Origin of the sequence: Microbacterium bandirmense (assembly GCF_037204185.1) — a bacterium.
GTDB classification, from domain to species: Bacteria; Actinomycetota; Actinomycetes; order Actinomycetales; family Microbacteriaceae; genus Microbacterium; species Microbacterium bandirmense.
Genome location: NZ_JBBDGM010000003.1, coordinates 228,027 through 342,466, shown reverse-complemented (window position 1 = coordinate 342,466; position 114,440 = coordinate 228,027). Strand labels below are relative to the sequence as shown.

Annotated in this window: 104 protein-coding genes, 2 tRNA genes and 1 pseudogene (2 of these 107 cut by a window edge); 61 read left to right on the top strand and 46 right to left on the bottom strand. The window is 68.6% G+C overall.

Annotation, left to right across the window (positions count from 1 at the left end):
- The 4 genes in view from WDU99_RS05415 to WDU99_RS05400 are tightly spaced (each overlapping or abutting the next) and all read left to right on the top strand, a layout consistent with a single transcriptional unit that may run on beyond the window.
- Positions 1-1,487: the 3' portion of a class I adenylate-forming enzyme family protein gene (locus WDU99_RS05415; RefSeq protein ID WP_337331407.1), read on the top strand. 52 nt of this gene lie to the left of the window's left edge; 1,487 of the gene's 1,539 nt are visible here — the last part of the coding sequence; the start codon falls outside the window, past its left edge; its stop codon occupies positions 1,485-1,487.
- The gene (locus tag WDU99_RS05410; RefSeq protein ID WP_337331406.1) at positions 1,471-2,142 is read left to right on the top strand and encodes a TetR/AcrR family transcriptional regulator; all 672 of its coding nucleotides are present in this window, start codon (positions 1,471-1,473) and stop codon (positions 2,140-2,142) included. Before WDU99_RS05415 ends, WDU99_RS05410 begins: the two co-directional genes overlap by 17 nt.
- A complete protein-coding gene (locus WDU99_RS05405; protein ID WP_337331405.1) occupies positions 2,135-2,887 on the top strand; it encodes a 3-hydroxybutyrate dehydrogenase in 753 nt (250 codons plus the stop codon). Before WDU99_RS05410 ends, WDU99_RS05405 begins: the two co-directional genes overlap by 8 nt.
- Positions 2,884-3,792 carry an alpha/beta fold hydrolase gene (locus tag WDU99_RS05400; protein ID WP_337331404.1) on the top strand — a complete coding sequence of 303 codons (909 nt, stop codon included), beginning with the start codon at positions 2,884-2,886 and terminating at the stop codon, positions 3,790-3,792. Before WDU99_RS05405 ends, WDU99_RS05400 begins: the two co-directional genes overlap by 4 nt.
- Here the strand turns inward: WDU99_RS05400 and WDU99_RS05395 are convergent.
- Positions 3,747-4,583, bottom strand: a complete 837-nt coding sequence (locus tag WDU99_RS05395; RefSeq protein WP_337331403.1) for an IclR family transcriptional regulator — start codon at positions 4,581-4,583, stop codon at positions 3,747-3,749. The genes WDU99_RS05400 and WDU99_RS05395 overlap by 46 nt on opposite strands.
- A gap of 103 nt (positions 4,584-4,686) precedes the next feature.
- Here WDU99_RS05395 and WDU99_RS05390 point away from each other — a divergent pair, with 103 nt between their 5' ends.
- Genes WDU99_RS05390 through WDU99_RS05380 form a run of 3 tightly spaced genes read left to right on the top strand, consistent with a single transcriptional unit; the run spans position 4,687 to position 7,311 of the window.
- Complete coding sequence (locus WDU99_RS05390; RefSeq protein WP_337331402.1) at positions 4,687-5,481, top strand: CoA transferase subunit A; 795 nt, start codon at positions 4,687-4,689, stop codon at positions 5,479-5,481.
- Between the two features lies 1 nt (position 5,482).
- The gene (locus WDU99_RS05385) at positions 5,483-6,136 is read left to right on the top strand and encodes a CoA transferase subunit B (RefSeq protein ID WP_337331401.1); all 654 of its coding nucleotides are present in this window, start codon (positions 5,483-5,485) and stop codon (positions 6,134-6,136) included.
- The gene (locus tag WDU99_RS05380; RefSeq protein ID WP_337331400.1) at positions 6,133-7,311 is read left to right on the top strand and encodes an acetyl-CoA C-acetyltransferase; all 1,179 of its coding nucleotides are present in this window, start codon (positions 6,133-6,135) and stop codon (positions 7,309-7,311) included. The genes WDU99_RS05385 and WDU99_RS05380 overlap by 4 nt, the downstream gene beginning before the upstream one ends.
- 14 nt (positions 7,312-7,325) lie before the next feature.
- Here WDU99_RS05380 and WDU99_RS05375 read toward each other — a convergent pair whose 3' ends face one another.
- Positions 7,326-7,604, bottom strand: coding sequence for a hypothetical protein (locus tag WDU99_RS05375; protein ID WP_337331399.1), 279 nt, complete (start codon positions 7,602-7,604; stop codon positions 7,326-7,328).
- A gap of 130 nt (positions 7,605-7,734) precedes the next feature.
- Between WDU99_RS05375 and WDU99_RS05370 the strand changes: the two genes are divergently transcribed.
- The 8 genes from WDU99_RS05370 to ilvC are packed head-to-tail and all read left to right on the top strand — an operon-like array spanning position 7,735 to position 16,408.
- A complete protein-coding gene (locus WDU99_RS05370) occupies positions 7,735-8,286 on the top strand; it encodes an MFS transporter (protein ID WP_337331398.1) in 552 nt (183 codons plus the stop codon).
- On the top strand, positions 8,280-8,942 hold the full coding sequence (locus WDU99_RS05365; protein WP_337331397.1) for an MFS transporter: 663 nt from the start codon (positions 8,280-8,282) through the stop codon (positions 8,940-8,942). The genes WDU99_RS05370 and WDU99_RS05365 overlap by 7 nt, the downstream gene beginning before the upstream one ends.
- A 4-nt stretch (positions 8,943-8,946) precedes the next feature.
- Entirely contained in the window at positions 8,947-10,404 is a 1,458-nt protein-coding gene (locus WDU99_RS05360) for an alpha,alpha-trehalose-phosphate synthase (UDP-forming) (RefSeq protein ID WP_337331396.1), read from the top strand.
- A complete protein-coding gene (gene otsB, locus WDU99_RS05355) occupies positions 10,401-11,198 on the top strand; it encodes a trehalose-phosphatase (protein ID WP_337331395.1) in 798 nt (265 codons plus the stop codon). Before WDU99_RS05360 ends, otsB begins: the two co-directional genes overlap by 4 nt.
- 9 nt (positions 11,199-11,207) lie before the next feature.
- On the top strand, positions 11,208-12,941 hold the full coding sequence (gene ilvD / locus WDU99_RS05350; RefSeq protein ID WP_337331394.1) for a dihydroxy-acid dehydratase: 1,734 nt from the start codon (positions 11,208-11,210) through the stop codon (positions 12,939-12,941).
- Between the two features lie 47 nt (positions 12,942-12,988).
- A complete protein-coding gene (locus WDU99_RS05345) occupies positions 12,989-14,791 on the top strand; it encodes an acetolactate synthase large subunit (RefSeq protein ID WP_337331393.1) in 1,803 nt (600 codons plus the stop codon).
- 1 nt (position 14,792) lies between these two features.
- The gene (ilvN, locus tag WDU99_RS05340) at positions 14,793-15,302 is read left to right on the top strand and encodes an acetolactate synthase small subunit (RefSeq protein ID WP_337331392.1); all 510 of its coding nucleotides are present in this window, start codon (positions 14,793-14,795) and stop codon (positions 15,300-15,302) included.
- The gene (gene ilvC / locus WDU99_RS05335) at positions 15,299-16,408 is read left to right on the top strand and encodes a ketol-acid reductoisomerase (protein WP_337331432.1); all 1,110 of its coding nucleotides are present in this window, start codon (positions 15,299-15,301) and stop codon (positions 16,406-16,408) included. The genes ilvN and ilvC overlap by 4 nt, the downstream gene beginning before the upstream one ends.
- A gap of 151 nt (positions 16,409-16,559) precedes the next feature.
- On the opposite strand, the gene WDU99_RS05330 is transcribed toward ilvC, so the two are convergent.
- A complete protein-coding gene (locus tag WDU99_RS05330; protein ID WP_337331391.1) occupies positions 16,560-17,477 on the bottom strand; it encodes a hypothetical protein in 918 nt (305 codons plus the stop codon).
- Between the two features lie 70 nt (positions 17,478-17,547).
- Between WDU99_RS05330 and WDU99_RS05325 the strand changes: the two genes are divergently transcribed.
- From WDU99_RS05325 to serA, 3 genes are all read left to right on the top strand, one after another.
- Positions 17,548-18,066, top strand: a complete 519-nt coding sequence (locus tag WDU99_RS05325) for a hypothetical protein (RefSeq protein WP_337331390.1) — start codon at positions 17,548-17,550, stop codon at positions 18,064-18,066.
- Positions 18,063-18,410, top strand: coding sequence for a hypothetical protein (locus WDU99_RS05320; protein ID WP_337331389.1), 348 nt, complete (start codon positions 18,063-18,065; stop codon positions 18,408-18,410). Before WDU99_RS05325 ends, WDU99_RS05320 begins: the two co-directional genes overlap by 4 nt.
- A gap of 174 nt (positions 18,411-18,584) precedes the next feature.
- The gene (serA, locus tag WDU99_RS05315) at positions 18,585-20,204 is read left to right on the top strand and encodes a phosphoglycerate dehydrogenase (protein WP_337331388.1); all 1,620 of its coding nucleotides are present in this window, start codon (positions 18,585-18,587) and stop codon (positions 20,202-20,204) included.
- 6 nt (positions 20,205-20,210) lie between these two features.
- Here serA and WDU99_RS05310 read toward each other — a convergent pair whose 3' ends face one another.
- Positions 20,211-20,807 carry a TetR/AcrR family transcriptional regulator gene (locus tag WDU99_RS05310; protein WP_337331387.1) on the bottom strand — a complete coding sequence of 199 codons (597 nt, stop codon included), beginning with the start codon at positions 20,805-20,807 and terminating at the stop codon, positions 20,211-20,213.
- 81 nt (positions 20,808-20,888) lie between these two features.
- On the opposite strand from WDU99_RS05310, the gene WDU99_RS05305 reads away from it, so the two are divergent.
- From WDU99_RS05305 to WDU99_RS05245, 13 genes are all read left to right on the top strand, one after another.
- Entirely contained in the window at positions 20,889-22,433 is a 1,545-nt protein-coding gene (locus WDU99_RS05305; RefSeq protein ID WP_337331386.1) for an MFS transporter, read from the top strand.
- A 101-nt stretch (positions 22,434-22,534) separates the two neighbouring features.
- A complete protein-coding gene (locus WDU99_RS05300; protein ID WP_337331385.1) occupies positions 22,535-23,584 on the top strand; it encodes a 3-isopropylmalate dehydrogenase in 1,050 nt (349 codons plus the stop codon).
- A gap of 61 nt (positions 23,585-23,645) precedes the next feature.
- On the top strand, positions 23,646-24,743 hold the full coding sequence (locus WDU99_RS05295) for a branched-chain amino acid aminotransferase (RefSeq protein ID WP_337331384.1): 1,098 nt from the start codon (positions 23,646-23,648) through the stop codon (positions 24,741-24,743).
- A 336-nt stretch (positions 24,744-25,079) separates the two neighbouring features.
- Complete coding sequence (locus WDU99_RS05290; protein WP_337331383.1) at positions 25,080-25,919, top strand: hypothetical protein; 840 nt, start codon at positions 25,080-25,082, stop codon at positions 25,917-25,919.
- A gap of 154 nt (positions 25,920-26,073) precedes the next feature.
- The gene (locus WDU99_RS05285) at positions 26,074-26,850 is read left to right on the top strand and encodes a fumarylacetoacetate hydrolase family protein (RefSeq protein ID WP_337331382.1); all 777 of its coding nucleotides are present in this window, start codon (positions 26,074-26,076) and stop codon (positions 26,848-26,850) included.
- Positions 26,847-28,106 carry an MFS transporter gene (locus WDU99_RS05280; protein ID WP_337331381.1) on the top strand — a complete coding sequence of 420 codons (1,260 nt, stop codon included), beginning with the start codon at positions 26,847-26,849 and terminating at the stop codon, positions 28,104-28,106. The genes WDU99_RS05285 and WDU99_RS05280 overlap by 4 nt, the downstream gene beginning before the upstream one ends.
- Entirely contained in the window at positions 28,103-28,861 is a 759-nt protein-coding gene (locus WDU99_RS05275) for a class I SAM-dependent methyltransferase (protein WP_337331380.1), read from the top strand. The genes WDU99_RS05280 and WDU99_RS05275 overlap by 4 nt, the downstream gene beginning before the upstream one ends.
- Positions 28,862-28,905: 44 nt before the next feature.
- A complete protein-coding gene (gene gltX, locus WDU99_RS05270; RefSeq protein ID WP_337331379.1) occupies positions 28,906-30,426 on the top strand; it encodes a glutamate--tRNA ligase in 1,521 nt (506 codons plus the stop codon).
- Positions 30,427-30,456: 30 nt separating this feature from the next.
- Positions 30,457-31,761, top strand: coding sequence for a threonine/serine exporter family protein (locus tag WDU99_RS05265; RefSeq protein ID WP_337331378.1), 1,305 nt, complete (start codon positions 30,457-30,459; stop codon positions 31,759-31,761).
- Between the two features lie 116 nt (positions 31,762-31,877).
- Positions 31,878-32,366 (top strand): GAF domain-containing protein, encoded by a 489-nt coding sequence (locus WDU99_RS05260; protein ID WP_337331377.1) that lies wholly within the window; start codon positions 31,878-31,880, stop codon positions 32,364-32,366.
- Between the two features lie 80 nt (positions 32,367-32,446).
- Positions 32,447-32,944, top strand: coding sequence for a lipocalin family protein (locus WDU99_RS05255; RefSeq protein WP_337331376.1), 498 nt, complete (start codon positions 32,447-32,449; stop codon positions 32,942-32,944).
- A gap of 116 nt (positions 32,945-33,060) precedes the next feature.
- Positions 33,061-33,132: transfer RNA gene (locus WDU99_RS05250), tRNA-Gln, on the top strand.
- A 162-nt stretch (positions 33,133-33,294) separates the two neighbouring features.
- Entirely contained in the window at positions 33,295-34,290 is a 996-nt protein-coding gene (locus tag WDU99_RS05245; protein ID WP_337331375.1) for a pirin family protein, read from the top strand.
- 121 nt (positions 34,291-34,411) lie between these two features.
- Here WDU99_RS05245 and WDU99_RS05240 read toward each other — a convergent pair whose 3' ends face one another.
- Together WDU99_RS05240 and WDU99_RS05235 are read right to left on the bottom strand one after the other, a co-directional pair.
- Complete coding sequence (locus tag WDU99_RS05240) at positions 34,412-35,038, bottom strand: isopeptide-forming domain-containing fimbrial protein (RefSeq protein ID WP_337331374.1); 627 nt, start codon at positions 35,036-35,038, stop codon at positions 34,412-34,414.
- Between the two features lie 98 nt (positions 35,039-35,136).
- Entirely contained in the window at positions 35,137-35,613 is a 477-nt protein-coding gene (locus WDU99_RS05235; RefSeq protein ID WP_337331373.1) for a carboxymuconolactone decarboxylase family protein, read from the bottom strand.
- A gap of 151 nt (positions 35,614-35,764) precedes the next feature.
- On the opposite strand from WDU99_RS05235, the gene WDU99_RS05230 reads away from it, so the two are divergent.
- A complete protein-coding gene (locus tag WDU99_RS05230; protein WP_337331372.1) occupies positions 35,765-37,096 on the top strand; it encodes an APC family permease in 1,332 nt (443 codons plus the stop codon).
- Between the two features lie 3 nt (positions 37,097-37,099).
- Here the strand turns inward: WDU99_RS05230 and WDU99_RS05225 are convergent, their stop codons facing one another.
- Positions 37,100-37,555 (bottom strand): Lrp/AsnC family transcriptional regulator, encoded by a 456-nt coding sequence (locus tag WDU99_RS05225; RefSeq protein ID WP_337331371.1) that lies wholly within the window; start codon positions 37,553-37,555, stop codon positions 37,100-37,102.
- 116 nt (positions 37,556-37,671) lie between these two features.
- Between WDU99_RS05225 and WDU99_RS05220 the strand changes: the two genes are divergently transcribed.
- Positions 37,672-38,862 carry a trans-sulfuration enzyme family protein gene (locus tag WDU99_RS05220; protein WP_337331370.1) on the top strand — a complete coding sequence of 397 codons (1,191 nt, stop codon included), beginning with the start codon at positions 37,672-37,674 and terminating at the stop codon, positions 38,860-38,862.
- 46 nt (positions 38,863-38,908) lie between these two features.
- The gene (pepN, locus tag WDU99_RS05215; RefSeq protein WP_337331369.1) at positions 38,909-41,386 is read left to right on the top strand and encodes an aminopeptidase N; all 2,478 of its coding nucleotides are present in this window, start codon (positions 38,909-38,911) and stop codon (positions 41,384-41,386) included.
- 4 nt (positions 41,387-41,390) lie between these two features.
- Here pepN and WDU99_RS05210 read toward each other — a convergent pair whose 3' ends face one another.
- Positions 41,391-42,026 carry an MBL fold metallo-hydrolase gene (locus tag WDU99_RS05210; protein ID WP_337331368.1) on the bottom strand — a complete coding sequence of 212 codons (636 nt, stop codon included), beginning with the start codon at positions 42,024-42,026 and terminating at the stop codon, positions 41,391-41,393.
- A gap of 149 nt (positions 42,027-42,175) precedes the next feature.
- Here WDU99_RS05210 and WDU99_RS05205 point away from each other — a divergent pair.
- A tRNA-Glu gene (locus WDU99_RS05205) sits at positions 42,176-42,251 on the top strand.
- Between the two features lie 60 nt (positions 42,252-42,311).
- Here the strand turns inward: WDU99_RS05205 and WDU99_RS05200 are convergent.
- Positions 42,312-43,439, bottom strand: a complete 1,128-nt coding sequence (locus WDU99_RS05200) for a tyrosine-type recombinase/integrase (protein ID WP_337331367.1) — start codon at positions 43,437-43,439, stop codon at positions 42,312-42,314.
- 9 nt (positions 43,440-43,448) lie between these two features.
- A complete protein-coding gene (locus WDU99_RS05195; RefSeq protein WP_337331366.1) occupies positions 43,449-43,661 on the bottom strand; it encodes a helix-turn-helix transcriptional regulator in 213 nt (70 codons plus the stop codon).
- Between the two features lie 120 nt (positions 43,662-43,781).
- On the opposite strand from WDU99_RS05195, the gene WDU99_RS05190 reads away from it, so the two are divergent.
- Both WDU99_RS05190 and WDU99_RS05185 read left to right on the top strand, forming a co-directional pair.
- On the top strand, positions 43,782-44,483 hold the full coding sequence (locus WDU99_RS05190; RefSeq protein ID WP_206494817.1) for a hypothetical protein: 702 nt from the start codon (positions 43,782-43,784) through the stop codon (positions 44,481-44,483).
- A gap of 33 nt (positions 44,484-44,516) precedes the next feature.
- On the top strand, positions 44,517-44,828 hold the full coding sequence (locus tag WDU99_RS05185) for a hypothetical protein (RefSeq protein ID WP_206494818.1): 312 nt from the start codon (positions 44,517-44,519) through the stop codon (positions 44,826-44,828).
- A 7-nt stretch (positions 44,829-44,835) separates the two neighbouring features.
- Here WDU99_RS05185 and mobF read toward each other — a convergent pair whose 3' ends face one another.
- The 10 genes from mobF to WDU99_RS05135 form a co-directional block, all read right to left on the bottom strand.
- Positions 44,836-48,270 carry a MobF family relaxase gene (gene mobF, locus WDU99_RS05180; protein WP_337331365.1) on the bottom strand — a complete coding sequence of 1,145 codons (3,435 nt, stop codon included), beginning with the start codon at positions 48,268-48,270 and terminating at the stop codon, positions 44,836-44,838.
- 189 nt (positions 48,271-48,459) lie between these two features.
- Positions 48,460-50,871 carry an ABC transporter permease gene (locus WDU99_RS05175; protein WP_337331364.1) on the bottom strand — a complete coding sequence of 804 codons (2,412 nt, stop codon included), beginning with the start codon at positions 50,869-50,871 and terminating at the stop codon, positions 48,460-48,462.
- Positions 50,858-52,336 carry a DHA2 family efflux MFS transporter permease subunit gene (locus tag WDU99_RS05170; RefSeq protein WP_206494821.1) on the bottom strand — a complete coding sequence of 493 codons (1,479 nt, stop codon included), beginning with the start codon at positions 52,334-52,336 and terminating at the stop codon, positions 50,858-50,860. Before WDU99_RS05170 ends, WDU99_RS05175 begins: the two co-directional genes overlap by 14 nt.
- Entirely contained in the window at positions 52,336-53,322 is a 987-nt protein-coding gene (locus tag WDU99_RS05165; RefSeq protein ID WP_337331363.1) for an L-lactate dehydrogenase, read from the bottom strand. The genes WDU99_RS05170 and WDU99_RS05165 overlap by 1 nt, the downstream gene beginning before the upstream one ends.
- Positions 53,315-54,961: an ABC1 kinase family protein gene (locus WDU99_RS05160; protein ID WP_337331362.1), complete on the bottom strand. Its 1,647-nt coding sequence runs from the start codon at positions 54,959-54,961 to the stop codon at positions 53,315-53,317. The genes WDU99_RS05165 and WDU99_RS05160 overlap by 8 nt, the downstream gene beginning before the upstream one ends.
- Entirely contained in the window at positions 54,958-55,260 is a 303-nt protein-coding gene (locus tag WDU99_RS05155; protein WP_206494823.1) for a DUF2933 domain-containing protein, read from the bottom strand. Before WDU99_RS05155 ends, WDU99_RS05160 begins: the two co-directional genes overlap by 4 nt.
- On the bottom strand, positions 55,257-56,306 hold the full coding sequence (locus WDU99_RS05150; RefSeq protein WP_206494824.1) for a type II glyceraldehyde-3-phosphate dehydrogenase: 1,050 nt from the start codon (positions 56,304-56,306) through the stop codon (positions 55,257-55,259). The genes WDU99_RS05155 and WDU99_RS05150 overlap by 4 nt, the downstream gene beginning before the upstream one ends.
- A complete protein-coding gene (locus tag WDU99_RS05145) occupies positions 56,303-59,188 on the bottom strand; it encodes a glycosyl hydrolase family 65 domain-containing protein (protein ID WP_206494825.1) in 2,886 nt (961 codons plus the stop codon). The genes WDU99_RS05150 and WDU99_RS05145 overlap by 4 nt, the downstream gene beginning before the upstream one ends.
- 1 nt (position 59,189) lies before the next feature.
- Positions 59,190-61,640: a phosphoketolase family protein gene (locus WDU99_RS05140; protein WP_206494826.1), complete on the bottom strand. Its 2,451-nt coding sequence runs from the start codon at positions 61,638-61,640 to the stop codon at positions 59,190-59,192.
- Between the two features lie 44 nt (positions 61,641-61,684).
- The gene (locus WDU99_RS05135; protein WP_206494827.1) at positions 61,685-64,216 is read right to left on the bottom strand and encodes a heavy metal translocating P-type ATPase; all 2,532 of its coding nucleotides are present in this window, start codon (positions 64,214-64,216) and stop codon (positions 61,685-61,687) included.
- 555 nt (positions 64,217-64,771) lie between these two features.
- On the opposite strand from WDU99_RS05135, the gene WDU99_RS05130 reads away from it, so the two are divergent.
- The gene (locus WDU99_RS05130) at positions 64,772-65,542 is read left to right on the top strand and encodes a ferric reductase-like transmembrane domain-containing protein (RefSeq protein WP_217532084.1); all 771 of its coding nucleotides are present in this window, start codon (positions 64,772-64,774) and stop codon (positions 65,540-65,542) included.
- Between the two features lie 51 nt (positions 65,543-65,593).
- Here the strand turns inward: WDU99_RS05130 and WDU99_RS05125 are convergent, their stop codons facing one another.
- The 6 genes from WDU99_RS05125 to WDU99_RS05100 form a co-directional block, all read right to left on the bottom strand.
- A complete protein-coding gene (locus WDU99_RS05125) occupies positions 65,594-66,535 on the bottom strand; it encodes a hypothetical protein (protein WP_337331361.1) in 942 nt (313 codons plus the stop codon).
- 425 nt (positions 66,536-66,960) lie between these two features.
- Entirely contained in the window at positions 66,961-67,767 is an 807-nt protein-coding gene (locus tag WDU99_RS05120) for an SDR family oxidoreductase (protein ID WP_337331360.1), read from the bottom strand.
- 24 nt (positions 67,768-67,791) lie between these two features.
- The gene (locus tag WDU99_RS05115) at positions 67,792-69,039 is read right to left on the bottom strand and encodes an MFS transporter (RefSeq protein WP_337331359.1); all 1,248 of its coding nucleotides are present in this window, start codon (positions 69,037-69,039) and stop codon (positions 67,792-67,794) included.
- 1 nt (position 69,040) lies between these two features.
- Complete coding sequence (locus WDU99_RS05110) at positions 69,041-69,580, bottom strand: winged helix-turn-helix domain-containing protein (RefSeq protein WP_337331358.1); 540 nt, start codon at positions 69,578-69,580, stop codon at positions 69,041-69,043.
- A 57-nt stretch (positions 69,581-69,637) separates the two neighbouring features.
- Positions 69,638-70,738, bottom strand: a complete 1,101-nt coding sequence (locus WDU99_RS05105) for a DUF4349 domain-containing protein (protein WP_337331357.1) — start codon at positions 70,736-70,738, stop codon at positions 69,638-69,640.
- Positions 70,735-71,298 (bottom strand): RNA polymerase sigma factor, encoded by a 564-nt coding sequence (locus WDU99_RS05100; RefSeq protein WP_337331356.1) that lies wholly within the window; start codon positions 71,296-71,298, stop codon positions 70,735-70,737. Before WDU99_RS05100 ends, WDU99_RS05105 begins: the two co-directional genes overlap by 4 nt.
- 223 nt (positions 71,299-71,521) lie before the next feature.
- Between WDU99_RS05100 and WDU99_RS05095 the strand changes: the two genes are divergently transcribed.
- The 7 genes from WDU99_RS05095 (at position 71,522) to WDU99_RS05065 (ending at position 79,107) form a co-directional block, all read left to right on the top strand.
- Positions 71,522-72,538 (top strand): TerC family protein, encoded by a 1,017-nt coding sequence (locus tag WDU99_RS05095; RefSeq protein ID WP_337331355.1) that lies wholly within the window; start codon positions 71,522-71,524, stop codon positions 72,536-72,538.
- A gap of 183 nt (positions 72,539-72,721) precedes the next feature.
- Positions 72,722-74,149, top strand: a complete 1,428-nt coding sequence (gene leuC, locus WDU99_RS05090; RefSeq protein WP_337331354.1) for a 3-isopropylmalate dehydratase large subunit — start codon at positions 72,722-72,724, stop codon at positions 74,147-74,149.
- The gene (gene leuD, locus WDU99_RS05085) at positions 74,149-74,769 is read left to right on the top strand and encodes a 3-isopropylmalate dehydratase small subunit (RefSeq protein WP_337331353.1); all 621 of its coding nucleotides are present in this window, start codon (positions 74,149-74,151) and stop codon (positions 74,767-74,769) included. Before leuC ends, leuD begins: the two co-directional genes overlap by 1 nt.
- 102 nt (positions 74,770-74,871) lie before the next feature.
- Positions 74,872-76,236 (top strand): UDP-N-acetylglucosamine 1-carboxyvinyltransferase, encoded by a 1,365-nt coding sequence (murA, locus tag WDU99_RS05080; RefSeq protein WP_337331352.1) that lies wholly within the window; start codon positions 74,872-74,874, stop codon positions 76,234-76,236.
- A 4-nt stretch (positions 76,237-76,240) separates the two neighbouring features.
- Positions 76,241-76,990 carry a lysophospholipid acyltransferase family protein gene (locus WDU99_RS05075; RefSeq protein ID WP_337331351.1) on the top strand — a complete coding sequence of 250 codons (750 nt, stop codon included), beginning with the start codon at positions 76,241-76,243 and terminating at the stop codon, positions 76,988-76,990.
- A complete protein-coding gene (locus WDU99_RS05070) occupies positions 76,980-78,113 on the top strand; it encodes an NAD(P)H-dependent glycerol-3-phosphate dehydrogenase (protein WP_337331350.1) in 1,134 nt (377 codons plus the stop codon). Before WDU99_RS05075 ends, WDU99_RS05070 begins: the two co-directional genes overlap by 11 nt.
- A complete protein-coding gene (locus WDU99_RS05065; RefSeq protein ID WP_337331349.1) occupies positions 78,019-79,107 on the top strand; it encodes a D-alanine--D-alanine ligase family protein in 1,089 nt (362 codons plus the stop codon). The genes WDU99_RS05070 and WDU99_RS05065 overlap by 95 nt, the downstream gene beginning before the upstream one ends.
- Positions 79,108-79,126: 19 nt before the next feature.
- Here WDU99_RS05065 and WDU99_RS05060 read toward each other — a convergent pair whose 3' ends face one another.
- Positions 79,127-79,600 (bottom strand): DUF3515 family protein, encoded by a 474-nt coding sequence (locus WDU99_RS05060; protein WP_337331348.1) that lies wholly within the window; start codon positions 79,598-79,600, stop codon positions 79,127-79,129.
- 23 nt (positions 79,601-79,623) lie between these two features.
- Between WDU99_RS05060 and thiL the strand changes: the two genes are divergently transcribed.
- Complete coding sequence (gene thiL / locus WDU99_RS05055) at positions 79,624-80,628, top strand: thiamine-phosphate kinase (protein ID WP_337331347.1); 1,005 nt, start codon at positions 79,624-79,626, stop codon at positions 80,626-80,628.
- 2 nt (positions 80,629-80,630) lie between these two features.
- Here the strand turns inward: thiL and rsmD are convergent, their stop codons facing one another.
- Positions 80,631-81,209, bottom strand: coding sequence for a 16S rRNA (guanine(966)-N(2))-methyltransferase RsmD (gene rsmD, locus WDU99_RS05050; protein ID WP_337331346.1), 579 nt, complete (start codon positions 81,207-81,209; stop codon positions 80,631-80,633).
- A gap of 73 nt (positions 81,210-81,282) precedes the next feature.
- Between rsmD and WDU99_RS05045 the strand changes: the two genes are divergently transcribed.
- The 6 genes from WDU99_RS05045 to mutM all read left to right on the top strand — a co-directional run bounded on the left by WDU99_RS05045 (position 81,283) and on the right by mutM (position 86,528).
- Positions 81,283-83,457, top strand: a complete 2,175-nt coding sequence (locus tag WDU99_RS05045) for an ATP-dependent DNA helicase RecG (RefSeq protein WP_337331345.1) — start codon at positions 81,283-81,285, stop codon at positions 83,455-83,457.
- Between the two features lie 143 nt (positions 83,458-83,600).
- Positions 83,601-84,098, top strand: coding sequence for a pantetheine-phosphate adenylyltransferase (gene coaD / locus WDU99_RS05040; RefSeq protein ID WP_337331344.1), 498 nt, complete (start codon positions 83,601-83,603; stop codon positions 84,096-84,098).
- Between the two features lie 56 nt (positions 84,099-84,154).
- A complete protein-coding gene (locus WDU99_RS05035; RefSeq protein ID WP_337331431.1) occupies positions 84,155-84,703 on the top strand; it encodes a YceD family protein in 549 nt (182 codons plus the stop codon).
- A gap of 2 nt (positions 84,704-84,705) precedes the next feature.
- Positions 84,706-84,915 (top strand): 50S ribosomal protein L32, encoded by a 210-nt coding sequence (rpmF, locus tag WDU99_RS05030; protein ID WP_179411002.1) that lies wholly within the window; start codon positions 84,706-84,708, stop codon positions 84,913-84,915.
- An 11-nt stretch (positions 84,916-84,926) separates the two neighbouring features.
- A complete protein-coding gene (rnc, locus tag WDU99_RS05025) occupies positions 84,927-85,619 on the top strand; it encodes a ribonuclease III (RefSeq protein WP_337331343.1) in 693 nt (230 codons plus the stop codon).
- A gap of 6 nt (positions 85,620-85,625) precedes the next feature.
- Positions 85,626-86,528 (top strand): bifunctional DNA-formamidopyrimidine glycosylase/DNA-(apurinic or apyrimidinic site) lyase, encoded by a 903-nt coding sequence (gene mutM / locus WDU99_RS05020; protein WP_337331342.1) that lies wholly within the window; start codon positions 85,626-85,628, stop codon positions 86,526-86,528.
- A 1-nt stretch (position 86,529) separates the two neighbouring features.
- On the opposite strand, the gene WDU99_RS05015 is transcribed toward mutM, so the two are convergent.
- The 11 genes and pseudogenes from WDU99_RS05015 to WDU99_RS04970 form a co-directional block, all read right to left on the bottom strand.
- Positions 86,530-87,018 (bottom strand): hypothetical protein, encoded by a 489-nt coding sequence (locus tag WDU99_RS05015; protein WP_337331341.1) that lies wholly within the window; start codon positions 87,016-87,018, stop codon positions 86,530-86,532.
- 36 nt (positions 87,019-87,054) lie between these two features.
- On the bottom strand, positions 87,055-87,234 hold the full coding sequence (locus WDU99_RS05010) for a GNAT family N-acetyltransferase (protein WP_337331340.1): 180 nt from the start codon (positions 87,232-87,234) through the stop codon (positions 87,055-87,057).
- Positions 87,235-87,284: 50 nt separating this feature from the next.
- Entirely contained in the window at positions 87,285-88,064 is a 780-nt protein-coding gene (locus WDU99_RS05005) for an IS1595 family transposase (protein ID WP_337331339.1), read from the bottom strand.
- Positions 88,053-88,127, bottom strand: a pseudogene (locus WDU99_RS17260) (transposase); the annotation flags it as partial. The gene WDU99_RS05005 and the pseudogene WDU99_RS17260, both read right to left, overlap by 12 nt.
- A gap of 671 nt (positions 88,128-88,798) precedes the next feature.
- Positions 88,799-90,040, bottom strand: coding sequence for a chymotrypsin family serine protease (locus tag WDU99_RS05000; RefSeq protein WP_337331338.1), 1,242 nt, complete (start codon positions 90,038-90,040; stop codon positions 88,799-88,801).
- Positions 90,041-90,118: 78 nt separating this feature from the next.
- Positions 90,119-90,790, bottom strand: coding sequence for a GNAT family N-acetyltransferase (locus tag WDU99_RS04995; protein ID WP_337331337.1), 672 nt, complete (start codon positions 90,788-90,790; stop codon positions 90,119-90,121).
- A gap of 32 nt (positions 90,791-90,822) precedes the next feature.
- Positions 90,823-92,145 (bottom strand): permease, encoded by a 1,323-nt coding sequence (locus WDU99_RS04990; protein ID WP_337331336.1) that lies wholly within the window; start codon positions 92,143-92,145, stop codon positions 90,823-90,825.
- Positions 92,142-92,837 carry an ABC transporter ATP-binding protein gene (locus WDU99_RS04985; protein ID WP_337331335.1) on the bottom strand — a complete coding sequence of 232 codons (696 nt, stop codon included), beginning with the start codon at positions 92,835-92,837 and terminating at the stop codon, positions 92,142-92,144. The genes WDU99_RS04990 and WDU99_RS04985 overlap by 4 nt, the downstream gene beginning before the upstream one ends.
- Positions 92,838-92,933: 96 nt before the next feature.
- Positions 92,934-94,022 (bottom strand): GNAT family N-acetyltransferase, encoded by a 1,089-nt coding sequence (locus WDU99_RS04980; protein WP_337331334.1) that lies wholly within the window; start codon positions 94,020-94,022, stop codon positions 92,934-92,936.
- Positions 94,019-95,110, bottom strand: a complete 1,092-nt coding sequence (locus WDU99_RS04975; protein WP_337331333.1) for a GNAT family N-acetyltransferase — start codon at positions 95,108-95,110, stop codon at positions 94,019-94,021. Before WDU99_RS04975 ends, WDU99_RS04980 begins: the two co-directional genes overlap by 4 nt.
- Before the next feature lie 11 nt (positions 95,111-95,121).
- A complete protein-coding gene (locus tag WDU99_RS04970) occupies positions 95,122-95,409 on the bottom strand; it encodes a hypothetical protein (protein WP_337331332.1) in 288 nt (95 codons plus the stop codon).
- A 485-nt stretch (positions 95,410-95,894) separates the two neighbouring features.
- Here WDU99_RS04970 and smc point away from each other — a divergent pair, with 485 nt between their 5' ends.
- The gene (smc, locus tag WDU99_RS04965) at positions 95,895-99,416 is read left to right on the top strand and encodes a chromosome segregation protein SMC (RefSeq protein ID WP_337331331.1); all 3,522 of its coding nucleotides are present in this window, start codon (positions 95,895-95,897) and stop codon (positions 99,414-99,416) included.
- 17 nt (positions 99,417-99,433) lie between these two features.
- Here smc and WDU99_RS04960 read toward each other — a convergent pair whose 3' ends face one another.
- Positions 99,434-100,090 (bottom strand): hypothetical protein, encoded by a 657-nt coding sequence (locus WDU99_RS04960; protein WP_337331330.1) that lies wholly within the window; start codon positions 100,088-100,090, stop codon positions 99,434-99,436.
- Between the two features lie 22 nt (positions 100,091-100,112).
- Here WDU99_RS04960 and ftsY point away from each other — a divergent pair, with 22 nt between their 5' ends.
- Positions 100,113-100,988: a signal recognition particle-docking protein FtsY gene (gene ftsY / locus WDU99_RS04955; RefSeq protein ID WP_337331329.1), complete on the top strand. Its 876-nt coding sequence runs from the start codon at positions 100,113-100,115 to the stop codon at positions 100,986-100,988.
- A 38-nt stretch (positions 100,989-101,026) separates the two neighbouring features.
- On the top strand, positions 101,027-101,527 hold the full coding sequence (locus WDU99_RS04950; protein WP_337331328.1) for a DUF2004 domain-containing protein: 501 nt from the start codon (positions 101,027-101,029) through the stop codon (positions 101,525-101,527).
- Positions 101,528-101,623: 96 nt separating this feature from the next.
- Here the strand turns inward: WDU99_RS04950 and lipA are convergent, their stop codons facing one another.
- Complete coding sequence (gene lipA, locus WDU99_RS04945) at positions 101,624-102,616, bottom strand: lipoyl synthase (protein WP_337331327.1); 993 nt, start codon at positions 102,614-102,616, stop codon at positions 101,624-101,626.
- The gene (gene lipB / locus WDU99_RS04940; protein WP_337331326.1) at positions 102,613-103,260 is read right to left on the bottom strand and encodes a lipoyl(octanoyl) transferase LipB; all 648 of its coding nucleotides are present in this window, start codon (positions 103,258-103,260) and stop codon (positions 102,613-102,615) included. The genes lipA and lipB overlap by 4 nt, the downstream gene beginning before the upstream one ends.
- Positions 103,261-103,368: 108 nt before the next feature.
- Here lipB and WDU99_RS04935 point away from each other — a divergent pair, with 108 nt between their 5' ends.
- Both WDU99_RS04935 and ffh read left to right on the top strand, forming a co-directional pair.
- Positions 103,369-103,953: a TetR/AcrR family transcriptional regulator gene (locus WDU99_RS04935; protein ID WP_337331325.1), complete on the top strand. Its 585-nt coding sequence runs from the start codon at positions 103,369-103,371 to the stop codon at positions 103,951-103,953.
- Between the two features lie 93 nt (positions 103,954-104,046).
- Positions 104,047-105,600 (top strand): signal recognition particle protein, encoded by a 1,554-nt coding sequence (ffh, locus tag WDU99_RS04930; protein WP_337331324.1) that lies wholly within the window; start codon positions 104,047-104,049, stop codon positions 105,598-105,600.
- A gap of 51 nt (positions 105,601-105,651) precedes the next feature.
- Here the strand turns inward: ffh and WDU99_RS04925 are convergent, their stop codons facing one another.
- The 3 genes from WDU99_RS04925 to WDU99_RS04915 form a co-directional block, all read right to left on the bottom strand.
- A complete protein-coding gene (locus WDU99_RS04925) occupies positions 105,652-107,499 on the bottom strand; it encodes an alpha/beta hydrolase family protein (protein WP_337331323.1) in 1,848 nt (615 codons plus the stop codon).
- A 150-nt stretch (positions 107,500-107,649) separates the two neighbouring features.
- A complete protein-coding gene (gene glpK, locus WDU99_RS04920) occupies positions 107,650-109,164 on the bottom strand; it encodes a glycerol kinase GlpK (protein WP_337331322.1) in 1,515 nt (504 codons plus the stop codon).
- A gap of 52 nt (positions 109,165-109,216) precedes the next feature.
- Positions 109,217-110,920, bottom strand: a complete 1,704-nt coding sequence (locus WDU99_RS04915) for a glycerol-3-phosphate dehydrogenase/oxidase (RefSeq protein ID WP_337331321.1) — start codon at positions 110,918-110,920, stop codon at positions 109,217-109,219.
- 111 nt (positions 110,921-111,031) lie between these two features.
- Here WDU99_RS04915 and WDU99_RS04910 point away from each other — a divergent pair, with 111 nt between their 5' ends.
- On the top strand, positions 111,032-111,997 hold the full coding sequence (locus tag WDU99_RS04910; RefSeq protein WP_420063984.1) for a sugar-binding transcriptional regulator: 966 nt from the start codon (positions 111,032-111,034) through the stop codon (positions 111,995-111,997).
- Between the two features lie 9 nt (positions 111,998-112,006).
- Here the strand turns inward: WDU99_RS04910 and WDU99_RS04905 are convergent, their stop codons facing one another.
- The gene (locus WDU99_RS04905; protein WP_420063987.1) at positions 112,007-113,098 is read right to left on the bottom strand and encodes a glutamate--cysteine ligase; all 1,092 of its coding nucleotides are present in this window, start codon (positions 113,096-113,098) and stop codon (positions 112,007-112,009) included.
- A gap of 263 nt (positions 113,099-113,361) precedes the next feature.
- On the opposite strand from WDU99_RS04905, the gene rpsP reads away from it, so the two are divergent.
- The 3 genes in view from rpsP to rimM are tightly spaced (at most 6 nt apart) and all read left to right on the top strand, a layout consistent with a single transcriptional unit that may run on beyond the window.
- On the top strand, positions 113,362-113,778 hold the full coding sequence (rpsP, locus tag WDU99_RS04900; RefSeq protein WP_337331318.1) for a 30S ribosomal protein S16: 417 nt from the start codon (positions 113,362-113,364) through the stop codon (positions 113,776-113,778).
- Between the two features lie 6 nt (positions 113,779-113,784).
- Positions 113,785-114,015 carry an RNA-binding protein gene (locus WDU99_RS04895; protein WP_071644715.1) on the top strand — a complete coding sequence of 77 codons (231 nt, stop codon included), beginning with the start codon at positions 113,785-113,787 and terminating at the stop codon, positions 114,013-114,015.
- A 1-nt stretch (position 114,016) separates the two neighbouring features.
- A protein-coding gene (gene rimM / locus WDU99_RS04890; protein WP_337331317.1) for a ribosome maturation factor RimM crosses the window boundary here: on the top strand, positions 114,017-114,440 show its 5' portion. It continues 131 nt past the right edge of the window; the window shows 424 of its 555 coding nt (coding positions 1-424); the start codon lies at positions 114,017-114,019; its stop codon lies off the right edge, out of view.

The following is a 114,440-nucleotide window of genomic DNA, read 5'->3' as shown; positions in this document are numbered from 1 at the left end:
CGATCGCCGGCCCGGCTCGTATCGCGATCGACGATCGCGGTGTGCGCACCGACTACCGCGCCCTCGCCGCCCGCGTCACGCGGCTGGCCGATCGCCTGACCGAAGCGGGCTACGGCGCCGGTCAGCGGATCGCGACGATCTCGGGCAACTCCACCGACCACGTGGTCGCGTTCTTCGCCTGCGCGCAGCTGGGAATCGCGTTCGTGCCGCTCTCATGGCGATTGACGCCATCCGAGCTGGCCGGCCTCATCTCGCGCACGCGTCCAGCGCTGCTGCTCATCGAGGATGAGCACGCCGCGCTCGCCGCAGCAGCGCAGGAGATCACGGGGGAGCGGCCTCCGTGCGCCGCGCTGGGCGTGTCCGGCATCGAGCACGAGGCGCCCACGGCGTCGCACTCCGCCCCGCACCGTGCCGCGCGCGATGACGATCCGCTGCTGGTCATCTACACCTCTGGCAGCGAGGCGGCGCCGAAGGGCGTCGTGCTCACCCATGAGAACTGCTTCTGGAACAACCTCGCCCTCGACAGGGCCATGCCCCTCGGCTCCGACGACATCGTGCTGGCGATGCTGCCGCAATACCACGTCGCCGCGTGGAACGTGCAGCCGCTGCAGGCCTGGTGGCGCGGAGCGACCGTGGTGCTCGAACGAGGATTCGACCCCGGCCGGGTGCTGCAGCTCATCTCCGACCGCGGGGTGACGGCGATGATGGGCGTTCCGACGCAGTATCGGATGCTGCAGCGGCACCCGCTGTGGCACTCCGCCGCCCTCTCGTCGCTGCGCCGCATCGTCGTCGGCGGTGCGACGATCCCCGAGGACCTCGTGCGCACCTGGGCGACGCGCGGGCTCGCGTTCACCCAGGGGTACGGCCTGACCGAGGCCGGCCCCAACGTGCTCCACCTGGCCTCGGAACTCGTCGCGGCGCATCCCGGCGCGGTGGGGCTGCCGTATCCCGGCGTCGACGTGCGCATCGCGGATCCCGCCACCGGTCTGACGCTCGAGGGCGCCGCGACCGGCGAGCTGTGGGTGCGGGGCGAGAGCGTGTTCGCCGGATACCTCGACGACCCCGACGCGACCGCGCGCGCGATGGCGGGGGACTGGCTGCGCACCGGAGACCTGGTGCACCGCGACGCCGAGGGCATCCACCGGGTCGTCGACCGGCTGAAGGACATCTACGTCTCCGGCGGTGAGAACGTCGCGCCCGCCGAGGTGGAGCGCGCCCTCGCCGAGCATCCGCTGGTCGCCGCGTGCGCCGTCGTCGGCGTGCCCGACCCGGTCTGGGGGGAGCGGGGCGTGGCCTTCGTGGTCGCCGCACGCCCGGTCTCCGCCGAAGAGCTCAGCGCCTTCGCAGCCGAGCGGCTGGCGGCGTTCAAACTGCCCACGCGCATCGAATTCATCGACGAACTGCCCCGTGCCGCCATCGACAAGGTGGCCCGCGCACGCCTGCGCCGGATGGCGCTGAAGGAGGACACCCATGACCGTGCACACTGACGACCCGCCGGTCTCATCGGCCACCGGCAGGCCTCTCACCACACGCGGCCGGCAGACCCGCCGCCGACTGCTCGAGGCGGCCGAGCAGGTGTTCGCCGATCTCGGCTACCACGAGGCATCGATCGTGAAGATCACCGAGCACGCCGGTGTGGCACTGGGCACGTTCTATCTGTACTTCGACGGCAAGCAGGCCGTCTTCGACGAGCTGGTGCTCGATCTGAACAGCCGCGTCCGACACTCGATGTCGGAGGCGATGTCGACGGCAGCCGACCGCATCGAGGCCGAGCGGCTCGGATTCGAGGGGTTCTTCCGGTTCACGGCGGCCCACCCGGCGCTGTACCGGGTCGTGCGCGAGGCGGAGTTCGTGTCGCCGGCGATGCTCAAGCTGCACTACGAGCGCATCGTCGACGGCTATCGGGCGGGATTGGCCGCCGCGCAGCGCGACGGCGAGATCGCCGCCGAGCTCGACACCGACGTGGTCGCCTGGGCGCTGATGGGCGCCGGTGAGCTGATCGGCATGCGGTACCTGCTCTGGGAGAAGGACGCTGACGGCCGCCCGCCCGCGCAGATCGACCCGGCGGTGCTCGACGGCATGACTGCTTTCATCACCCGCGCGCTGCGGCCGGACACCACCGAGGGGAAGACAGATGACTGAGCAGGATCTGACCGGCAGGCGTGCCGTGATCACCGGCGGTGCGAGCGGGATCGGGCGCGCGTGCGCCGTCGAGTTCGCGGGCCGCGGAGCGCACGTGGTCATCGCCGACCTCGATGCGGATGCCGCAGCGACCGTCGCAGCCGAGGTGGATGGCGAGGTGTGGACCGTCGATCTGTCGGACACCGCCGCGCTGGACGACCTCGAGCTGGAGGCCGACATCCTCGTCAACAACGCCGGCATCCAGCGGGTCAGTCCGATCGTGGACTTCGACCCGGCGGCATTCCGCACCATCCAGAGGATCATGCTCGAGGCGCCGTTCCTGCTGATCCGCGCGGTGCTGCCGGGAATGTACTCCCGCGGCTGGGGTCGGGTGATCAACATCTCCAGCGTGCACGGGCTGCGCGCCAGCGCGTTCAAGTCGGCCTACGTCGCCGCCAAGCACGGTCTCGAGGGGCTGTCGAAGGTGACGGCGCTCGAGGGCGGCCCGCACGGTGTGACCAGCAACTGCATCAACCCCGGCTACGTGCGCACGCCGCTGGTCGAGAAGCAGATCGCCGATCAGGCGGCCGTGCACGGCATTCCCGAGAGTGAGGTCGTGGAGACGATCATGCTCACCGAGAGCGCGATCAAGCGTCTCGTCGAGGCCGACGAGGTGGCGTCGCTGGCCGGCTGGCTCGCGTCGGATGCCGCCGGCATGGTCACTGGGGCGTCATACACCATGGACGGCGGATGGAGCGCCCGATGAGGGGACACGACTATCGCACGGTCGATGTTCCCGTCGCCGGGGGAGAGCTGCGTGTGGGCGTCTGGGAGCCGGTCGGTGGGGCCGAGCACACCGTGCTCGCCGTCCACGGCGTCACCTCATCGCATCTGGCGTGGCCGCTGGTGGTCGAGCAGCTGCCGGGGGTGCGGGTGATCGCCCCCGACCTGCGCGGGCGCGGCGCGAGCAACGCCGTGCAGGGCTCGGCGGGCATGACGGCCCACGCCGATGACCTCGCCGCCGTGCTCGACGCTCTCGACGTCGACAGCCTGACCGTCGTCGGGCACTCCATGGGCGCCTTTGTCGCCGTGGTCCTCGCCGGACGACACCCGGAGCGTGTCACCCGGCTGGTGCTCGTCGACGGCGGCCTGCCGCTCGACGTGCCGCCGGGCATTCAGCCCGCGCAGCTCGTGCAGCTGATCCTCGGACCGGTGGCCGAGCGGCTCTCACAGCGCTGGGCGGACGTCGACGCCTACATCGCCGACTTCTGGCGCGATCATCCCGCCTTCGCCGACGACTGGAGCGACGAGCTCGAGGCGTACATCGCCTACGATCTCGTGCCCGAAGGCGATGCCATGCGATCGGCGACCTGCGGCTCGGTGATGGCCGACGACGTGGTCGACATGAACACCGGATCGACTCTGCCCGACGCGCTCGCCGGTCTGGCGACGCCGACGCTGTTCATCACGGTGCCGCGCGGGCTGCAGAACGAGACGCCGGGCCTGTACCCGCCCGCTCACCTCGAGAAGATGCTCGCCGAGTACCCCGCGGTGCGGCATGTGCACCTTGACGATCTGAACCACTACACCGTGGTGATGGGCCGACGAGGCGCGGCTGCGCTCGGTCAACTGGTGCGCGCGGAACTCGCCGCGCTCCCGGCGGCGACCTGACGCCGCGAGCCCGCGATGCGGGAGGACAGCTGGTGGGCGTGCGCGAGCAGCGTGCGCCCCAGCTGCGGCAGCCGCTCGGGACCGAAGCGGAACTCCACCCCCGTCAGGCTCAGCGCCCACTCGGGGCGGCCCTCGCGGTCGAACACGGCCGCCCCTATGCCCCAGGACCCCTCCACGATGAGGCCCGGATTCACGGCATATCCGCGCGAGATGGTCTCCTGCAGCCGCCGGCGCAGCGGGACATCTCCGTGGGCGCGACCCCAGCGCTCCTCCAGCTCGGGATGACGCTCGAGATAGGCATCCACATCGTGGTCAGGCAGGAAGGCCAAGATGGCGAGCCCCGCGCTGGCGACACCCAGCGGGAAGCGCACGCCCTCACTCAGCACGAATGAGCGGATCGGGAACGAACCCTCCTCGCGGACGAGGCACACGGTCTCGTCCGCGCGGCGTGTGGACAGGAACGCGCTCTCCTCGGTCTTGACCGCGAGCGAGCGCACGATGTCGCGGGACAGCTCGGTCACGTCGTAGCGCGAGGCGGCCACGGTGCCCATCAGGTACAGCTCAGGACCGGGCATCCACTTCGAGGTCGCCTCATCCTGGTCGACGAGGCCCTCCACGCGCAGCGCCGTGAGCAGGCGGTGGGCGGTGGATCGACTCAGATCGGCATCGCGCGCCAGGCTCTGCAGCGGGGCGCCGTCCGCCGATGCGGTCACCAAGCGAAGCAGGGAAGCCGCACGGGCCACCGCCTGCGCGCCCGGCACCGTGCGCTTGCGCGCGGTCGTCGATTCCATAATGTGGACGCTACTCGGGAAGGTGACCACATCGCAAGCATCGGCTTGCCGCCGACGGCGGCGCGGACGGATGCTGAAGACACCCCATCACGAAGGAGTGACCTTGATCGACAAGCAGATCGCATCCGCGGCGCAGGCCGTGGCCGACATCCCTGACGGGGCATCACTCGCCGTCGGTGGGTTCGGACTCTCGGGTAACCCGATGACGCTCATCGAGGCGCTGCACGCGCAGGGCACCACAGAGCTCAGCGTCGTCAGCAACAACTGCGGTGTCGACGACTGGGGCCTGGGCATCCTGCTCGGCTCGCAGCGCATCCGCAAGATGACCTCGTCGTACGTCGGCGAGAACAAGGAGTTCGAGCGCCAGTTCCTCGAGGGTGACCTCGAACTGGAGCTCACCCCGCAGGGCACCCTCGCGGAGAAGCTCCGCGCCGGTGGATCGGGCATCGCGGCCTTCTTCACCCAGACCGGCGTCGGCACGCAGGTCGCCGAGGGCGGCCTGCCCCGTCGGCACAACCCCGACGGATCGGTCGCGGTCGCATCGCCGGTGAAGGAGGTGCGCAGCTTCGACTTCCACGGTGAGCAGCGCGACTTCGTCCTCGAGGAGTCCATCACCACAGACTTCGCGCTCGTGCACGCATTCAAGGGCGACCGGCACGGCAACCTGGTCTTCAACAAGGCGGCCCGGAACTTCAATCCGCTCGCCGCGATGGCGGGGCGCGTCTGCATCGCACAGGTCGAGCAGCTGGTCGAGCCGGGTGAGATCGACGCCGACAGCATCCATCTTCCCGGCGTCTTCGTGCACCGCGTCGTCGAGGTCGGTGGCGACATCGAGAAGCGCATCGAGCGCCGTACCGTCCGCCCCTCGACGGACTCCGCCACCCAGGGAGGGAACTGACATGGCACTCACCCGTGACCAGATGGCGGCTCGCGCCGCGCAGGAGCTCACCGACGGCTCGTACGTGAACCTCGGCATCGGGCTGCCGACGCTCGTGCCCAACCACGTGCCGGCTGATGTCACCGTGGTGCTGCAGTCCGAGAACGGCATCCTCGGCGTCGGCCCCTACCCGACCGAGGAGAACGTCGACCCCGACCTCATCAACGCCGGCAAGGAGACCGTCACGCTGCTGCCGGGAGCGTCGTTCTTCGACTCGGCGACCAGCTTCGGCATGATCCGCGGGGGCAAGATCGACGCCGCGATCCTCGGCGCCATGCAGGTGTCGGCGACCGGCGACCTGGCGAACTGGATGATCCCCGGCAAGATGGTCAAGGGCCCGGGCGGCGCGATGGATCTCGTGCACGGCGCCGGACGGGTGATCATCCTGATGGAGCACGTCGCCAAGGACGGCTCCGCGAAGATCGTGAACGAGTGCTCGCTGCCGCTGACGGGCAGGGGAGTGGTCGATCGCATCATCACCGACCTCGCGGTGATCGACGTCACTGATGAGGGACTCGTGCTCGTCGAGACCGCGCCCGGCGTGACCGTGCAAGAGGTCATCGACGCGACCGAGCCCGCACTCACCGTCTCGGAGTCGCTGAAGGAGAAGTCATGAGCGATATCGTCATCGTCGCCGCCGCGCGCACCCCACAGGGGCGACTCAAGGGGCAGCTCGCTCCGTTCACCGCGCCACAGCTCGGCGCCTTCGCGATCAGGGGCGCACTCGAGCAGGCGGCCATCTCTCCCACGGAAATCGATGCCGTGATCATGGGGCAGGTCCTCGCCGCGGGCTCGGGACAGAACGCCGCCCGACAGGCCGCGATCGGCGCCGGCATCGGGTGGGACGTTCCCGCAAGCTCGGTCAACAAGGTGTGCCTGTCGGGTCTGACCGCCGTGATCGACGCCGCCCGCATGATCCGCACCGGCGACGCCACCACCGTCGTCGCGGGCGGCATGGAATCGATGACCCGCGCGCCCCACCTGCTGATGGGATCCCGCGACGGCTGGACCTACGGCAGCGTCGAGGTGCTCGATCACATGGCCCATGACGGGCTCACCGACGCCTACGATCGCGAGAGCATGGGCGCCTCCACCGAGCGTCACAACCCGCGATACGAGATGACCCGCGAACTGCAGGACACCGTGGCCGCGCTCTCGCACCAGCGAGCTGCGGGGGGCCAGGCCGACGGCGCCTTCGCCGCCGAGATCGTCGAGGTCACCGTGCCGCAGCGCAAGGGCGCCCCGCTCGTCCTGACCAAGGACGAGGGCGTGCGTCCCGACACGACCGTCGAGTCTCTCGCCGGTCTGCACCCCGCCTTCGCCGAGGGCGGCACGATCACCGCCGGCAACGCCTCGCAGATCTCCGACGGCGCGTCCGCCGTCATCGTCACGACGCGCGAGAACGCGGATGCCCGTGGCTGGCCGGTCCTCGCCGTCATCGGCGCCAACGGACAGACGGCTGGTCCGGACAACTCTCTGCAGGCCCAGCCGGCGCGCGCGATCGAACGCGCCCTCGAGAAGCAGGGCATCACGGCATCCGATCTCGATCTCGTCGAGATCAATGAGGCGTTCGGAGCCGTCGTGGCGCGCTCACAGCAGGAACTCGGCCTGTCGAGCGACATCGTGAACGTGCACGGCGGTGGCATCGCGATCGGGCATCCGATAGGCGCCAGCGGCGCACGTCTGGTCGTGCACCTCGCGCATCAGCTCGCCAAACGCGGCTCCGGTACGGCAGTCGCCGCGCTGTGCGGCGGCGGCGGTCAGGGAGAGGCACTCATCCTCACGCGCTGAGCCGGGCGGAAGGGTCAGCGCTGCTTCGCGATCCGCGCGACCTCATCGCGGCGCTTCTCGCGGCGGTCCTTCTTGTCGGGCTTCGGCGCGAACGGCGAGTCGGTTGCGACCGGCAGGCCCTTCTCCTGTCGCCGCATGTCCTTCACGGCGCCGATGGCGAGTGAGAGTGTGATCGCCCAGCTGACCCAGGCGAGCACCGCCCGCCAGGTGATCTGCTGCTCGCGCGAACCGCGCAGCAGGGTCACGCCGGTGGTGATGGCGCTGAAGAGTCCGGTGCGAAGGAGATAGCGCATGAGTCAACGGTAGCCGAGTGCGCCGGCTGTTCCGGTAGGGTTGACAACAGTTCAGCTGTGTATCTACCGGCCGCCGGCGACCCGGCGGAAATCGGCGGCACCCGACCCGCGTCCCAGGCGCGCGAGAGCCATGGCACAGACATCGTCCTCATCCGCTGCACCGAGCCTGCTCGCCCTGGCCGGCTGGCCGTACTTCGTCATCGCGTTCGTGGCGCGGCTGCCGTTCGCGATGATGGTGGTCGGCGTGCTCACCATGGTCGTCACCGCGCGCGGCTCGCTCTCACTGGGCGGACTCGCCTCCGCAGCCGTCGGCGTCGGCACCGCCGTGATCGGACCGTTCCTGGGCGCGGCGGCCGACCGATACGGCCAACGGCCCGTGCTGATCGCGGCCGCCGTGCTCAACGCGGCGATGCTCGCCCTGTTCGCCGTTGTCGTCTACAGCCCGCTCGGCGAGCCGACCGTGCTTCTGGCCGGCTTCGCGATCGGCGCCACGGCGCCGCAGGTGTCGCCGATGTCGCGTTCGCGACTGGTCACGATCATCGACGAGCGGATGCCGGCGGCGCGGCGCGCCCGCACGACCTCGTCGACGATGTCCTACGAGTCCGCAGCCGACGAGACCTGGTCGGCATCCTGGCGTCCTTCATCGCGCCCTGGGCTCCCATCGCGGTCGCCTCGGTGCTGACGCTCGTGTTCGTGGGCGCCTTCGCATTGCACCCCACGGGACGTCACGTGTCCGCGTCGCGCACACCGGGCGGGGCCGCGCCCTCCGCGGTGTCGGAGCTGTTCCGCCCTGCGCTGCTGACGGTCGTGGTGGGCATCTTCGGTGTCGGACTCTTCTTCGGCGCGACGCTCACGTCGCTGACCGCCTTCATGGCCGATCGCGGTGCCGCCGAGCAGGCCGGTCTGCTGTACGGGGTGATGGGCATCGGTTCGGCGATCCTCGCCCTCGGCGTCGCGTGGCTGCCGCCCCGGTTCACCCTCGCCGCCCGCTGGCTGGTCTTCGGCGGAATCCTGCTCGCGGGGTCGCTGCTGGTGGTGACGGCGACCTCGGTCGGGATGATGCTCGTCGCGCTGGCGATCCTCGGCATCGGCGTCGGCCCGACACTGGTCACGCAGTACAGTCTCGGGGCGGCACGCAGTCCGCTCGGGCGCTCGGCGACCGTGATGACGATGCTCGGCTCCGGTGTCGTCGTCGGGCAGGCGCTCGCCTCGGCGATCACCGGCGAGCTCGCCGAGAACACCGGCACCTGGGCAGCCCTGCTGATGCCGCTGATCGCCGCGTCGATCGTCGTCGCCGCGGGCATCGTGAATCGCTTCATGACGCCGATCCGGCGCTGAGTCGATGGCACTCGGTAGCCTGGAGTCACCGAGCAGAGGAGTCCCCGTGACCGCCGCAGAGTTCGTCGTCGTCGCCAACCGCCTTCCGGTCGACCGCATCATCACCCCCGACGGCGAGGAGATCTGGCGCACCTCGCCGGGCGGACTCGTCGCCGCCCTCGAGCCGATGATGCGCAGCGTCGACGGAGCATGGGTGGGCTGGGCCGGCCAGCCCGACCTCGACGTCCCGCCCTTCGAGGCGGACGGCATCCGTCTGCTGCCCGTCAGGCTCAGCGCGCAGGAGGTCGAGGAGTACTACGAGGGCTTCTCGAACGATACGATCTGGCCGCTCTACCATGACGTGATCGCACCGCCCCAGTACCACCGCGAGTGGTGGGAGGCATACGTGACGGTGAACCTGCGGTTCGCCGAGGCCGCGGCCGCCGCGGTCGCCAAGGGCGGCACGGTGTGGGTGCACGACTACCAGCTGCAGCTCGTACCCGAGATGGTGCGGAATCTGCGCCCCGACATCACCGTGGGCTACTTCCATCACATCCCATTCCCCGCACATGGGCTGTACGCACAGCTGCCGTGGCGGGACCAGGTGCTGCGCGGACTGCTCGGCGCCGATGTGATCGGTTTCCAGCGCGCGCAGGACGCCACGAACTTCCTCGCCGCGGCGAAGCGCCGCCTCGGCCACGAGACGAAGGCGACCACCATCGCGCTGCCCGACGGACGCACTCCGCTGGTGAAGGCCTTTCCGATCTCCATCGACACGACGCCGTACCGCGAGCTGGCCCAGCGCCCCGACATCAAGGCGCGCGCGCTCGAGATCCGCGAGGGACTCGGCAATCCGAAGCGGATCCTGCTGGGCGTCGACAGGCTCGACTACACCAAGGGCATCCGGCACCGCATCAAGGCCTACGGGGAGCTGCTCGACCAGGGGCGCATCTCGGTCGAGGACGCCGCCTTCATCCAGGTCGCCAGCCCGAGTCGTGAGCGCGTCGACGCCTACATGCACCTGCGCGACGAGGTCGAACTCGCGATCGGCCGCATCAACGGAGATCACGACACGCTCGGGCACACCGCGATCCGCTATCTGCACCAGGGCTTCCCGCGGGAGGAGATGGTGGCCATGTACCTGGCCGCGGACGTGATGCTCGTCACCGCGCTGCGCGATGGCATGAACCTCGTCGCCAAGGAGTACATCGCCACCCGTGCCGACAACCGCGGAGTGCTCGTGCTGAGCGAGTTCACCGGCGCCGCCGACGAGCTGCGGCAGGCCGTGCGCGTGAACCCGCACGACATCGAGGGGGTCAAGGACGCGATCATGACCGCCATCGAGATGCCGCGGCATGAGCAGTCGAAGCGCATGCGCTCGCTGCGCAAGCGCGTGCTCGAGAACGACGTCTCCGCGTGGTCGCGGTCGTTCCTGACCGCCCTGGAAGACGCCGGCGCCCGCAACCGATCGGGGGCGTCATGACCCGCGGCTGGGACCCGGACGTCTCCGACGCGGCCGTCACCGCGATCGCCCGCACGCCCCGGCTGCTCGTCGCGCTGGACTTCGACGGCACGGCATCCGAGCTCGTCACCGACCCGATGGCCGCTCGCGCCGTCCCCGCAGTGTCGGATGCCATCGCGCGCCTGGCTGTACTGCCCGACACCACCGTCGCCTTCGTCTCGGGCCGCAGCCTCGTGCACCTGCGCGAGATCGCCGAGCACGCGGACGACTCGCCCATCGTGCTCGCCGGCTCCCACGGGGCGCAGTACTGGTACCCAGGGGCGGGGGAGCAGGATGCAGGAGGCACCGACGAGGAGCGCGAGCTGCGCGACGCCCTGCTCGACGAGCTGGCATCGCTCATGGGCGAATACCCGGGTGTCGAGCTCGAGACGAAGACCTTCGGCATCGGCATCCACGGCCGCCCGGCCGACGCCGCCGTCGAGAAGGCGGCCTTCGCGCGCGCCGACGAGGTCTTCGCCCGCCGCGCCAGGAACTGGCGGCGGCGGGCGGGCGACCGCATCCTCGAGTTCTCGTCGCGCGACGAGGGCAAGGATGCCGCGATCGGCGCGCTGCGCGCGCGCACCCGCGCCACCGGCGTTCTGTTCGCCGGCGACGACGTGACCGACGAGGACGCGATGCGCGTGCTGACCGCCGAAGATCTCGGTGTGCGGGTCGGACCGGGCGAGACTGCGGCGACGCTGCGTGTGGACGATCCACAACAGATCGGCCGGCTCCTGGGTGTCATCGCGACCGAGCGGAGCGCCGGTCGGGAATAGACTGCCGTCATGTCCACCCGTGAAGCTCACTCCGGCGCGCCCGGTGCCTCCTCCGACATCGACATCAAGCCGCGAAGCCGCGTCGTCACCGACGGCATCGAGGCGACCACCTCCCGAGGCATGCTGCGCGCCGTCGGCATGGGCGACGAGGACTGGGACAAGCCCCAGATCGGCATCGCGTCGAGCTGGAACGAGATCACCCCGTGCAACCTCAGCCTCGACCGCCTCGCCCAGGGTGCGAAGGAAGGCGTGCACTCCGGCGGCGGATACCCGCTGCAGTTCGGCACCATCTCGGTCTCGGACGGCATCTCGATGGGCCACGAGGGCATGCACTTCTCGCTGGTCTCCCGCGAGGTGATCGCCGACTCCGTGGAGACGGTGATGATGGCGGAGCGCCTCGATGGCAGCGTGCTGCTGGCGGGCTGCGACAAGTCAATCCCCGGCATGCTGATGGCCAGCGCGCGTCTGGGGCTCTCGAGCGTGTTCCTGTACGCCGGCTCGATCGCACCCGGTTGGGTCAAGCTCTCAGACGGCACCGAGAAGGACATCACGATCATCGACTCCTTCGAGGGTGTCGGCGCGTGTCGCGCCGGCCGCATGACCGAAGAGGACCTCAAGCGCATCGAGTGCGCGTTCGCACCCGGCGAGGGCGCCTGCGGCGGCATGTACACCGCCAACACGATGGCATCCGTCGCCGAGGCTCTCGGACTGAGCCTGCCAGGGTCGGCCGCGCCGCCCTCGGCCGACCGTCGCCGCGACTACTTCGCACACCGCTCGGGCGAGGCCGTGGTGAACCTGCTGCGCCAGGGGATCACCACCAAGGACATCCTCACCCAGGAGTCGTTCGAGAACGCGATCGCCCTGGCGATGGCACTGGGCGGCTCGACGAACGTCGTGCTGCACCTGCTCGCGATCGCCCGTGAGGCGGGGATCGAGCTCAGCCTGCACGACTTCAACCGCATCGGCGACAAGACGCCGCACATCGCCGACATGAAGCCGTTCGGCAACTACGTCATGAACGATGTCGACCGCCACGGCGGCATCCCGGTGATCATGAAGGCCATGCTCGACGAGGGCCTCATCCACGGCGATGCGCTCACCGTGACCGGCAAGACCGTCGCCGAGAACCTGCGCGAGCTGAACCCCGACCCGGTCGACGGCGACGTCATCCACACCTTCGACAACCCGATCCACGCATCCGGAGGCATCACGATCCTGCACGGCTCGATGGCGCCGGAGGGGGCCGTCGTGAAGTCGGCGGGCTTCGACGCCGACGTCTTCGAGGGGCCCGCCCGCGTGTTCGAGCGCGAACGCGCGGCGATGGATGCCCTCGCCGAGGGACGCATCAACGCCGGTGACGTCGTCGTCATCCGCTACGAGGGCCCGAAGGGAGGGCCGGGCATGCGCGAGATGCTCGCCATCACCGGCGCTATCAAGGGCGCGGGGCTCGGAAAAGATGTACTACTCTTGACAGACGGACGATTCTCAGGCGGCACAACCGGCCTGTGCATCGGCCACATAGCACCCGAAGCGGTGGACGCTGGTCCCATCGCCTTCGTGCGCGATGGTGATCTGATACGGGTCGATATCGCGGCTCGCTCCCTCGAGCTACTCGTCGAGGAGGCAGAGCTGAACTCCCGCCGCTCTGGCTGGGAGCCCCTTCCTCCGCGCTATACCCGTGGCGTCCTTGCCAAGTACTCCCGTCTCGTGCGCTCTGCAGCAGAGGGCGCGACGACCGGCTGAGTGCGGGTTCGCGGATATTCGACTCGACAGACACCAGAGGAACACACATGACTGCTGATTCCGCACCCGCCGTGCCACGGCCTCCCGCACGTGCTGCCGCCGCTCCCGAGATCTCGGGAGCCGAGGCGGTCGTCCGCTCGCTCGAGAAACTCGGGGTCACCGACGTCTTCGGCATTCCCGGTGGGGCGATCATGCCGGTGTACGACCCGCTGATGGACGCCTCGGGCCTGAGGCACGTGCTCGTGCGCCACGAACAGGGCGCCGGTCACGCCGCCGAGGGCTATGCCGCCGCAACCGGAAAGGTGGGCGTGTGCATCGCCACGTCCGGGCCCGGCGCGACCAACCTCGTCACGGCCATCGCGGACGCGTACATGGACTCGGTTCCGCTGGTCGCCATCACGGGTCAGGTGTTCTCCACGCTGATGGGAACGGATGCCTTCCAGGAGGCCGACATCGTCGGCATCACCATGCCGGTGACCAAGCACTCCTTCCTGGTGCGTCGCGCCGAGGACATCCCCGGCGCCCTCGCCGCGGCCTTCGAGATCGCCTCGACAGGCCGTCCCGGGCCGGTGCTCGTGGACATCACGAAGGACGCGCAGCAGGATGTCGTGCCGTTCGTCTGGCCGCCGAAGGTCGACCTGCCCGGCTACCGGCCGGTGACCAAGGCGCACGGCAAGCAGATCCAGGCGGCCGCCAACCTGCTGGCCGCGTCGAAGAAGCCCGTGCTCTACGTCGGCGGGGGAGTGATCCGAGGAGGTGCCGCGGCAGAGCTGCTGACGCTGGCGGAGTCCACCGGCGCGCCGGTGGTCACCACGCTGATGGCGCGCGGCGCCTTCCCCGACTCGCATCCGCAGCACCTGGGCATGCCCGGCATGCACGGCACCGTTCCCGCGGTGCTGGCGCTGCAGGAGTCCGATCTGATCGTCTCGCTCGGTGCGCGGTTCGATGACCGCGTGACCGGCAAGGCTGCGCTGTTCGCACCGAACGCCAAGGTCGTGCACGTCGACATCGACCCCGCCGAGATCTCGAAGATCCGCACCGCGGATGTGCCGATCGTCGGCGATGTGCGCGATGTGCTGGTCGATCTCGACACGGCGTTCCGCGGAGTGATCTCGGGCGAGCAGCCCGACACCGAGGAGTGGTGGTCGTACCTCGACGGTCTCAAGTCGGAGTTCCCGCTCGGCTTCGTGCCGACCGCGGACGGCCTGCTCTCGCCGCAGCACGTGATCCAGCGGATCGGCGAGCTGACCGGACCGGAGGCGATCTATGCCGCCGGTGTCGGCCAGCACCAGATGTGGGCGGCGCAGTTCATCAAGTACGAGCGCCCGAACTCCTGGCTGAACTCGGGCGGCGCGGGCACGATGGGCTACTCGGTGCCGGCAGCGATGGGCGCGAAGGTCGCCGAACCCGAGCGCGTGGTCTGGGCGATCGACGGCGACGGATGCTTCCAGATGACCAACCAGGAGCTCGCCACCTGCGTCATCAACAACATCCCGATCAAGGTCGCCATCATCAACAACTCGTCGCTGGGCATGGTGCGCCAGTGGCAGACGCTCTTCTACGACGGCCGGCACTCCAACACCGATCTGAACACCGGCCATGGCACGGTGCGCATCCCCGACTTCGTCAAGCTCGCCGAGGCGTACGGCTGCCTCGCACTGCGGGTCGAGAAGGAGGAGGACGTGGATGCTGCGATCCAGACGGCTCTGGAGACGAACGACAGGCCGGTGGTCATCGACTTCGTCGTGAGCGCCGACGCCATGGTGTGGCCGATGGTGCCTCAGGGTGTCAGCAACAGCTACGTGCAGTACGCGCTCGACCACGCCCCGGCGTTCGATGAGGAGATCTGACATGTCGACACACGTGCTGAGTCTTCTGGTCGAGGACACGCCCGGTCTGCTGACGCGCGTCGCCGGACTGTTCGCCCGCCGCGGCTTCAACATCGAGTCGCTGGCCGTCGGCGTGACCGAGGTGCCGGGCATCTCGCGCATCACCGTCGTCGTCGACGTCGACGCCCTGCCGCTCGAGCAGGTCACCAAGCAGCTGAACAAGCTGGTGAACGTGATCAAGATCGTCGAACTCGAACAGAGCTCGTCGGTGCAGCGCGAGCACATGCTCATCAAGGTGCGCACCGACAACAACACCCGCTCGAACGTGCTCGAGGTCGTGAACCTGTTCCGCGCCTCGGTCGTCGACTACGCGCCTGATGCGCTGGTGATCGAGGTCACCGGAGATCAGGGCAAGGTGCAGGCGCTTCTGCGCGCTCTCGAGCCGTTCGGCATCAAGGAGCTCGCCCAGTCGGGCCTGCTCGCGATCGGCCGCGGCGGTAAGAGCATCACGGAGCGCGTGCTGCGCGGCTGACCACCGAGACAACTGAACTTCCGGGTCCCCGAGCTCGTCGGAGGGCCCAACCGAACCACAACCAAGGAGAAACACAAGTGAGCACCGAGATCTTCTACGACGACGACGCTGACCTCTCGATCATCCAGGGCAAGAAGGTCGCCATCGTCGGCTACGGCTCGCAGGGCCACGCCCACGCGATGAACCTGCGCGACTCGGGCGTCGAGGTCGCCATCGCCCTCAAGGAGGGCTCGAAGTCGATCGCCAAGGCGGAGGAGGCCGGCTTCCCGGTCAAGACGGTGGCGGATGCCGCCGAGTGGGCCGACCTGATCATGATCCTCGCGCCCGACCAGCATCAGCGCACGATCTACACCGACTCGATCAAGGACAAGCTGACCGCGGGCAAGACCCTCGCCTTCGCGCACGGCTTCAACATCCGCTTCGGCTACATCGACGCGCCCGAGGGCGTCGACGTCATCCTGATCGCTCCGAAGGCGCCCGGTCACACCGTGCGTCGCGAGTTCGTCGCGGGTCGTGGCATCCCCGACATCATCGCCGTCGAGCGCGACGCATCGGGCTCGGCATGGTCGACCGCGCTCTCGTACGCGAAGGCGATCGGCGGCACCCGTGCCGGCGTCATCAAGACGACCTTCACCGAAGAGACCGAGACCGACCTGTTCGGCGAGCAGGCCGTGCTCTGCGGTGGCATGAGCCACCTGGTGCAGGCCGGCTTCGAGACGCTCGTCGAGGCGGGCTACCAGCCGCAGATCGCCTATTTCGAGGTGCTGCACGAGCTCAAGCTCATCGTCGACCTGATGTGGGAGGGCGGCATCGCCAAGCAGCGCTGGTCGATCTCCGACACCGCCGAGTTCGGCGACTACGTCTCAGGCCCGCGCGTGGTCGACGAGCGTGTCAAGGAGAGCATGAAGGGCATCCTCTCCGACATCCAGTCGGGCGCGTTCGCGAAGCGCTTCATCGATGACCAGGACAATGGCGCCGAGGAGTTCCTCGCCCTCCGTGAGAAGGAGCAGGGCCACCCGATCGAGGTCACCGGCAAGGAGCTGCGTTCGCTGTTCGCCTGGAAGGCACAGGACGAGGACTACGTCGAGGGCAGCGCAGCGCGCTGATCCGAGCGAATCCGTCGAGCGGGCGTCCCTTCGGTGGCGCCCGCTCTGTCGTGCAGACCTCTGAAGACGCTGCGGGGTCGAAAACGCTGCTCCCGGGCATCCGACAGCGGCATTTTCGACCCCGCGACGCACGGCAGCAGCGGATCGAGCCCTACTCCGCGGCCGGGGCGTCCTCGATCTCGATCGGCGCGTCGCCGGCGGCCCACACCGGGGCAGGAAGCGTCACGGCGTCGCCGGCCTGGATCGCCCGCAGCGCGTCGGTGATCTCGTCGGAGTTCTCCGGCACCGGCATGCCGCACTTCTCGAGCTCGGAGACGAACTTGAGGGTCAGGCGGCTCTTGCCCGCCTCGATCGCCTCGGCGGTCGTGCCGTACTGGATCTCGCTGCCGGTCTGGATGTCCGAGACCGTGTCGCAGACGTGGTACACCGCGCCGCCGTCGACCCAGGTCACGGCGTCCTCGCCGAGCAGCATGATCACGGTCGACTGATCGGCGGTGTACTGCTCGACGGACGGCGGGTCGAAGTCCACACCGACGAACAGTGCCACGGCTGCCAGCACGATGCCGACGATGCCGGCGGTCGCCTTCTGGCCCTTGTCCATGTCCTTGTTCAGGAAGATCAGGATGATCAGCGGCAGGAAGGCGATGATGGCGATGATCGCACCGAGCTGGTTCTGCACGAAGAAGCGCACCTTGTCGGACTTGCGAGCGGGGTCGAGGCGGTTCGCCTTCTTCCACAGCACCGACCCGGTGATCGCCAGGGCGGCGATCACGACGAGCATGACGAGCAGCGTGATGAAGGCCCATTGCGGGAACACCACCGAGGCGCCCTGCTCCTCGAGCAGCCCCGTGTCGGGGTTGCGCACGATCTCGCCGTCGGCGCCGACGACCTCGCGCTGCGGCAGCAGCCAGAAGATCGCGACAGCTTCGGCGGCGATGGCGACGATCCAGAGGATCATCGCGATCCAGCGGAAGGTGGTCGCCTTCTTCTTCCCTGCGGCGGTGGGGGTCCATTCCCGTCCACCGGCCCCTTCTTCGGGGCTTACCCTGTTCTCTGCGCTGTCGGCCACGCGTGCCTCCCAAGTGGTGTCGACCCTGAGCCTAGTGGGAGAGCAGTTCTCGCGTCGGTACGCTGGGGGGATGAGTTCTGATCCCGAGGACGACGCCCTCAGCTGGGAGGGCGACGATGCGCTCGAGGCGCGACGTCCGTCCGCGCGTCCAGCGAAGAGCGAATCGGTCGAGGCGCCCCCGCCCGCGCCGGCGGATGCCCCTGGCGAGCCTCGCGTGACGCCGACGGCAGGCGTCGCCGAGCAGGCGGGTGTTGCCGAGCAGGCAGGCGTCGCCGAAGAGGACGAACAGGGCATCGGCACCGTGAGTCTGCTGATGTTCGGCATCCTCGGTGGGATCTACCTGCTCTACACCGTCGGCTGGTTCATCGGCGGGGCGGGGATGCAGTCCAAGGCGATGTTCATGCTGCCGGCGCCGCTGTACGTCGCGAGCCTGTGGATCGCGATCCTCGCGCCGGCGCTGTGGTTCGCCGCATCGCTCGTGCTCACCCGAGGGGCGAAGACGTGGGTGCGGTTCGCCGCACTGATCGTCGGCGTCGTGCTGCTCGTTCCGTGGCCCTTCGTCGTCGCCGGGGGAGGGGGAGTCCTGTGACCGACAGCACCGCATCTCGTGCCGAGTCCGGCTCGCGGCTCGTCGCCGCGCTGCATGGTTTCCTGGTCGGCATCTTCGGCCTCGCGTACGCATTCCTCGTCTGGAACGCGGTCTTCTACCTCATCGAGATGGCCCAGGCTGGACTCGGCACCTACGGATGGGTCGTGCTGCTGCTGCCCGTCTTCGTGCCGATGATCGTGTTCGTCATCGCGCTCGCGCTGAGCCGGCGCACGTCGATCGGCGTGTTCGCGCTGGTGATGCTCGCAGGGCTGGGCCTGAGCGCCGTGTTCTGGCTCGACACGCTCAGCTACGCGCTGCGCAACGGCGCATCACTGTTGAGCTGATCGGGTGAGAGCCCGTCATTAGGGCACAGCCGTCATCAGGTCCTCGTGTGACGCTCGATCTGACACACGGTCTCGGCCCCGCCGGCGCTGCGGTAAAGTGTGTCCCGATTGCGCCCCGACGGAGTGCGGCGCATCGTCTGACCTCACCCTGCCGCGCTGCCCCGAAGGATCCCTGTGCCGACTCAGACCGCCAGCAAGCCCGTCGTCCTCCTCGCCGAGGTGCTCTCGCCCGCCACGATCGAGGCGCTCGGCCCCGATTTCGATGTGCGCGAAGTCGACGGCACCGACCGCGATGCGCTGTTCTCCGCTTTGCGCGATGCGAATGCCGTGCTCGTGCGCTCGGCGACGCGCATCGACGAAGAAGCGCTGGCACACGCACCGAAGCTGAAGGTCGTGGCACGTGCTGGAGTGGGCCTCGACAACGTCGACATCAAGGCCGCGACTGCCGCGGGCGTCATGGTGGTCAACGCACCCACCTCGAACATCGTCTCGGCGGCTGAGCTGACCGTCGGTCACATCCTGAGCCTCGCCCGTCGCATCCCAGCCGCGCACGCCTCGCTGTCGTCGGGTGCGTGGAAGCGCAGTTCGTTCACCGGCGCCGAACTGTTCGAGAAGACCGTCGGGATCGTCGGCCTCGGTCGCATCGGCGCACTGGTGGCCGCGCGCCTGAACGCCTTCGACATGCGCGTCATCGCCTACGACCCCTACGTCACCAGCGCCCGCGCCCAGCAGCTGGGTGTGCAGTTGGTCTCGCTCGACGAGCTCGTCGCCGAAGCGGACTTCCTCACGATCCACATGCCGAAGACGCCCGAGACGACCGGCATGATCGGTGCCGAGCAGTTCTCGGCGATGAAGCCGACGGCGTATGTCGTCAACGTCGCGCGCGGTGGACTCATCGACGAGGGCGACCTGCACGAGGCGCTGGTCGCCGGCGAGATCGCCGGGGCCGGCCTGGACGTGTTCACCTCGGAGCCGCCCGCCGAGGGCAGCACGGCGCACGCGCTGCTCGACCTGCCCAACGTCGTGGTGACCCCGCACCTGGGTGCCAGCACCGACGAGGCACAGGAGAAGGCCGGAGTCTCGGTGGCCCGTTCCGTGCGCCTCGCACTGGGCGGCGACCTGGTGCCCGATGCGGTCAACGTCGCCGGCGGCGTCATCGACCCGTACGTGCGCCCCGGCATCGCGCTGGTCGAGAAGCTCGGCCAGATCTTCTCGGCACTGGCGAAGTCGCCGCTGACCAGCCTCGACATCGAGGTGCACGGCGAGCTCAACAACTACGACGTCAGCGTGCTGCGTCTCGCGGCGCTGAAGGGCGTCTTCACGAACATCGTCAGTGAGACGGTGTCGTACGTGAATGCGCCGCTGCTGGCCGAGCAGCGCGGCGTCGCGGTGCGCCTGCTGCAGGACGAGATCAGCGAGGAGTACCGCAACGTCATCACGCTGAGCGGCGCGCTCTCCGACGGCACGCAGCTGTCGGTCTCGGGAACGCTCACCGGTCCGAAGCAGATCGAGAAGCTCGTGGCCATCAACGACCACGCCATCGAGCTGCCGATCGAGAAGCACCATGTCGTGATGATGTACACCGACCGCCCGGGCATCGTCGCGGTCTACGGTCAGAAGTTCGGCGACGCCGGTATCAACATCGCCGGCATGCAGATCGCCCGTCAGGCGGCCGGCGCACAGGCCCTCAGCGTGCTGACGCTGGATTCGCCGGTCTCTGAAGAACTGCTCGAGGATGTCAGCGCGGCGATCGACGCCGACCTGTTCCGCCAGATCGAGATCACCGAGGTCTGATCCGGCTCACTCCGAGTCCGACGCGGGCCCCGCAGCTGCCGGGGTCCGCGTCGTCGCGTTGAGCACGCGCGCGACCAGGCGCGTGAGCGCGGCACCACTGGGCACGAACCCGCCGAACCTGCGTGGATCATCGCCGGAACCCAGCAGGGAGTTGTTGAAGTACAGCCCGTCGCTGACCAGCATCACCAGGTCGAGAGCGCTGTCGTCGTCGACATGGGGACGGATCGTCTCGGCCCAGCGTCGTCGTGATTCGCGCAGAGCCTCGGATGCCGGGGCCGATCCGCCCTGGGCGAGGCGCGTGACGGCGATGAGCGCGCGGTCCAGCGCGTCGTCCTCCATGACGGACGTGCGCACGTAGTAGGCGACGGCCCCCTCCGGGGCCTGACCCATGCGCGAGACGTCGTCGTCGGAGAGCGCCGTGAATCTCCGGATCATCCCCTCGGCCAGGTCATCCTTCGAGGCGAAGTGGTAGAGCAGCCCGCCCTTCGACACTCCGGCGGCGCCTGCGACGGCATCCAGAGTCGCCGCCCGCTCGCCGTCGCTGACGAGGATTCCCTCGTAGGCGTCGAGCACACGTTCTCTGGCGAGTGGGGGACGGGGCATCGCTCTCTCCTGAGTGCGTTCGAACGGGTCTGTATGTGTTACTGTACCATCCGGACGGTTCAGTAATCGAAAGGCGCACACATGTCCACCACGGCGACCATCCGGCTCTCTTCGGAAGACGGCCCGCGCGTGGGCATCCGGGGCTGGGCCGCCCTGGCGGTGCTCATGCTGCCCGTGCTGCTGGTCTCTGTCGACAACACGGTGCTGAGCTTCGCACTGCCCGAGATCTCGCTCGCGCTGGCACCGACCGGGGCAGAGCAGCTGTGGATCATCGACGCGTACTCGCTCGTGCTCGCGGGCCTGCTGGTGACGATGGGCGTTCTCGGCGACCGGTTCGGTCGTCGTCGGATGCTGTTCATCGGCGCCACCGGCTTCGCGACCGTCTCCGTGCTCGCCGCCTTCGCGCCGACCGCCGGGCTGCTGATCGCGGCCCGGGCCGCCCTCGGCTTCTTCGGCGCGATGCTGATGCCGTCAACGCTGTCGCTGCTGCGCTCGGTGTTCCCGAACCGTGACCAGCGTCGTCTGACGATCGCGGTGTGGGCCTCGGCGTTCTCCGCCGGTTCCGCCCTGGGCCCCGTGGTGGGCGGATTCCTGCTCGAGCACTTCGCCTGGGGATCGGTGTTCCTCATCGCCGTCCCTGTGCTGATCCCGCTGCTGATCGGCGGCTACTGGCTGCTGCCTGAGAGCAGGGACCCGAACCCGGGCCGCATCGACCCGATCGGCATCCTGCTGTCGATGGCCGCGATGATCCCCGTGGTCTACGCCATCAAGTCGTTCGCCGTCGACGGGCCCAACGTCACGGCCGTGCTGCTGGTGCTGCTGGGCCTGCTGATGGGGTATCTGTTCGTACGGCGCCAGTTGCGCGCCGATGTGCCCATGCTCGACATGGCGCTGTTCCGCCGCGGCGGCTTCAGCGGGGCGATCCTGGTGAATCTGTTCAGCATCATCGCGCTGGTCGGCTTCCTCTACTTCGTGCCGCAGCAGCTGCAGCTCGTGCTCGGACTGTCGCCGATGACCGCGGGGCTCGCCCTCGTGCCCGGCATGGCGATGATGATCGTCGCCGGGCTCAGCGTGGTGCCCATCTCCCGACGCGTCCCGCCGCACATCGTCATCCCCGTCGGTCTGACGCTGTCGGTGGCGGGCTACGTGATCGTCGCGGTCACCGCGCAGCTGAACAGCGTGGCGTGGCTCATGATCGCGTTCGTCGTGCTCGGCATGGGCATCGGCGCGGCCGAGACGATCTCGAACGAGCTCATCCTCGCCCACGCCCCGCCCGCGAAGGCCGGCGCGGCCAGCGCGGTCTCAGAGACGGCGTACGAGCTCGGTGCCGTGCTGGGCACCGCCGTGCTCGGCGGCATCATCACCGCCTTCTACCGTGGCGCCCTGGTGATACCCGACGGGGTCCCCGAGGCTGTCGCCGCGGGGGCGCGGGAGACGCTCGCCGGGGCCTACGCGGCCGCGCACGAGCTTCCGGACGCCCTGGGTGCGCAGCTGTGGGACGCGGCGATCCTCGCCTTCGACAGCGGCATCGTGACGACCTCGCTGATCGGGGCGCTGCTGGTGGCATCCGCCATCGTCATCGGTGCGACCACGCTGCGGCCGCCACGGCAGCGCGCGGCGCGCTGAGTCGTCATCCGGCGGGCGGCACGCCTCCCCGGCGCTACGCTGGGTGCAGTGTGTCGGCCGCGACTCGCGCGGGCGATGAGCAGTGCATGCCAAGGAGTCTCATGTCGCGTGTCGTGAAGCTGGCCGTCATCCCCGGCGACGGGATCGGCCGTGAGGTCATCGCCCAGGCCGAGCGCGTGCTCGACGCCGTCACCGCCGACAGCGGCGTGACGTTCGAGAAGACGCCCTTCTCGCTGGGTGCCGACCGCTTCCTGCAGACCGGTGACACCCTCAGCGACGACGACCTCGCGGCGATCCGCTCGCACGACGCGATCCTGCTCGGCGCCGTCGGCGGTGTGCCGGGCGACCCGCGTCTGAAGGACGCGAACATCGAGCGGGGGCTGCTGCTCAAGCTGCGCTTCGAACTCGACCACTACGTCAACCTGCGCCCCTCGAAGCTGTTCACCGGGGCGCCGGGCCCCCTGAGCGACCCCGGCGAGATCGACTTCGTCGTCGTCCGCGAGGGCACCGAGGGTCCGTACGTCGGCAACGGCGGCAGCATCCGCACCGGCACCCCGCATGAGGTCGCCAACGAGACGAGCGTCAACACGGCGTTCGGCATCGAGCGCGTGGTGCGGTACGCATTCGAGCTCGCCGAGCGCCGCCGCAAGAAGCTGACGCTGGTGCACAAGACCAACGTGCTGGTGCACGCCGGAGCCATCTGGAAGCGGGTCGTCGACACCGTGGCATCCGAGCACCCCGACGTGGCCGTAGACTACCTGCACGTCGACGCGGCCACGATCTTCCTCGTGACCGACCCCTCCCGCTTCGACGTGATCGTCACCGACAACCTCTTCGGCGACATCCTCACGGATCTGGCAGGCGCCGTCACCGGCGGCATCGGCCTCGCCGCCTCGGGCAACATCAACCCCGACGGCACCTTCCCGTCGATGTTCGAGCCGGTGCACGGCTCCGCACCGGACATCGCCGGTCAGCAGAAGGCGGATCCGACGGCCGCGATCCTCTCCGTCGCGCTGCTGCTCGACCACCTCGGGCTGCGCGACGAGGCCGCCCGCGTGCAGCGTGCGGTCGAGGCCGACATCGCGAGCCGTGACCGCGCCCGCAGCACCGATGAGATCGGCGACGCCGTGCTCGCGCTGCTGCAGGCGTAACCTGACACTATGCGCAACGCCGCGGCATCCGATCGCCCGCGGCTCCTGACAGAGGACTGACATGACCGACACCGCAACGCCCACAGGCACCGCCGAACTCACGTTCGCCGTGACGAAGAACCTCGCGGCGAAGAGCCCCGCTCAGCGTGAGGAGATCCTGCGCGATCCGGGCTTCGGCACGAACTTCACCGATCACATGGTCGACATCTGCTGGTCGGAGAAGGGCGGCTGGCATCGTCCGCGCGTGCAGCCGTACGGCCCGATCGCCCTCGACCCGGCCGCTGCGGTGCTGCACTACGGGCAGGAGATCTTCGAGGGCATCAAGGCGTACCGGCACGCCGACGGCCCGGTGCACACGTTCCGACCCGACCGCAACGCCGCTCGTCTGCAGCGCAGCGCCCGGCGCCTGGCACTGCCCGAGCTGCCCACCGAGCACTTCCTGCAGTCGCTGCGCGAGCTGATCGCCGTCGATGGCGACTGGGTGCCTTCCGGTGAGGATCAGAGTCTCTACCTGCGGCCGTTCATGTTCGCGAAGGAGGCGTTCCTCGGAGTTCGCCCCGCCAAGAAGGTGGCCTACTACTTGATCGCCTCGCCCGCCGGCGCCTACTTCACCGGCGGCGTGAAGCCCGTGCGCATCTGGCTGTCGAAGACCTACGCCCGCGCGGGCAAGGGCGGCACGGGAGCTGCGAAGACCGGCGGCAACTACGCGTCGAGCCTGCTGCCGCAGGCCGAGGCATCGGCGCAGGGCTGCGACCAGGTCGTGTTCCTCGACTCCGACGGCAACGTCGAAGAGCTGGGCGGCATGAACGTGGTGTTCGTCTACAAGGACGGCCGCATCGTCACCCCGCAGTCCGACAGCATCCTCGAGGGCATCACGCGCGATTCGCTACTGCAGCTCGCCGAGGATCGCGGCCTGACGGTCGAGCGCCGAGCGGTCTCGCTTCAGGAGTGGCGCGACGGCGTGGCATCCGGCGACATCGTCGAGGTCTTCGCGTGCGGCACGGCCGCCGTCGTCACCCCGATCGGCGCGCTCGTCTCGGACGAGTTCGAAGACGCTCAGCCTCTTGGCGACCTGGCGCTCTCGCTGCGAGAGGAGCTCACCGACATCCAGTACGGCCGCCGTGAGGACAAGCACGGCTGGCTGGTGCGGCTCGACTGACCCCCACCTCTTCGCCGACACCCCCATCTTTCGTCCACACCCCCACGTATAGACGACCATAGATGGGGGTGTCGGCGGTTAATGGGGGTGTCGGCGGCGGACGACTTGTCCTGCACAATCCGCCGGATCAGGAAATCTCGTCATCAGGCTGTGGACGCCCGCGATGCGCGGCCGTCGAGGTCGCACCATAGGGGGATGCGGCGGCGGATCGATCTGTCAGAGGCAAGAGCGATGTTGAGATCTCGAGCGCGGCTGGAGGCATCGGGCGTCACCGACCGGCAGCTGCGTTCCGAGGTGCAGGCGGGAACCCTCCTCAGGCTGCATCGGGGATCGTATGTGTCGGCCACACAGTGGAACGAGCTCTGGTGGGAGGGGCAGCATCTGCTGAGAGTGCTGGCCGTGCATGCGGCGAGCCCGGGCAGCGGGCCCGTGTTCACGCATGCGTCGGCGGCGGTGCTGTGGGGACTCCCGCTGTACCGCATGGGCGAGGTGCCGGTGCAGGCGCTCGTCGACAGTCGACGTCACAGCCGTGTCATCGCCGGCGTGATCCGGCGAGACATGCAGGTCGCCGACGACGACGTGGTGGAGATCGAGGGGATGCGTGTCACGTCGCTGATGCGCACGGTGATGGATGTCGCGCGTGCGAGTGCGTTCGCCACGGCTGTCGGGTGCGCGGATGCGGCACTGCGTCGCGTTGCGGTCGACGGATACGTGGTGGATGCCGACGCCGAGCGGCAATGGCGATCGGATGCCTTCGCGCTGGCGGCTCCGGGATTGCGCGGCGTGCGCCAGGCGCGACGCGTCATCGAGTTCGCCGACGGCAGGGCGCAGTTGCCGGGTGAGAGCGTCAGCCGAGTGCACCTGCACGCTCTCGGGTTCTCGCACTACGACCTGCAGGTGCCCGTGACGGGCGCGATGGGCGATCAGTACTGGCTGGACTTCGCTTTCCCGCGCTCGCGGACCTTCGGCGAATTCGACGGTGAGGGAAAGTACACCGATCAGGCTCTGCGAGGAACGGCCTCGGCGCATGAGGCTGTGCTCAAGGAGAAGCGGCGTGAAGACGACGTGCGCGGTGTCACGGGCTGGCGATTCGCGCGCTGGGGCCATGAGCACATCCGCACGGCCGATCTGCTCGGCGCGCGTCTCGCCGCCTTCGGCGTCCGCCCGAAAGGCTGACACACCGGCATATCGGCCGACACCCCCACTTCTCGCCGACACCCCCAGATGCCGGCGCCGATACCCGGGGGTCTCGGTGGCACCTGGGGGTGTCGGCGAAGGTGAGGTGCGCCCGGCAGGTGAGGCCAACTGCGGGCGCGGCTAGGCTGTTCGGGTGAAGATCGCTCGGTTCAGCCACAACGACGCCATCCGCTACGGCATCCTCGACGACGGCGAGCTGGTGGTGCTCGACGGCGACCCGATGTTCACCGGATACGAGCCCACGGGCGAGCGCATCCCGCTCGCCGACGCCGCGCTGCTGGCACCGGTGATCCCGCGCTCCAAGGTCGTGTGCGTCGGGCGCAACTACCACGACCACGCCGCGGAGTTCGGCAACGTCGCACCCGAGGAGCCGCTGCTGTTCCTCAAGCCGAAAACCGCGGTGGTCGGACCCGGTGACGCGATCGTGCGCCCAGCGATCTCGGAGCGCACCGAGTTCGAGGGCGAGCTGGTCGCGGTGATCGGGCGGGTGGCGAAGAACGTCAGTGCGGCGGATGCCCTCGATCACGTCTTCGGATACACGGTCGGCAACGATGTGACCGCGCGCGATCTGCAGCGCAAGGACGGCCAGTGGACCCGCGGCAAGGGCTTCGACACATTCTGCCCGCTCGGTCCCGTGATCGAGACCGAGTTCGAGGTGGCCGCCGCGCGCATCGAGACGCGGGTGAACGGGGAGGTGCGTCAGCAGGCGCCCCTGACAGACATGATCCACTCGGTCGCCGACATCATCGCCTACGCCTCGGCGGTCTTCACGCTTCTGCCGGGTGACGTGATCCTCACCGGGACGCCGGCGGGCGTCAGCGAGATCGTCGCGGGTGACACGATCGAGGTCGAAGTCGACGGCATCGGCATCCTGCGCAACACGGTGCGCGACGCCGCACGGCTCACATGAGCGCTCTCACCACCGAGGCGCTGCACGCCCTGCAGCGTCGCTCGGTGCTTGTGCTGTCCCTCGGGCAGGTGCTCGGCGGCATCGCCTTCGGCGCCACGGTGTCACTCGGCGCCCTGCTGGCGGCCGACCTCTCGGGCGACGACGCGCTCTCGGGTCTGGCGACGGCATCCGTCACCCTGGGCGCCGCAGCCTTCGCGATTCCGCTCGCTCGCTTCGCGGCCCGTCGGGGTCGTCGCCTCTCGCTGACGGCCGGCAACCTCTTCGCGCTGCTCGGGGTGGGAATCGTCATCCTGTCGGCGGCGCTGCGCGTGTTCCCGCTGCTGCTGGTGGGCATCGTCATGATCGGCATGGGCAACGCGGGCAATCTGCAGTCCCGCTTCGCGGCCACTGATCTGGCCTCGCCGCAGCACCGAGGACGCGACCTGTCGATCGTGGTGTGGTCGACGACGATCGGCGGCGTCGCCGGGCCGCTGCTGCTGACGCCGGGTGAAGCGCTCGGGCAGGCGATCGGGATGCCCCCGCTGACCGGCTCGTACCTCTTCTCGCTCGTCGCTCAGACGGCGGCGCTCGTGCTGTATCTGGTGGCGCTGCGTCCTGACCCGCTGCTCACAGCGCTCAACATGGCGGCGACGCCGTCGACGGCCACGGTGCTCGGTGCTGACGTCGACCGGCCCGTGAGTGCGCGCTATGCGATCTTCGCCGTGTCGGGATCGCATGCCGTGATGGCGTCGGTGATGGCGATGACTCCGATCCACCTGTCGCACATGGCCCACGGTGCGCATGGCGCCGCCGCGACGAGCACCGACGTCACGCTGCTGGTCGGTGTGACGATCGCGCTGCATGTGGCGGGCATGTACGGGCTGTCGCCGGTGTTCGGCATCCTGGCCGACCGGTGGGGACGCGTGCCTGTCGTGCTGCTCGGCCAGGCGATGCTGGCCGGTTCGCTGCTCACCGCGATCTTCGCGGGAGAGCACGCTGCGGGCGTGATGGTCGCGCTGATCCTGCTCGGGCTGGGCTGGAGCGCGGCGACCGTCGCGGGCGCCGCACTGCTCACCGAGTCGTCGACCGTGCAGATGCGGCCGAGACGCCAGGGGCTCAGCGACTCGCTCATGAGTCTCACCGCCGCCGTCGGCGCGGCCGGTGCCGGGTTCGTGCTGACCCAGTTCGGATACGGCGGTCTGGGCGGCGTCGCCCTCGTCATCGTCGTGGCGATCATCGTGCTGGCTCCGTTCGGGCGCATCCGGGCTGCGGTGTGAGCTGGTCGGGCGCCGGCGCCGCGTACGCCGAGTCGTATGCGGGACTCTGCGCGGGAACAGGCGAGCGGCTTCGCGAGCTCGCCGGACCCGCTGACGGACGCACGCTCCTCGACGTGGGCGCCGGCGACGGCCGGCTCGCCGCGGCATGGTCGGATGCCGGGTGGCGGGTCACCGCGAGCGAACCGGAGCCCAGCATGCGCGCGGCGGCGGCGCGACAGCATCCGACCCTGTCCCTCATCGCGGACGCATTGCCGCACCTGCAGCTTCCCGACGCGGCGTTCGACACGGTCGTGGCGAACTTCGTGCTCAACCACCTCGACGACCCGCGTGCGGGCGCGGTCGAGCTGCGTCGCGTATCGCGCGGCATGACGCTGGCGACCACCTGGACGACGTCACCGTCGTCGCTGTGGTCCGACGTCACCGCTCGGGCCGGGCTCGCGCCCGCCCCCGGGGGCAGGCTGCCCGCGGACAAGGACTTCGAGCGCACGGTATCCGGATTCGATCGGATGCTGCGCGACGCCGGCTGGAACCCTGCGGTCACCGAATTCACCTGGACCTGGCGGCCGACTCCGGCCGCGCTGTGGCGGTCGGTCGTCGGGGGAGTGGCGGGTGCCGGTGCGTTCTACCGGACCCTGTCGGATGCCGACCGCGCGCGCTTCCGGACGGCATTCGACGCCGTCGTCGATGAGCGCCGCGAGGGCGACGCGCTGCCCCACACCCAGACGGCCGCGATCGCGGCGGACCACCAGGGCTGACCGGCCCGGTGCTCGGTATCGGCCCCGGCTAGAATCGAGGGGATATGGCTACCGTGCATCCCCTCACCACCACTGCCACCGGATCCGACGTCCGTGTGCGCTTCTGCCCCTCGCCGACCGGCCTGCCGCATGTCGGCATGGTGCGCACGGCGCTGTACAACTGGGCCTACGCGAGGCACAACGGCGGCAAGCTGATCTTCCGCATCGAAGACACCGATGCCGCCCGCGACAGCGAGGAGAGCTTCCTGCAGCTGGTCGACGCGCTGACCTGGATGAAGATCGACTGGGATGAGGGCGTCGAGGTCGGCGGTCCGCACGCGCCGTACCGGCAGTCCGAGCGTCACGACATCTATCGCGGTGTGATCGACAAGCTCCTCGCGACCGGTGCGCTGTATGAGAGCTACTCGACCGCTGAGGAGATCGACGCACGCAACGAGGCCGCAGGCCGCGCCAAGCAGCTCGGCTACGACAACTTCGACCGCGACCTGACCGACGAGCAGAAGGCGGCGTTCCGCGCTGAGGGTCGTCAGCCCGCCCTGCGCCTGCGCGTGCCAGACGAGGACCTCACCTACGTCGACCTCATCCGCGGTGAGGTGACCTTCCCGGCGGGATCCTTCCCCGACTTCGTGGTCGTGCGCCCCAACGGCGTGCCGCTGTACACCTTCGTCAACCCGGTCGACGACGCGCTGATGGGCATCACCCACGTGCTGCGCGGCGAGGATCTGATGCCGTCGACCGCCCGCCAGCTGGCGCTGTACGACGCGCTGATCCAGGCCGGTGTCACCACCTTCGTGCCGCGCTTCGCGCACATGCCGCTGGTGCTCGGTGAGACCGGCAACAAGAAGCTGTCCAAGCGCGACCCGCAGGCGGATCTGTTCCTGCACCGCGAGCGCGGCTTCATCCACGAGGGTCTGCTGAACTACCTGGCGCTGCTGGGCTGGTCGATCGCTCCGGACCGTGACGTGTTCTCGCTCGACGAGTTCATCAAGGCCTTCGACATCGTCGACGTCAACCCGAACCCGGCCCGCTTCGACCAGAAGAAGGCCGAGTCGATCAACGGCGACCACCTGCGGATGCTGGGCGAGAAGGACTTCGCCGAGCGGATGCTGCCCTACCTCGCCCAGGCCGGTGTGTTCGGTGGTGGTGAGCCGACGCACGAGCAGATCGTGCTCGCGTTCCGGGCGGCGCCGCTGGTGCAGGAGCGCATGCAGCTGCTGGGCGAGGCGCCGGGCATGCTCGGCTTCCTGTTCACGGATGAGATCGAGTACCAGGCCGACGCGATGAAGGGCCTGCCGGCGAATGCCGCCGAGGTGCTGGCGGCGTGCGTCGACGCGCTCGAGCCCGTCGCGGAGTTCACTCCGGATGCTGTGAAGTCGGCGCTCTCGGCGAAGCTGGTCGACGAACTGGGCCTGAAGCCGCGCGTCGCGTACGGCCCGCCCCGGGTCGCGCTGAGCGGTCGCCGGGTGTCGCCGCCGCTGTTCGAGTCGATGGAGCTGCTGGGCAAGGACGAGACGCTGCGCCGTCTGCGTGCGCTGGTCGATCATCTGGCCACCACCGGTTCCTGAGCGCGCGCAGCGAGACGAAGGACGCCTGGGTTGGAGTCGGGGCTGCCCATTCCTGCCGCCGACACGGATGTGATCCTCGGTGAGCTGGGAGTGCTGCTGCTGGAGTGCGGCACCTCGGTGACCGATGTTCGCGGCACCCTCGAGCAGATCAGCCGGCGTGCGGCGCCCGACACGACGCTCGAGTTCGCCATCCTGCCCGAGATGGTGATGGTCAGCCGGCCCGGTGCCGCATCGGCGACGACGACGGTGATGGGCAAGGGTGAGGCTCTGACGTTTCGCCAGTCCGCCCGCGCCAGCAGGCTCGTGCGCGACCTGGAGTCGGGCGCCATCGAACTCGGCGGCGCCCCGCAGCGGATCGCGGCGATCCGGCAGACGCCGAGGCTGCTCCCCGGGGTGCAGAACGTCATCGGCTGCGGGCTGTTGTCGCTCTCGCTGGCCGCGCTGTTCCGGTGCCCGTGGTGGGCGATCGTTCTGGCACTGCTGGTGGGGCTGCTGGTCGGCGGTCTGATGATGCTGATGATGCGCGTGCGCGCGGCGGCAGCGGTGGCCCCGTTCGTCTCGGCGTTCGTGTCGACGATCCTGGTCGGCACCGTCGCGAACACGCTCGATCTGGGGCCGGTGCCGCTGTTCGCGGTCTGTGCGCCGATCGCGATCCTGGTGCCGGGTGCGCTCATCACGAACGCGCTGCTCGAGCTGACCTCGACCGACATCGTGACCGGTGCGTCGCGGCTGATGTACGGGCTGATCATGCTGGCGTTCATGGCCGCCGGCCTGTATTCGGGCGCCGCGCTCACCGGACTGCGGATCGATTCGGCATCCGCCGCTCTGGTCGGCGAGGCGGTGCGGCTGTCGACCGAGGCCGGGGGATGGGAGGCGCTGCCGCCGCTGTGGATGTCGTGGCTGGCGGTCGTCGTGCTGGCGATCGGCATCGGGCTCGCGTTCGGCTCGGGTTTCCGGCTGACGGTGGTGTGCATCGTGGTGATGACAGGCACCTACGCCGTGCTCGCGCTGTTCAGCGCGCACGTGGGCAGCGTGGTGGCTACCGGCATCGCGGCGGCGGTGCTCTTCATCGCCGCGCGCGTGCTCGAGCGCGTGACTCTGGCGGTGCCCGCGACGGTGTCGTTCCAGCCGGCGTTCCTGCTGCTGGTGCCTGGCACGATCGGACTGGTGTCACTGGCGAGCTTCGACGCACAGGCCCTGGTGTCGGCGCCGATGATGTTCCTCAGCCTGTGCATCGGCACGAAGGTGGGCGCGCTGCTGGCGGATCTCGCACGCATCACCCGCTCCACCGTCTCGCGGTACTGGGCTCGGCCCGCGCGCATGGGCGAGATCTGAGCGCGCGCTGGACGCAGGGCGCGCCACGGTAGCGGCCGGCTCTCGCTTCTTCAACCCCCTGAGCGGCCGGCCGCGACGCGGTAAGACTTGCTGCTCGAGGTGAGGAGGAGTGAGCCGTGGAACCACTGGCATTCCGTGCGCCGATGCGATCGCGCGACGACGATGTTCCGCGCGGCGTCGCGGCCGACCGGGCGATCGAGCACGCCGTGTGCGGGATCGGCGCACGTCTCGAACCGCCACCCGCGTCGCTGCGCGAGGCACTCACCGCGGTAGACGCGGCCTACGGTGAGCGCACTGCGCGCCGCCTCGAGCGATTCGCCGCGGCCACGCGAGGCTCGTTCGTCTGGACGCGTGACACGTCGGAGTCGTTCTGGCTGGGACGACTCAGCGGGGCGTGGCGCTACGATTCGAGCGCTGGGGCAGCGGCCGTCGACCTCGTGCACGTCCGGTCGTGCGAGTGGATGCCGAGCCCCATCCCGGATCACGAGGTGCCGCCGTCGGTGCACCGCGCCTTCGCACGCGGTGGTCGCAACTGGCAGCAGATCCGCGCTGCCGACGCTGCGCCGGCGAGTGCCCGCGTCTGGTCACGAGAGACGTCGCGCTAGCCGAGCCTGTCGCCCCTCACAAGGCCCTTCGCGCGCGAGGGTTGAGTTCGTAGCCTGGCTGGGATGTCAGGAGGAGAATGATGGATGCTGCTGAAGTGCGCTCCGTGCCGGCGCTCGAACTGGGACGCTATCTCGGACTCTGGTACGAGCTCGGACGCCTGCCGTTGCGTTTCGAGGATGACGGAGCGCGCGACGTGACCGCCGAATACTCGCTGAACGACGACGGCACCGTGCGCGTCGACAACAGGTGCCTCGATGAGGACGGCGAGCACACGCAGGCGCTCGGTTCGGCGACGCCCGACGAGGAGCATCCTGGTCGGCTGCGGGTGACGTTCCTTCCCGAGGCGCTGCGGTGGATCCCGTTCACGAGCGCCGATTACTGGGTGCTGCGCATCGACGATGCGTACGAGCACGCGCTGGTCGGAACGCCCGACCGCAAGCACCTGTGGCTGCTCGCCCGGCAGGCGCGGATATCGGATGCCGTCGAGCAGCAGTTCCTGCAGACGGCGAGGGAGCAGGGGTTCGATCTGGAGCCGTGGATCAGGCCCGAGCAGTCGGGGCAGAAGGTCCAGGTGTGAGCGTCGTGCCACGGTCGCAGGCTGCGCGCGCCACGCCCGGACGACCCGTGTCGATTCGCCATCCGAGGTGAGCTCGGGTAAGCTTGTACCTCGGTGCGAGACCGCGGTTTCGCCCTTGGGGTATGGTGTAATTGGCAACACGGCTGATTCTGGTTCAGTTGTTCTTGGTTCGAGTCCAGGTACCCCAGCTGACAGAGAAGCCCGGAATGCCGCGTGAACGCGGCGGATCCGGGCTTCTGTCGTCTCGCGGCCGCGTCGACGGCCGGCTCACGATCGCGTTCGAGCAGCAGACCACCATCACGCACGAGCGGATACGCTGACAGCATACGTCCGCCGAGCGAGGAGGCCGCGTGACCAATCCCGAGAAGAACCCGCAGCTGGCGGTACTGGGCCCGGGGGAGCTGTGCACCGACGTCGAGGTGCTCGAGCCCCGCGAAGTGCCGCTGGGCGGTCCGCGGGCGATGACGGTCTACCGCACCCTGCCGCAGAAGCGACGCTCGCTGGTGGGTGCCTGGTGCTTCCTCGACCACTACGGACCAGACGACGTCGCGCTCACCGGCGGCATGGAGGTTCCCCGGCATCCGCACACGGGCCTGGCGACCGTGTCGTGGCTGTTCACCGGCCGCATCGACCACCTCGACTCCAGCGGCGTCGCCGCCGCTGTGCTGCCCGGCGAGCTGAACCTCATGATCGCCGGTCAGGGCATCACGCATCAGGAGATCAGCTCACCCGACACCAGCGTTCTGCACGGTGTGCAGCTCTGGTACGCGCTGCCCGATGCGACACGGTTCACCGAGCACCACTTCGCCCACTACGCACCCGAGCCGGTGCGGCTCCCGGGTGTCACCGCACGCGTCTTCATCGGCAGCCTCGCGGGATCCACCTCGCCGGTGGACACGCGCACACCCGACCTGCTCGGGGCCGAGCTGATCTTCGAACCCGATGCCGAGCTGACGATCAACGTGCGTCACGACTTCGAGCACGCCGTGCTGGCCGAGACCGGTGAACTCACCATCAATCACACCCGCATCGCGCACCGCGGCCTGGGCTACGTGCCGCCTGGAGCCGACACGCTGCTTCTCACCGCAGGCGCGAACGGAGCCAGGATGATCCTCTTCGGCGGTGTGCCGCTGGGCGAGCAGATCGTCATGTGGTGGAACTTCATCGGACGCAGTCACGATGAGATCGTCGAGTACCGCCGTCGCTATCAGGCAGAGCTCGGCTTCGACCCGGCCGATCCGCAGGATGCCGGTAAACCCGAGCTCTTCGGACCGTACCCATCCGGCCAGCGGGCACCGCTGCCCGCACCGCCGATGCCGACGGTGCGGCTGCGGCCGCGCGAATAGCATCCGTCTGCAGGCGGGTGGCTCGTTCGTCGAGCTCACGGATCCCCGCTGTCAAGAGGTGAGTTGTTCAGCCGGTGGGCGGGACTTCGGTGCGGTCAGCACCTTGACGACCCGGAATCCTTCAGCCCGGGGGTGGTAGTAGGCGCTCTGGCTTTGAGAGTGCAACTCGTATTGGAGTTTCTCGAGGTGCATCTCCACTCGCGCTCGACCCCTCTGGGCCTTCGGCCGGTGGGGCGTTGGCTCCATCGACCGCGGCGACGTTCGTGATGGTCTCACCGTCCCACGTGCCGTCGGTGCCGGGCTTGACCATGGCATTGACGGTGATGGTCATGCTGTTGCCTGCGAGCCACTGGTGCGGGGAGGCGTCGAGGTCGAGCGCGGGCTCGACTGTGAAGCTGTTCGCTTCAGTGTCGATTGCGAGGTCGTACGTACCCGGGTCCTGCCCCGCGGCGGCGTTCATCTGCACCGTCACGGCCGGGGTGATGTTCAGGTTGAACATCAAAGGCTCCGGGAGCGCATCGGTGAGCACAGTGTCGTTGCAGCCGCCTTCGTTCGTCGACGAGCAGTTGACCGTGATCTGGTACGTGATCGTGTCGCCGGGGCCAAACGGGCCGGGCTGGACGGCCGTCTTCTGGATGCCGTATTGAGCTGTGTCGGCAGCCGACGCAGGCAGCGCGCCGGCGAAGATCGAAGCGAAGACGAGCAGGAGGGAAGTGATCCCGGCCATGACCTTGCTGCGGTGCTTCATTGTGCGTAGCCCCCTAAGACACAGTGCCGGGGTCAGCCTAGGGCGGACTCATAGCGTCTTTCCAGGCCTTTTGCAGACGCTCACCCGTGACGGGTGAATCAGCGGCGCGTCAGTGAGCCGTCAGCTTCACGCTGTCGCACGGGGTGATCGCTGAGGATCGAGATGCGATTGAACATGTTGATCGTGAGCGCCACCCACTCGGCCGCGACGAATGCGTCCTCGCCCAGCACGTGCTCCGCCCCCGAGAGATCGGCCTTCTGCTCTTCGCTCACGGGCAGACGCGTCGCGGCTTCGGCGATGGCGAGCACCGCGCGCTCGCGATCGCCGTACAGCGCCGATTCGCGCCAAGCCGGCAGCAGATCGAGCTTCTGCGGGGTGATTCCCGCGCTGCGGGCCTCGCGCGAGTGCAGGTCCAGGCAGAACGCGCAGCCGTTGAGCTGCGATACGCGCACCTTGATGAGTTCGGACTCCTGCGCCGAAAGGCCCAGACGCTCGGCCTCCTGCGCGATCACTGCCGAGTGCGCGGATGCCGACTTCCACGCTGCCGGGGCGGCCTTGTCGAGATAGGGACGCATGCTTCTCCTCGGGTCGTGTGAGGCACGCACCTCGTGCCAACACCAACCTAGGCCAGACGGCGGGGCCGGTCGGCGCGATGGGTGTCTAGTGGAGGACGGCGACCTCGTCAAGGCCGCTGGCACGCGCGCGTGCCGGGCCTAGCGTGACGGGATGAAAGCAGAAGCACCGTCCCGGCTGCGTCGGGCGATCAACGGACCGATGCTCTACGCCTTCATTCTCGGCGACGTGCTCGGTGCAGGGATCTACGCTCTCATGGGCGTTCTCTCCGAGAGTGCGGGCGGTGTCCTCTGGGCACCGCTGGTAGTGGCGTTGCTGCTCGCGCTGCTCACTGCCGGTTCGTACGCCGAGTTGGTCACGAAGTATCCACGAGCCGGGGGAGCTGCGGTCTTCGCCGAGCGGGCGTTCCGCAGTCCGCTGCTCTCCTTTCTCGTCGGCTTCAGCATGCTCGCCGCCGGTGTCGTCAGCGCTGCCGGTCTGGCGATCGCTTTCTCGGGCGACTACCTCGCGACCTTCATCGACGTGCCGGTGGTGCCTGCCGCGATGGTGTTCCTGGCGCTGATCGCTCTGCTCAACCTGCGCGGCATCCGGGAGTCGATGACGGCAAACCTCGTGATGACGGCGATCGAGCTCAGCGGTCTCGTGATCGTCATCGTGGTCGTCGCGATGTTCGTGGGCTCGGGCGGGGGAGACCTCAGTCGCACGACGCAGCTGCCGGAAGGCGTGGGTGTCGCGGGCGCGGTGCTCGGCGGAGCGATCGTCGCCTACTACTCCTTCGTCGGATTCGAGACGTCTGCGAATGTCATCGAAGAGGTGCGACGCCCGAGTCGGGTGTACCCGCGGGCGCTCTTCGGCGCACTGATCACCGCCGGAGTCGTCTACGCGCTGGTCGGCATCGCCAGCGCCGCCGCGCTGCCTGCAGAAGAGCTTCAGGAGTCCACCGGTCCGCTGCTAGCCGTCGTCGAGGCGACCGGGCTGAACGTGCCCTCGTGGCTGTTCAGCCTGATCGCGCTGATCGCCGTCGCGAACGGTGCGCTGCTGACCATGATCATGGCGAGCCGTCTGGCATACGGGATGGCGGAGCAGGGGCTGCTGCCTCGGCCGCTTGCCAAGGTGCTGCCGAATCGACGCACACCGTGTGTGGCGATCGTCTCGACGACGGTCGTGGCGATGCTGCTGACTCTGATCGGCGACCTGGCGACGCTCGCCGAGACGGTGGTGCTGCTTCTGCTGCTGGTGTTCATCAGCGCCAACGTGGCGGTGCTGGTGCTGCGCCGCGACCGTGTCGAGCACGAGCACTTCCGGGTCTGGACGTTCGTGCCCGTGCTCGGTGTCATCTCGTGCGTCGTGCTGCTGAGTCAGCAGCGACCGATCGTCTGGCTGTTCGCGGCCGCTCTGCTGGCCGTCGGCGTCGTGCTGTGGCTGGTCAGTCGCAGGTTCGGGTCGGCGCCGACCGAGTCTCCCGCGGCGCGCAGCGACGTGTGACCCTCACCCGCGGGGCAGAACTCCGACGCCCTCGCGCAACTCGAACACCAGCTGTGTCTCGGTCGCGCGCACGACGTCGTGCACCGTGATCCGCTCCAGCACGATGTCGCGCAGCGCACCCGCGTCGGCGACTGCGATGTGCACCAGGAAGTCATCGGCGCCGGCGATGTGGAACACCTGAAGCACGCCGGGTGTCTCGGTCAGCGCGTCGAACAGCGACTCGACCCCTGGCTTGTTGTGCGTACCCAGCCGCACGCGGATGATCGCCTGCACGGGAGCGCCGACCGCCGCCGGATCGATGCGCAGGCGGGGGGCGGATATGACGCCGCGGGCACGCATGCCGCGCAGTCGGAATGCGCAGGTCGACGCCGGGATGCCGAGTGCGGCCGCGACTTCCTTGACGGAAGCGTCAGGCCGTTCCGTGAGCGCACCGACGATGCGCAGGTCGAGTTCGTCCATCAACATCCTCTTCGCAGATCGTGCACATCTTGTTCGTCGAACAATCTATGCCCACAGTTTAGCGATCCGCGACAAAAGCACTGGATTCCCATGGCCGCGTGGCGCAACATGACACCATGTCTGATCAGCCGCTGCATCCCGACACCGTCGCCGTGCACGCAGGCCGCGCCGACTTCGGTGCCCTGGGTGTTCACGCCGCACCGATCGACCTGTCATCGACGAACCCGCTGCCCGACATCCTGCACGGCGGCGACTCGTACGAGTCGATGGCGAACGGCGGGCATCCGCTTCCCGACGGCGGCAACGTGTACGCCCGACTGTGGAACCCGACGGTCGCTCGCTTTGAGGAGGCTCTCTCCGAGTTGGAGCACGCCGAGGCGTCGGTGGCGTTCGCCTCGGGCATGGCGGCGATGACCGCGGCGATCCTGTCGCACACCACCGCGGTCGGCAGGCACCACGTCGTGGCCGTGCGGCCGCTGTACGGCGGCACCGACCACCTGCTCGACTCGGGACTGCTCGGCGTCGAGGTCACCTTCTGCGACGAGGATGCGGTCGCGGCGAGCATCCGACCCGAGACCGGTCTGATCGTGCTCGAGACGCCGGCCAACCCGACTCTCGACCTCGTCGACATCGCCGCCGTCGTCGCTCAGGCCGGCGGCGTCCCGGTGCTCGTCGACAACACGTTCGCCACACCGCTGCTGCAGAACCCGCTCGACCTCGGTGCGAGCATGTCGCTGCACAGCGCGACGAAGTACATCGGCGGGCACGGTGACGTGATCGCCGGGGTCATCGCCTGCTCCGAGCAGACCGCCGAGGCGCTGCGCCGTGTGCGCGCCATCACCGGTGCGCTGCTGCACCCGCTCGGCGCCTACCTGCTGCACCGCGGTCTCGCGACGCTGCCGGTGCGGATGCAGACCCAGCAGGCCGCGGCCCGTGCCGTGGCCGCGCAGCTGCAGCAGCACCCGGCCGTGCTCGAGGTGCGCTACCCCGAATACGACGACACCCGCGGGCTCATCGGCCGCCAGATGCGCGGCGGGGGAGCGATGGTCTCGATCCGCCTCGCCGGCGGCTATGCGGCCGCCGAGGCGCTCACCGACGCGGTGCGCCTGTTCGCGCACGCCGTGTCGCTCGGCGGGGTGGATTCGCTCATCCAGCATCCCGCCGCCCTCACTCACCGCCCGGTGGCGCCCGAGGCGCGTCCCGGCGCTGACATCGTGCGTCTGTCGATCGGACTCGAGAACGTCGACGATCTCATGGCCGATCTTGAGCAGGCGCTGGCGAAGACCCGCAGTGCGGCCGAGGTGTGATCAGCACCAGATCGTGCCTCGCGGGCCGGCATGAAACGATGGATGCATGAGCTCCGCCAACCTGACCAGGGATGAGACCGCACATCGCTCCGCGTCGATCACGCTGCGCGATGTACGCGTCGAACTCGACCTCACCGGTGCACCCGAACATGCCCGCACCGGATTCCCCAGCACCACCACGCTGACCTTCGAAGCGCGCACGGAAACGACCTGGCTCGATTTCATCGGCGAGTCGGTGACGCGGGTCACGGTGAACAGCGAGGAACGCGAGGTGCACTACGACGGTGCCCGCATCGCCATCGATGGGCTCGCCGCTGAGAACACCGTGCGCATCGAGGCGGTCGCCGCGTACAGCCGCTCGGGCGAGGGGATGCACCGGTTCACCGACCCGGTCGACGGCCAGACCTATCTGTACACCCAGTACGAGCCCGCCGACTCCCGCCGCGTGATGGCGTGCTTCGAGCAGCCCGATATGAAGGCCGCCTTCACCTTCGAGATCTCGGCGCCCGCCGGGTGGCACGTGCTCTCGAACCAGTCGCCGGCGAAGGTCGTCGAGGGCATCGGCGTGCAGTGCGTCGAATTCGAGCCGACTCTGCCGATCTCCAGCTACATCACCTCGGTCGCCGCCGGACCGTACAAGCGCATCGACGGCGAGTGGACCCGCGATGACCAGCACATCGCACTCGGCGTGCTGTGCCGCGCCTCGCTGCTCGAGTATCTCGAGGCGGATGAGATCCTGGAGGTCACCCGCCAGGGACTCGACTTCTTCACCGACGTATTCGCCTACCCGTACCCGTGGGGCAAGTACGACCAGATCTTCGTGCCCGAGTACAACCTCGGCGCCATGGAGAATCCGGGCCTGGTGACCTTCACCGAGGCTTACCTGACGCGCGGCACGCCGACGGACGCGCAGCGCGGATCCCGAGCGAACACGATCCTGCACGAGATGGCGCACATGTGGTTCGGCGATCTCGTCACGATGAAGTGGTGGGACGACCTGTGGCTCAAGGAGTCGTTCGCCGATTACATGGGCTCGCACGCGTCGGCGGCGGCGACCCGCTACACCGACGCATGGGTGCGCTTCGCCGCCAACCGCAAGGCCTGGGCCTACCAGCAGGACCAGCTGCCGACAACGCATCCGATCGTCGCGGACATCACCGACCTCGAGGCTGCGAAGCTCAACTTCGACGGCATCACCTACGCGAAGGGTGCCTCGGTACTCAAGCAGCTGGTCGCCTTCGTCGGCGAGGAGCAGTTCTTCGAGGGGGCGCGACGCTACTTCGCCGCGCACGCCTTCGGCAACACGACGCTCGAGGATCTGCTCGTGCAGCTCGAAGACGTCTCGGGACGCGATGTGCGCGCCTGGTCGCGGGCATGGCTGGAGACCAGCGGGATGTCGACGCTCGCTCTCGAGACGGACGGCGACGGCGAGCGGATGCTGGTGCAGAGCGATCCGCGTCCGCATCGTCTGCGCGTGGGCCTGTACGACCTCGTCGACGGACGGCTCGCCCGCCGCGAGATCGTCGAGCTCGACATCGCCGACGAGCGCACGCCGGTGAGCTTCGCAGGCGCTGATCTGGTGCTCATCAACGATGACGACCTCACCTACGCCAAGGCGCGTCTCGACGAGCGGTCATTGGATGCCGTCGAGCAGGCGCTCGCGACCCTCGAGCCGCTGCCGCGCGCGCTCGTGTGGTCGTCGCTGTGGAACGCCGCGCGTGACGGTGAGCTCTCCGTCGAGCGGTATCTGCGGATAGTCGCGGCACACGCACCGGCGGAGCAGAACGGCGGGCTGCTGGCCGGCGTGCACGCCAACGCCGCGTACGCGATAGGCCATTACGTTCCGCAGGAGGAGCATGCGCAGCAGCGCCGCGCGTGGCTGGATGTGACGTGGGATGCACTGGCATCCGCCGCACCGGGCAGCGACGCGCAGCAGTCGTGGGCGAGAGCGTTCGCGGCGGCGTCCGCATATGACGACTCCCGGCGCGAGCAGGCCAGGGCGATCCTCGACGGTGACGCCCCCGACGGTCTGCCCGTGGACCCCGACCTGCGCTGGGCACTGCTGACCGGGCTACGCGCGACGGGGCATGCGACCGGTGAGGACATCGAGGCCGAAATCGAGCGCGATGACACCGCGAGCGGGCGCACGGCGTCGATCCGCGCGCTGTGGTCCGGGCCCGTCGTCGAGTCGCGCACCGTCGCCTGGCACGCGGCGTGGGATGACCACGAGCTGAGCAACGACCACCTCAGCGCCACGATCGACGGGGTGCGCGCCGGCGGCCGTCGCGATCTGATCGCCGACCTCGACGCCGGGTACTTCGAGCGCATCCTGCCGGCCTGGCAGGAGCGCAGCATCGAGATCGCGCGCCGCCTCGTGATCGGCCTGTTCCCGGCATCCGACGCTCTCGACGACGTCGACGGCTGGCTCAGCGCACACGAGGATGCGCCGGCGTCGCTGCGCCGCCTGGTGATCGAGCAGCGCGATCACCTCGCGCGCGACCTGCGGGTGCGCGCCGCGCAGTAGGGGGTCAGACCTCGAGCGACATCCCCGGATCGAGCTCGACGAACTCGCCGCCGTGCTGCTCGGTCGCCCACTGCAGGCGCTGCCGGTGCATTCCGCGTCCCACCGCGGAGAGCGTCATGTCGTGGGTGCCGAAGCAGCGCCGCGGCGCGACGGCGAGCACGAAGTCCATCGCCTCGCCGATCTTCAGCCACGGCGCGCCCAGCGGCGCGGCGAGCGTCTGGACCTCGATCTCGTCGGGCAGTGCATAGGAGTCGCCGGGGTAGTAGAGCTCGTCGTTCACCAGCACGGCCAGGTTCTCGGGCACGGGGAGCGACGAATGGATGATCGCATGCGTGCCGCCGAAGAAGCGCAGCGTGAAGGGGCCGATCGTGTGCGTCTGACCGGGCGCGACGACGGTGATGTCGTGGTCGGACGCCGCGGCCGTGCCCTCGGTGCTGAGGATCGGCGTGCCGGGGGCCGCCTGCAGGATGCGCTCCAGGTGCGTCGAGGTCCAGTGATCGGGATGTTCGTGAGTGATGATCACGCCCACGACGTTCGACAGGCCGTCGAGCGGAGCGGTGAACGTGCCGGGGTCGATCAGCAGGGTCTGGCCGTCGTGCTCGAGCCGCAGCGTCGCGTGCTCGTGTTTCGTGATGCGCATGATCGCAGTCAACCCCGGCACGCGTGGGAGGACAAGTCCCGGTGGGCGCGACACGCCCGCGATTCGTCTCGCATCGGGCCCGATTTGGATTCGTCGGAAACGCCGTGGCATACTTGAACGGTTGCAAGGACGGCCTGAAGAGGCCGGACGGCCCCATCGTATAGCGGCCTAGTACGCCGCCCTCTCACGGCGGTAACGCGGGTTCGAATCCCGCTGGGGTCACCAACAGAAAACCCCCGGTCAGCCGGGGGTTTTCTAGTTCCTGCCGAAAGGCTCGAACGGGCGCTATGCGGCTTTTGGCAACAGATTGGCAACATCTGATTGCATCGCCGCGAGGTTCAGCGCCGTGGCAACACCGTCGAGGTCGTCATCGAACAGGTCGGCGTACACGTCGAGGGTCACCGCGGCCGAGGCGTGTCCGAGCATCCGCTGGACGGCCTTCACGTTCGCGCCGGCGCTGACGGCGAGCGAGGCCGCGGTGTGCCGCAGCTCGTGCGGGGTGAGGCCCTTGATCCCGACCGCCTCGGCAGCGGTGTCGAACCAGCCGACCCGGTAGACGTGGTTGCGCAGCCAGGTGCCGGTGCGGATGCCGTAGAACACCGGGGCGTCGCCGGGGCGTCCGGCGATCTGCGCGCGCAGCAGCCCGACGAGGAACGCCGGGATCGGGATGCTGCGGTGCTCGTAGTCCTTCGGCGGCTCGATGCGCTGGTAGCCCTTGTCGGCCACGGCGGTCTGCTCGACGGTGAGGCGCGGGTGCTTCGCGTCGAGGTCGAGGTCGCGGATGCGGAGCCCGGACAGCTCGCCCCAGCGCAGGCCGCAGTATGCGAGCACGAGGACGACGAGGCCGTAGCCGTACTCTCGCCCGTCCTTCATCTCGTCAATGGCCTGGGCGAGCGCGGCGACCTGATTGTGGGACAGATACCGCTTGCGGGACTTGGTGGGCTTGGGGAGCTTGAGCCGGGCGGCGGGGTTGGAGGGCAGGCGCTCGTCCTCGACCGCGAATCGGAGCGAACCGGAGAGGACGTTCACGATCTTGCGGACGGTCGCCGGGGCGCCGGGGAGGGCCGAGGCCCACTCCTGCACCCGCAGGCGGGTGAGGTCGCCGATCGGGATCTTCCCCAGCTCGGGGACGATGTGCTTGGCGATGATGTTCTCGACCCGGCTGCGGGTGGTCGCCCGGAGGTCGCCGCGGGCGGCGATCCAGGTCTGGAGCCATTCGGCCACGGTCACCCGCGCCCGCGACGGGTCGAGGTAGCGGCCCTGGGCGATGTCGACCTCCGTGGTCGCCAGGAACAGCTCGGCCGACTTCTTGGTGGTGAAGCCGCGCTTCTGCGTCTGCTTCTTGTCCGGGCGTCGGTACAGCGCCCGGTAGCGGCGGCCCTTGGCCGTGTCGTAGGACTCGATGCTTCCCATGACTGGCTCCTACTGCGCCAGCCCCGCGAGGCGCTGCACGTCGATGCGGCGGTAGACGCGCTTGTGCCGGGTGAGCCGAATCGGCTCCACCGGGGCCTGGCCCGCCAGGGCGAGGGTGCGCAGCGTCGTGCGGTGGATGCCGAGCAGGGCCGCCGTCTCTTCCTCGGAGTAGAACAGGCGCTCGGGCTCCCGAGCGTCGAGGGGCGATGCGCTCTGACCCATCACGGCCTCCTTCGCATCTACGATCACAGCCGCGATTGCTGCTGTTGTCTTAGATTAGACCACAACACGCCAATCACAGCAAGAGTTTTAGTTGCTCGTGTCGCTCGGTACACTCGGGATGTGACCGCAGCCCCGCGCAGACCCGGCGATCAGTCCTATGACGGCCTGATCGTCTCGGCCGATCTGCCGGACGGCTGGCATCTGCCGAGCCGGTTCCCCGGCGAGCGAGAGGACGACGCCAGCGCGCAGATCGACGCGCTCCTGGGCTACAACGATCAGGCGACGACCGAGGCCGACCGGCAGGCGCAGCTCGACTCGGAGCAGAACGAGACGATCGACGGCCGCTGGCGCTACATCGAGCACACGGCGACCGCGACCCGCGTGTTCATCCGTCTCCAGCGCCAGCAGTTCGCCGTGCCCGAGGAGGTGCGCATCACCGGGGTCGTCTACCTCCCGTGGCGGCCGGGCGATCCCGTCTCCAGTCAAGACCTCCGTACTCTGCCGACCGCGCGCATCGAGGCGGCGATCAACGAGCGCCTGTTCGCCATGAAGCGCACGGTGACCATCACCGGCGGGAAGATCGTGCTGCCCTCGGGCCGGAAGGTCAGCGAGCGGGATCTGCTCAAGCCGCTCGGCAACCCGAAGCGAACCCCCGACTTCTACGAGCTGGTCGCGCTCCAGTACGGCAAGCTCTCCGCGCAGGGCGACGCGGCCCCGGCGGTCACGATGGCGAAGATCAACGGCGTCGCCCACGCCACGGCGCAGGGCTGGCTCGTCCGCACCCGCTCGCGCGGACTGCTCCCGCCCGGCCGCCGCGGGTAGGCCCAAGGGGGAGCGGCGCGTACCCTGGGGGCTATGACCACCGTTCCCGCGCCGAGGTTCCGGGCGAGCCCGGCTGTCGCGCTCGGCATGGTCGGCGTCGCGGTCGTGGCGATCCCGGTCGGCCTGTTCGGGGCCGCGTTCTCGATGGCGGCGGTGTTCCTGTTCGGGGCCGTCGCGGAGCTGGCCGGGGTGTTCGGGTGGCTGCGCCGTCAGCGATGGGGGTTCCTTGTCCTCGCGCTCGGCGCTGGACTGATGCTCGGTGCTGCTGCGTACATCGTGCTCGGGCTGGTCCAGCCCGACGGCGCAGGAAGCGGCGGCGGGTTCGGCGGGCCTCCGGCTCCCTGATGCTCGCCTACCGGCTCAGCCCGCGGTCGGGTGGCGTCGGCCCGGCTTCGCCAGGGCGACGGGTGAAGTCGTGGAGCTGGGCGGCGCGGGCCTCGCGTGCGGCCAGGGCGCGCTCGGCGGCCTCGCGCTGAGCCTGCTCCTGCTCGGCGCGGGCTTGGATCAGGGCGGCCGCCTCGACGGGCGGCAGAGCTTCGATCGCGGTCAGGTCGCGGCGCGCGGCCTCGGCGCGTTCCCGCCACCGGGCGGCTTCGGCTCCGGGCCGGCTCGGTGCGCGGTCGCCGAGCAGCCGCCTGCGGAGGTTCCCGCGCTCCTGCGCCTGGCGTGCGGTGAGGCGCTGCTGCTCCTGACGCGCGTCGTCGGCGCGTTCGCGTGTCTCGGTCACGCGGGAGTCGCTGTCAGCCTCCTGCTGCGCAACGGACGCCGCCCAGGGCTCGACGCTCTCGGGCGTCTCCGGCAGACGGCCCCAGCGTCGTCGCCCGCCCGTCTCGATGCCGCGGTACTCGTCGCTGGCGGTCGTCAGCGCGCGGCTGGCGCTGCGCTTGCGGAGGCCGCGCGCCGCGCGGTGCGCGGCGGCCGCGTCCCGCATGCGCGCCCGCGCGTCGAGGTAGGCGGTCCCGTCGGCGGTGGCCTGCTCGATGAGCGGGCCGACGACCTCGGCGCGCACGCGCTCGGCATCGGCTTCGGCCCCCGCGAGGATCGTCTGCTGGGTGTCGGCTGCGGCCCGATGCTGCTGCGCCTGGCCGTCCAGTGCGGCCACGGCCCGCTCCCACTTCGCCGCTTCGCGCTCGGCGCGCTCGATCCGCTCCGTCAGCCGGGCGCGCTCGGCGTTCACGACGCGCACCGGCCCGTCCGCGACGATGCCGGCGACGGCGGCCTGTGCCCGCTCGGTGGCTTCGCGCAGTCCGCGGTCGGCGCGGTCCCGCTCGAGGGCGGCCTGGAACTGCTCCCGCGCGTCCCCGAGGTCCGCGGCGACGACGTGCAGCCGGTTCTCCTCCTGCCCGCGGGTGAGGCCGACGTAGACGCCGGCGGCATCCAGCGCGTCGGACAGGACGGTGTGCGACGCGGGGGCGGTCATGCCCTGGACGCCGTAGGCGGTCGCGGCGTAGGCCAGGTGCGCGTGCTCGGCCACGTACTCGGCGGGCAGATGCACGGTGCGCTGCTGCTTGCGCTGGCTCGCGGCGTCGCGCACCCATAGGCTGCCGTCGCCGCTGACATGCTGGACTATCCAGGTCTGCCGGTTCGCCACGCCCACCTCCGAGTCGTTGCGGCGGGTCTGGATCAGGTCGCCGGCGCCGATGCTCAGGCCGTCCGCGCCGTCGATGGTGCGGGCGCCGTCGACCGCGCCCGCGCGCACCCGGTCCTCTCGGATCAGGGCGTTCAGCTCGCGCGCCTCGTCGTTGGTCGCTGCAGTGATCGCGGCTCCGTCGATCCGCTCGGCGGCGACCGCGGCGCGCAGCGCCTCGGCGTCCTCGTGGAGCCGCACGAGTCCGAGCGCATGGAGCCGGTCGAACAGCCCGGCCGGGTCGCGGCCGGCGCGCAGGTCGAGGGTGAGCTGCGCGTAGTCGGGGTCCGCGAAGCGGTGCAGGCTCGTCAGCGAGTAGACGCGGGGGACGAGCGCGGCCGCGATGTCGAGCACCCCGCCGCGCCCCACGGCGGGGAGCTGCGCCCGGTCCCCGACGAGTGCGAGCGTCGCGCCGGCCTCATCCGCGACGGTCAGGAGCGCGAGGGCGGTGTCCTGGTCGAGCATCCCCGCCTCGTCCACCACGACCCGCTCGGCGGCGGCCAGTCGGTTCTCCTTCGCCGGGCCGCGGTAGGTCGCGCCCGTCACCGGGTCCGTGTCGCCCACGGCCAGCCGGGTCCAGACCCCATCGGCGTTCCACCGGAACCCGTGGTCGTAGACGAGCGCGGCTACCGAGTCGGTCGGCACGCCCAGCTCGACGGCGGCGACGTCGGCGGCCTTCTTCGTCGGCGTCACCACCCGCACCGAACGGCCCTCCTGTCCGGCGGCGCGGATCGCAGCACCGAGCATGGTCGTCTTGCCCGCGCCCGCCGCGCCCTCCACCACGACGAGCGGCCGGGTGGAGGCGAGCGCGGCGGCGGCCCGCGCCTGGTCCGCATCCAGCCCCGGCTCCGGCACGCGCGGGGTTGCGCCGTGCGCCGGCCGGGTGGCGCGCGCGGCCAGTCGGTCGCGCAGCTCCGTCTCGACCGCGACGACGTGCAGCGTCGTGAGGTGCGCCACATGGTCCAGCCGTGGCGCATCCGGCGGCAGGATCGAGAGGCAGTCGTCCGCCGCGAGCCGGGTCGTGATGCTGATGAACTCGCGCAGCTCCTCGCGGGTGGCGCGCACACCGGCCTCGGTGACGATGCGCGCCACCTGCTCCTGCACCTCATGCACCGTCCATGCGGATGCAGCAGCCGCGCAGCGGTCGAGCGCACGGGAGGCGACCTGTTGCACGGCCAGCTCGTCCAACGTGCGCAGGGGTTGCACGGCGGCGCGCGGCAGGTCCGGCGTGTAGCCGGCCTCCTGCAACTCGCGCAGCCAGCCGGCCTCGGAGCCGAGCACGCTGGGCTTCTTGCTCGGCCGCTCGTGATCCCACGCCTTCGCGTGCAACCTGGCGCGCACCACCGGCCCCGGCTCCTGGCCGGGATGCGCCGCCTCCCACTCGGCCTCGAACTTGGCGAGGTTGCGCGCCACCTGCTGCCCGCGCTTGGACATGACCGCGTTCCACGGCACCAGCTCCGCGACCTCCCCGGTCACCGGGTCGAGGGTGAGGCCGTGCGCGTCGAGCACCGCGGCGAGCTGCGGGTGCGCGGCGATGACCGCCGTGCCGAGGGCGCGGATCGCGCCCTGCTGCCGGAACAGCGCCGCGGTGTAGAGCCCGCGCCAGCGACCGGCCGCCCACACGCGCGTCCCGATCTGGAAGTGGATGTGCCGGTGGGGATCGCCCGCGCGGGAGGTCTTGTGCGAGACGGCGACGGTTTCGAGCTGCTCGATCGGCACGACCTCCTGCTTCCCGCGCGAGCCGACGCGGGTGACCGAGTGCTGGCCGAGCCAGGAGCGGATCTCCGCAACCGCGTCCCGCTGGGCGGCGTCCAGGGCCTCGGACACCTCCGGGTGCAGGGCGGCCGCGATGGTCAGGGACTTGGGGACGTTCACGACCATCTCCATGAACCGGGGCGACCCTCGGCCGCCCTCGCCCCGCAGCCGGGGTCGGCCCATCGACTCCCCGGTGAGCGGGTTGATCCAGTCGACCCACTGGCGGTATTCCTCGGCGGTCAGTCCGAGCTCGCCGATCACTCGGCCCTCGGCTTCGACCGCCGTGAACTCTGCCAGGGCGGTCCCCGCCTCCAGGTAATACTCGTCCGCCCGCGCACGGTCGGACTCCAGATAGCGCAGGGCATCCGAGCCGGTGCCCCGGAACGGGATGACGCCGCCCTTCATGGCTCGCCTCCTTCCTCAAATGACAGCTACCGTATCAGGTAGGATACGTCCATTCAGGGAGGGGAAGTTGGGAGATGGGCGTGAGTCGGGGGAGTGAGCGGAGCGGGGAAGGACGGGGAAGCTCCTGGGAGTGGAGCATGGAGCTGTGATGTGGTGGTTTCTCGGTGAGCGAGAGATGGTTCGGAATCGTTAGGTAATCTGCGTTCTGGCACCTGTTCCTCGTGGGACGCCGAGGGGCATGAGCGTCGCGGCGAGTCCGAAGAGCAGGGGCAAGCCGGTCAGCATGATCACGAGTTGGGCCCACGGCGGGGACATATCGATGCCGGTCGTCGGGCCGCCCCAGATTCCGTAACCGGGGATGAGGCCGATCAGGATGCCCAAGGCGACCGCGAGGAGGGTCTGGGCTCCGGTACGGAGACCGCTGATCAGTCGGGCGAGCGCGGGATCGGCGCCGATCGACCATAGGGTGAACTCCGCCCGACGGCTCTCGATCCGGCCGAGGCCGATTGCCACGGCTGCGGCGGAGATGGTGGCAAGGAGCACCAGCCCTAGTGCGATCCACTGGAAGAGTTGACCCTCGTCCGCGGGATCGTGGGTGACGCTGACAAGCGGGACACCGGGATACACCGCTGCGAGTTCGGCGTTGACGGCGTCAAGGGTTCCGGTGTCTGGCTCGGAGCGGAAGTCCATGACGATGAGCGCGTCTACGGGGTCGAGGCCGAGGTTCCTGGCGGTCGCGGGTGTCATGAAGAGTCCGTAAGCGAGGCGTTCAGGAGCTTGGATGAGCGTTGCCGGCAGTCGCTCGGTTCGAACGGTCTCAGAGCCCCCCGCACCGCCGGAGGCGAATCGCTTCCACTCCAAGGTCGCCTCGCCCCTACTGTCGATGAGTTGCGGCCAGAATGCGATCGCGTCCCCGCGTTGCAGCGCCGCTCGCTGCTCGTCGGTGATGGAGGTTCCTGCGAGCAGCGCCAGGTCGTCCGCATCGCCGATGAGAACGTTCGGGGCGCCCGGCCCGGTCGAGTTGAGGTGGATCAGGGCGTTGCGGAAGTCACAGCGAGGATCTTGGGGATCGGCCGCGCGCCCGGTCGCCGGGTCGACGGGGCACTCCTGTGCAGGGTCGCGTTGCGGGACCACGAGGGTGTAGTCGTCGTCCATGCCCCAGGCGGTCCAGTCTTGCCACGGGCGCTGGATCGTGCGGATGTTGTGCAGGTCGAGCCGACCCTGGGCGACCGTGGTGAGTTCGTCCGCGATCGCCGAGGCTTGCGAGCGATCGGGAGTGGGTTCGCCGTCGTAGGCGGTGCTGCTGAAGAGCGGGATCGTGGCTTGGCCGGCAACCGCCGGGAGAACCCGATAGGTCGTGGCGAGAGCCTGCTGATACGACTGGATCGACATGACGAAAGTTGCGATCGAGACGGTGGCGAGGATCACCGCGACGATCGGCACGGAGCGCGCGGAGTTCCGGGCGAGGTCGCGTGCGGCCAGGCGCAGGGGAAGCGTCGCTGTGCGCGTGGCGCGAGCGAGCAGGCCCAGGACGCGACCGAGGAGCAAGAGCAGGCCGACCGCGACGATGATCGCGGCAGCCACGATGAGCACGACCAGGACGACGATCAGAGCATTTTCGGCGGCGGAGACGTCGGCGAGGAAGCCCCAGCCGGTCGAGGCGAGCCCGATGGTTGAGGCGACGCCGATCGAGCAGCCGATCGCGAGCAGAATGAGCCCGGCCCGGAGGGAGCGGAGCCGGGGTTGGGCTGGCCGGGTTGCGCCCCGTAGGGCGGCCATCACGTCGACCTTGCTCGCGACGATCGCGGGCACCAGGGCGGCCGCCCATCCGATCACGGCGGTGAGCAGCGCCGCGATGACGAGCATCGTCCAGGGGATGTGGAAGCCGGGTAGGACGGTGGCGTCGCCGGTGTCGATGAGTCGCGTGTAGAGCCAGGCGACCCCGACGCCGAGGGCTGTTCCTGCGACGCCGGCGGCGAAGCCGAGGACGAGGCCGCCGGCCGTGATGATCTGCACGAGCGTACTTCGCTCGGCTCCGGTGCTGCTGAGCAGCGCGAGAGTCCGTTGCTGGCGTCTGGCGCCGACGAGGAAAGCGGCACCGGCGAGGACGGCGATCTCGAAGACGCCGAAGACGATGATGAGGGCGAGCGCAGCTCCGGTGCCTTGGCGTCCGTCGTAGAGATACGCCGCGTCAGCGGGCGGGTTGAGCAGGACGCTTCTCGACCAGGCGATGATTCCGTTGCGGTTGAGCTCCTGCACGTCCTCCCAGGACAGCTCGCGGTCGGGGAGGAAATAGCGTGCGGGACCAGCGCCGGGAATGGTGCCTGGACGCGCGTACACGATGTTGATCGCGTCCGACTGCATGGCCTCGTCGATCACGCCGACGATCGTGAACGTGGCGGCCGGGTCGCGCGAGGTGAACTCGTCGCCCAGGGACTTACTCAGCCGGCCCAGCGTCGAAGCGGTGACCAGCACCTCGCCATTCGCGGATGGTGGACGTCCGGCCTCGAGCGTGAAGGCGCCGGCGAGTGCCGGATTCCAGACTTCGCCCTCGACGTAGCGGACGGCGCCGATGCCGGTCGCCGTCTCAACAATGAGCACAGCGATCAGCTGGCCGCGGAGCGCGCGGTCCCAGCAGGACCGCGGCGAGGAGGGCGGCCGCCGCGGCGATGCCGGCGTTGACCGCGAGGGCAGCGGTGAGTCCGTCGACGAATGCTTCATGATGTGCCGCGTCCAGCGTGCGATCGAACGCGGCGTTCGGCCCGAAGGAAGTGAGAATCACGCTCATCACGGCGATCCCCAGCGCAAGTCCCGTGGCTTGTGCGGTGTTCAAGATGCCCGCCGCCATGCCGTATGCGGAACCGTCGGCCCCGCTCAGGGCCGCGCTCGTCGTCGGTGTGCGGGCGATGCCGATGCCGATCCCCGCCAGTGCGAGCCATGCCGCGAGCGCGATGCCGCCCGATCGGAGGCCGAGCGTGCCGAGACCCAGTAGCGCCACGGCAAGCGCGAGCATTCCGACGACAATGAGCAGGCGGTTGCCGAACCGGTCCGCCAGGCGTCCGGCGATGGGCGCCACGACGACGATGCTCAGGGTCAGCGGCAGCAGGGCCCCGCCCGCGGCGAGGGCCGACAGGCCGGCGACCGTCTGCAGGTAGAGGGCCAGGAAGAAGAACAGGCTGCACATGACCGCCGTCGAGAGCAGGGTGACCAGGTTGGCCCCCGTGAGCGATCGGCTCCGGAACAGCCTCAGGTCGACCAGTGGCAGCCGTGCGCGACGTTCCCTCGCGATGAACAGGAGGGCGGAGGCGAAGCTCACGAGCAGCAGGGCGAGGAAGCCGGGGGAGGCCCACCCGCCGTCTTCGAAAAGGCCGAGTGACATCACCAGTGCGACGAGCGCAACCGCGGAGAGCGCGACGCCCGGGAGGTCCACACCGCCGCCGGTCCTCACGTGGGTCGATCGGGGCAGCAGGAAGCGTGCGAGGAGCCACGCCCCCGCACCAAGTGGCACGTTCACCAGGAAGATCCACGGCCACCCCACCCAGTCGGTGATGATGGCCCCGAACAACGGGCCGGCACCGAGAGCGCTGGCAGACACACCAGACCAGATTCCGATTGCGACGCCTCGCTCTCGGTCGGGGAACGTCGATGCGATCAGCGCCAGCGCAGCCGGTGCCACCAGTGCAGCGCCGAGTCCCTGCACACCGCGGGCGGCGATGAGGACGGCCGCGTTCGGCGCGAGGCCGCCGAGCAGCGACCCGAGCACGAACACGGCGAGCCCGAGCAGGAAGATGGGGCGGGCGCCGTTCCGATCCGCGAGCCGGCCTGCCAGCAAGGTGAACGCGGCGACCGCGAGGGTGTACGTCTTGACGACCCAGGAGATGGAGACGAAGCCGGCCCCGAGATCCGTCTGGATCGTCGGAACAGCGACCGACACGGCGGTGTCGTCGGCGAGCAGCAGGAACGTCACCAGCGTGAGGCCCCCGAGGACGCTCCATCGGCTGGCGCCACCCGTCTCACGCCGGGTCCCGTCGATGCGCAGGGCGGAGGCCTTCCCACCGCTGGCCATTATGTGGACTTCATGGAACGCAGGGTGTCCCGCAGTGCGCCGGCGGAGCGGTGCAGCAGTGCGATCTCTTGGTCGTCCATCGGCGTGTCGACCACTCGCAAGATCCCCTCGGCTCCCACCACGGTCGGAACGGAGAGCGCGATGCCGCTGAGTCCGTGATAGCCGCTGAGGGTCGAGCTCACCGGCAGCACGGCGTGTTCGTCCTTCAGCACTGCCTCGACGACTCTCGCTGCGGAGAGGCCGATCGCGTAGTTGGTCGCCCCTTTTCCGGCGATGACGCGTGCCGCAGCTCCACGGACGGCGGCGGCGATGTCGTCCAGTTCCTCAGGACGGAACTTCGCCCGCCCCGCAGGGGCCCACTCCCTGGCGGCAACCGGTCCGATTCTGGCCCCGGACCACAGCGGGAACTGGGAGTCGCCGTGCTCCCCGACGATCATGGCGTGGACGCTCGCGACGGCGACTCCGGCCGCGCGGGCGAGCATCCATTGAAGGCGGGAGGAGTCGAGCACGGTTCCCGTCGAGAACACCCGGTTCGGCGGAAGGGCGGCGTATCGCTGCACTACGACGGTGAGCACATCCGCCGGGTTGGTGATCACGAGAAAGATCGCGTCCGGTGCGCAGGCGACGAGTTGCGGCATCAAGCCACGCAGCAGAGCGGTGTTGGCGCCAGCCAGTTCCAGTCTTGACTGACCAGGGTGCTGCTTCGCCCCCGCCGTGACGACGACCACGTCCGACCCGGCGAGCTGATCGAGGTCTGTTCCGCCGGACACCTGCGTTGTGCCGGTATACGGCGTGCCGTGGGCGAGGTCGAGGACCTCCGCCTTCACCTTCGCGGCGTGGCGGTCGAAGAGCGCGATCTGGTCGGCGCTGTTGCGGATCAGTGCCGCATACGCCAGGGAGGAACCGACCGAACCGGCGCCGACGATTCCCAGCTTGGTGGGGGCCCGCTTCGTCCGTTCGGCGTGATGCCGTCCCACCTCAGCCACGGCGCCGCCGCGCGGTCAGGAGCAGGTAACCGCCGAGCACGCTCACCGCGCTCACACCGGCGCCGAGCAGCGCACCCTCCCAGGATCGCCACCTCCGCTCGCCGGCGACCAGCTCGCCGATGCCCCCGATGAGGGCGGCCGTCACCATGCCGGCGACCAGCCGGTTTCCGATCCGCTCAGCGCGCCCCATCAGCGGTTCCAGTTCGGTCGCTCGCAGATGCACCTCCACGCCCCTGGAGTCGAGCATCTTCAGCAGCCCGCGAAGCCCTCCCGGCAGATCGAGCAGAAGCTGCGCGGTGTCGATGGATGAGCCGGCGAGGCGCCGCACGATGGCGGAGAGCGTCATCCGCTCACGCATCAGGCGCTCGGCGTACGGCGTCAGCGCCTCTTGCAGGTCGAAGGCGGGGTCGAGACGCACGCCCATCCCCTCCGCCATGACGAGCACCCGGAACAGCGCCGCCATCTCCGCCGGAAGCCGCAGGTGGTGTTCTCGCAGCAGCGTGAACAGCTGCGTGATCAGGTCTCCCATCCTGATCTCACCGAGGGGGCGGCCGTGGTACAGGGCCACGAACGGCACGAGGGCGGCGCGCAGCGCGTCCTCGTCCACCCGATCCCCGCCCACTGAAAGCCGGACCAGCGCTGAGGCCAGCTCCTCCGGGTCACCGCGAGTGAAGCCCACGAGAAAATCGGTGAGCCGTTCCTGCAGCTGCTCGTCCACCTCGCCGACCATGCCGAAATCGATGAGCGCCAGCGTGCCGTCGGCCTGGACGAACATGTTGCCGGGGTGCGGGTCGGCGTGGAAAAAGCGATCGTCGAAGATCATCTTCAGCACCGTGTCGGCGCCTCGCCGGGCGAGCCGCTGCCGGTCGATGTCCGCCGCATCGAGCGCGGGCAGGTCATCGATCTTGATCCCGGCCATCCGCTCCAGCGTGAGCACCCGCGAGGTCGTGGTGTCCCAGAACACCCTCGGGATCGCGACGTCGGTGCCCGCGAAGTTCTCGGCGAACCGCTCGGCGTTTCGACCCTCCTGCAGGTAGTCGAGCTCGCGCCGGAGACTCGCGGCGAACTCCTGTGCGACGCCCGGCAGGTCGTACGCGCGGGCGGCCTCCCATCGTCGGCTCGCGGTCGCCGCCAGGTTGCGCAGGATGTCGAGGTCTTCCTCGATCCGGGCGACGACGCCGGGCCGGCGGACCTTGACCACCACCTCGGTGCCGTCGTGCAGCCGAGCCGTGTGCGCCTGCCCGATCGACGCTGCGGCCAGCGGTTCGGCGTCGAAGCGGGAGAACAGCTCCTCCGGCTCGGCACCGAGCTCCTGCCGGATCGCGTCCCGGATCTCGTCCACCGGAACGGGGGGAGCGTCGTCCTGCAGCTTGGCGAGTTCGTCGGCGTAGGCCGGGGGAACCAGGTCGGGCCGGGTGGAGAGCAACTGACCCAGCTTGATGAATGTGGGGCCCAGCTCCTCGAGCGTGAGCCGCACGTGCTCGGGCGTCAGGTAAGGCTCGTCCCGCCGGCCGTGACCGAACGCCCCCTTGTGGAAGGGGATGAACCGGTCGACTCCGGTGACGCCCGCGAGGAAGCCGAGACTGTGGCGGGCCAGGGTCTCGGCGATGAACTGGTAGCGCGGCCGGTGCGTGCTCACGTCCGGTCCGGTCCGTCAGCGGGTGCTCTGCCGTGGCCGCCGTGCCCGCCGTGTCCACCCTGCCCGCCGTGCCCGCCATGCCCGAACAGGTGCATCGCTACGAGAGCCACGATCCCCACGTACGGCAGGGCGGCGAGCACGTGCGGCCAATGGTCGACGACCAGGTAGATGAGAATCCCGGCAACCGCCAGCGCGAGCACCGCCCACATCGCCGGCGAGCGGCGGGGGCCGCCGGCAGACCCGCCGCCATCGCCCTGGTGCGCTACGGAGCCCTCGCCGTGCGGGCTGCTCGAGGTCACGCGGTCCCCCCGCCGGCGGCGAGGAATTCCTTGCGCATACCGAAGGTGGCGTCGGTGATCGTCATCGATGCCGCGGCGTCCGGCGCGAGCCCGGTGAGCGCGCGGATGGCGTCGATGGTCTCCGGGACGACGATGGCCTCGTTGAACACCTGATAGGTCAGGAAGAGCTCGTCCCCCTGGACCGTGACGAGGTCCTCCCACAGCGCCACCTCCCACATGTCGCCGCGGGGGCGTCCGAGATCGCGCATCAGCTCGATGGTGGAGTTGAGGGCGACCAGGCCGTCCGACATGCGGATGAACGCGATCCGTGGCGCCTTCCGGAAGGCGTCCAGCACCTCCTCGCGCGTCGCCTGGCGGGTCAGCTGGATGGTCCAGAAGTGGCTGTGGGTCTGGGTGTGGGCGCCCTTCGCCGCGATGGTGACGAGGTCCAGATCCGGCACGACGGTCTGCGCGTCGGGTCCCTGGTGAGACGGGATGACCGGCTCCGGGACCAACGTGTTCATGATGCCGCCCTCGTGGGACTCCCACGGGTCGGTGGCCCGGCGGATGAGGACGCCCCGGGCGCGCAGCAGCAGACCGGCGTCGCGGAGGGCGCCGAGCACCCGCACGATGCTCGTCGTGTTGCAGGAGACGACGCGGGTGCTGTCCCGCCCGATCGCGCTGGCATAGTTCGCCTGGGCGACGAAGGAATGCCCCGTGGTCTTGTGCGATTCGCCACCCTGCAGGATGAACTTGACGCCGTGCTCCCGGTAGTGGGCGACGTTCCCCGCGGCCACGTGCTTCGGGGTCGTGTCCACCACGATATCGGCGGAGTGGAGGAGCTCGTGCAGGGTTCCGGCCACCTCCACGCCGGCGTCGGCCATGCCGGCGGCCGTCTCGGCCGTCGCCGCGTAGATCGGCGCCCGACCGATGGCGGTCTTGATGCGCCAGTCGGTGGCGACGTCGGCGATGCCTGCCAACTCCATGTCAGGCTGCGCCAGGACGGCGTCGGCGACCCGCTTCCCGATGACGCCATACCCGTTGACGGCGACGCGCACAGTGGTCATTTCGCTTCCTTTCTCGAGGATCTCCGATCGAGCGCGAACACCTGCTCGGTGCCGCCGCTCAACGGCATTCGCGTCCCGTGGACGTCGACGACGACGGGGGCGGCGGAGCTCGGTGCGCACACCAGCCGCAGCTCCTGCGGGGTCAGCCACACGGTGATTCCGTGACCCCGGTGGTGGATCGTGAAGCTCACGCTTCGCAGGCGGGGCGGCAGCCGCGGGGTGAAGATCAGCTCCCCGGCGCGGAGCGTGAGTCCGGCGAACGACCGCACCACGATGTCCGCGGTGCCCGCCATGGCGCCCAGATGCACCCCTTGGCGGGTGGTGCCGCCCTGCGTGTCATCGAGGTCGGCGACGAGCGCCTCCCGGAACAGCTCCCAGGAGCGTGACGGGTCGAACGCCGCCCACACGGATGCGTGGACGACCCGGCTGAGCGTCGACCCGTGCGACGTCCGGGCGCTGTAGAACTCGAGGGTCCGGTGGAGATCATCCATCGTGGCCGGGTAGCCGAGCTGCGACAGCTGGTCGATCAAGCCCTCGACGCCGAGGAGGTAGACGAGCATGAGCACATCCGCCTGCTTCGAGAGCCGGTAGTGGTTCGTGGCGTCGCCCTCCGCCTCCAGGATGAGGTCGAGCCGGCCGATGTTGCCGTACGTGCGGCGGTAGCGGTCCCAGTCCAGCTCGGCAAGCTCTTCGTATCCGGCGAACTGGCTGATCACCCCGTCGGGAAGGAAGGGCACCGCAAGCCTCCGGCTGAGCTCGGTCCACCGCCTGATCTCGTCGAGGCTGACCCCGAGGCGGTCCGTGATCGTCTCCCAGGCGTGCCCGCCGAGCTCGTCCTGCAGGTCGCCCAGCCGCGCGAACAGCCACGCGGCGAGCACGTTCGTGTACGCGCTGTCACGGACGCCAGACCCAGGCTGCCCGGGGTATCCGTCGTGGAACTCGTCGGGACCCATCACACCGTCGATGTGGAATCTGCCGTCAGCGGGGTCGAGCGCTGCGAGCGAGGCGAAGAGTCTCGCGACCTCCACCATCAGGTCCGCGCCGCGGTTCGCCAGCCACTCCCGGTCGCCGGTGGTCTGGAAGTGCTCCCAGGCGTTGAATGCGACGGCGAGTCCGACGTGCCGCTGCCGTCTGGAGTTGTCGGGCATCCAGCGTTGCGAGCGGGAGTTGTAGAGCTCCGTCGGGGTCTCTTCGCGGCCGTCGCTGCCGCTCTGCCAGGGGAACATCGCGCCGGCGAGACCGGCCTCCCGCGCAGCTGCGCGGGCCGCGTCGAGCCGGTGCCACCGGTAGTCGAGCAGGGCGGCGGCGACCTCCGGCATCCGCCGTCCGATCACCGGCACCACGAACAGCTCGTCCCAGAAGATGTGGCCGCGGTATCCCTCGCCGTTCAGGCCGCGGGCCGGCACGCCGGCGTCGACCAGGGCGGTATGCGGCGACACGGCTTGCACCAGGTGGAACAGGTGCAGGTTGAGCACCAGCCGGCTCTGCGTGTCCGCCTCGATGGACACTTCGAACAGATGCCACAGCCGACGCCAGGCGTCCTCATGCCGCAGCAGGAGCGGCGCCAGGTCTTCGCCGTGCCAGCGCAAGCGGTCGAGTGCGCCCTGCGCGGGAGATGCGATCGCCGGATCGCGTGAGGTGACGAGGGCGACCGTCTTGTCGACCCGCACCGGGCGGTCGGCCGCCAGGTCCACGTCGATCTCGTCGGCAGCGGAGAAGCCGTCGTGCACCGGTCGTCGTCCCGGCTCGCCGTCGGCGCCGGTGACTCGAGTGCGGGAGGCGAGGGCGATCCGCACCCCGCTCTGTGCGGTCTCCACCTCGCAGAGAAGGACCCCGTCGATGTGCCGGAAGACCGGTGCGGCAAGATTCGTGGCGTCGGCGTCCGCCCCGCCGTTCGCGTTGCGGACCCCGGCATCGATTCCGGAGCGGACGCGCACGCGGCCGCTCCACCCTTGCGCCGTGAGGGTGGTCTCGAGGGCGAGCAGGTGGGGGTCGTGCATGGAGGCGAAGGAGCGTTGCACGATCGTGAGCGGTCCGTGCGGGCCGCTCAGGGTCACGGTGCGGGTCAGCACGCCGCTTCGCAGGTCGAGCGCACGGCGCTCACCAGTCGCCGGGATCTCCCCGGACGACCACCATGGGCCGTCCCCGATCCGCAGGTCGAACGGCAGCCAGTTCGGAAGGTTGACGAGGTGCTCCTCCTCGACGCGCCGTCCGTGCGCTTCGACCACGGTGCGGTTGAAGAGACCCGCCACGTACGTGCCGGGGTAGTGCACCCCGTCGTCGTGTCGTTCGGGATGCGCACCGCGGCTGCCGAGGTAGCCGTTCCCGAGCGCGGTCAGCGCTTCGCGGTGGCCTTCGTGCGCCGGGTCGAACCCCTCGTACACGAGCAGCCAGGGGTCGGTCCTCGCCGCGCCGAGGTCGAGTTCCGACGCAGTCCCGAGCACCAGGTGGGCGCCGGCGTCCTCCAGGCCGGCGCGGCTCGATGCGCCGTCGATGCCGACCACCAGGCCGAAGTTCCCGGCACGCCCGGCTTGCACCCCAGCGGCGGAGTCCGCCACGACCACCGCCCGCGTGGGTGCGACCCCCAGTCGTCGCGAGGCATCGATGAGCGCGTCCGCCTCCAGACCCGAGCGCGGAACGCCGGACGATGCGGCGGGGGCCGCAACCAGATCGAACAGTGCTTCGATGCCTGCCCCTTCGGGCCGAGCGCCGCCTCCCGGAACGAGCGCCACGGGAATTCCGCCCGCACGCAGCCGGGGGAGGATGTCGGGAACGCCTCGGGGGAGGCCGGCCGAGGCGCCCCCGGGCTCCGCCTCCCCGCCGTCCACGACGAACAGCACCGCGCCGTACCCGGTGCGGATGCCAGGCGTCGCGACCGTCATCTCAGACCGGCTCCCGCAACGGCTCGTTCGGCACCGCGTTCGTCGTCCCGGCAGCGGGGGACCATTGCCACTCCCGCACCTCGGGCAGGTCCTCCCCGTGGGTGCGGATGTACTGGCGGTGGCGGATGAGGGCGTTCTTGAACTCCTCCCGGGCGTGCGCACCCACGTCGCGGAGCCGGGGAACCCGGTCCAGCACGTCGCTGGCGAGGCTGAAGCGGTCGATCGAGTTGAGCACACACATGTCGAACGGGGTGGTCGTCGTGCCCTCCTCGATGTAGCCGCGCACGTGGAAGTTCTTGTGGTTCGTCCGGCGGTAGGTGAGCCGGTGGATCAGCCACGGATACCCGTGGTACGCGAAGATCACCGGGGTGTTCGTCGTGAACAGGGCATCGAAGTCGGCGTCGGCGAGCCCGTGCGGGTGGGTGCGGTCATCCTGCAGGCGCATCAGATCCACGACGTTGACGACCCGGATCTTCAAATCCGGGAAGCGCGCGGTGAGCAGCTCCACCGCCGCGAGCGTCTCCATGGTGGGCACATCGCCGGCGCAGGCCATCACGACGTCGGGCTCGGCATCCTGGTCCGAACTCGCCCAGTCCCAGATCCCGACGCCCTTCGTGCAGTGCTCGATCGCCGACTGCATGTCGAGGTACTGCAGCTGCGGCTGCTTGCCGGCCACGATCACGTTCACGTACTGGCGGCTGCGCAGGCAGTGGTCCGCCACCGACAGCAGGGTGTTCGCGTCCGGCGGCAGATACACCCGGATCACATCGGACTTCTTGTTCACCACGTGGTCGATGAACCCGGGGTCCTGGTGGGAGAACCCGTTGTGGTCCTGCCGCCAGACGTGCGACGTCAGCAGGTAGTTCAGCGACGCGACCGGCCGGCGCCACTCGATGTCGTTCGTGGTGGTGAGCCACTTCGCGTGCTGGTTGAACATCGAGTCGATGATGTGGATGAACGCCTCGTAGCAGGAGAAGAAGCCGTGCCGGCCGGTGAGCAGGTACCCCTCCAACCAGCCCTGACAGGTGTGCTCCGACAGGATCTCCATCACCCGGCCGTTCGGCGCCAGCTTGTCGTCACCCGGGAGGATCTCGGCGTTCCAGGCCCGATCGGTCGCCTCCAGCACCGCGCCGAGCCGGTTCGAGTTGTTCTCGTCGGGCGCGAAGACCCGGAAGGTGCTGTCATTGGCTGCCATGACGTCGCGCAGGAGGGTCCCGAGGACGCGTGTCGACTCGGTCTGGCCGGTACCCGGCACCTCCACCGGCACGGCGTAGTCGCGGAAGTCCGGCATGTGCAGGCTCTTCAGCAGCAGCCCGCCGTTGGCGTGCGGGTTGGCGCTCATCCGGCGCTCGCCGAGCGGGTGCAGGTCGCGGATCTCGGGCACGGGGGAGCCGGACTCGTCGAACAGCTCCTCCGGCCGGTAGCTGCGCAGCCACTGCTCCAGCACCGCCCGATGGTCGTCGTTCTCCCGTGCTTCCGCGAACGGCACCTGGTGCGAGCGCCAGGTGCCCTCCACGGGGAGTCCGTCCACCGTCTTCGGCCCGGTCCAGCCCTTGGGGGAGCGGAGCACGATCATCGGCCAGCGCGGGCGGGTGCTGTCCCCGCTCGACCGCGCGTGCTCCCGGATCTCCTGGATCCTGTCGAGGCACGAGTCCAGCACCTCCGCGAACCGCTGATGCATCAGCGCCGGGTCGTCCCCCTCCACGTAGTGCGGTTCGTGCCCGAATCCGCGCAGCAGCGAGTCGAGTTCATCAGCGTCGATCCGCGACAGCACCGTGGGGTTGGCGATCTTGTAGCCGTTGAGGTGCAGGATCGGCAGCACGGCGCCGTCGCGCATCGGGTCGACGAACTTGTTCGAGTGCCACGCGGCCGCGAGCGGACCGGTCTCCGCCTCACCGTCGCCGACCACGGCTGCGACGATCAGCTCGGGGTTGTCGAACGCGGCGCCATAGGCATGCGAAAGTGCGTAACCGAGTTCCCCGCCCTCATGGATCGACCCCGGTGTCTCGGGCGCCACGTGGCTGGGAATACCGCCGGGGAAGGAGAACTGGGTGAACAGCCGCTTCATGCCGGCCTCGTTCTGGGAGATGTGCGGGTAGACCTCGCTGTACGTCCCCTCCAGCCAGGCTGCCGCGACCGGGCCGGGACCTCCGTGCCCCGGACCCATCACGTACATCATGTCCAGGTCCCGCGCCGAGATCGCGCGGTTCAGGTGGGCATAGATGAAGTTCAGCCCGGGGGTTGTTCCCCAGTGGCCGAGCAACCGGGGCTTGACGTGCTCGGGCAGCAGCGGCTCCCGCAGCAGCGGGTTGTCCATCAGGTAGATCTGACCCACCGACAGGTAGTTCGCCGCGCGCCACCAGGCATCGATGTGGGCGAGTTCTTCCGGGTTCAGGGTCCCGGGATTCAGGGCAGGAGGGGCAGCCGCGGTGTTCCTATCCGTGCCGGGCATGATGAATGTCCTCTCGATCGATCGTGCCGAATCCGGCGCGAAGGTCAGGCGTTCGTGGTGGCGAGCTGCGGGAGCCCGGTTTCAGCCGGAGCGTCCACGGCTCGGGGGAGACGAAGACGCTTCAGCAGCAGGGCGTTCACCGCAACGATCAGGCTCGATCCGGACATCGAGATCGCCGCGATCTCGGGTCTGAGCATCAGCCCGAACGCGGGGTAGAAGACGCCCGCGGCGATGGGCAGTGCGATCACGTTGTAGCCGATCGCCCAGCCCAGGTTCTGCCGCATCTTGCGGACCGTGCCCTTGCCGATCTTGAGTGCGATCGGCACGTCGAGCGGGTCGGAGCGCATCAGCACGACGTCCGCGGTCTCGATCGCGACGTCGGTGCCCGCTCCGATCGCGATGCCGAGATCGGCCTTGGCCAGGGCGGGAGCGTCGTTGACGCCGTCACCGACCATCGCGACCCGCTTGCCCGCGGCTTGGAGCTCCGCGATCTTCGCCGACTTGTCCTGTGGCAGCACGTCGGCGATCACGGTGTCGATCTTCAGCTGCGCCGCGATCCGCTTGGCCGTCGCCTCGTTGTCGCCGGTGAGCATGACCACCTCTGCGCCCGCCTCGTGGAGGGCCGCGATCGCCGCCGGCGCCGTCTCGCGCGCCGCGTCCGCGAGGCCGACGAACCCCGCCCCCACGCCGTCGACGGCAACCAGGACCGCAGTGCGACCGGTCGCCGCGAGTTCATCACGTCGGGTTTCGATCTCACTGATGTCGACCCCCTCCGCCACCATGAGCTTGCGGTTTCCGACGAGGACCTGCCGGCCGTCGACTTCGGCGCCGGCGCCGTGGCCCGGCACGTTCCGGAAGCCGGACGGGGTGAGCACCGGCGCCCCCATCTTGTCGGCGTAGGCGACCACGGCACCGGCGAGCGGGTGCTCCGACTCCCGTTCGACTGCAGCGACCAGCGACAACAGCTCGCGTTCCGGGATTCCGGCGGTCACGAAGTCCGTGACTTCGGGCTTGCCCTTGGTGAGGGTTCCGGTCTTGTCGAGGACGACCGTGTCGATGGACGCCGCCGACTCGAGCGCGGTCGCGTTCTTGAACAGCACCCCGCGTTTCGCGCCGAGACCTGTGCCGACCATGATCGCGGTCGGTGTGGCGAGCCCCAACGCGTCGGGGCAGGTGATCACGACGACGGTGATGGCGAACAGCAGCGCGCTCTGCACCGTCGCGCCGGCGAGCAGCCAGACGATGAACGTGCCGCTGCCGCCGATCAACGCCACGAACACGAGCCAGAAGGCTGCGCGGTCGGCGAGTTTCTGCCCGGGCGCCTTGGAGTTCTGCGCCTCCTGCACCAGCGCCACGATCTGCGCGAGCGCGGTGTCGGCACCGACCTTCGTCGCGCGGACCCGCAGCGTGCCGGTCGTGTTGACCGAGGCCCCGATGACGCCTGACCCCGGGCCTTTCGAGACGGGAAGGCTCTCGCCGGTGACCATCGACTCGTCGATCTCCGACTCTCCGTCTTCGACGGTTCCGTCGGTCGGGACCTTGGACCCCGGCTTCACGAGCATCAGATCCCCCGGGACGATGTCGGATGTGCTCACCTCGATCGTCTCGCCGTCGCGGATGACGAGTGCCTTCGGCGGGGCCAGCTCGAGCAGGGTTCGGATCGCGTCGTTGGCGCCGCCCCTCGCCCGCATCTCGATCCAGTGGCCGAGCAGGACGAAGCTCGCGAGGACGGTCGCCGCCTCGTAGAACACCTCGCCGCCCCCCGTCAGTGTGACGACGAGGCTGTAGAGCCACCCCGCCCCGACGCCGACGGCGACGAGCACCATCATGTCCAGCGTGCGGGCCCGAAGCGCCCGGTACGCGCCGTCGAAGAAGATCCACGCCGAGTAGAAGATCACGGGCAGCGACAGCAGAAGCGAGAACACGTCGTCGCGGAGGCCGAACGGTGCCGGGACCGTGAAGCCCAGGACGTCCCGACCGATCGGAGACCACAGGAGGATCCCCACCGAGAAGGTGGCGGCGACCAGGAAGCGATTCCGCATGTCCCGCACCATGTCCGCCATCGACGTGCCGGCGCCGTGGCCGCCGTGCCCCATCACCTCCTGTGCGCTACTCGCGGGCGTCGGCTGCACGGCGTGATCGGCGTGCGCAGATGTGCCCGCCGTCGCAGCTGCAGGGGCGGCCGGAGACGATGGGTGGCCGGCATGCGGCTGTGTCCCTCCGGCACGTGCGATGGCCGGTTGTCCGTGCGCAGTGTGGTCCTCGTCCGTCACCGCCGTTCCGGTTCCAGCGGGTGCTGCATGCCCGCCATGGTCGACGTGCTCCATCGGGTCGCAGAGGTGATCGGGAACGGACATCCCGCTGCAGTGGTAGCCGCAGTCCTCCACCCAGCGGCGAAGATCCGCCAGTGAGATCCGCGCAGGGTCGAAGGTCACGGTTGCCGTCTGCGACACCGGGTTCGCCTCGACCCGGGTCACGCCCGGGCGACGGGAGAGGGCCGCTTCGACCACCGCCTTCGACGACCCCCGGTACATCCCTTTGGCCTCGAGCACCACCGTCTGCGCAACAGCCGTCATGGCGGTCGACCTCCTCCTCCGTCGGCTCCGGTTTTCCGGATCCCGCACAACATGGTCTGCTTCGAACTCTTCCGCACTTTGCGTGCTGATGCCAGTGTAGGTCGGTGAGGAGCACCCTCACGAAGCGCTGGTGGGTGCCGAACTGCACATCCACCGGCGGGTACGGCACACACGTCGACCATGTGATCGACGGCCGAAGCGTGCGGCGCCGGTATGTCCAGATGAGTGCGGATCGACTCCGCTCGCGGCGATCCGATGTGCCGGCGCCCGCCGTAGTGATCCATATGAATCGATCGCTGCCCCGGTGTCGCTTGCCGCGACAGCCTGGTTCCGTGGGGTACAGTGGTCTCCGCCGTGAGGTGCGATGACGGGTGCTGTGCGCAGGTTCGCCCACCATGAATTGCGTCGTAGGGCGTTCATGACGGTCCTCGCGGTTCTCGCCACAGTGATCGGGCTCCTGACGATGCATGCGGTCGTGACGTCCGCGGCGCCGCCCACAACGAGCAGCGGCGCTGTACGGCGATGGTTGACTCGCCGCGAGATCGGAGGATTTCCATGACACGAAACAGCGGTCGCCCGAGGGTCGATACGGCGAACCCAGTGTCCCGCGATGCCGGAAGCGCGACGGCAGGAGGTGCGGGGACGACGGTGGTGCGTCACATCTCGGTCGGCATCATCGCCGTGCTGCTCACTGCGCTGTTCTGGTGGAGCCGCATGGAGTGGACGCCCGACATGCGGCTCTGGCGTGCGGTCGGCGACTCAGCGGTGGTGTTGCTCTTCGCAGCGCTCGCCATGGGGCCTGCCGCGCGGCTCTCCGCGGTGGCGGCCGGGATGCTGCACTGGCGGCGTCAAGTGGGGATCTGGGCCGGTCTGGCAAGCGTGCTGCATGCAGTTCTCGTGATCGACGGCTGGGCGAAATGGAGCGTGCAGCGTTTCCTGGGATACGAGTTCGTGCCGCAGCTCGGGCGGGAGGTCCGGCTCGAGCCTGGGTTCGGTCTGGCGAACCTCATCGGCCTCGTCGCCGTACTCTGGCTCCTGGTGCTGCTCGCGACCTCATCCGACCGTGCCGTGCGGCTGCTGGGCGGGCGTTCCTGGAAGTGGCTGCACGGTGGAGCGAATGTGGTGTTCTACCTGGCGGTCCTTCACTCCGCATACTTCCTGTTCCTGCATTACACGGCCTCGTTCCACCGCGCCGTGCCGGACGCGAATTGGTTCCGCTTTCCGATGCTCGGCCTCGCGGTCGTCCTGCTCCTGCTCAAGTGGGCTGCGTTCTTCAGCACTGTGCGGGCGGGCCGGCCCCGGAGACCGGCCGCGGGCGGCGCTTGAGGGACCGAGCCGTTCCCGCGCTCGTCGCATGGCGCTTCACCAACAGGTCGATCAGCCTGCGCACCGCTGGAAGACCAGTACGCGGTTGGATCCGCGGGGAAGGACGAGGTCGCTGAGGCGCTTGTCGTGTCGCATGTCGAAGGAACGCTGCGAGTCGTACGCGCGCCAGTCGCTCGCGCCGGTCTCGGTGATGCTCGTGATCACGACGTAGGTTTCAACAGATCGTGTCTCGAATACTGCCCGCTCGAACGGGTTGCCGGGCGGTGGCCAGGAACAGATGACGACACGGGGCGAGTGCTTTCGGAGTGCGGCGCGAGCATCGGATCGCTCGACGTCGGTGCCGTAGTCGATTACGCTGTCCCAACCGTGGTCGTCTGTCGCACGGGCGCTCACGCCTTCGGCTGACAGGAACCGTGACAGGGTTCCGTCACCGGCCGCGATTTCCAGCACTTCGCGTCCCCGTGCCAGCCCGCGGAGGGCGCGGATGAACGGCCGCGAGTAGAAGCAGTAAATCCCCTTCGAGCGTACGAGCGGCATCAACCTGCGCCGTTGCCAGGCAACTCGCCAAGCGACCCTGTACGCCCAGATCGAGACCGGCTTCCGCCGTAGCCCTCGTTCGAAGAACACCCGTTGCAGGAGCCATCCGTTGACAAGGCCGAATCGGACGCGGCCGCCGTCGGTGACACCGCTTTCGGCCGCGACGCTTGCTGCCCGGATCAATCGAAGGATGACGTGGTCTCGCACCCGCCGGTGGACACGGTCTGGTTCGGACGACAGGTGGTCGGTCGGCCTGGTGCTCGGCTGGACGAGTCGACCGACCAGCTGCTCGACCGCGCCTGGTCCGCCTGCGCTCGCCCGACCCACCGCTTCGGACGCCTGCGACCATGCTGTCGGGAAACGATCCCGGATCTCGTGCAAAGGCGGGTTGGATGCGAGCCACGAGACGACCCGCGGCAACTGCCGGTATTCCCCGGCTCGTGCGGCCTTCTTCACGCACACGCCGTGCGGGCAGCCCGGTCCGCCGCCTGTTCGGCTCCGTTCACGAGGTCGAGGTACCTGCCGTCAAGCATGTGGAGATCCTCCCACAGGCTGGCTCGGGAACATGAGTTCGCTACTCGGCATACTCGACAACTGCACAGAGGCACGAGGATTACCCGCCTCCAGAGGGGCGCAAACGTGGCAACATTTTGGCAACGAACGCTGACGACGGGACTTTCCGCGACGCACTCGACGCACGCGGAACCCCTGTAAACACAGGGCAGAACGGGCTCCGGTACGCAGTTCCGGGGGAGCCGATTCCCCTCTCACGGCGGTAACGCGGGTTCGAATCCCGCTGGGGTCACAACACCGCGAAGGCCCTCCGATCACTCGGAGGGCCTTCGTCGTATCCGGCTGAAGACCCGCGCGGGCCGCAACGCTCAGCCGCGACGCCAGCTGTCGTCGGTCAGGTGCGATCCGGCTTGCGGACCCATCTGCAGCATCCCGCCGTCGACGCTCCACTCTGCGCCGGTGACGTAGCTCGACGCCGCGGAGGCGAGGAACGCGATCACCGCAGCCACCTCCTCCGCCTTGCCGGGGCGTCCCAGCGGGACGCCGGGGCGGTGCGTGCGATCCGCATCCTCGGAGTCGCGTCCGCTGGCGGCCGTCGCGATCTCACCCGGTGCCACCGCATTGCAGGTGATGCCGTGCTCGCCGAGCTCCTGCGCCATGTTCTTGATCAGCCCGGTCAGGCCGTGCTTCGCGGCGATGTACGCCGACAGCCCGACCCGTGGCTGGTGCGCGTGCACGCTCGTCACCGCGATGATGCGTCCGCCGCTGCCGGCGCGGACCATCCGCCGAGCTGCGGTCTGCAATCCTGCGAAGGCGCCGTCGAGGTTCAGAGCCACAGTGTCGCGCCACTCGTCGAGTGGAACCTCGAGGAACGGTCTGCGCACGCTCGCGCCGGCGTTGTTCACGAAGACGTCCACGCCGCCGAGCTCGTCGGCGAGGCCGTCGATCACGCCGGCGACATCGCCGAGTTCCGTTGCATCGAACCGGGTGACGATCGCGCGGCGCCCGCGTTCGCGCACCCGCTCTGCCGTGCGCTCCGCGCCTTCCCGGTCGGTGTGCCACGTGATGCCGACGTCCATGCCGGCGTCTGCGAGGGCGAGCGCCGTCGCCGCGCCGATGCCCGAGTCGGATGCTGTGACGATGGCGTGTCGAGGAGTGAATCGGTCTTCCGTCATGGCCGAACGCTACCCGAGTCGGGGTCAGGCGGCAGGGGCCTTGTCGCGCAGGGCGATCGCGCGTAGGCGAGGGTTGCGCAGCGGGACGATCATCAGCACCGCGAGCGCTCCGCCGTAGAGGGCGAATGGCATCCAGATGGGCAGGATCGACGCCAGCAGGCCGAACAGCGCCATCGCGAGCGGCATCAGGCAGTCGTCGCCCAAGCGGGTGATCGACGACATGCGGCCCAGGTACTCGGGTGCGATCGTGGCGGCGAACGTCGCCCCCAGCAGCACGGAGGCGAAGCCGGCGGTGAGGCCGATGACCACGCAGCCGATGCCGACGGCGATCGGCGAGCCGATACCGAGGCTGATGATGCCCACCCCCTGAACGACCAGCGCCCAGAACGCTCCGATCGCCTCGTGGCGCGGTCGCCGGCGCACGACCACCAGCGCGCCGACCATCGCACCGCCGCCGACGAGTGCCTCGAACACGCCGACCGCCCCGGCACCCCAGCCGTGCTCGGTTGCCTGCAGCGCGAGCCCGATCGCGAGGGCGGGGCCCACGGCGAGGTTCAGGCCGGAGAGGGCGATCACGAGCGTGCGGGTCGCGGAGTCCTGCGACAGGTGCCTGAATCCGGATGCCACGCCGTGCAGCACGCTCTCGCCCGTCGTGCGCGGCAGGGCGAAGTGCGGGCGCAGCCAGATGGCGATGAATGCGATCACGAGCGTGAAGGTGATCGCATCGGCGGTGGCGCTGCCGGGCATCCCGCTCCAGGCGACGAGGAAGCCGCCCATGGCGGCGCCCGCCATCGTTCCGAGTCGGCTGAGAGTCTGTCCGAGCGCCGAGTAAGACGGCAGGTCCGCCGGCTGCACCAGCTGGCGGGGGATGGTGCCGGCGGCCGGTTCGTAGAACGCATCGCAGATGCCGAAGGCGACGGTGGTGACGAGCAGGATGGCGACGGTGGGCTCGGTGGTGAGGATCCAGACCGCGGTCGCCACGAGCACGACGACTCGGATGCTGTTGAACAGCAGCATCATGCGCCGGGCATCCACGCGGTCGGCGATCGCGCCGCCGATCAGCAGGATCACCGCACGCGGCACGGTGCCCGCGGCCACGATGAGGCCGGCCACCGCGGGGGAGGCGATCTGCACGGCGGTCCAGGCGACGGCGATGGTCCAGACGGCGTCACCGGCGTCGGAGAGGGCCTTCACGACGAGCCAGGTCTGCACCATGCGGTCGCGACGGAACGGCGGGGGTGTGCGCAGCAGGCGCGGTTCGGTCGAGGTCATCTCACACCTCGGTGGGGAAGCCGTGCGCGAAGAAGAACACGGGCATGCGCTGCCTGCCGTCCGCGCGATCGATCGATGAGCGCCACTCGTCGAGGGTGCTGCTGAGGCGACGCGACAGGTCCATGAGCTCTTCGGGCGTCGCCCAGGCCAGGGTGTCGGTCGTGAAGCCCTCCACATCCGTGGTGCGGCTCGTCTTGTGCCACTGCTGCAGACGCTCGAGCTGATGGCGCACGTTCAGTCGCTCGGCCTCACGGGCCAGGTAGGCGTCGGCGGGGGAGTCGTCGAAATCGCGACTCGACCAGGTCAGCGACCTGCGGCTCAGGCGCCACCAGCTCGTGCGCCGGTCGCCGGAGGGGTCGTCGACCTGCTCGACGACGTCGGCGCGCTGCAGCATGCGGAGGTGATGGCTGATGCTGCCCACCTGGGCGTCGAGCGCGCGGGCGAGCGTGCCCACCTGGGCGGTCTCGTGCAGCAGCAGGTGATCGACGATGCGCCGGCGCAGGGGATGGTGCACCGCGGTGATGACTGAGATCTCTTCCACGTCGGCAACGGTAAGCGCTGCCGCCGAATCACACAAGACTTCTTGTATACCCCGGAATCACGCGGATTCTTCCTCCTCGCCATGCGACTCGGGGCGCCCTTTGCGGCGCCGTCTCACCAGCCAGATGACCAGCACCACGGCCCCGGCGATGACCAGCCAGGGCAGCAGGAAGCCCAGAGCGACCACGAGCGCGTTCAGCGACACGATCAGGCCGTTCCAGCCCGCGAGCAGTCCGTCCGCGAAGCCGGCGGGATCGGCCGTGGTCGCGGTGGTCTGCTCGGTCAGCCGGATCGACAGCGACGACATCGTGACCTGCTCGTCGAGGGCCTTGAGCTGCTGCTCGTAGCTCTCCAGCTGGGCCTGGCGTTCGCTCAGCGCCGACTCGGCGGCGATCAGATCGCCCACCGAGCCGGACTTGCTCATCAGCTCGGTCAGCCGCTGCACCGAGGCCCGCGAGGCCTCGACGCGCGCCTGCAGGTCCACCACCGTCGACGTCACGTCGGTGCGCGAGATCGACGAGCGCAGCACTTCACCATGCGCGTCGAGCGCACTCATCACCTCGGTGAGGTCCTCGGCGGGGACTCGGATGCTGATCCAGCCGCTCCCGGGGGGAGTGGGCGGACCGGGTGAGACCTGTGCCGCGGCATCGGGCACGAGCCCGACATCGGTCGCCTCCACGTAGCCGTCGTGCTCGGCGGCGAGGTCGGTGATGGCATCCACCGCGCCCGCCACGTCCTCCACGCGCACGGTCGCCTCGGCCGTGCTGATGATCTCACGCCCGGCGTCCGCATCCTCGGACACGGCGCCGCCCGCCGCGGAATCCGCCGCCATGCCATCCGCCGGCGCCAGCTCCGCCGACTCGGGTACGCCGATGGGCGCTTCGCCCGACGTCTCCGCGTCGTACTGGACGCTCGAGCCGGCGCCGGTCGGTGAGACCGCGTTCAGCAACGGCGGAGCGATCAGGATGCCACCCACGAACGCGGCCGCGATGCCGAGCCCCGTCACCCACCGCCGGCGCCGCGTCGAGCGCGCCGGCGCGGCGGACTCCGGGTGCACGACGGCTTCGCCTCTGTCGATCTCGTCGAAGACCGCGTGTTCGATGCGTGCGATGCTCGCCTCGCTCAGCGGGGCGAGTGTGGTGTCACCGTTCTCAGTCATGCGTCTCTCACTTCCCTGGCCGCGCCCCGCAGGCGCGTGCGTACACGGGAGAGACGGTTCCGCACGACCGCGTGGCTGACCCCGAGCTCTTCGGCGGCGGCCTGATACGCGTAGCCGTCCACTGCGCACAGGTGGAAGATCCGCTGATCGATGTCGTCGAGCAGACCCACCTCCTGTGCGATGCGGTCGGCGAGGGCGGCGGTGATGACCTGATCCTCGACACTCACCGAATCCGGGAGCGTCTCATCGAGGGCATCCGCGGTGTTCGCGCGGTCGCGGCGCAGGATCCGCAGCCGGTTGGCGGCCTGGAACCGGCAGATGGTCGCCAGCCACGGCAGCAGCGACTCGCCCACCAGCTCCAATCCCGGCAGTTTCCGCCAGGCGACCACGAAGGTCTCCTGTGTCACGTCCTCGGCATCCGCGGCCGAGCCGAGGATGCCGTGCGCGATCCAGTACACCGGCTTCACGTGCGCGTGATAGATCGCCCGGAACGCACCCTGATCACCGGATGCGGCCCGTGCCGCCCGTTCGCGGTCCTCGCTGCTCGTCGGCATTGCCATCCCGATCGTCACACCTCACGACACTGTCTCTCACCTGCAGAGTGTCGCCGAATGTCTCATCGTCTCAGAGTCCGGTACGCTTGTCCCTGCGAGAGGGAGTATCCCGTGTTCGCGCGTTCGTCATCACGAGCATCGTCATCGCTGCTCCGGACGCGTGCCGCACGCTGTGCGGGGGAGAGACTTTCGGCCTTCCACGACCCTCTTCGAAAGGTGCTGTGCGCCCTTGAACATCCCTCTCTGGTTCGAGATCGGCTCGCTTGTCGTGCTCGTTCTCATCCTCATCGGCGATCTGCTGCTCGTCCGCCTCCGCCCGCACATTCCCTCCACCAAGGAATCCAGCCTGTGGGTGCTGTTCTACGTCACCCTCGCGCTCGTCTTCGCCGGACTGCTCTGGGCCTTCGCCGGGGGTCAGTTCGCCGGCGAGTTCCTCACCGGCTGGGCGCTGGAGTACAGCCTCTCCATCGACAACCTGTTCGTCTTCGTGCTGATCATGGCGCAGTTCGCAGTACCGCGCCGATTGCAGCAGCAGGTGCTGATGGTGGGCATCCTCATCGCCATCGTGCTGCGCGGCCTCTTCATCGTCGCCGGCGTCGCGATCATCGAGAACTTCTCGCCGATCTTCTACATCTTCGGTGCCTTCCTCATCTGGACGGCGATCCGGCAGGCCATGCCCGAAGGCGATCACGAGGGCGAGGTGAAGCGCGAGAACTTCATCGTCCGTCTGCTGCGCCGTCGCATCGACATCAGCGACGAGTACGACGACGCGAAGCTGCGCACGGTCGTCGACGGCAAGAAGATCTGGACGCCGATGATCATCGTCTTCGTGGCCATCGGCTTCACCGATCTGATGTTCGCGATCGACTCGATCCCCGCGATCTTCAGCATCACCCAGGACAGCTTCCTGGTCTTCACCGCGAACATCTTCGCGCTCATGGGTCTGCGTCAGCTGTACTTCCTGCTCGGCGATCTGCTCGATCGTCTGCGCTACCTGCACTACGGCATCGCCGTGATCCTCGGCTTCATCGGAGTCAAGCTCGTGCTGCACGCGATGCACGTCAACGAACTGCCGTTCATCAACGGCGGCGAGCACATCGAGTGGGCGCCTGATATCCCGATCTGGCTGTCGCTCTCGGTCATCGTCGTCTCGATGCTCGTCGCCACCGTCGCGAGCCTGATCGCGTCGTCGAAGGAGAAGCGCCAGGCGCAGACCCGGCTTCACCCCGGACCGCCCACGCACTGACGAAAAGACGCATCCGCGCTCACGCGCGGTCATACGGTGAGAACCACCCGTCGCCGCCGTGTAAACTGACCGGCATGCGGCGGGTGGTTCTTCTTCTTAGCAGCCGCGACGGGATCTGATCCAGGCCTTCCTCGTCGCGGCGTCCAGCGCGGGCCGATTCATGAGCCAGAAGGAATACACCGCATGACCAGCAGTACCAAGCCGCGTACTCTCGCCGAGAAGGTCTGGGACGACCATCTCGTCGTCCAGGGCGAGAACGGCGAGCCGGACCTGATCTACATCGATCTGCACCTGGTGCACGAGGTGACCAGCCCGCAGGCCTTCGACGGGCTGCGTGCCGAGCGGCGTCCGCTGCGGCGACTCGATCTGACGATCGCCACTGAGGACCACAACACCCCCACGCTGAACATCGACAAGCCGATCGCTGATCTGACCAGTCGCACGCAGATCGAGACGCTGCGCCGAAACGCCGAGGAGTTCGGCGTGCGACTGCACTCACTGGGTGATGCCGAGCAGGGCATCGTGCACGTCGTCGGCCCGCAGCTGGGACTGACGATGCCCGGCATCACCGTCGTGTGCGGCGACTCGCACACCTCCACGCACGGGGCGTTCGGCGCGATGGCATTCGGCATCGGCACCAGCGAGGTCGAGCACGTGATGGCCACGCAGACGCTGCCGCTGAAGCCGTTCAAGACCATGGCGATCAACGTCGACGGCGAGCTGCGTCCCGGCGTGACCGCCAAGGACATCATCCTCGCGGTGATCGCGAAGATCGGCACCGGCGGCGGACAGGGCTACGTGCTCGAGTATCGCGGCAGCGCCATCCGCTCCCTCTCGATGGAGGGGCGCATGACGATCTGCAACATGTCGATCGAGGCGGGCGCGCGTGCCGGCATGGTCGCCCCCGACGAGACGACCTTCGCGTACGTCAAGGACAAGCCGCACGCTCCGCAGGGTCAGGACTGGGACGACGCGGTCGCGTACTGGCGGACCCTGCCGACGGACGAGGGCGCCGTCTTCGACGCCGAGTTGTTCATCGACGCGAACGAGCTCGAGCCGTTCGTCACCTGGGGCACCAACCCCGGCCAGGGCAGCTCGCTGTCCGCATCCGTGCCGGACCCCGCCGAGATCGCGGATGCCAATGCCCGAGCGGCCGCCGAGCGGGCGCTCGAGTACATGGACCTCACGCCGGGCACTCCCCTCAAGGAGGTCAAGGTCGACGCCGTGTTCATGGGTTCGTGCACGAACAGTCGTATCGAGGACCTGCGCGCGTTCGCCTCGATCATCGAGGGGAAGAAGAAGGCCGACGGTGTGCGCGTCATGGTCGTGCCCGGCTCGGCACGCGTCCGCCTCGAGGCCGAGGCCGAGGGCATCGACAAGATCGTCGAGGCGTTCGGTGCGGAATGGCGATTCGCCGGATGCTCGATGTGCCTCGGCATGAACCCCGACCAGCTCGCACCGGGCGAGCGCTGCGCATCGACATCCAACCGCAACTTCGAAGGCCGGCAGGGCAAGGGCGGGCGCACCCACCTGGTCTCGCCGCTCGTCGCCGCGGCGACCGCGGTGCGCGGCACACTGTCGAGTCCGGCCGACCTGGAGGGGAGCAACTGATGGAGAAGTTCACCACGCACACCGGGATCGCCGCCCCGCTCAAGCGCTCCAACGTCGACACCGACCAGATCATCCCCGCCGTGTTCCTCAAGCGGGTAACCAAGACCGGCTTCGATGACGCGCTGTTCCACGCCTGGCGTCAGGATGAGGGCTTCGTGTTGAATCAGAAGCCGTTCCAGGGCGCCTCCGTGCTCGTCGCCGGACCCGACTTCGGCACCGGCTCGAGTCGTGAGCACGCCGTGTGGGCGCTGCGCGACTTCGGCTTCAAGGTGGTTCTGAGCCCGCGCTTCGCCGACATCTTCCGCGGCAACTCCGGTAAGCAGGGCCTGCTCGCCGCGACCGTGGATGAGTCCGACATCGAACGCATCTGGGCGCTGATCGACGAGCAGCCCGGCCGTGAGATCACGGTCGACCTCGAGGCCCGCACCGTGACGGTCCCCGGAGCCCCGGCCGGCGCGGAGCCCGTCTTCCAGGCTGAGATCGGGATCGACGATTACACTAGATGGCGGCTCCTCGAGGGGCTCGATGACATCGGGCTCACACTGCGCAACGAAGACAAGATCGCGCAGTTCGAGGCCCGCCGCGAGTCGTGGCGGCCACGTACGCTTCCCGTCCGATAGGGCGGCAGCGGGTGGGCCGGGGGCCACAAGCCCCTACGGCATCCGCCGTGATCAACACAGTTCGCGGCGACCGCCGCGTCTGTCCGAGAAGAAGAGGCCCGAATGACGACATCCGCGCGCGACGCCGCAGTTGAGCTGGCTCCGGTTCCCACCGCATCCGTGCTCGCGATCCGAGGAGGCCGGCCGCTGCGCGGTCGGGTCGACGTGAAGGGCGCGAAGAACCTCGCCACCAAGGCGATGGTCGCCACGCTGCTCGGTGAATCCGCCAGCACGCTGCGCGATGTGCCGGATCTCAGCGACGTCGCCGTTGTGCGCTCGCTGCTCGAGGTGCATGGCGTCGCGGTGACTGAGGGCGACGAGCCCGGTTCGCTCGTGTTCGACCCCAGTGCGGTCGAGTCGGCGCACTACGAGGAGATCGACGCGCACGCCGGAGCCTCCCGCATCCCGATCCTGTTCTGCGGGCCGCTGCTGCACCGTCTCGGACAGGCGTTCATCCCGGACCTCGGCGGATGCCGCATCGGAGACCGTCCCATCGACTTCCACCTCGACGCGCTGCGCAAGTTCGGCGCCGTCGTCGAGAAGCAGCCCAGCGGCATCCGTCTGTCGGCACCCCACGGTCTCAAGGGCGCGAGCATCCACCTGCCGTACCCCAGCGTCGGCGCCACCGAGCAGGTGCTGCTCACGGCCGTTCGCGCCGAGGGGACGACCGAGCTGCGTAACGCCGCGATCGAGCCCGAGATCATGGATCTCATCGCCGTGCTGCAGAAGATGGGCGCCATCATCTCGTACGAGCCCAACCGCGTGATCGTGATCGAGGGTGTCGACGAGCTGCGCGGGTACGACCACCGCTGCATCTTCGATCGCAACGAGGCCGCTTCCTGGGCATCCGCCGCACTGGCGACTGACGGCGAGATCTTCGTCGGCGGCGCGAAGCAGCAGGAGATGCTGACCTTCCTGAACGTGTTCCGCAAGGCCGGCGGATGGTTCGACGTGCAGGAGGACGGCATCCTCTTCCGCCGCGGCGGCGCGCTCAAGCCCGTCGTCGTCGAGACCGACGTGCACCCCGGCTTCATGACCGATTGGCAGCAGCCGCTGATCGTGGCGCTGACGCAGGCCGAGGGGCGCTCCATCGTGCACGAGACGGTGTACGAGAACCGCTTCGGCTTCACCCAGGCGCTGGTGAAGATGGGTGCCGATATCGTCGTGCATCCGCACGGACTGCAGAACGGGCCGCGTCGTGTGCCGCGTCGCGAGCTCGAGCAGGCCGCCGTCGTCACCGGGCCCACGCCGCTGCGCGGCGCCGATATCGTCGTGCCCGATCTGCGCGGTGGATACAGCCACGTGATCGCTGCGCTCACCGCCGAGGGCGAGTCTCAGGTCTCGGGCGTCGACATCCTCAGCCGGGGCTACGAGAAGTTCCTCGACAAGCTGCGGGCGCTCGGCGCCGACTTCGACGTCGTCCGGTGATCTGATGGCAGCATCCGAACGCAGCCGGCCCAGCATGTTCTGGCCGCTCGCGGCCATCGTCGTGCCGATCCTGTCGGCGATCGCGAAGATCACTGCGATCCACGACGAGAAGCTTCCCCGGCAGGGGGCCTTCGTGCTCGCCCCGAACCACTACTCGGAATTCGACCCGCTGATCGTCGCGCTGGCGGTGTTCCGCACTGGCCGGCTGCCGCGCTTCATGGCGAAGGAGAGTCTGTTCCGTGTCCCGGTCGTCGGCTGGGTGCTGAAGAAGACGGGCATGATCCCCGTTGCGCGCACTTCGTCCACCTCGGCGGCCAAGCAGACCATGGCGCAGTCGCGAGAGCTCGTCGAGACCGGGCGCGGCGTGATCGTCTACCCCGAGGGCACGCTCACCCGTGACCCCCACCTGTGGCCGATGCGCGGCAAGTCGGGCGCGGTTCGTCTGGCGCTGTCGGGTGACATCCCGCTGATCCCGGTGGCGCACTGGGGCACCCAGCAGATCATGGGCCGCTATCAGAAGGGCCTGAGCCTGTGGCCGCCGCGCAAGCCGGTGCGCGTGCTGTTCGGCGACCCGGTCGATCTGTCCGACCTCAAGGGGCGCGCCGGCGAGCCGGGCGTGCTCATCGAGGCGACCGACCGGCTGATGGCCGCGATCACCGCACTGCTCGAGGAGCTGCGGGGCGAGCAGGCTCCCGCGGAGCGCTGGAATCCGGCACAGCACGGTCAGAACGAGACGGGGCGCCTTGAACCGTAGACGCACACCCGAAGCCACCACGCGGGCGACCATCATCGGCGCCGGCAGCTGGGGCACCACGTTCGGCAAGATCCTCGCCGACGGCGGAGCGCAGGTGACGATGTGGGCCCGCCGACCCGAACTGGCGCTCGAGATCTCCGAGGCCAAACGCAACTCCAACTACCTGCCCGGCATCAATCTGCCGCGCACGATGATGGCCACGCACGACCTCGCCGGTGCGCTCGGCGGGGCCGACCAGATCTATCTGTCGGTGCCCAGCCAGTCGCTGCGTGAGAACCTCAAGGCGCTGCGACCGCTGCTCGCCGAGAGCGATGCACCGATCGTCAGTCTGATGAAGGGGGTCGAGCGCTCGTCCGGGCTGCGGATGAGCCAGGTGATCGAGCAGGAGCTGAATTGCGATCCTGATCGCATCGCCGTGGCATCCGGCCCGAACCTCGCGCTCGAGATCGCTCGCGAGCAGCCGACCGCTGCGGTGATCGCGTCGAGCAGCCAGGACACCGCGGACGCCGTCGCGCGCACCGCCCGCAACAGGTACTTCCGGTCCTTCGTGAACACCGATGTGATCGGCACCGAGTTCGGCGGCGTGCTGAAGAACCTCATCGCCGTCGCGATCGGGATCGTCGACGGCGTGGGCTACGGCGAGAACACCAAGGCCTCGATCATCACCCGCGGGCTGGTCGAGATGACGGACTTCGCCGTCGCGAACGGCGCGAAGCCCGAGACACTGCAGGGTCTGGCCGGCCTCGGCGATCTGATCGCCACCTGCCAGTCACCGCTCAGCCGCAACAACACCGCGGGCCGGCTGCTCGGGCAGGGATACAGCTTCCAGGACGTCATCAAGCAGATGGAGCAGACGGCGGAGGGACTCGCCTCCGTCGCACCCGTGCTGCAGCTCGCCCGGGAGTCAGAGGTCCACATGCCCATCGTGGAACAGGTGAAGATGGTGCTCGACGGGCGCCTCGATCCCCGCGACATCGCCCCGCACCTCACCACAGACGATGACACTCCCCAGGAGGAGAGGACCAATCATGGACAAGCAGACGGTGGTGGTGCTCTTCGGCGGGCGTTCCAGCGAGCATTCGATCAGTTCCGCAACGGCGGGCGGGGTGCTGGGCGCGATTGATCGCGATCGCTACTCGGTGATCCCGGTGGGGATCACGCGGGAGGGGGCTTTCGTCCTCGAGGAGGACCGTCCCGAGAAGTTCCCGCTCGAGGCCACCCACCTTCCCGAGGTCGTCGACAACGGCACGCGGGTGCGCTGGCCCGAGCCCGGAGGAGATCGGATGCTGCGCGTCGCGGCCCCGGACGGCTCGACGATCGATCTCGGCGAGATCGATGTGGTGCTCCCGCTGCTGCACGGACTGCACGGCGAGGACGGCGCCATCCAGGGGTTCTTCGATGTGATCGATGTGCCGTACGCGGGCGGGGGGATCCTCGACTCGGCGGTATGCCTCGACAAGCACTTCACCAAACTCGCACTCTCGGCTGCGGGGATCTCGGTGGCGCCGGGCATCACCGTGCGCCAGCACGACTGGGAGGTCGACCCCGAACGGATTCGCACCGCCGTCGCCGAGCTGGGCGAGGTCGTGTTCGTCAAGCCGTCTGACGCGGGCTCGAGCGTGGGGGTCTCCCGCGTCGACGCCGGCGAGGGGCTGGATGAGGCGCTCCGGATCGCCTTCGCCGAGAGTCCGAAGGTTCTCATCGAGTCGAAGGTCGCGGGTCGCGAGATCGAGGTCGGGGTGCTCGCGGGTCGTGAGGGTGCGCGCGCTCGGGCGTCACTGCCCGGCGAGGTCGTGCTGACCTCGCGCAGCTTCTACGACTTCGAGGGCAAGTACCTCGGCGGTGACGGTGTCGAGATCGTCTGCCCCGCAGAGGTCGACGACGGGCTGATCGCCGAGCTGCAGCAGACCGCCGTTCGTGCCTTCGAGGCGGTCGACGGCAAGGGACTGGCCCGGGTGGACTTCTTCGTGACGCCCGAGGGCGGACTCGTCGTCAACGAGCTGAACACCATGCCCGGCTTCACGCCGATCTCGATGTTCCCGAAGTGCTGGATCGCCTCGGGGCTCAACTACGGCGAGCTGATCACCGAGCTGATCGAGGCCGGCCTGCGGCGCTGACGCGACGCCCGGGCAGGGGCTACTCCGGCAGCTCGTCCGGTGTCGTGCACGCACTCGTGGCGGGGATCATCCTGATGCCCGAGACGATGCCGGCGTTCGCGAGCGCATCGTTGGCGCTGACGACCTCGGTGTCGACGAACACCTGCACCGCGGGGTCGCGACCGTAGGTCGTCATCCGCATCAACGGCGCCTGCGATTCATCGACGAGCCAGTCAATGCCCTCGAGGGTGATGCACTGCAGCTCACTGGTGGGGCCGGGTACGGTGACGCCGCACGACACGAACACGCTGGCAGGGTCGCCGTAGGCGCCGGTGGCCTGCGCATCGGTCCAACGGCGGTCCTGCCCGGCGACGGCGTCGGGCAGCCGCACGGTGACCTCGGCACACAGCGGGTTGTTCGCGTCTTGCGCGGGCTCCAGAGCGACGGTGGCCGAGCACCCGGTGAGCGCGAGAAGCGAGAGGGCGCCAGCGGCCAGGGCGAGACGACGGAGCATGATTCCAGGCTACCGTTGTCGGCATGGCATCCGCTTCGGACGACGACCCGCGCATCGGCGACATCTCGGAGGGGACGGTGCTGCGCGCGATCCTCGCGCGCACCGCGCCCGGGGAGCACACGCTGCTGGGTCCGGGCGACGATGCCGCGGTGATCGCGGCGCCGTCGAAGTCGGTCGTCGCAACGGCGGACACCCTCGTCGAAGGGCCGGACTTCCGCACGGCCTGGTCGGGTGGCTACGACCTCGGGTGGAAGGCCGCGGCCGTGAACCTCGCCGATATCGCGGCGATGGGGGCGATGCCGACCGGTCTGCTGGTGTCGCTGGCGGTGCCCAGGCAGACGCGGCTGTCGTTCGTCGAGCGGATGGCCGACGGCTTCCGGGAGGCGTGCGCGGCGCTGGCACCCGGGTGCACGGTGGTCGGCGGAGATCTGACCGTGTCGGACCTGCTGGTGATCGCGGTGACGGCGCTGGGCGACCTCGAGGGCAGGGCTCCGGTGACGCGTGCCGGAGCGCGGCCGGGGGATGAGGTCGCGCTGGCCGGCGAGTTGGGCGCTGCGGCCGCGGGGCTCGCGCTGCTGTTCGATCGCTTCCGTGACGGCGAGACGCCGGTGCCCGTCGATCGCACAGCACTCGACACCGACGAGCGTCGCGCGCTCGATGCACAGTTGCGGCCCGCGCCGCCGGTGCGGCTCGGCGCGGTCGCGTCGGATGCCGGTGCGACGGCCATGATGGACGTCTCCGACGGCCTCGCGCTGGACGCGGCGAGGATGGCGGATGCCTCGGGCGTGACGCTCTCGCTGTCGGGCGCGGCCGTCGATGCGCTGGCCTCCGGGGCGGATCGCGCGCGGGCGGTCGGCGGGGGAGAGGACCACGGGCTGCTGGCGACGTTTCCCGCGGGCAGGCTGCCCGATGGCTTTCATCGCATCGGCGTGGTCACCGAGCGCGGCGTCGACGGCGTGCTGGTCGACGGTGCCGCGATCGCGCACGCCGGCTGGGACCCCTATCGCGACTGGGACGGCGCGCTCTAGCGTCAGTCGGTGGAGTCGTGCGCCGGCGTCGCCCACCAGAGGGTGGTATCGCCGTAGGTCTTGCTGCGCAGCAGCTCCAGGCCGGCCCCTGCCAGTTCCGGCGGGTCCGCCCGCTTGCCGCGTTCGATCACGACGATGGCATCATCGCTCAGCAGCGGAGCGAGCCCGACCAGATCGGTGTTCATCGCCACATCGTCGAGATCGTACGGCGGGTCGGTGAAGACCAGGTCGAACGGACCGTGAGCCCGTGACAGGTACGCCCGCACGGTGCTCTGGTGCACCTTCGCTGCCAGCGGTGCGCGCATGGCCTTCGCGACGATCCCGGCGTTGCGGCCGACGACGGTCGCCGCAGGTCGTGACAGCTCGACCAGGTCCACCGAGTCGGCGCCGCGGCTCCATGCCTCCAAGCCCAGGGCTCCGCTGCCGGCGTAGAGATCGAGCACCCGTGCACCGTCGATGACGTCCATCGACTCGAGAGCGCCGAACAGCGACTCCCGCACCCGGTCGCTGGTCGGACGGGTGCCCGAGTCCGGCACGTCGAGGCGGGCGCCCCTGGCGCCCCCGGCGATGATCCTGGTCATCCGTTCACGATACGACACGGCTCGCGTGCCTCCGCGAACGCGCACGTCCGTGGCTCTCTTTAGACTCATGGACATGGCATTCGCGCTCGACACGCCGCTCACCGACGCCCTCGGGGACACGGCCGCGCGCTCGCTCGAGAAGGCGTTCGGCATGACGACGGTCGGCGAGATGGTGGGCCACTACCCGCGCCGGTACGCCGATCGCGGCGAACTGACCCCGATTCGTGAGCTCCCCATCGGCGAGACGGTCACGATCGTCGCCGAGGTGGTGTCATCGAAGCCGCGCCAGATGAAGAATCGCAGGGGTGCGATGACCGAGGTCGTCATCAGCGATGGCGTGGGGTGCATGTCGCTGACCTTCTTCGCCAAGAACGTCGGGCAAGCCGAGTGGCGCGCGAGTCAGCTGGCCGTCGGTCGCCGGGGAATCTTCTCGGGCAAGGTCAGCATGTTCCGTGACACGCTGCAGTTCGCGCATCCCGATTACGAGCTCTTCGACGACACCGAGGCGGCGTGGAAGCAGGCCGACGCGCTCAAGGACGTGCCGATCCCGATCTACCCGGCGACGTCGGCCGTGCAGAGCTGGCAGTTCGCGAAACTCATCATCCCCGTGCTGGACGCACTCGGCGATGTGCCCGATCCGCTGCCGGACGAGCTGCGTCGTCACGAGGGGCTGCTCACCGCCCGGCAGGCGATCGACAGCATCCACCGCCCTCAGCGCCGCGATGAGATCGGACCTGCCGTCCGCACGCTGCGCGCCCACGAGGCGCTCACCCTGCAGACCGCGCTGCTGCAGCAGCGCGAGCAGGTGCGCGCGCTCACGGCCACACCGCGTCGCTCATCGCCGGGAGGGCTGCTCGAGCGCTTCGACGCGACGCTGCCGTTCACGCTCACCGCCGATCAGCAGCGCGTCGGCGCCGAGATCGCCGACGACCTGATCGCCGACCGGCCGATGAACAGACTCATACAGGGTGAAGTCGGCTCGGGCAAGACCATGGTCGCGCTGCGGGCCATGCTGCAGGTCGCCGAGTCGGGTGGCCAGTCCGCGCTGATCGCGCCCACCGAGGTGCTGGCGGCGCAGCATCTGCGCTCGATCACCCGCATGCTGGGGCCCGACATGTCGGCCCAGCTCTTCCCGACGCTGCTGACGGGCCAGATGTCAGCGGCTGAGCGTCGCAGGGCCGCCTTGCGCGTGGCATCCGGCCAGTCGCTGATCGTGATCGGCACTCACGCGCTGCTCTCCGACAAGACGACGTTCGCCGACCTCGCGCTCGTCGTCGTCGACGAGCAGCACCGCTTCGGCGTCGAGCAGCGCGAGACGCTGCGCGCGAAGGGTACCGCCCCGCATGCGGTCGTGCTCACCGCGACCCCGATCCCGCGCACGGTCGCGATGACGGTGTTCGGCGATCTCGACACCTCGGTGATCCGCTCGATGCCCGCCGGCCGTGCGGGTATCCAGACCTTCGTCGCACCGCTCGCCGAGAAGCCCGAATGGTTCGGCCGGGTATGGCAGCGCGCGGCTGAGGAGATCGCCGACGGGCGTCAGGTGTTCGTCGTCTGCGCGGCGATCGACACGACGAAGAACACCGTCGAGTCCGACAGCGAGGCGCCCCCGGCGGATGCCGAGGGACGGGGTCCCAGCTGGGGTGTGGTGCAACTCGACGAGAAGCTCGGGACGCACCCGACACTGTCCGCTGTGCATCGTGCGGTGCTGCACGGCAAGATGCCCTCGGAGCAGAAGGATGCCGTCATGCAGGCCTTCGCGCGTGGCGAGATCGACCTGCTGGTGGCCACGACGGTGATCGAGGTCGGGGTCGACGTGCCGAACGCGTCGATGATGGTGATCATGGATGCCGACCGGTTCGGAGTCTCACAGCTGCATCAGCTGCGCGGGCGTGTGGGCCGTGGCGAGCACGCGGGACTGTGCCTGCTGGTCACCGAGGCCGAGGCGGGCTCGCTGGCGCGGGAGCGTGTCGAGGCGGTCGCCGCGACCACCGACGGGTTCGAGCTCGCCGAGGTCGATCTCGACCTGCGTGGCGAGGGCGATGTGCTGGGCGCAGCACAGGCAGGCGTGAAATCGTCGCTGCGGCTGCTGCGGGTCGTGAAGGATGCCGGGCTCATCGCGCACGCCCGTGATCTGGCCGCAGGCATCCTCGAAAGCGATCCGGCACTCACGTCGCACCCGGGATTGCGTGGCGCGATCGAGCGACGGGTGAGTGAGGCCGACCGCGCAGCGCTCGGCAAGAACTGACCACTAGGCTTTGAGTGTGCTTGTGCTGTTCGAGCCAGCGAGTCGAAGTGCTTGTGCTGAGCGAACGGAGTGAGTCGAAGTGCTTGTGCTGAGCGAACGGAGTGAGTCGAAGTGCTTGTGCTGAGCGAACGGAGTGAGTCGAAGTGAATAACCGGATCGCCGTCGTCCCGGGGTCGTTCGACCCGCCCACGCTCGGTCATCTCGATGTGATCGCGCGCGCGGCGAAGCTCTACGACGAACTGCATGTGCTCGTCGTCCACAACCCCGGCAAAGAGGCGATGCTGCCGATCGCACAGCGCATGAACCTGCTCGAGCAGTCGATCGGCGAAGCCGGCCTCGAGGGGCACATCATCGTCGGATCGTGGAGCATGGGTCTTCTCGTCGACTACGCCCGCGACGTCGATGCCGGGGTGCTGGTCAAGGGCATCCGCTCGCAGGTCGACGTGGCCTATGAATCGCCGATGGCGATCGTGAACCGGCATCTCGCTGAGATCGAGACGGTCTTCCTTCTGCCCGACCCCGCGCACGCGATGGTGTCGAGTTCTCTGGTGCGACAGGTTGCGGCGCTCGGCGGCGATGTGTCGCCGTTCGTGCCGCCCGTGGTGGCATCGTTCCTCGACACCGGCGCACGCGGTCTCTGACGGCGCGTGGCCCCGGCGCCACGCAGGACAGGTAGCATGGCGGGGTGAAATCCCGAGTGAACGGCCCGTTCTTCCTGCCCGTCCGCGACATCGTCCGCAAGCCGGGGGAGATGCGCGAGCATCGAATCGACGTGACCCTTGCCAACAAATGGGGCGAGGGGATCGTCACGGTCGAAGCCGGCGAGACCCTCGACATCGACGTCCGTCTGGAGTCGGTCCACGAGGGCATTCTGGTCTCCGGAACCGTGGACACGACCTACACCGGGGTGTGCGGTCGTTGCCTCACCGACATCACTGCGCCTGTCGAAGTCGAGTTCCAGGAGCTTTTCGCGTATCCTGGAGAGGAAGAAACTGACTTCGAGGTTCAAGACGACCACGTGGATCTTGAAACTCTGGTCAGGGACGCGATCGTATTGTCGCTTCCATTTCAGCCGGTGTGTCAGCCGGATTGCCTGGGGCTCGACCCTGAGACGGGCGAGAAGCTGACCGAGAGCACCGGTGCAGAGAGCGATGCTCCCATCGATCCACGGTGGAGTGCGCTCCGACAGATCACAGACCAGGACGACACGGCAGAGCGCCGTGCCGCCGAGAAAGAAGAGAGCTAGTCATGGCCGGTAACCCCCCGAAGCGCAAGGTCTCCCGTTCGAACACCCGCTCGCGCCGCGCGCAGTGGAAGGCGACCCCCACCGCTCTGGTGAAGACCGTTGAGAACGGCAAGGTCGTCTACAGCCGCCCGCACCAGGCCAAGGTCGTCACCGACTCGCAGGGCACCGAGCTGTTCCTCGAGTACAAGGGCCGCAAGGTCGCCGACGTCTGATCGGATGACCCATGTCCGAGATTCTCGCGGATGAGGCTTCGCTCACCGAGAAGCTCGGCGTGGACATCGACCCTGAGCTGTTGGAGCGTGCGCTCACGCATCGCTCCTACGCCTATGAGCACGGCGGCATCCCGAACAACGAGCGCCTGGAGTTCCTGGGTGACTCGGTGCTCGGACTCGCGGTGACCGTGATGCTCTTCACGACGCTTCCCGACCTCGACGAGGGCGAGTTGGCCAAGCGACGCGCGAGCGTCGTCTCGACGGTCGCCCTCGCCGAGGTCGCTCGCGGTATCGGTCTCGGGCAGCACCTTCGCCTCGGACGTGGCGAGGAGCAGACCGGCGGACGCGACAAGGACTCGATCCTCGCCGACACGATGGAAGCCGTCTTCGGCGCTGCGTTCCTGTCTGCCGGGCCGGATGCCGCGACCGAGCTCGTGTTGCGTCTGACCGAGCCGCTGCTGGCAGATCCCGAGCGCTACGGCGCTGCGATGGATCCCAAGACGAGTCTTCAGGAACTGGCCGCACGTCTGGGAGCGACCCCGCCGGCGTACTCGATCGAGGCTGACGGTCCTGACCACGACCGCGTGTTCACCGCCACCGTGCGGGTCGGCGACGTCGCATGCACGGGCGTGGGCAGCAGCAAGAAGACCGCCGAGATGGCCGCCGCGCTCACCGCGTGGCGGCAGCTCAGCGACCGGACCTGAGTCGGCGTGCCCGAGCTTCCCGAGGTCGAGGTCGTCCGTGCGGGCCTCGCTCCGGCCGTCACCGGTGCGCGGATCAACGCTGTCGATGTGCTCGACGAGCGCGCACTCACCCGGCATCCGCTCGGCGCAGCCGATTTCGTCGGTCGGCTGGAGGGCCGCGAGGTGCGGGCGGCCGCGCGTCGCGGCAAGTTCCTCTGGCTGCCGCTCGCGGGTGGTGACGAGGCGCTCGTCGCCCATCTGGGCATGAGCGGGCAGATGCTGCTGCGCGAGTCGGATGCCGTCCGTGAGCGCCATGAGCGCATCAGGCTCCATATCGAGCATCCGCAGCACGGCAGACTCGCCGTCGCCTTCGCCGATCAGCGCACCTTCGGGTCGCTCGCCGTCGATGCGCTGCTGACGACTCCTGATGCGGCTCCGGGCGGCTTCGGCGCCGATCTCCTGCTGGTGCCCTCGCAGGTAGCGCACATCGCGCGGGATGCCCTCGACCCCACGTTCGACGAGCGCGCCTTCATCGCCGCGGTGCGACGCCGGTCGAGTGCGATCAAGCGGATCCTGCTCGATCAGACGCTCATCAGCGGCATCGGCAACATCTACGCCGACGAGGCGCTGTGGGCGGCGCGCATCCACCCCGAGACGCACGGCGCGGCGCTGTCCGTGCATGCCGTCAGGCGGCTGCTCGGCGAGGTGCGCCACGTGCTCGAGAAGGCTCTCGCCGAGGGCGGCACGAGCTTCGACGCTCAGTACGTCAACGTCAATGGGCAGGCCGGGTATTTCGCGCACTCCCTGAACGCCTATGGTCGCGGGGGAGAGCCGTGTCCGCGCTGCGGCGGCGAGCTTCGGCGCGAGGCGTTCATGAACCGCTCCAGCCACTACTGCCCGCGCTGCCAGCGGCGGCGTGGAGCCCGCTGAATCAGCTCGGCGATATGACGGGTGCACGATCCGCGTGCCATGCACGCCAGGCGATCACGCAGAACGTGCCGAGCATGAGCAGGTCAGCGATCACGGCGAGTGTGTCGATCCGAGCAACGCGGGCGGCGGGGAGCATCGGGCCGGCGAGCAGCAGTACGAGCGCACCGGCCGCGGGGTATCCGGTGAACGTGGCAGGCGAGGCGCCGTCGGTCGTTCTGAGCACGCCCTCGAAGAAGCACTGCAGGCCGAACGCGATGCTTCCGAACATGCCGATCAGCACCAGCAGCATCCACAGCCCCGAGACCACGGGCAGGTGCGGATGCAGCCGGTCGTACTCGCCGAGCAGGCCGAATCCCCAGGGCACCATCGCGACGGCTATCAGCATCCCGCCGACGATGCCGTAGTGGCCGTCGACCCAGAACAGCGGCGAGAGCGCGAACAGCGTCGGCCCGATGACCAGGCACAGAGCCTGGACGCGGCGGATGAACATGTCGCGATCGTACCGCGCGGCCTTGCGACGGCATCTTCACCCGCGGTCGACGGCGAACGCCAGGTGCGGCATCTCCACTCCGCGGTAGTGCTTGATGAAGCGCCCCCCCCGCACCGTCATGCCGAGTCGGATCGCGACGTTCATCGACGCGATGTTCGTATCGCGGATCTGCGCGTACACGCGACGTCGTCGGGGTTCTGCGTGGAGCAACTTCACCATGCCTCCGACGGAGGCTTCAGAAGAGGAGTATTGGGTATCCGCTTAGGTCAAGTCACCTCTTCGCCCTCGTCCTTGGCCGCGACGAGCATAGGTAAGGGTGCAGGCGCGGTGCGCACGGCTTGTTCGAGGAGACGGTGGAACAGCAGCCCTCGGCTGCGGGATGCTCGGCGGTTGAACCGGAAGGTGAACGCGTCGAGGTAGTAACCCAAGTGGTCGTTGCTGAGGCCTTGATGGAGCGTGCCTTCGAGCCATCGTTTGAGCAGTGAAGCGACGGTGTGCACGCCGTAGAGGGAGACGTGAGCGGGGACGTCCGATCCGAGCTCAACGTGACGCTCGTGCTTGTATCCGGCCTTTGCGAGGCGCTTCAGTTCTTGGGCTCCATCGGTGCGAACCAGCGATCCAGGTTCGATGACGCGCTGAGCGAAGCTGATCAGCTGCAGGCTTTTGTGTGGGCTGGGCTTGAGGCGGATCCGCCCGAGCTTGTGGACGCTGACCATCTCGGCGGCGACCATGACTCCGACCTTCGTGCTACTGCGTCCCGAATGCCCGCGGCTGACTCCTCCGACGTAGGTTTCGTCGAGCTCGACGATGCCGTGCAGCAGCTCGCGGCCGGGCACGACCATGGCGCGGCGGAACTTGTGCATCCACGCCCACGCCGTCTCATACGACCGCAGTCCGAGCACGCGCTGCAGCCCCTGCGCACAGACTCCGGTCTTCTGAGAAGTGATGTACCACGCTGCGTTGAACCACATCCGAAGCGGAGAACGGGTCCGGTCGAAGATCGTTCCGGCCGTCACGCTCGTCTGCCGACCGCACGCCCGACACATCCACAGGCCGCCCGCGATGCGCCATGCACGCTCGGTTGCGCCGCACTTCGGACAGGTGAACCCGTCAGGCCATCTCGGTCAGGCCAGGACCAGATACACCGTTCGTCTGACACTCCCGTCGCGTTGACGATCGCACGGACGCTCTGCCGGTCGCACAGAAGCGCCCGCACGGCCTGCTCCTTGACCATGGCGAAGACGTGCTCAGCGACCGCGGCGTCGCGCCGCGATCGCTCCACCGCGGCCCGCGCGTCGGCCGTGAGGCCAAGAGTGTCGCTGGATTGGTGCGGCCAGGCGGTGCGACGATGAGCGGCGGCCGGCGCCGGCTCACCCTCGGATGCCAGGCCAGCTAGGCACTCGTCACGTTGTCCCATGTTGGGACACCACCAGGTGTCCCAACAACAGCACCGGACTCGGGATGTTGACACGCACGTGTCAACGGTCGTCGAGCTGGTCGCTGGGGACGAACCGCGCGCGGGCCTTGAAGCACCATGGCGAGCCTGACGCGAGCTGACGATGCCGAGCAGGTAACTAAGGACGTCCGCCGGCATCAGTGCTAGCAAGCCCCATAGGCCGAGGCCGGCGCCCTGGGCCGCCTCCTGCGCCGCCTGGTGGATGCTCTGGCCCGTCGTACGCGACATCGTATACCCGTGGTTCTCGACTGCGAGTTAGACCGTTTACACAAAGAGCGAGCCGTGGCCGAGGGCGACGGCTCGCTCTTTGTGGGTCTCGGGTTCTTACGGCACGGTTTTGATGGAATAGCCCAAGGAACTTGCGATGTCTTTCGCTCGCGTTACGACTCCGATGTGGCTGCACTGGCGATCGTCGGGGTTGGTGCTGTTGGGCGGACCGGACCCGGGGACTCCCTGGCAGTTTGCGCTCTTATTGTTGCTGGGTATCGCCGAGATGATCGTGGATGCAGAAATCCGAAGCGTACCGTCGGTGTGCTGGAACACGGCAATTCCGGGCCCGCCACTGTCCCCGTTCCCAAATGCAGGAAGGCCTTGAGGGTTGGCCGTCATCAGCCCAGTGATATTGCCCACGCCCGTCAGACTGTAGTTGTAGATGGGTTGACTGACGATATTCCCACACGTTGTTCCGCTGAAGGAGCCGGAGTAGCAGATCTCTGTGCCGTTGACTGGTGTGTTGACCGTGGTGATCCCGATGTAAGCATCACTCGTGTAGCTACCGATGTAGACCGCAGGATTGAAGAACGTACCCGTAAGGATTGCTCCATCACGGTTGTTGATCTCGGCTCCGGTACTTCCCATCGAGACATACGTCCCTGAGGTTGGTGTCGGCCGCAGCCACGCGTCACCCACGTTCCCACAATGTGCCGCAAACATACCGCCATCAGTGGGAGTGGAAGCTGTAGACTCGACAGAGAACCCCAGAGAGCAGCGACCTCCAGTCAAACCTCTAACTAGTCTGGACCCGCCGAGATGGAGATTGTCATCTTGTCGACCGATTGCAGGTTCCGCTTCTCCTTCGCTGACCTCAACTGGGAATCCTTGGTACTCGGTCGCGCCAGTGCCGCGGTTTGCGGACATACTGTCGACCTGGACGCCGAGACCGCTACCGTCGAAGTCCGGCCATGTAGCGGTAACCGTAGAGCCATTGAATTCGCCCGCATTCAGCAGGTCCAACGCCGCAGTGCGGAGCTCTCCTGGCTCATACAGCGTGGGGATTACGGTGACCGCGTACTCGGCGGGTGCCGCGGTCAGTGCTTCATCTAGTGCATCGGTTGCGGCTCCGTACCAGTAGATTCCTGCGGACTTGCGATCCTCAGAGAGGCTCACGGTGGAGAATTGACTGACGCTCTCCAGGCGATGCTGTGTCTCAGATGCCCAGTTCATAAGATCCTCTGGCACCGGAGGTAGAACCGTCTTCAGATCGGTGGTGACGGGTAGATCGATCGAGGTCGGTTTATCATCTTCGACGACGTTGGGGGATGCCGTAGCGGGCATAGCAGTAGCCATGACCCCCAGTATGAGAAATCCGGAAAACGCGAGAGTGGATCGAACGAGCATTTTTCGCATGGATCTTGCTTCTGTGGGTTAGCGAGATGGCGTCAGATACAGTTCGGTGTCGGTGTATGTGCCGACGATTTGGATGCCTGGATCCCAGGACTTGGGTCGCGCGATTGTGGAACTCGTGGGGCCAAGGTCGGCCGAACAGACATCGTTTCCTCCGTCATCACGCCCTAGCACAATCGTGTCCTGGTCCTCCCCGTCGAGCCGCAGAGGTACGAGTGGGCACGAGGAACTGCCTTCGGTGGTGATGATGAGCTTGGCGCTGTCGTCAATCCACGTAACGGTGGCTCCCTCAGCGCCCGAGACGACAACTTGCGCGATGAAACCGCCTGCCGGGGCGGAGAACTGAGATCGATCACTCTCCATCGGCGGCTGCTGCTCCGGCGCGCATCCACCGAGGGCACCTAGGCATAGCGCGAGCAAGATAACTACAAGCCCGTGTCCTCTCATCATTGCCCTCCGACTCGAACATAGTTGACTCGCAGCAAAAGCACAGCTTGCGACGCTGCTGCCGTTCTGGTAAAAGCACCAACCGCCGAAACTGATCGACTCCGGCAGCCACGCCTGCACCATCTGCTCGTCGAAGGCGCCCTCATAGGCGCGCATCGTCTCAGCATCCTGCAGGATGGCGCGCAGCGCCGGAAGGTCGTCCTCGGTCAGCTCGCGCAGGATCAGGCGGGGCGTGCTGATGATCATCGCCCCATCCTGCCAGGCTCTGCCAGGCCCTGTCAGGCCGCGAGGAAAGCCGGCCGAAGCAGGGGTCTGGTCGCCAGAGTGCTCAGCCACACCATGCCGATGCCCACGCCGAGCACGAGCGCGATCGTCATCAGCGAGAGCGGGGCCACCAGGAGCGCGGCTCCCAGCAGCGGGAACACGACCACCGCCGCGCAGAGCGCCGAGCCCAGTGCGGTGACCAACAGCGGCGACATGATCGACCGGCGTCGCGCCGCGTCGACGGTCTTCATCGGCACGCCGAGCTGGTGCAGGCTGCGATGCAGAGGACGCTGATCGAGGGCATCCGAGGCCTGGGTGACACCGACGGAGGCGGCGACCATCAGGAACGACGCCACGAGGGTGATGATCAGGCCAGTGCGCATGTCGGTCGCGAGCGCCACCTGGTCGGCGTCTGCATCGTCGGCGCTCATCAGGCTCATCAGTGACACCCCCGTGCCGGCGAACACCGCCATGAAGCTCGCCATCGCGACCCCGCTGACCTGGCGCCAGGCGCCTTTGGGCGAGTCCAGCACGGTGCGTGCGGCCAGCAGTCGCTCGGGCGTCGCGGCACGTCGCGCCTGCCCTTTGGCGATCACTTTCAGCGCCCAGGGGCCGATCAGATTCAGCAGCATGATCGTCCCGGCGAACAGGGCGGCAAGCGTCACGGTGATCGCGACGGCGCCCGCGATGGACGGCACCGCCTGTGCGATGAGGAACGCCACCAGCAGCAGCACGGCCGCCGCGGCACCCCGCACCCAGTGCACGGGGGCGCCCTGTGCGCGCGTTCGGACGCCCAGGGGAGAGATGATGATGCGTCGCAGTCCCAGCACGGCGCTCGCGATCGCGAGCAGCACCGCTCCGGCGGCGACCAGGGCGATCGCTGCGGGCGGCAGCAGTACGGACGCCGCCCCCAGCGCCTGACCCCGGAACGGGATCAGCCCCACGGCGGGCACAAGCAGAAGATAGAGCAGGATGCCGGAGAGCACTCCGGCAGCGGCGATGATCGTCGACTCCACCACGGTCGCCACCTCGACACCGAAGGGCGTGACCCCGAGCAGCCGCAGCGTCGACAGTCGCTCGTCGCGGCGGCGGGCCGAGAGCCGCGCCGCCGCGCCGCCCAGTGAAGCGAGCGGCATGACGAGCAGAACCAGAGCGACAGCGGCGAGCGTCTGATAGGTCATCGCGTATTCGTCGGTCCAGGTCCAGAACGTCTGGGCCCCGCCGATCACGGTGAGCGCCAGTGCGCTCACGATCGCGAAGGCGACGGCCGGAAGCACGAGCGTGGCGGCATGCCCTCTCTCCGGGCGCAGCAGCAGACGGATCACCGCGAGGTTCACGCCGCCACCTCCGTCGGCACGATCACGCCGTCGCGCATGCGCAGCACCCGTGAGCACCGCGCGGCGACCTGCTGGTCGTGAGTCACCACGACGAGAGTGCGGCCTTGGCTGGTGGTCGACCAGAGCAGGGCATCCATCACCTCAGTCGACGTCTGGGAGTCGAGGGCGCCGGTGGGCTCGTCCGCGAAGATCAGCTCCGCTCCGGTGACCTGCGCGCGGGCGATCGCCACCCGCTGCGCCTGGCCGCCCGAGAGCTCGCCGATTCGCCTGTCCTCCATGCCGGCGAGCCCCAGCGAGTGCAGCCAGGCCGCCGCCTGCGCCGTCGCCTCGGCGCGTCGTGTGCCGTTGATCATCAGCGCCAGCGCGACGTTCTCGATCGCTGTCAGCTCGGGGATGAGCAGACCCTGCTGGAACACGAATCCGAAGCGCTCCCGCCGCAGCCGCGATCGCTGCGTCTCCGACATCGTCGCCACATCGAGACGGATGCCCGATGCGGGCGTGAACATCACCGAGCCGGTGTCGGGTGCGACGATACCCGCCAGCACGTGCAGCAGAGTGGTCTTGCCCGATCCCGAAGCCCCCATGATCGCCAGCGACTCGCCGCGCTGCACCGCGACGTCCACGCCGGCGAGAGCGCGGGTGGTGCCGTAGGTCTTGGTGAGCGAGTGGGCGAGCAGGATCGGATCGTTCATGCTTCGAGTCTGATCCGTCGATTGTGCGCGGTCATCGAACCCGAGGATGATCCGGGTCGACCCCGGTCATCCTCGGGGATGATCCGCGTGCGCGGGTCAGCTCAGCGTCTTCTGCCATGCGCCGGCGTAAGACACCGGCCGGAACCCCATCGCCTCGTTGATGTCGAGCATCGGCCGGTTCTCCTCGGCGTTGAACGTGTTGATGCGCGCCGAGGCCGGCGCGATGTCGCGCCAGCGCAGGATGTTCGCGCACTTGACGACCTGACCGAGTCGATGACCGCGATGCTCCTTCAGCACCAGAGTGCAGTACTGGTGCGTCACACCGGCGGGGTCGGAGCCGATGACGAGCTCATTGAACGCGGCGAGCGCACCCGTGGGCACATGCTCGACGGCGACCACCGACATGGTCTGCCCACCCTCGATCACGCGCTCATCACGGCGCGCGAGGCGGTCGGCGTCCCAGGTCTCCTCATCGACATCGAGATCACCGCTCGGCGCGTCGGTCGACATCCGCGACAGCGCCCAAGCGTAGCCATCGCGATGCTCGGGCGGTGTCGGCAGCGTCCACTCGACGATGCGGTAATCGTCGCCGGCCGCTGCGAGCGCGGAGGCCAGCATCCGCTCGATCGGCGCGGGGTCCGCCCGCAGGTCGAACGCGCTGCTGCGCTCGACCTGCGCGAGCGTGAAGCCGTTCTCGGCCAGCAGCCGGGCATGCGGCGACGCCGAGACGCGACCGTATCCCGTCTTGGGTGTGAACGGAGACGGGCCCGGGTCCGTGCGGTGCAGCGTCCATGCCTGGATCACCTTGCGGCCGAGCGCGCGCACCTCCGTCTCGGCTCGATCGAGCAGGGCCTGCTCCACACCGCGGCCCCAGTGCTCGGGAAGCACCATCAGCTCGGCCTCGGCGCTCGTGGGCTCGGCGACGGCCCAGCGCACGATGATGGCGCCGACGATCCGCCCGTCCTCCCGGGCGATGAACGTCCTCGTTATCTGGTCGTCGCTCGCCTGCCACCGCGGCAGGGCCTCGGCGGCTGTGCCCGCGTAGTCGTCGAGCCCGGAATCGCTCAGGCAGACGGCGTTGTCCAACGCGACGACCGCGTAGAAGTCGGCTGCGTCGGGGGCGTCGAGGTGGGCGGGCACGGGCATCTCGGTGATCGTGATGCCGGGGGAGATCGTCGAGGTCATGACAGGTCCTTTCGCCAGGCGCCCTCATAGGCGACCGGAGTGAAGCCGATGGCCTCGTTGATGTCGAGCATGGGACGGTTCTCCTCGGCGTTGTAGGTCACGACACGCGATGAGCGCGGGTAGCGCTCACGCCAGCTCAGCAGGCCTGCGGTCTTGACGAGCATGCCGAGTCGGTGCCCGCGATGCTGCGACAGCACGAGGGTGTCCTCCTGGTCGGTCTTCGCGTCGTCGGCGCCGACGATGGCGAGCTCGTTGAACGCGCAGAGCTCGCCGGTGGCGATGTGCTCGGCCGCGGTGACCTGCACGCGCGACCCGCGCGCGGCGTATCTGGCGTCGTGCCGGCGCACGCGGTCGGCATCCCACACCTCGGTGGGCATCCCGAGCTCGGCATCCGGCACGTCGGTCGACATGCGCGACTTCATCCAGGCGTAGCCCTCGAGATGCTGCTCGGGCGTGGGCAGCGTCCACTGCACGACGCGGTAGCCCTCAGCATGCGCCCGCGCCGCATCGCGGAGCTGCTCCAGATGGGTTCCGGTCGCGTCGTCCCAGACGAGTTCACTGGCGCGCTCGACCTGTTCGAGACGGAATCCGTGGCGCTGCAGGAAGCGCGCGCTGTGGTCGTTCGGCACCGAGCCGAAGCCCGTCGGCGAAGCGAGGGTGCCATCCGCGTCGTCCGTGCGGTGTTCGTTCCAGCACAGCAGCTTGTTCACGCCCGCGTCGCGAGCGTGGTGCACGACGAACCGCAGTGCAGCGGTGCCGATACCCTGACCCCAGTGCTTCTTGAGCAGAGCGATGGTGCCCATGGCCGTGGCGGCGCCGTCGTCGTTGAGGATCGTGAGGGGCACGCACCCGGCCACGGCGCCGTCGATCTCGATGTACCACTGTCGACGCGTGGTGTCGGCGTCGCCGCGCAGCATCGGAAGCAGCTCCTCGGGCGTCTGCGCGTCGTCGTCGCGGCCGGTCTCCTCGAGAATCACGGCGTTGCGCACCGCGGCATACTCGCGGATGAGCGGGGAGGGCCCCGCATCCGTCCGGGCGGGAAGCTCGAGCGGATGCAGGGTCGCACCGGCGGGAAGGGAGATGGTCATCATTCGTCTCCTCAGTACATTCCGCGCTGCTGCCCGTAGGTGAGCAGCGCGACGGACTGGCGCTCATTCAGCAGCTGGAGCTGCAGATACTGCAGGTCCGGTGCGCCCGGGGAGGGCGAGCGGTCGCTGCGCAGACTGTGCTGCAGCAGCCACAGGCCGATGCGAAGGCGGAGGCGATCGGCGACCGCGAGGCGGCGCAGACCCTCCTGATCGGGGATGGTGAGGATCTGACGATCCCTGGTATCCGGCGGATGGATGGACGTGTTCTGCTGACGATCCGTCAGCACGATGGTGCTCACTGTCGGTGTGCTTTCTCTGGAGGAGGGCGGCTCGCGGCGACCACACGCGGCGATCGCCGCGAACCAGGACGGGGACGCCAGGAGAGGCGACCCCAGAAGGGCCCGTGCATCGGGCGGGGATGTCGGTCGCGCGCAGCGCGACGACGGTCGATCATCGATCAGGCAGAAGAAGCCCGAGAGATCGTGAGAGGCGGCGTGGTTCTAGCCCGCGGTGTACCCGAAGGCCGCAGACGCAACGGTGAACGTTGGCACGAGCGACGCGGTATCGAACCGGGCATCAAGCTTCGTGATCATCATCAGCGGCCTCCTCTCATCAGGTCGATAAGTCACGGTAGCGACCGACGTGGGTCGCGTCAAGAATTTTCTTCCGCCACCGGCGTGTCGCGGGGGTCCGCATCCTCGCCGCCCGCCGCGCGGGCTCCACGTCGATGACGGTCGTTCCGGTAGCGTATGGGCGTGATCCACCTGACCGCGAGGGCGCCGGCATGCACCTGAAGAGCCTGACACTCAAGGGCTTCAAGTCGTTCGCGCAGCCGACGAGCTTCGTGTTCGAGCCGGGGGTCACCTGCATCGTCGGCCCGAACGGCTCCGGCAAGTCGAACGTCGTCGATGCGCTCGCGTGGGTGATGGGCGAGCAGGGCGCCAAGACACTGCGCGGCGGCAAGATGGAAGACGTCATCTTCGCGGGCACCTCCACACGTGGTCCGCTCGGACGCGCAGAGGTGCAGCTCACGATTGACAACGGCGACGGCGCGCTGCCGATCGAGTACGCCGAGGTCACCATCAGCCGCACGCTGTTCCGCAACGGCTCCAGCGAGTACGCCATCAACGGCTCCAGCTGCCGTCTGCTCGACGTGCAGGAGCTGCTCAGCGACTCCGGCCTGGGTCGAGAGATGCACGTGATCGTCGGGCAGGGCCGGTTGGACACCGTGCTGCAGGCGTCACCTGAGGACCGCCGCGGGTTCATCGAGGAGGCGGCAGGAATCCTCAAGCACCGCCGGCGCAAGGAGAAGACCCTGCGCAAGCTCGACGCGATGGAGACGAACCTCACCCGGCTCAGCGACCTCGCCGGCGAGATCCGACGTCAGCTCAAGCCTCTCGGTCGTCAGGCGGAGATCGCACGCGAGGCGCAGACCATCGCGGCCGTCGTGCGCGACGCCAAGGCCCGCATCTTCGCCGACGATGTGGTGGCGCTGCGCACAGCACTCGCCGACCACACCCGCACCGAGCAGGAGCGCCACACCGAACGGCTCGTGCTGGCAGAGCAGGCCGATGCAGTGCGCACGGGCATTCAGCGCCTCGAGCAGCAGCAGAACTCAGCGGCGGTCGACGAGGCGCGCCGGGTCGCCTTCGGACTCGAACAGGCGCAGGACCGCATGCGCAGCCTGTTCACGCTCGCCAACCAGCGCCTCGCGCTGCTCGGAGCGGACGACGACGACGCGATCACCGCGATCACCGTGACGCAGGACACCATCGACGAGGCGCGCGATGAGATCACCAGGATCTCGGAGGGGCTCGGAGACGCGCAGGACGCCGCCGCGGCCGCCAGCCGCGAGGTCGTGAACGCCCGTGCCGAACTCGACACCCTCGATGTCGACATCGCCGAGCAGAGCGCGCTCGTCTCGGCCTACGACATGCGGTTGAGCACCCTGCGTGGCAACGCCGAGGCGGCAGCATCCACCCTCGCCGCCGTGCGCGGCGCGGTGCTGCGCCAGGAGCAGGCACTGGAAGCCGCCCACAGCCGACGTCGTGAAGCGGCGGAGGCCCTCGAGGCGATCGACGACGCCGAGGCGCCCGAGGGCACAGCGGCGGAGCACACCACGGCTTACGAGGATGCCCAGAAGGAGGTCACCGGCGCGGAGGCGGATCGCGATACCCTGCGGGAACGGCTGCACGAGGCCGAGCGCGAGGCGGATGCCCTCACCGCGAAGGCTGCGGCGCTCGGCAGCGCACTGGCGCTTTCGGGCGGGGCCGCCGAGATCGTCGCCGCCGGCGCGGACGGCGTGCGCGGGCTGGTGGGTGACGCCGTGCAGGTGCGTGCCGGCTACGAGGCGGCGATCGCGGCCGTGCTCGGCCCGCTGGCCGAGGGCGTGCTCGTGGATCGCGTCGACGACGCCTTCGCGCTGGTCGCGGACGGTGCCAGGGGCACCGTCGACTTCGTGATCGCCGAGGGGACCATCGCGGGGGATGCCGTCGCGAGTGGAATCCCCGGTACGGTGCGTGCCGCAGACGTCGTGACGGCACCTCCGGGAGTGCAGGCGATCCTCACGCCGGTGCTCATCGTCGATGATCTCCCGACGGGCCGTACCGTGCGAGGTGCCCTCGACGGCCTCGGCGACGTGCTCACCACGATCGTCACGAAGACCGGTGAAGTGATCACCGCGCACACGATGCGTGCAGGATCGGGGGAGACCTCGAGGCTGGAACTCGCCGCGGAGCGGGATGCCGCCACCGAGCGTCTCGCCGAGGTGCGCGTGATCGTGGACAGTCTGCGCGAGGCGCGCACCGACGCGACGGACCGCGTCGAGACGGTGCGGCGGCGTTCGAAGGATGCACTGCGCGCGCTGCGCGAGCACGATGCGGCACTGGCCACCCACGCCGAGCAGGTCAACCGCGTCACGGTGCAGCATGAGGCCGCCGTCGCCGAGTGCGAGCGACTCGAAGCCGGTTTGGCGCAGGCGCAGACGGCTGTCGCGGATGCTGAGAAGGCCGCTGCCTCCGCGAAGGCGGAACTGGAGACATCGCAGTCCGAGCCGCGGCCGGTCCTCGACGCGTCGGCACGCGACGGACTGCTCGAAGCGCTCGAGTCCGCCCGCGAGGGCGAGGTGCGCGCGCGACTCGAGATCGAGACGCTGCGCGAGCGGGTCAGGGCCGCCGAGGCCAGGGTGGTGACGCTGGAGAGACAGCGCGCGCAGGAACGGGATGCTGCCGCTGAGGCCGCCAGGCGCGCGGTGATCCGCCGTGCACAGCGTGAGGCGGCGTCAGCGGTGGCAGAGGAGCTGCCACGGGTGCTCGACTCTCTCGACCGCTCGGTCAGCGAGGCTCGGCTCGCGCTGGCTGCGGCCGAGACCGAGCGTGCCGCCCACAACGCGGAGCTCACGACGCTGCGCGCGCAGGAGGTGTCGCTGCGCGAGAGGCTCGCAGGCCTCACCGAGAGCGTGCACGGGCTGGAATTGCAGATCCACGAGAAGAAACTGCACCTGAACGGTCTGCTCGAGCGCGTGGCATCCGAACTCGCCCTCGACGAAGATATTCTCATTGCGGAATATGGGCCGGATCAGCTGGTTCCCCGCGATCCTGGCGTCGAACGCGACGACGAGGACGACACGGCGATCCCGTACGACCGCCGCATCCAGGAGCGCCGGCTGAAGGACGCCGAGCGCAAGCTGTCACAGCTCGGACGGGTCAACCCACTGGCGCTGGAGGAGTTCGCCGCTCTCGAGCAGCGGCACGCGTTCCTCACCGAGCAGCTGGCCGACCTCACCAAGACGCGCCAGGACCTGCTGACGATCATCTCGGAACTCGACGAGCGCATGGAGACGATCTTCGCCAGCGCGTTCGAGGACACGAAGCAGGCGTTCACCGAGGTGTTCCCGCTGCTGTTCCCCGGCGGGACCGGCAGCATCTCGCTGACCGACTCCGAGAACATGCTCACCACGGGCATCGAGGTCGCCGTGCGCCCGGTCGGCAAGAAGATCGAGCGGCTGTCACTGCTGTCCGGCGGCGAGCGGTCTCTGGCGGCGGTCGCGCTGCTCGTGGCGATCTTCAAGGCGAGGCCCAGTCCGTTCTACATCCTCGACGAGGTCGAGGCGGCACTCGACGACGCGAATCTCGGCCGATTGCTGACTGTGTTCGAGCAGTTGCGCGAGAGCTCACAGCTGCTGGTGATCACCCATCAGAAGCGCACGATGGAGATCGCCGACGCCCTCTACGGCGTCTCGATGCGCCAGGACGGCGTCTCGGCCGTCGTCGGCCAGCGGGTGGGTGACCGCGCCGCAGCATCCTGAGTTCGAATTCGACGCGCTCAGCCGAGGCCGCGCTCGAAGGCGGCCACGGCCGCAGCGAAGCCGGGCGTGTCCTGCGCGCGATGATCAGCACCCGCGAGCACGATGTGCTGCGCCCCTTCGGATGCCAATTTTCCGGCGATCACCTCGTACTCCTGATTCCAGCCGCCTGTCACGACCAGCGTCGGGATGCCCGCGAGCATGCCGGCACGCACGCCGTGCCCCCACGGGAGGTTCGTCGTCGACCAGTGCTGCGCGACGGCGCGTTCGTCATCCCAGGTGTCGGGATCGAACGGTCCGTCGAACATCAGGGGGCGCAGGATCGCCCAGAACGCGCGCAGGTCACCAGCATCCGCCTGCGCTCGGGCGTCACTGACGATCCCGATGTGCCGCTCGATCGCCTCGTCACCACGGATGATGTCGTACAGCGCAGGCTCCACGAGCACCAGACCGGCGATGTTCAGCCGGTCCGCGGCCAGGACGACGGGCACCGCTCCGATCGAGTGCGCGAAGATCAGCATCCGATCGCCGAACGACGCCACGAGCGCGTCCGCCTGCTCCGCGATCGACGACTCCTTCGGAAACGAGACGAAGTCGGCGTCTGCGGCGTCGGCGTGCGGCCACGCAGCCGCGCCGCGTCGCCCTGCACCGTGGACGTACAGGCGTCGGAGAGTCATCCCGTCATCGTAGGCTGGAGGCATGGCGGAGAAGTCCTGGTCCCTCGGTCGCGCGCTGCGCGGCATGTTCGTCAAGCCCACCATCGACGAGACCACGTGGGACGACCTCGAGACGGCGCTGATCACCGCCGACTTCGGGCCCGACATAACCGAACAGCTCGTCGACGAGCTGCGCGAGAAGGTCGACCGGTTCCGCACGACCGACCCGAAGGATCTGCAGCGGATGCTCCGCGAGACGCTCGAAGAGCGCTTCGCGAAGTTCGACACCACGCTCAAGCTCACCGAGCGTCCCGCCGTCGTGCTGGTCGTCGGCGTGAACGGCGTCGGCAAGACGACCACCATCGGCAAGTTCACCAAGTTCCTGCGCGGGTACGAGCGCAGCGTCGTCGTGGGCGCCGCCGACACGTTCCGTGCCGCCGCCGTCGAGCAGCTGGCGACGTGGGCGCAGCGCGGGGGAGCGGCGATCATGCGACCGCAGCACGAGGGGCAGGACCCCGCCTCGGTCGCATTCCAGACCGTCGAGTATGCGAAGAACAACGGCATCGAGATCGCCATCATCGACACGGCGGGCCGGCTGCACACCAAGTCCGGCCTGATGGACGAGCTGTCGAAGGTGCGCCGCGTGATCGAGAAGCAGGCGCCGATCAGCGAGGTGCTGCTGGTGCTCGATGCGACCACCGGGCAGAACGGCGTCATGCAGGCGGAGTCCTTCCTGCAGCACGCCGGTGTGACGGGCCTGGTCATCACCAAGCTCGACGGCTCCGCGAAGGGCGGCTTCGTGCTGGCCGTACAGGAGCGCACGGGCATCCCGGTCAAGCTCCTCGGCCAGGGTGAGGGCATCGACGACCTGACCGGATTCACCCCCCACGTGTTCGTTCAGTCGCTCGTCGGCGCGTAGGACTACCGCCGCGGCACAGAGGCTGGTTTCATAGCGATATGGCGATCGAACACGACTACTTCGGAGTCCTCTCCTCGGGGCCCGACGGTGCCATCTTCTGGACCGAACGGGTCGAGTTCGGCGACCAGTCGGTGACGGTGGATCTCACCGCGCCGGACCAGGACGACGTCTCGTCGGCCGCTCTCGACGCGGCAGCGGGGCTGATCGGCGACATCGAGGCTCTGGACGCCGTCGTGCGCCGCGCCATGCTCGCCGAGGTCGACGACCGCACCAGCGAGGTGACCGAGTACGTGCTGCAGCAGCAGGAGGCGTACGGCGACGAACTCGAGGACGTGCTGGTCGACGTCAGCGGCGACGCCGCGGTCGACATCATCCGCTCGCTCAGCCTGTCGAGCATGACGATCCTGGCCGACGAGCACGGCGGCAGCGAGCCCTTCGCTGTGCTCGAGTACGCCCTCGACGCCGATTCGACCGACGATGTGCTGCTGGTCAATCTCGGTTCAGACGGATCGGTCATGTCGGTGATGAGCGCCGACTGATCCCCACGCCCACTCCGAGCATCGCTGACGCGCTGCACGGAGCCTCGGGGCGCGTGGCCCCTTCACTCCCGCGGGCCCGAGGCCCACAGGGACTGTCTACACGGCCTGCGCGAATCCGAGTTCGACTCCGTCCGCGATGTGCGCCAGGTGGGGTGGGATCTCCCGTCCCTTCGACAGCATCGACTGTGCCCACAGCCGGCCTGCGCGGTACGACGAGCGCACCAGGGGACCGGCCAGCACGCCGAGGAATCCGATCTTCTCTGCCTCGGCCTTGAAGTCCACGAACTCGTCGGGCTTGACCCAGCGGGCCACCGGCAGGTGCCGCGGCGACGGACGCAGATACTGCGTGATCGTGATGATGTCGCATCCGGCGCCGCGCAGGTCCTGCAGTGCTTCGATCACCTCGGCGGGCTCTTCGCCCATGCCCAGGATGAGGTTCGACTTCGTGATCAGCCCCGCCTCATGTCCCTGCGTGATGACGTTCAGTGAGCGTTCGTAGGTGAAGGCGGGGCGGATGCGCCGGAAGATGCGCGGCACGGTCTCGACGTTGTGTGCGAACACCTCGGGGCGGGCGTCGAAGATCTGGCCCAGGTAGTCCGGGTTGCCGCTGTGGTCGTTGGCGAGCAGTTCGACTCCGGTGTTCGGGTTCTGCGCGTGGATCTGCCGCACGGTCTCGGCGTTCAGCCACGCGCCCGTGTCGGGCAGATCGTCGCGCGCCACGCTGGTGACGGTCGCATAGCGAAGCCCCATCCGGGTGACGCTCTCGGCGACGCGCCGCGGCTCGTCGGTGTCGTAGTCGGCGGGCTTGCCGGTGTCGATCTGGCAGAAATCGCACCGGCGGGTGCACTGCGATCCGCCGATCAGGAAGGTGGCCTCGCGGTCTTCCCAGCACTCGAAGATGTTGGGACAGCCGGCCTCCTGACAGACCGTGTGCAGCTCTTCGGTCTTCACCAGCGACTGCAGCGCCTGGTACTCGGGGCCCATCTTCGCCTTGGTGCGGATCCACTCGGGCTTGCGCCCGATCGGTGTCTCGCTGTTGCGGATCTCCAGGCGCAGCAGCTTGCGGCCCTCGGGACTGGCGGCGCTCACGCGGCGACCTCCTTCTCGTCTGCGAATTCGGCGACGAAGGCGTCGGTGACCGCCTGCACGATGTCGGCCGGGGTGACATGGGCGCCGATCACTTCGCTCACGGTGGTGACACCTGCATCGGTGATGCCGCACGGGATGATGCCCCGGAATCCGGCGAGGGTGTTGTCGCAGTTGATGGCAAATCCGTGCATGGTCACGCCCTGCTGCACGCGCACGCCGATCGCGGCGACCTTGTCCTCGCTGAGGGGGCGGCGCACCCAGACGCCGCTGCGTCCGTCGACCTGGTAGCCGTCGACGCCGAGCGGATTCAGGATGCTGATGAGCAGCCGTTCCAGTCGGCGCACATGCGCGACGACGTCCATCGGCTCGGGCAGGCGCACGATCGGATAGCCGACGAGCTGGCCGGGGCCGTGCCAGGTGATCTTGCCGCCACGGTCGACGTCGACCACGGGCGTGCCGTCCTGCGGCCGCTCGTGCGGTTCGGTGCGCTTGCCGGCGGTGTACACGGCTTCGTGCTCGAGCAGCAGCAGGGTGTCGGGTCGGGTGCCTGCCACGACGTCGTGGTGGATGCTGCGCTGCAGCTCCCAGCCGTCGAGGTACGGCACGTAGTCGGGGGCGAGTCCGGGGGTGAGGATGTCGATCATCGACGGCGCCTTTCCCAATTGTTGGATGCAGTCCAAGAATGCGGTGTGGCCAAGCATACGCCCTCCGGGCAGCGGCGGCGAGCGACGCGCGCGGCTACGCTGATCGCTATGCAGACCGAGCCGCGCGCCGGGCGCCCGCGGGCGTCCTCACGCGAAACCCTGTCCGAGGCCGCGTGCGAGCTGTTCCTCGAGCAGGGGTACGACGCGACCTCCGTCGCCGACATCACTCGCCGAGCGGGGGTCAGCCGGTCGAGCTTCTTCAACTACTTCTCATCGAAGAGCGACGTGCTGTGGTCGGGTCTCGACGCGCGCATCGACGCGGCGCTGGTGGCGCTGGCAGCGCTGGGGACGGATGCCGACGGGCCCGGGGTCCGCGCCGCGCTGGAGCCGGTGCTGAGGGACCTCGCCCCAGACCCGTTGACTCTCGCGCTGCGCAACGCCTCGGCGATGGGATTGGAGGCAGAGCTGCTGCGCGACACCGGCCTGCGGCACGCTCGCATCGCCTCGGCGGTCGCCTCCACCGCACGCAGCGCAGGCATCGACGGGATCCGTGCCGACATCCTCGGCTCGGCGCTGGCGACGGCCGTGCTCTCTTCGCTGCGCGTGTGGGCCGAACAGGGGGCGGGGCATGCTTCGCTGGAGGCACAGTTCGACCAGGCGCTGCGTAGCATCCACGATCTCCCCTGGGGCTGAGCGGCCGATGCAGGTCCAGTCGAGCAGGCGCGATCGCTGAGCTCGGCGCGCGGCTCAGGGTTGCCGCTCTGCTCGCGTAGAATCGGAGGCACCATGGCTACCTTTGGCACGCTCTCCGATCGGCTCACCGAGACCTTCCGCAATCTGCGCACGAAGGGAAAGCTGACGCCCGCCGATGTCGACGGCACCGTCCGCGAGATCCGTCGCGCCCTGCTCGACGCCGACGTCGCGCTTGTCGTCGTCAAGGACTTCACCGCGAAGGTGCGCGAGCGCGCATTGGGCGACGAGGTCAATCGCGCTCTGAACCCCGCGCAGCAGGTCGTGCAGATCGTCAACGAGGAACTCGTCGCGATCCTCGGTGGCGAACAGCGTCGGCTCGAGTTCGCGAAGAACCCGCCGACCGTGATCATGCTCGCCGGACTCCAGGGCTCGGGTAAGACGACCTTCGCCGGAAAGCTCGCGAAGCAGCTCGAGGGCGAAGGACACACGCCGTTGCTCGTGGCCGCCGACCTGCAACGACCGAACGCCGTGAACCAGCTCCAGGTCGTCGCCGAGCGCGCCGGTGCCGCCATCTACGCGCCTGAACCCGGCAACGGCGTCGGCGATCCGGTGCGGGTGTCCAAGGACGGCGTCGAGCACGCACGCCGGCACCAGCACGACGTCGTCATCATCGACACGGCCGGACGCCTCGGCGTGGACGCCGAGCTGATGAAGCAGGCATCCGACATCCGCAAGGCGACCAGCCCTGATGAGGTGCTGTTCGTCATCGACGCGATGATCGGACAGGACGCGGTCAACACCGCCAAGGCCTTCCAGGAGGGCGTCGACTTCACCGGCGTCGTGCTGTCCAAGCTCGACGGCGACGCCCGCGGTGGTGCCGCACTCTCGGTTGCTTCGGTCACCGGACGCCCGATCATCTTCGCCTCGACGGGCGAGAACCTCGAAGACCTCGAGCCCTTCCACCCGGACCGCATGGCGAGCCGCATCCTCGACCTCGGTGACATCCTCACCCTCATCGAGCAGGCCCAGCAGGCCTTCGATGAAGAAGAGGCGATGAAGGTCGCCGAGAAGCTCGCCAACGAGGCCTTCACCCTCGAGGACTTCCTCGACCAGCTTCAGCAGATGAAGAAGATGGGCTCGATGAAGAAGATGCTGGGCATGCTGCCGGGCATGGGCCAGATGAAGCAGCAGCTCGACGACTTCGACGAGCGCGAGATCGACCGCACCGAGGCGATCATCCGCTCGATGACTCCGGGCGAGCGCCGCAACCCGAAGGTGCTCAACGGCTCACGCCGACTGCGTATCGCGAACGGTTCGGGAATGACCGTCACCGACGTCAACCAGCTCGTGCAGCGCTTCGAGCAGGCCGCCAAGATGATGAAGACCGTTGCCCGCGGCGGTACGCCGCAGATCCCCGGCATGGGCCCGATGGGCAAGCCCGGGGCGTCCGCCAAGCGTGGCAAGAAGGGCGCGAAGGGCAAGGGCGGATCGCGCTCGGGCAATCCCGCGAAGCGGGCGGCGGAGAACGCCGGCGTCACCACTGCGAACACGAACCCCACCGGTTCGGGATTCGGCCTCGGCGGCGGTCAGGCTGCGCCCAGCGAAGCCGACCTCGCCGAGATCCAGAAGCTTTTCGGCAAGGGCTGAATACGAGCGAAGCGCCCCAGAGTTCCCTGGGGCGCTTCGCTGTTCGTGCAGTCAGTAGCTGATCACCAGCGAGTTGGACACCGACATCAGCACGACGATCGCTGCATTCAGAACGCCCCCGATGTACGGGTTGTTCGTCGCCCGGTAGATCTTCCGAGAGATCACCGCGCTGACCGCGAGGATCAGGACCACCGGGATCAGCCAGATGCTGAAGATGCCGCCGAAACCGGGGATGAGTTCACCGGAAATGGCGAAGGTGACGTACTGCGCCACCACCAGCGCGATCGGTCCCAGCGAGTTGAACAGCGCCAGAACGGCGGTGTTCAGCCATTCACGACCACCGAGGGTGAAGCGGTTGAACAGGTTGATCGCGACGGAGTTCGCGACGAAGTAGATCAGGAACAGGGGCAGCAGGAAGAACGCATACCAGATCTTGTCCTGCGGGAACCACTTGATCGCAACGACCCACAGACGGAAGTCGGTCTTGAAGAAGTAGTCGGCGAGGAACACCAGGCCGAACGCGGCAGCCGTGACCACGAACGCCAGCGCGATGCTCTGAAGGAGCTTGAACCATCCAGGGAAGATACCCAGATCACGCAGGCGCACACCGCTCTTCTTGCCGAAGAGGTAGTACGACAGCAGCATGACGATGATCGCGACGATCCCGTTGAACGCGGCCCACACGCCGATGAAGAACACCGAGCCGGTGGGGATTGGGTTCGGGACGGCGTTGAACGAGAGGGCAGCCAACCATGGCTGCTGGCTGAGCCAGATGTACGACCACGCCGAGATGATCGCCGAGACGACCAGCCCTCCCCAGAACCAGACCAGGCCGGTGCGTCCCGCGGGACCTGCGGGGGTGACTTCATCTGCTCGCAGTCCCGCGAACGCCCGGGTGCCAAGAAGCAGACGGGTGAACGGCACGAGGAACATCACGAAGCCCACCAGACCCAGGGCGGTGAACGCCTCCTTGATCTGCCAGTTCTGATCGGTCCCTTCGATGCTGTGAGGTGCGTCCAGTGTCAGGTCGAAGAAGTCGACGAGATCCGCGACGGTGTACTTGGAGATGGTGCCCCACGGGTGGGTCTGCGGCGGCGTGTGCAGCACGCGGATCGCGTCCTGTCCGTCGATCGTCTCCGTGTAGACGGTGTCGATCTCGCGCTGTTCGCCGCTGGCCGGATCCGTCCCGAAGTTCAGAAACGACTGCGCGTTGTCGGTGGTGGCGAACTCGCGCGGCGTGGTCAGCGGCACGCCTTCTGCGTTGTAACTGCGGAAGAAGAACTCGTCGTACTGGTCTGCGACCAGGCCAACGTCTCGGGTGCCGTAGAGGTTGGCGTATGCGCCATCCTGGTCCAGATACATCGCCTCGTTGTCGACCAGGAACACCGACGAGATCAACTGCTCGTCGGCGGCATCGTCGAGCGCGATGGAGAAGTTCGCCGCGCGGGCGCCGTTGGAGTGCCCCGTGACACCGATCCGGGTGGAGTCCACATAAGGCAGGTCCGCGATGAGCTTGACACCGTCGTACATGCCGGTGCCGCCTACCTCGAGTTCGTCGACCGGCAGCGGGTCGGAGTTGCCATGGCCGTACATGTCGATCGACAGCACGACGAAACCGCGTCGCGAGAGTTCGACGTAGTTGGCATCCTGCATCTCCCGGTTGTTCCACCAGCCATGGCTGACCACGACCGCGGGTGCGGGATCGTCGGCAGTGGCGTCATCGGGAACGAACAGCAGCGCGTTCAGCATCCGACCGGATGATGTCTCCCACTGCATGTCCTTGACGGTGACCGAGCCGGCTTGGGTCTGCACCAGGTGCGCGCCAACCGCCGAGATCAGGCATAGCAGGAGCGACAGTGCCAGCCAGAAGCCGTTCCTCCGCGCTGATCGTTGATTCATGGTTCTCTCCTCAGTGAAAGGCGCCCCGTCCGCAGGGGCGAGTACTCGTGACCTTTGGGGAGACTATTAGCTGAACGGATGCTGAACGGGCGAAACAGAGGTGATCTGCACATACGTGCACGACTGGCCCCTCGGACTTCGCTGTCGGGCTCAGCGCACGTCGTCGTCGACCCAGTCCATCGACTTCGTCACGGCCTTGCGCCACAGTCGAACCTGGCGGTCGCGCTCATCCGCGTGCATCGTCGGCTCCCATCGATGATCTTCCTGCCAGTTGGCGGACAGGTCTTCGAGACCGCTCCAAAAGCCGACGGCGAGCCCCGCGGCGTACGCGGCGCCGAGCGCGGTCGTCTCGGTCACGACCGGCCGCACCACCGGCACACCGAGGATGTCGGCCTGGAACTGCATCAGCGCATCGTTCGCCACCATGCCACCGTCGACCTTCAGCTCCGTGAGGTCGAAATCAGCATCCGCGTTCACGGCATCGAGCACGTCGCGCGTCTGGAACGCCACCGCCTCCAGCGCAGCCCGCGCGATGTGGTTCCGGTTGGCGAAGCGGGTGAGGCCGACGATCGCACCGCGCGCGTCCGGGCGCCAATACGGCGTGAACAGGCCCGAGAACGCGGGCACGATGTAGACGCCGCCATTGTCGTCGACCTTGTCGGCGAGCTCTTCGACCTCCGGCGCTGACGAGATCAGCCCGAGTTGATCGCGCAGCCATTGAATGAGTGAGCCGGCGACGGCTATCGAGCCCTCCAGGGCGTAGTGCGTCGGCCCGCCGCCCAGCTTGTATCCGACGGTGGTGAGCAGACCGTTCTTGGAGTGCACGACCTCTTCACCTGTGTTGAAGATCAGAAAGCAGCCTGTGCCGTAGGTGTTCTTGCTCTCACCGCTGCCGAATGCGGCCTGTCCGAAGGTGGCCGACTGCTGATCGCCGAGGATGCCTGCGATCGGCGTCTCGCGCAGCAGCGATGAACTCTCGGCGGTGCCGTACACCTCTGACGACGAGCGGATCTCCGGCATCATGGAGCGCGGCACTCCGAACACATCCAGGATGTCGTCGCGCCATTCCAGCGTCTCCAGATCCATGAACATCGTGCGTGAAGCGTTCGTGACATCCGTCACGTGCACACCACCGTCGACGCCGCCCGTGAGGTTCCACAGCACCCAGCAGTCAGTCGTGCCGAAGAGCAGGTCGTCGGCATCCGCCTTCTCCCGCGCGCCGTCGACGTTCTCGAGGATCCAGGTGAGCTTCGTACCCGAGAAGTAGGTGGCGAGTGGCAGCCCGACGATCGACTTGAAACGGTCGACGCCGCCGTCGGCGGCCAGGCGATCGACGATCTCCTGCGTACGCGTGTCCTGCCACACGATCGCGTTGCAGACGGGCTCGCCGGTATGTCGGTCCCATACCACAGTCGTCTCGCGCTGATTCGTGATCCCTATCGCGGCGATGTCATGCCGCGTGAGATGAGCCCGGGTGAGCGCGAGACCGATGACCTCCTGCACGTTGCGCCAGATCTCGGCCGCATCGTGTTCTACCCACCCCGCCTTCGGCAGGATCTGCTCGTGCTCCTTCTGACCGGAGGCCACGACGCTTCCGCTGTGATCGAAGATGATCGCCCGGCTGGACGTCGTTCCCTGGTCGATCGACAGAATGTACTCAGCCATGGCGGCCTCCTTCTGCGGGTCATCACCGACGCGCATCGTCTCGGGCATATCGTCAGCGACGCGCGGGCAGTTCGATCGCGAGCCCGTGTGCGTCGTTCAGGATCTGCACAGTGGCTTCGATCTCAGCATCCCGACGGCTCTCACTCCAACCGAGCAGAGGCGCGAGTGCATCGGCAAGCTCTTCGAGGACCTCACCGGTGGCGTCGCCGACGAATGCGATGCTGGTGCGACGCAGCACGACGTCGGCAAGGCGCACGACGAGCTCGTTGTCGGCCATCCACTCCAGCTCGCGTGTCGAGACCGCGCCGCCGGCCAGCATGTGGTCCTCCTCGCGCTCGATGTGCGCCCACACCTCCGCGGCACGGGTGCCGTAGCGGGCAAGCAGCTGATCGGCGCGAGACGGTTCGGCACCAGGGAGATTCGTCTGCTTCCACGTCGTGCGGGCGCGCACTGTGCGAGGGAAGCCCAGACCGCCGCCGATCGGCACGCCAGTGGTCGTGATCGTGCGAGTGCGGCCGATCAGTTCGAGCACGCGGTCGGAGAGAGCCTCACCCAACGCGCGGAATGTGGTCCACTTCCCTCCGACGAGGCTCAGTGTCGGCACTGCCGTGCCCTCGACCAATTCGATGCGGTAATCGCGGGAGACGAATCCGGGGGCAGTGTCCTCGTGGCGTGGCAGCGGACGGATGCCCGAGAAGCGGTACACGATCTGCTGACGGTCCAGCTCGACGCTCGGAAAGACGTGGTTGATGAGCTCGAAGAAGTAGTCGACCTCTTCCTCGGTGCACCGCGCGGCTTCGCGGGGATCGGCTTCGATGTCGGTCGTGCCGACGAGCACACGTCCCTTCAGCGGGTAGATCAGCACGATGCGCCCATCCGAGTGCTCGAAGAAGATCTCCCTGCCCTGTGTCGCCGCCAGCAGCTCGGGGTGGTCGAGGACGATGTGCGATCCCTTGGTGCCGCCCATGAAACGCGTCTCCGCGCCGAGCGCATCATTGGTGAGGTCCGTCCAGGGCCCCGATGTGTTGACGACGACGTCCGCGTGGATCGAGAACTCCTCAGCGGATTCGAGATCGCGCAGCAGCACCTCGTCGCCGCGGCTGCCGACGGCTTCGACGTAATTCAGTGCGTGCGAGTGCGGGTTGGCGGAACGACCATCCTGCAGAACGTCCAGCGCAAGGCGCTCCGGGTCGTGCATCGAGGCGTCGTAGTAGGTCGCGGTGTACTTGACCTTCGGGTCGAGAGCGGGCAGCTCTTTGAGCGAACGCCGACGGCCGAAGAAGCGGTGGCGCGGCACTGCGCCCCCATCCCGCGAGAAGAGATCGTAGATGGTGAGCCCGATCTTGATGAGCACCGCGCCGCGTTCCTGCGGCTTCTCGCTGCCGTGGGTGAGAAAGCGCAGGGGGGCGGTGAGGATGCCCGAGAACGTCGAATAGATCGGGATCGTCGTCTCGAGGGGCTTGACGTAGTGCGGTGCGATGCGCAGGAGGCCGTTGCGCTCCTGCACTGACTCGCGCACGAGTCGGAACTCGCCGTTCTCGAGGTAGCGGATGCCACCGTGGATCATGTGACTGGAGGCCGCGGACGCACCGCTGGCGAAGTCGCCGCGGTCCACGATGACCGCATTCACGCCTTGCAGTGCGAGGTCACGGAACAGGGAGATGCCATTGATGCCCGCACCGATGATCAACACGGTGGTGCGGCCGGATTCTCGGACGGCCGCCAGTTCGTCGCCTCGCTGTGAATTTCGGGTCATACCGACCATGATCTCTCCTTCTGCTTGCATCCAGCATCACTCCAATGGCAGTAACGTGCAAACCCCCTGCACGAATGTGCAATGCTGTGGTCGGAGGTGCTGAGGATGCCGATGGACGAAACTCGTCACGACACGAAGACTGCGGCCGCGCTCACGGCGGCGAAGCTGTACTACCTGCAGGACATGACGATGGATGCCATCGCCAGGGAGCTCTCGACATCGAGATCATCGGTGTCGCGGCTGCTCGCCTCCGCGCGGGAGAGCGGTCTCGTCGACATCCGCATCAACTCCCCGTTCGAACGTGTGGGACGGATCGAGGAGCAGTTGCGCGATCGCTTCCGCATCAATGCGCACATCGTTCCCATGTCGGGCATCGTGAACGACGTCGAACGACTGGAGCGAGTGTCATTGACGGCAGGACGCCTGCTCTCACAGTTCGTCGAGTCGAACATGGTGGTGGGCGTGGCGTGGGGCTCCACGATCAGCATGGTCAGCCGTTCGCTCGTGCAGAAGGAGGTGCACAGCACAACGTTCGTGCAGCTCAACGGCGCGGGAAACACTCAGACCAGCGGTCTGGAGTACTCGAGCGACATCCTGCAGCGCTTCGGCCAGGCTTTCGGCGCGAACGTCGAGCAGTTTCCGGTGCCCGCCTTCTTCGACAATCCTGTCACTCGCGACGCGATGTGGCAGGAGCGCAGCACTCGACGTGTGCTGGCGTTCCAATCGAAAATGGACATCGCGGTCTTCGGTCTCGGATCCCCACAGGCCGAAGTGCCCAGCCGGGTCTACGTGGGTGGATACCTCAACCGCGACGACTATCGGATGCTGCGTGAGGACGGCGCGATCGGCGACGTGGCGACCGTCTTCTTCCGGGCGGATGGCAGCTGGCGTGACATCCGCCTGAACGCGCGCTCCACGGGACCCGGTCTCGATCGATTGCGCCGGGTGCCCCGGCGTGTGTGCGTGGTTTCGGGAGCAGCGAAGCTCGGCTCACTGCGGGCCGCGATAGCCGCGGGAATCGTCACCGACGCGGTGCTCGATGAGACACTCGCACGACTCCTCTCCGAAGAGAACTGAGGCGGCCGGTCAGTCGACCAGGGACCCCTCCGGGCCCGCGCGGAACTCGCGGATCAGGTGCTGCACCACTGCGCGCAGGTCGCCGTCGGCGGCATCCGCTGCGTCCAGCTGGCGTGAATAGCTCGCGCCCCCGTCGAGAATCGTCCGCACACCCGCCAGCTCGCTGCCACAGGACAGATCGTTCGCGACAGGCAGGAGCTCCTCGACGACGGCCGCGATGTGCTCGCGCACGGGCACCTGGGATCCGGCGGCGTCGACGATCACACGGGCATCGAGTCCGTAACGCGCGGTGCGCCACTTGTTCTCCCGGTGGAACCAAGGCGGCAGGGTGGGTAGGGGCCGACCCCCGTCGAGCTCGCGTGAGAAGAACTCGACCAGAGTCTGGGTGAGGGCAGCGACGGATGCCAGTTCGGTGAGCGTGGACATGCCGTCGCAGGCGCGCACTTCGATCGTGCCCCACCGCGGCGCCGGACGGATGTCCCAGCGGATCTCCGAGACATCGGCCATGACTCCTGTGCGCGTCATGTCATCGACATAGCGCTCGAACTCCGGCCATGTCTCGAGGGCCCAGGGCAGACCGGCCGTCGGCAGCTGCTGGAAGACCAATGACCGGTTCGACGCGTAGCCGGTGCGCTCGCCCGCCCAGTAAGGGCTGGACGCTGCGAGGGCCTGCAGATGGGGGAGGTACGACGAGAGCGCTCCGATGATCGGCAGCACCTTGTCCCGGTCATCGACCCCGATGTGCACGTGGATGCCCCAGATCATCATGTTGCGACCCCACCACTGCGTACGCTCGATCAGCGTGCGGTAACGGGTCTTGTCGGTCACGCGCTGATTGAACCACTGTGCGTACGGGTGGCTGCCCGCGGAGAGCAGCTCGATGCCTGCCGGGTCGGTTGCACGCCGCACGGCAGCGATCGCTGCGGCGATGTCGTCGACGGCATCCGACACCGTGCCACCGACGCCACTGGTCACCTCGATCGTGTTCGTGAGCAGCTCGCCGGTGACGGTGTGCCGCTCCGGCGCGCTCTGCGCTTCGAGAGCGGTGAGCAGCTCCGGGGCGCGCCCGACCAGGTCGCCCGTGGACGGATCCGCGAGCATGACCTCCCATTCCAACCCGACCGTGCTGCGGGCGGAGGGCGCGAAATCGATCGACACGCGCACAGTTTGACACGCGGATCCGATCGAACGCAGCCGTGGACCGTGTCGTTTCGCGGTCGGTGCCCGGATCTGGCAGAATAGACGGTCGGACGACTGCTCGACCCTCTATCCAGCATCCGTCCCCCCTACAGAGCTTCCGCCGGGTGTGCACCCCACGCTCCAGGCGATCGGTTCGACTTCCTTCCACACAATTCAGGAGAATCGTGGCTGTCAAGATTCGTCTCAAGCGCTTCGGCAAGATCCGTGCGCCTTACTACCGCATCGTCGTCGCCGACTCGCGCACCAAGCGCGATGGTCGCGTGATCGAGGAGATCGGCAAGTACCACCCGACCGAGCAGCCCTCGTTCATCGAGGTCGACTCGGAGCGCGCGCAGTACTGGCTGTCCGTCGGCGCCCAGCCGACCGAGCAGGTCACCGCGCTGCTCAAGCTCACCGGTGACTGGGGCAAGTTCAAGGGCGACAAGGACGCGAAGTCCACCGTCCAGGTCGCCGAGCCCAAGGCCGCCTTCGAGGTCGACGCCTCCAAGAAGTCCGTCGTCAAGCCCAAGGCCGAGAAGCCTGCCGAGGCACCGGCTGCTGACGCGGAGGCCGCCGAGGCCCCCGCCGCCGACGCAGAGTAGTCCGCTGTGCTCGCCGCCGCGCTCGAACACGTCGTCAAGGGGATCGTCGATCACCCGGACGATGTCCGCATCACCGCATCCGCATCGCCCCGGGGCGATCTGCTCGAGGTGCACGTGCACCCGGATGACCGTGGTCGCGTGATCGGGCGCGGCGGCCGCACCGCCAAGGCGCTGCGCACGCTCATCTCCGCCCTCGCCGACGGACGTCGCGTCCGCGTCGACGTCGCGGACGACTGACGTGGCCGCGGACCGCAACCAGCTCCGCGTCGGCCGTCTGCTCAAGGCACATGGCCTCAAGGGCGCGCTGAAGCTCGAGCTGTACACCGACAACCCTGAGCGTCGTTTCGTTCCGGGAGCCGAGTTCACGCTGCAGGTGCCCGAGGCATCCGCGTGGCACGGCAAGACCGTCACGATCCGCGAGTACCGCGTGATGAACGGCAACTCCGTCGTCTTCCTCGAGGGAGTCGACGACCGCACCGCGGCCGAGTCGCTGGTGCGCGCCATCCTCTGGATGGACGAGGACGACGAGGTCGAGGACGATGCCTGGTACGCACACCAGCTCACCGGACTCGACGTCCTCCGCGACGACGTCGTGATCGGCACCGTCGCCCGCGTCGAGCACCTGCCCGCGCAGGACCTGCTCATCGTCAAGACCGACGCCG

Bases quoted from the DNA above. Each gene is read 5' to 3' on its own strand.
- WDU99_RS05410 (WP_337331406.1), top strand. From the start codon at position 1,471: ATGACCGTGCACACTGACGACCCGCCGGTCTCATCGGCCACCGGCAGG.
- WDU99_RS05405 (WP_337331405.1), top strand. From the start codon at position 2,135: ATGACTGAGCAGGATCTGACCGGCAGGCGTGCCGTGATCACCGGCGGT.
- WDU99_RS05400 (WP_337331404.1), top strand. From the start codon at position 2,884: ATGAGGGGACACGACTATCGCACGGTCGATGTTCCCGTCGCCGGGGGA.
- WDU99_RS05395 (WP_337331403.1), bottom strand. From the start codon at position 4,583: ATGGAATCGACGACCGCGCGCAAGCGCACGGTGCCGGGCGCGCAGGCG.
- WDU99_RS05385 (WP_337331401.1), top strand. From the start codon at position 5,483: ATGGCACTCACCCGTGACCAGATGGCGGCTCGCGCCGCGCAGGAGCTC.
- WDU99_RS05380 (WP_337331400.1), top strand. From the start codon at position 6,133: ATGAGCGATATCGTCATCGTCGCCGCCGCGCGCACCCCACAGGGGCGA.
- WDU99_RS05375 (WP_337331399.1), bottom strand. From the start codon at position 7,604: ATGCGCTATCTCCTTCGCACCGGACTCTTCAGCGCCATCACCACCGGC.
- WDU99_RS05370 (WP_337331398.1), top strand. From the start codon at position 7,735: ATGGCACAGACATCGTCCTCATCCGCTGCACCGAGCCTGCTCGCCCTG.
- WDU99_RS05360 (WP_337331396.1), top strand. From the start codon at position 8,947: ATGGCACTCGGTAGCCTGGAGTCACCGAGCAGAGGAGTCCCCGTGACC.
- otsB (WP_337331395.1), top strand. From the start codon at position 10,401: ATGACCCGCGGCTGGGACCCGGACGTCTCCGACGCGGCCGTCACCGCG.
- ilvD (WP_337331394.1), top strand. From the start codon at position 11,208: ATGTCCACCCGTGAAGCTCACTCCGGCGCGCCCGGTGCCTCCTCCGAC.
- WDU99_RS05345 (WP_337331393.1), top strand. From the start codon at position 12,989: ATGACTGCTGATTCCGCACCCGCCGTGCCACGGCCTCCCGCACGTGCT.
- ilvN (WP_337331392.1), top strand. From the start codon at position 14,793: ATGTCGACACACGTGCTGAGTCTTCTGGTCGAGGACACGCCCGGTCTG.
- WDU99_RS05325 (WP_337331390.1), top strand. From the start codon at position 17,548: ATGAGTTCTGATCCCGAGGACGACGCCCTCAGCTGGGAGGGCGACGAT.
- WDU99_RS05310 (WP_337331387.1), bottom strand. From the start codon at position 20,807: ATGCCCCGTCCCCCACTCGCCAGAGAACGTGTGCTCGACGCCTACGAG.
- WDU99_RS05305 (WP_337331386.1), top strand. From the start codon at position 20,889: ATGTCCACCACGGCGACCATCCGGCTCTCTTCGGAAGACGGCCCGCGC.
- WDU99_RS05300 (WP_337331385.1), top strand. From the start codon at position 22,535: ATGTCGCGTGTCGTGAAGCTGGCCGTCATCCCCGGCGACGGGATCGGC.
- WDU99_RS05295 (WP_337331384.1), top strand. From the start codon at position 23,646: ATGACCGACACCGCAACGCCCACAGGCACCGCCGAACTCACGTTCGCC.
- WDU99_RS05280 (WP_337331381.1), top strand. From the start codon at position 26,847: ATGAGCGCTCTCACCACCGAGGCGCTGCACGCCCTGCAGCGTCGCTCG.
- gltX (WP_337331379.1), top strand. From the start codon at position 28,906: ATGGCTACCGTGCATCCCCTCACCACCACTGCCACCGGATCCGACGTC.
- WDU99_RS05255 (WP_337331376.1), top strand. From the start codon at position 32,447: ATGGATGCTGCTGAAGTGCGCTCCGTGCCGGCGCTCGAACTGGGACGC.
- WDU99_RS05240 (WP_337331374.1), bottom strand. From the start codon at position 35,038: ATGAAGCACCGCAGCAAGGTCATGGCCGGGATCACTTCCCTCCTGCTC.
- WDU99_RS05235 (WP_337331373.1), bottom strand. From the start codon at position 35,613: ATGCGTCCCTATCTCGACAAGGCCGCCCCGGCAGCGTGGAAGTCGGCA.
- WDU99_RS05230 (WP_337331372.1), top strand. From the start codon at position 35,765: ATGAAAGCAGAAGCACCGTCCCGGCTGCGTCGGGCGATCAACGGACCG.
- WDU99_RS05225 (WP_337331371.1), bottom strand. From the start codon at position 37,555: ATGGACGAACTCGACCTGCGCATCGTCGGTGCGCTCACGGAACGGCCT.
- WDU99_RS05220 (WP_337331370.1), top strand. From the start codon at position 37,672: ATGTCTGATCAGCCGCTGCATCCCGACACCGTCGCCGTGCACGCAGGC.
- pepN (WP_337331369.1), top strand. From the start codon at position 38,909: ATGAGCTCCGCCAACCTGACCAGGGATGAGACCGCACATCGCTCCGCG.
- WDU99_RS05210 (WP_337331368.1), bottom strand. From the start codon at position 42,026: ATGCGCATCACGAAACACGAGCACGCGACGCTGCGGCTCGAGCACGAC.
- WDU99_RS05200 (WP_337331367.1), bottom strand. From the start codon at position 43,439: ATGGGAAGCATCGAGTCCTACGACACGGCCAAGGGCCGCCGCTACCGG.
- WDU99_RS05195 (WP_337331366.1), bottom strand. From the start codon at position 43,661: ATGGGTCAGAGCGCATCGCCCCTCGACGCTCGGGAGCCCGAGCGCCTG.
- WDU99_RS05185 (WP_206494818.1), top strand. From the start codon at position 44,517: ATGACCACCGTTCCCGCGCCGAGGTTCCGGGCGAGCCCGGCTGTCGCG.
- mobF (WP_337331365.1), bottom strand. From the start codon at position 48,270: ATGAAGGGCGGCGTCATCCCGTTCCGGGGCACCGGCTCGGATGCCCTG.
- WDU99_RS05170 (WP_206494821.1), bottom strand. From the start codon at position 52,336: ATGGCCAGCGGTGGGAAGGCCTCCGCCCTGCGCATCGACGGGACCCGG.
- WDU99_RS05150 (WP_206494824.1), bottom strand. From the start codon at position 56,306: ATGACCACTGTGCGCGTCGCCGTCAACGGGTATGGCGTCATCGGGAAG.
- WDU99_RS05145 (WP_206494825.1), bottom strand. From the start codon at position 59,188: ATGACGGTCGCGACGCCTGGCATCCGCACCGGGTACGGCGCGGTGCTG.
- WDU99_RS05140 (WP_206494826.1), bottom strand. From the start codon at position 61,640: ATGCCCGGCACGGATAGGAACACCGCGGCTGCCCCTCCTGCCCTGAAT.
- WDU99_RS05135 (WP_206494827.1), bottom strand. From the start codon at position 64,216: ATGACGGCTGTTGCGCAGACGGTGGTGCTCGAGGCCAAAGGGATGTAC.
- WDU99_RS05130 (WP_217532084.1), top strand. From the start codon at position 64,772: ATGACACGAAACAGCGGTCGCCCGAGGGTCGATACGGCGAACCCAGTG.
- WDU99_RS05120 (WP_337331360.1), bottom strand. From the start codon at position 67,767: ATGACGGAAGACCGATTCACTCCTCGACACGCCATCGTCACAGCATCC.
- WDU99_RS05115 (WP_337331359.1), bottom strand. From the start codon at position 69,039: ATGACCTCGACCGAACCGCGCCTGCTGCGCACACCCCCGCCGTTCCGT.
- WDU99_RS05105 (WP_337331357.1), bottom strand. From the start codon at position 70,738: ATGACTGAGAACGGTGACACCACACTCGCCCCGCTGAGCGAGGCGAGC.
- WDU99_RS05100 (WP_337331356.1), bottom strand. From the start codon at position 71,298: ATGGCAATGCCGACGAGCAGCGAGGACCGCGAACGGGCGGCACGGGCC.
- leuC (WP_337331354.1), top strand. From the start codon at position 72,722: ATGACCAGCAGTACCAAGCCGCGTACTCTCGCCGAGAAGGTCTGGGAC.
- leuD (WP_337331353.1), top strand. From the start codon at position 74,149: ATGGAGAAGTTCACCACGCACACCGGGATCGCCGCCCCGCTCAAGCGC.
- murA (WP_337331352.1), top strand. From the start codon at position 74,872: ATGACGACATCCGCGCGCGACGCCGCAGTTGAGCTGGCTCCGGTTCCC.
- WDU99_RS05075 (WP_337331351.1), top strand. From the start codon at position 76,241: ATGGCAGCATCCGAACGCAGCCGGCCCAGCATGTTCTGGCCGCTCGCG.
- WDU99_RS05065 (WP_337331349.1), top strand. From the start codon at position 78,019: ATGGACAAGCAGACGGTGGTGGTGCTCTTCGGCGGGCGTTCCAGCGAG.
- WDU99_RS05060 (WP_337331348.1), bottom strand. From the start codon at position 79,600: ATGCTCCGTCGTCTCGCCCTGGCCGCTGGCGCCCTCTCGCTTCTCGCG.
- thiL (WP_337331347.1), top strand. From the start codon at position 79,624: ATGGCATCCGCTTCGGACGACGACCCGCGCATCGGCGACATCTCGGAG.
- rsmD (WP_337331346.1), bottom strand. From the start codon at position 81,209: ATGACCAGGATCATCGCCGGGGGCGCCAGGGGCGCCCGCCTCGACGTG.
- WDU99_RS05045 (WP_337331345.1), top strand. From the start codon at position 81,283: ATGGCATTCGCGCTCGACACGCCGCTCACCGACGCCCTCGGGGACACG.
- rpmF (WP_179411002.1), top strand. From the start codon at position 84,706: ATGGCCGGTAACCCCCCGAAGCGCAAGGTCTCCCGTTCGAACACCCGC.
- rnc (WP_337331343.1), top strand. From the start codon at position 84,927: ATGTCCGAGATTCTCGCGGATGAGGCTTCGCTCACCGAGAAGCTCGGC.
- WDU99_RS05015 (WP_337331341.1), bottom strand. From the start codon at position 87,018: ATGTTCATCCGCCGCGTCCAGGCTCTGTGCCTGGTCATCGGGCCGACG.
- WDU99_RS05005 (WP_337331339.1), bottom strand. From the start codon at position 88,064: ATGTGTCGGGCGTGCGGTCGGCAGACGAGCGTGACGGCCGGAACGATC.
- WDU99_RS05000 (WP_337331338.1), bottom strand. From the start codon at position 90,040: ATGGCTACTGCTATGCCCGCTACGGCATCCCCCAACGTCGTCGAAGAT.
- WDU99_RS04995 (WP_337331337.1), bottom strand. From the start codon at position 90,790: ATGATCATCAGCACGCCCCGCCTGATCCTGCGCGAGCTGACCGAGGAC.
- WDU99_RS04985 (WP_337331335.1), bottom strand. From the start codon at position 92,837: ATGAACGATCCGATCCTGCTCGCCCACTCGCTCACCAAGACCTACGGC.
- WDU99_RS04980 (WP_337331334.1), bottom strand. From the start codon at position 94,022: ATGACCTCGACGATCTCCCCCGGCATCACGATCACCGAGATGCCCGTG.
- WDU99_RS04975 (WP_337331333.1), bottom strand. From the start codon at position 95,110: ATGACCATCTCCCTTCCCGCCGGTGCGACCCTGCATCCGCTCGAGCTT.
- smc (WP_337331331.1), top strand. From the start codon at position 95,895: ATGCACCTGAAGAGCCTGACACTCAAGGGCTTCAAGTCGTTCGCGCAG.
- WDU99_RS04960 (WP_337331330.1), bottom strand. From the start codon at position 100,090: ATGACTCTCCGACGCCTGTACGTCCACGGTGCAGGGCGACGCGGCGCG.
- ftsY (WP_337331329.1), top strand. From the start codon at position 100,113: ATGGCGGAGAAGTCCTGGTCCCTCGGTCGCGCGCTGCGCGGCATGTTC.
- WDU99_RS04950 (WP_337331328.1), top strand. From the start codon at position 101,027: ATGGCGATCGAACACGACTACTTCGGAGTCCTCTCCTCGGGGCCCGAC.
- lipB (WP_337331326.1), bottom strand. From the start codon at position 103,260: ATGATCGACATCCTCACCCCCGGACTCGCCCCCGACTACGTGCCGTAC.
- WDU99_RS04935 (WP_337331325.1), top strand. From the start codon at position 103,369: ATGCAGACCGAGCCGCGCGCCGGGCGCCCGCGGGCGTCCTCACGCGAA.
- ffh (WP_337331324.1), top strand. From the start codon at position 104,047: ATGGCTACCTTTGGCACGCTCTCCGATCGGCTCACCGAGACCTTCCGC.
- WDU99_RS04925 (WP_337331323.1), bottom strand. From the start codon at position 107,499: ATGAATCAACGATCAGCGCGGAGGAACGGCTTCTGGCTGGCACTGTCG.
- glpK (WP_337331322.1), bottom strand. From the start codon at position 109,164: ATGGCTGAGTACATTCTGTCGATCGACCAGGGAACGACGTCCAGCCGG.
- WDU99_RS04915 (WP_337331321.1), bottom strand. From the start codon at position 110,920: ATGACCCGAAATTCACAGCGAGGCGACGAACTGGCGGCCGTCCGAGAA.
- WDU99_RS04910 (WP_420063984.1), top strand. From the start codon at position 111,032: ATGGACGAAACTCGTCACGACACGAAGACTGCGGCCGCGCTCACGGCG.
- WDU99_RS04905 (WP_420063987.1), bottom strand. From the start codon at position 113,098: ATGCTCGCGGATCCGTCCACGGGCGACCTGGTCGGGCGCGCCCCGGAG.